Raw genomic sequence first — 113581 nt, 5'->3', positions numbered from 1 at the left:
GTCCAGGCGCGGGCCGGCGGCCTGGTCGGCGACCGTACGGCGATGCGGCAACTCCTCGCCCGTACGCAGCCGTTGGAGCGATACGAACCGCGGGGTGACACGGCGGCGTGGCGCGCGGCGGAGGCCCGGCTCACCGCCCGGTGAGCCGGAATCGCCGAACGGAGCCCGGTGGGCCCCCTCCCCATCGGCGCGTCCACGTCGTAACCTCCACTCATCCGATGATCGATCCCAAGGAGCCGCGATGCGTGTCGCCCTGTTCCTGACCTGTGTCAACGACACGCTGTATCCGGAAACCGGCCGTGCCGTGGTGAAACTGCTGACCAGGCTGGGCGTCGACGTCGACTTCCCGATGGGCCAGACCTGTTGCGGGCAGGCGCACTACAACACCGGCTATCGCCACGAGGCCGAGCCACTGGCCCGGCATTTCTCCGATGTCTTCGGGGAGTACGAGGCGATCGTGACGCCCTCCGGCTCCTGTGGCGCGATGGTCCGGGAGCTGTATCCGCGCATGGGCGAGCGGGCGCGGGCGGAGGGCCGCGGCGACACCCTCGCGCGGACGCTCGCTCCGGTCGTGCCCAAGACGTACGAGCTCACGGAGTTCCTCGTGGACGTTCTGGGCGTGACCGACGTCGGCGCGTACTACCCGCACACCGTCACGTACCACCCGACCTGTCATGGTCTGCGCAGCCTGGGCCTCGGCGACCGTCCGCGCCGGCTCCTCCAGGCGGTCAAGGGCCTCGAGCTGAGGGAGCTTCCCGGCGCCGACGAATGCTGCGGCTTCGGCGGCACCTTCGCCGTGAAGAACTCCGATGTCTCGGCGGCGATGGGCGCCGACAAGGTCCGTAACGCCGCGTCGACGGGCGCGAACGCGCTGTGCGCCGCGGACAACTCCTGTCTGATGCACATCGGCGGCACGATGGCCCGCCTCAGAACGGAGATGCGGCCGGTGCACATCGCGGAGATCCTGGCGAGCACGGAAGAGGAGCCCCTGACATGACCCGTGGCATGAGCGGGAGCACCGTAGAGGAGTCGAGCGCATGAGCGGCACCTTCGTCGGCATGCCGTCCTTCCCGAAGGCCGCGCACGAAGCCGTCCACAACCAGACCCTGCGCGGCAACCTCCGCCACGCCACACACACGATCCGCGCCAAGCGTGCCAAGGCGGTCGCGGAGGTGTCCGACTGGGCGGAGCTGCGCGAGGCCGGCAAGCAGATCAAGGACCACACTCTCCGTCATCTCGACCGGTATCTCGTGCAGTTGGAGGAGTCGGTCACGGCGGCGGGCGGCATCGTGCACTGGGCGGCCGACGCCGACGAGGCGAACCGTATCGTCGCGGACCTGGTGAAGACGACCGGCGAGAGCGAGGTCGTGAAGGTCAAGTCCATGGCCACCCAGGAGATCGGCCTCAACGAGGCGCTGGAGGCCGAGGGCATCCACGCGTACGAGACCGATCTCGCCGAGCTCATCGTGCAGTTGGGCAAGGACCGGCCCTCGCACATCCTCGTCCCGGCGATCCACCGCAACCGCGGCGAGATCCGCGAGATCTTCGCCCGCGAGATGAGCGAGTGGGGCCGCCCGGCCCCCGAGGGGCTGACGGACACTCCCGCCGAACTCGCCGAGGCCGCCCGTCTGCACCTCCGCGAGAAGTTCCTGCGCGCCAAGGTCGGCATCTCCGGGGCCAACTTCATGGTCGCCGAGACGGGCACCATGGTCGTAGTCGAGTCCGAGGGCAACGGCCGTATGTGTCTGACCCTCCCCGAGACGCTGATCTCGGTCGTCGGCATCGAGAAGATCGTGCCGACCTGGCAGGACCTGGAGGTCTTCCTGCAGACGCTCCCCCGCTCCTCGACGGCCGAGCGCATGAACCCGTACACCTCCATGTGGACCGGCACCACCGACGGTGACGGCCCGAGCACCTTCCATCTGGTGCTCATCGACAACGGCCGCACCGACACGCTGGCCGACGAGGTCGGCCGCCAGGCCCTGCGCTGTATCCGCTGCTCGGCGTGTCTCAACGTCTGCCCGGTGTACGAGCGGGCGGGCGGCCATGCGTACGGCTCGGTGTACCCGGGCCCGATCGGCGCCATCCTCAGCCCTCAACTGAGGGGCACCGCAAGCGAGATCGACGCCTCGCTGCCGTACGCCTCCTCGTTGTGCGGCGCCTGCTACGAGGTGTGCCCGGTGGCGATCGACATCCCCGAGGTGCTGGTCCATCTCCGGGAGCGGGTCGTCGAGGGCGGTGCGGTGACCCGGGACGGCAACGAGGTCGTCCTCAAGCCCGCGAAGGGACACGCCGCCGAGCGGGCCGCGATGCGTGCGGCACGCTGGGCGTTCAAGCACCCGGGCGCCCTGCGCACCGGGCAGCGGCTGGCGTCGCGGAGCCGCCGCTTCCATCCCCGTTCGCTGCCCGGTCCGGGCGCGGCGTGGAGCGCGACCCGTGATCTTCCGACGATGCCGTCGGAACCGTTCCGCGACTGGTGGCAGCGTACGAACGGCGGAAAGGACACCGGCAAATGAGCACCAGGGATGTGGTCCTCGGCCGGGTGCGGCGCGCGATCGCGGACGTGCCACGCGGCAACACTCCGTACGAGCAGGCCGTTGACCGGGGTTATCTGCGCGAGCACGGGGACCGGAGTGTCGAGGAGACAGTCGATCTGCTCGCCGAGAATCTGGCGGACTACCGGGCGATAGTGCACCGCTGCGAGGCCGGCGAGCTGGCGGCGCTGATCGCCGGGCTGCTGGCCGGGCGGGGCTCGACGTCGGTGGCCGTGCCGCCGGGACTGGACGAGGCGTGGCTGGCGGAGACCGATGTCACGCGCGTGCCCGACCGCGGCGACAGCACGCCGCACGAGCTCGACCGGGTCGACAGCGTGATCACGGCGTGTGCCGTGGCGATCGCCGAGACCGGCACCATCGTGCTGGACGGCGGACCGGATCAGGGCCGCCGCCGGATCACGCTCGTCCCGGATCACCACATCTGTGTCGTACGCGTACCCGACCAGGTTGTGTCGTCGGTCCCGCAGGCTCTTCCGCGTCTCGACCCGGCACGTCCGCTGACCTGGATCTCCGGCCCTTCGGCGACCAGTGACATCGAGCTCGACCGGGTCGAGGGGGTGCACGGTCCGCGCACCCTCGAGGTGGTCCTCGTGAACGACCGCACTGTCGGCGGGAATTGAACGGATCGCGCCCGGGTTTCGTACGTCATGGAGACAACGGGGAGGCCGACAGTCATGGCTCATCGCCATGGCCCAGCCGACCGATCCGTTTGCCGTGCCAAGGAGGAACCCGACGGATGACCGCACACCGCCGCATCGCCGCCCTCGTCGGAGTGGCTCCGCTGCTGCTCACGGTGTGGGCCGCCTGCCCCGCCATCGCACAGGGGGCTCCGGAGGGCGCCACCCCCGGCAAGTCGTCCACGATCATCACCAGCACGTCCGCCGAGTCCCCGATCAGCGTCACCAGCGGGCACGGTGAGTCCGTGTCCTCCGAGGAATCCCTCGTAGAGGACCGTGCGAGTACGGCCCTGCCCCTCGTGGCGGGCGGCGCGGCGGGCGTGCTGATCACAGCGGGCGCGGCCTCCACCTTGCGGCGGCGTCGCTGACCAGTCACTGAGCCCGGCTACGGGCAGTCGCTGAGTTACGGAACTCCGTCAGCCGACTGTACGTTCTCCGGAAGATCACGCAAGCGATGACGTACGCCGCTCACCGGCTTAATCTTGGGCAGTACTTGCCGGCCAACTCGGAGATGCCCCATGCCTCATGACGTTCCGTTGATCAACAGCAACGTGCCGCACTCCGCGCGGATCTGGAACTACTGGCTCGGGGGCAAGGACTGCTACGAGATCGACCGCGAGGTCGGTGATCAGATCCGCGAGCTGAACCCGGAGATCGTCCAAATCGCCCGGGCCCAGCGGGCGTTCCTCAAGCGGACCGTCACCTATCTGGCCGGTGAGGTCGGTATACGCCAGTTCCTCGACGTCGGCACGGGACTGCCCACGTTCGACAACACCCATGAGGTCGCCCAGCGGATCAACCCCGAGGCGCGGATCGTGTACGTCGACCACGACCCCATCGTGCTGGCCCACGCCACGGCGCTGCTGACCAGCACTGCACAGGGCGCCACCGACTACATCGACGCCGACCTGCGCGACCCGGCGGCCATCCTGGAAGGCGCTTCCCGGACGCTGGACTTCGAGCAGCCGGTCGCGCTGATGCTGCTGGGTATCGCGGCCCACGTACCCGACGACAGTGCGTACGGCCTTGTCGAGCGGCTGGTGGACGTCCTGCCGTCCGGCAGTCACCTGGTGTTCTGCGACAGCACCGAGGTGTTCCATCCCAAGGAGATGCGCGCCATGGTCGAGCAGTGGAACCAGGCGAGCGACAACCCGCGCACCAACCGCAGCCCCGACCAGCTCGCCCGCTTCTTCGACGGCCTCGAACTCCTCGATCCCGGCCTGGTGTCCGTCGCCCAGTGGCGCCCCGTGGATGAGCCGGAGGGACCGGAGGAACCTCAGGAAGTCGACAGCTTCGGCGGGGTGGCACGCAAGCCGTAATCGCGGCTTCGCGCGGACGTCAGGTCCAAAGGCCTTCGGAGTCAGGGGGTAAGTCCGGCCCTGTCGCAGGCGGGCCGGAGTTCCGGGACGCAGATCTGGTCGATGGTGTACACGCCGTCCTTGACGAGTGTCTGCTGGATGTTGGCGACCGTCACGGAGCGCGGAGTGAGCAGGACGGACGGGATGTCCTTGGTCGTGGGGCTGTCGGTCGTCGTCGTGGCGAGTTCGCCGAGTCCCTCGCCGCGTCCCAGGGCGACGGCCATCGCGGCGGCGGCGTCGGCTTCCGCTTTGAAGGGCTTGTACACCGTCATGTACTGCTCGCCGTTGATGATCCGCCGTACGGCGTCGAGGTCGGCGTCCTGGCCGGTGATGGGAGGAAGCTCCCTGACATCGGCCTTCTTGAGAGCGGAGATGACGCCTGCGGCGATGGCGTCGTTGGCGGCCAGGACGCCGTCGATCCGGTCCGGGCCCAGAGCCGCGATGGCGGCGGACATATTGGCGTGGGCGTTCTCCGAGCTCCAGCCCAGGGTGTCGTACGACCTGCCGATCTTGACCTTGCCGGTGAGGACGGACAGCGTGCCCCGCCTGTACCAGGCGGCGTTGGGGCTGGTCGGGTCGCCGTTCATCATGACGACGGTCCGGCCGTTCGCCCTGTCGCCCATGGCCTTCATGAGCGCCTCGCCCTGGAGCCTGCCGACTTGCGCCCCGTCGAAACTGACATAGCCGGAGATCGGGCCTTCGGCGAGCCGGTCATACGCGACGACCGGTACACCCGCCGCCTTCGCCTCCTGGATCGAGGAACGGAGCGCCCTGGTGTCGGCGGCGTCGAGGATCAGGACCCCGACTCCCTTGGTGATCATGGACAGCACCTGTTGCCGCTGCCTCGCCGCGTCGTTCTCGGCATTGGCGTACTCCATGGTGCAGCCGGGACACAGCTCCTTCAGCCGCTTCTCGATCAGCGGCTTGTCGGAATGCTCCCAGCGGGGAACCGCCTTGCTCGGGAGCAGCAGGCCGACGCTGAAGCTGTCCGTGCCCGCCTCGTCGTCTCCTCCGCAGGCGGCCAGGGACGACATCGACAGGAGTCCCGCGAGGAGCGCCGCGATGACGTACCGCGTACGAGTCTTCCGCGTACGAGTCCTCATGGCGGGCCTTCCCTTCCGGGCCCCGAGTCCGCGAGGGCCGGCGCGTTCGGCGGCACAGTGATCTCGCTCCACACCTGCTTGCCGCCGGCCACCGGCACCGTGCCGAAGGACTCCGACACCGCTTCGACCAGCACCAGGCCTCGTCCGCCGGTGGCCTCCCAGTCCACGATCACCGGCTTGGCGGGCGCACGCGGCGAGGCGTCGCTCACGCTGACTCGTACCCGGCCCCCACGGAGCATCAGGTCGACGCGTACCGCCCCCTGGGTGTGCACCAGGGCATTGGTGACCAGCTCCGACACGACAAGCAGCACCGCGTCGGCCACTTCCTGGACCTGCCACCGGCGCAGCGTGCGGGACGTGAAACGGCGGGCGTGCATGACGGCGTCGGGCAGCCGCCACACCGTCCAACCGGCCCGTATCGGCCGGATCTCCATGCCGTCGTAGCGCAGCAGCAACAGGGCCACGTCGTCCTCACGACGGCCGATGTCGCCGAGGAGTTCGTCGGCCATCCGCCCCGGATCCGCCGGATCGGCCGCGGCGAACGCGGTCCGGGTACGGGCCATGCCCTCGTCCAGGGGCAGGTCTGAGGCCTCGACGAGTCCGTCGGTGACCAGGGCGAGCACCGCGCCGGGGGCGAGTGCGACCGCGGTGATGGGGAAATCCGCCTCCGCGAGAATGCCCAGCGGAGGGCCGCCCTCGACCTCCACCTCCTCGGTGCTGCCGTCGGGATGGCGTACCAGCGGTGAGAGGTGCCCGGCGCGGACGAACAGGATGTTGCCCTCCTCCAGGTCGAGTTCGGCATAGCAGCAGGTGGCGAACAGGTCGGTCTCCATGCCGACGAGGAGGCGGTTGGCGTGGGAGACGACCACATCGGGCGGGTGGCCCTCCACCGCGTATGCCCTGACGGCCGTACGCATCTGGCCCATGATCGTCGCGGCTCCGGCACTGTGGCCTTGTACGTCCCCGATGACCAGGGCCACGCGATCCTCGGAGAGGGCGATGACGTCGTACCAGTCACCGCCCACCTGCAGCCCGCGCCGGGCGGGCAGGTAGCGGGCGACGGCCGTGCCGCCGGGCAGTTCGGGGAGGCGCCGGGGCAGCAGGCTGCGCTGCAGCATCGTCGCGAGCTCCTGCTCGGCGTCGTACGCGTGCGCCCGCCTGAGGGCCTGCCCGACCAGCGCCGCGGTGGCGGTCAGCAGGGACCGCTCCTCGGGGACGAACTCGTGCGGCCGGTCCCAGCCGACCAGGCAGACACCGGCGACCCGGCCCTGGGCGGGGAGGGGCAGGACGGCGAGACCTCCGGCGCCGATGCCTGCGAGTCCGGGTTCGAGGGGGGTGCCGGCGGGCCACAGGTCGACACGTCCGTCGCGCAGGGCCACTTGCAGGGTGGGCAGGGCGCTGACCGGTGCGTCCGGCCATTCCGAGCGCCACTCGGATCGCCATGCCTCGGGCCAGGCGTCGGGCTCCGGCGGGTCGAGGACGGTGACCGCGAGCCGGTCGTCGTGCAGCTCGGCGAGCGCCACCCGGTCGGCGCCGAGCGGCTCGCGCAGTGCGGTGACCACGACTCGGCTGACGTCGCCGACGGTCGTGGCGTCATCGAGTGCGGCGGTCAGCCACTGGATCCTGGAGACGTCGTCGGCGGTCCGGCGCAGTACCGAGGTCGCCATGACCAGGCCCAGTACCTGCTCCGGCCGGTCGTCGGTGGCCGGAACCACCCTGCACATCAGACTCAGCCAGCGCATTTCGCCGGTGGGGCGGCGGACGCGGAACTCCAGCTCGCGTCGGCCGAAGGCCTGGCCCGACGGTTCCAGGACCGACATCATCGCGTGCATGTCCTCGGGGAGGACGTGCACGATCAGGGTGTCTGCCTTGCCGTCGAAGTCGTCCGGCGCGATCCCGACCAGCTCGAGCAGCGTCTCATCCGCGTCGATCAGGCCGGTGTCCGGCACCAGGACGAAGGTGCCCAGGCGCAGACTCCGCAGGGCGGGAGTCAGGAGCGACGACGGCGCGGGCCGGCCGCTTCCGGCCTGGAGTACGCCGGCGACCGCGTCGGCGTATCGCTCCAGGAAGGTCCGTTGCTCGGCCTCGAAGCTGTCCGCGGGATGCCCCACGACGACGAGACAGCCCAGTCGCCTGGCCCCTGCCCTCAGGGGCAGCGCACCCAGCGACGTCTCCGCTCGTGTCGGCGTCGGTCCGCCCTCGGAGTAGGAGGCGAGTGCGGCGGGGTTCAGCCATAGCGGCCGGTCGGTGCGGAAGGCGTGCGCCGCGGCTGAGCCGCCGGACAGGGGCAGCCGCTCCGGCAGCCCGTACTGGGAAGCGGCGCCTCCGGCCGCTTCCACCAGCACAAGCTCTTCGGCAGCGGGCACATAGACCGCAGCCAGCGCCGCACCGGCGAACGTCAGCGCCCGGTCACTCACGGCGGCCTCTGGCACCGGAGGCGGAGAACCGGTGTCCGCGGCGCCGGACTCGGATGCCCGCAGCTCCGTGACTCCGGCCCGGGCACGGCCGTCATGAGGCATCTTTCGCATCTACCTCCCGTCCATGCCGCAGGCACCGACAAGACCGGGGCACCCACTACAAGAATCGCACACAGGGACTAAACGGACAGATCTCCTTGATTGGGCACTTGACTGGGTGCTTGACCTGGTGCTTGATCGGCATCTGCGCCGGGCATCCATGGCCGACGACGCCGTGCGATCGCGGATCACCACCGCCGGTGTCACACTGACGACGTGGCCGTCTGCCGCTTCCACGCCCCCACCGCACTCGCATCCCGGCACCGGGTGTACGCGCGCCGCTTCCCCACGCGCACCCCGTCGAAGGGCTGAAGGCCGGTCGCGCGTGATCCGTGAGCGCCCCCTCACCACGCTCGGTGCAGGACAAGGGAGGTCTCTCACATGAAGGCCTGCATACGGGACGCGGCCCTCGCCTTGACCGCCGTCTCGACGGCCGTCGTTCTCACGGCATGCGGGGGTGCCGGGACCGACTCCGACGAGGGGAGACCAGAGATCGGTCTGCTGCTGCCGGCCGCCACCACGGAGCGCTGGGAGGCCCAGGACAGGCCGTTGTTCGAGAAGAAGGTCCAGGAGCTGTGCGCCGACTGCACGGTCGAGCACGGCAACGCCGAGAACGCCGTGGCTGTCCAGCGGCAGCAGATGGACTCGATGATCACCAAGGGGGTCGACGCCATCGTGCTGGTCGCCGTGGACGCCAGATCGCTCGGCGCCGCGGTCAGAAAGGCGGATGAAGCGGGTATCCCGGTCATCGCCTACGACCGTCTCGCCGAGGGCCCGGTCTCCGGCTACGTCTCCTTCGACAACGAGGAGGTCGGCAGGCAGCAGGGCAGGGCACTGCTGAACGCCATGGGCGACAGGGTGCCCGGCGGCCAGATCGTCATGATGAACGGCGATCCCAGCGACCCCAACGCGGCGGCGTTCAAGAGGGGCGCGCTGTCCGTGCTCGAGGGGAAGGTGAAGATCGGCAAGGCGTACGACACACACCAGTGGAGGACGGAGACCGCGAACATGCACATGTCCAACGCCATCTCCGCCCTCGGTGCCGACAACATCGACGGGGTCTACTCGGCCAACGACGGCCTCGCCGCCGGTGTCATCTCCGCCCTCAAGGCGAACAAGGTCAGCCCGCTGCCGCCCGTCACCGGGCAGGACGCCGAACTCGGAGCCTTGCGGCGTATGGTCGCCGGCGATCAGTACATGACCGTCTACAAGCCTTTCGGTCCCGAGGCTTCCGCCGGCGCCGAAATGGCCGTGGCCGCGGCCCGCGGTGAAAGCCTCGACCACGTCGCCAAGAGCACGGTGAAGACCAGCGGCGGGGACACCGTACCGGCAGTCCTGCTCACCCCCGTCTCCGTGACCGTCGGCACCATCAAGGACACCGTGGTGAAGGACCGCGTGTTCACGGTCCAGCAGATCTGCACCCCCCAGCTCGAGGCCGCCTGCAAGAGGGCGGGGCTGACCTGACAGACCGGTCCGAGGAGCCGCCCTGGCAGGCCGGTTCCGACGAGGTCCCGGCCCCGGAAGGAGATGGTTCGCGTGCCGGCTCCCCCGTTGCTGGCGCTGCACGGTGTGTGCAAGCGCTTCGGCGTCGTCGAGGTCCTCACCGACATCGAGCTGGAGATACGCGCGGGCCAGGTGGTCGCTCTTCTCGGCGACACAGGGGCCGGCAAGTCCACCCTGGTCAAACTGATCTCCGGGGTCCTACCCGCGGACAAGGGCGTCATCGAGTGGGAGGGCGCGACGGTCCAGATCAGGCGCCCGCACGACGCCCGGGACCTCGGTATCGCCACCGTCTACCAGGACCTCGCGCTGTGCGGGAACCTCGATGTCGTAGGCAATCTGTTCCTCGGACGGGAGCTCCGCAGGTTCGGGTTCCTCGACGAGATGGAGATGGAGCGCCGCACCAGGCACCTGCTGGAACGCCTGACGAAGGGGGTGCCGGATCTGCGCGCTCCCGTCGTCTCGCTGACCGGCGACCAGCGGCAGACGGTCGCGATCGCCCGCTCGCTCCTCGGCGACCCGCGGGTCCTGCTCCTGGACGAACCGACCGCGGCTCTGGGAATCGACCAGGCCAACGAGGTCCTGAACATCGTCGACGAGCTGCGTGACCGCGGCAAGGGAGTGCTGCTCATCAGCCACAACCTGGGCGATGTCAAAGCTCTGGCGGACCGGGCCGCCGTGCTGCGGCTCGGCCGCAACAACGGTTTCTTCGACGTGAACACCGCCCCTCAGGAAACGATCCTCTCTTCCATCACCGGCGCCACGGAAAACGTGCCGCGCCGGATGGCCGCCCGGGATGCGGGGTGGTGAAAGGGATGCGCGACATGGCGGACAACGACACGCGGGCCGAACCCGCCGCACCCCCCTCCGACACTCGTCGGCCACACCGCGGGCGGTCCGTCGCCCGGGCCGTGGAGAGCTGGGCCGCCGCCTTCCGGCGCAGGCTGAGCGCCGGTGAAGTGGGCTCGCTCCCCGTCGTCCTCGTCCTCGCCGCGGTCTGGATCACCTTCCAGTCCCTCAACGAGAACTTCCTCTCACCCCGGAACCTGTCCAATCTCAGCGTGGACATCGTGGGCACGGGTCTGATCGCGGTCGGTCTCGTCTTCGTGCTGCTGCTCGGTGAGCTCGATCTCTCGGTCGGCTCGATCAGCGCCCTCGCGGCGGCCGTCTTCGCCGTTCTGAACGTGAACAACGGCGTGCCGGAGTGGCTGGCCCTCATCGTCGGAGTCCTCGCGGGCACCGTGGCGGGAACCGTTCAGGGCTTCTCCTTCGCCAGGACCCGGGTGCCGGCGTTCGTCGTCACCCTCGCCGGGCTGCTCACCTGGAACGGCCTCATGCTCTACATCCTCGGGACCAGCGGCACCGTCAACCTCGACGAGAACGGGCTCGTCGCCAAGCTGACCAGCCATTACTTCACCAACGACGCCGCCGCCTACGGCCTCGCGGCGGTCGCCGTGGGTCTCGTCTTCCTCGTGTCCTATCTGGACAGGCGGCGCCGCAAGGCCGCCGGCATGCCGCACCGCTCGCTCCGGGAAACAGCGGTGCGTACGGGAGTCCTCGCGGTGATCGCGTTCGTCTCCGCCTATCTGCTCAACCGGTTCCAGGGGCTGCCGCTGGCCCTGCTGATCTTCCTCGTGGTGGTGGCCGGCCTCGACGTCGTTCTCCGCCGCACGCACTACGGGCGGCAGGTCTACGCGCTCGGCGGCGGTGTCGAGGCGGCCCGTCGCGCCAGCCTCAGTGTGGCGCGGGTGCGGACCGCGGTGCTCGCGGTCTCGGGCACCATGGCCGCGGTCGGCGGCCTGTTCCTGGCCTCGCGCATCACGTCGGTGAGCCAGGGTTCAGGCTCGAGCATCCTGCTGCTCAATGCCATCGCAGCAGCCGTCATCGGTGGCACCAGCCTGTTCGGAGGACGGGGTACGACCTGGTCAGCGGTGCTCGGCATGCTGGTCATCCAGTCGATCGCCTCGGGCATGGCCATCACGGACACCCCCGCCGCCGTCCAGTTCATGATCACGGGCGGGGTGCTCTTCGCCGCGGTGGTCCTCGACTCACTGTCACGCCGCACGCAGGAGGCACATGGGCGCGCTTGACGCGTGTCCCAGTCCGGCTCCCCGCTCAGCCCTCGGTCGGCTTCCGGTTCAGCGCACCCTTCCCCGCGGCTTCAGCGGCACCGGCGGCAGTTCGGGCGCGGTCAGCGGATCGCCGTCGTACCCCTTCACCTCACCGAAGCGCGAACCCGCCATCCAGTCCGAGCGGGCCTGCTCGATCTCGGCCTGCGTCCGCCCGATGAAGTTCCACCACATGATCAACTCCTCCTCGAAGGGCTCGCCGCCGAGAAGCATCAGCCCCGCGTCCGACTCGGCGCCCAGAGGCAGTTCGGAGCGCCCGCAGCCGAGGTAGAGCATCGAGCCGGGCACCAGTGGCACGCCGTCCACGTGGACCTCGCCGGACATGGACAGGACGGCGTACTCGAAGTCGGGCTCCAGCGGCAGTCGTACGTCACTGCCGTGGTCGAGCGCGAGATCGGCACCGACGATCGGGCTGTACGTCGTCCCGGGCGAGGCGGCGCCATCGACCGAGCCGAGGATCAGCGTGGCTCTGAGACCGGGGGCGGTGACGACGGGCAGCTCGGCGTGGTGCTCGAAGAGCGGTTCGGTGTGGCGGTGGGTGTCGGGCAGCGCCACCCACAGCTGCGCGCCATGCAAAAAGCGCGCGTGCGAACGCGGGCTCTCCTCGGAGTGACTGATGGCCCGCCCGGACGTCATCAGCCCGAGTTCGCGCGGGCGGATCGCCTGAAGGCTGCCGGTGGAGTCACGATGCAGCACCTCACCCTCGTGCAACCAGCTGACGGTCTGCAGTCCCATATGCGGATGCGGCGGCACCTGCATACCCGGCTCGTCGGCGATGTCATCGGGCCCGTAATGATCGACAAAGCACCAGGCGCCCACCATGCGCCGCCCGAGGTTGGGCAACAACCGCCGAACTTCACTGGACTCGCCAAGCTTGACCTTGCGCGGACTGAGGAGCTCCCGCACCGGCTCGGCCACCACAAACCCACGGCCGCCGCAGAGAGCGGGAACTGCCTCGCGATCAAGATTGCTCATGCCGCTCAACCTAAGACTTGTGCCGCTATTCACCAAGGGGGGAGTTGCGGAATGCAGCCGAGGCGAGGGGCGGGCGCTCCAGCGTGGTCACGCACGGGGCGTCGCTCATCTGGGGTTGCTCGGTCCCGCCGTGCGGCGGTTCGGTGAGCAGAGGTCACCCGTTGCCGGGGGACTGCCACGCGACCAGCACCCCGAGGGGTGTTCTGGCACGGTGTGGTTGACTCACACAGGGCCTCTTCCAGCCCTTCTCCGAAGGTGATCTGTGCGTGCCGCGACTGGGCGGAGTCCAGGGTCGCGGTCTTGGGGTCGTCCGGGTCGGCCAGGTCAACGAAGGCGGCCAGTGCAGCCGACACGAGGTCCCGCTTGCCGACGAGCCCGCACGCGATGCACTTGTGCTCACGGTCCCGCAGCGTCTTGGTGACGCGCTCACCGCAGAGGCAGTGCTGAGACAGTGCGGTGGACCAGGTGGACGCCCGTACGAGCCTGCCGCCCGTCGCCTGGCATTCGATCTCCAGAGCCTTGGTGAGCATGCCGGGCGTGGTCTGGGACAGGCGCTTGCCCCACAGTCGGTACCAGGCGCGGATGTCGCAGTCCTCGACCGTGAGATGCGGCCCGTGGACGGCGATGATCTCTCGGGCCACGGCGCGGGCGCGGTGGCGTCGGTGCTCGGCGGCCGATGCGGCGGCTTCGGCCTGGCGGGCGCGCAGCTCCCGGTAGTTGGCCGACAGCCGGTCACGGCGGAACGCCTGCTTCGGCACCCGGTCCTTACGGGCGTCGCGGGCGCCGCCGGGAACCGTGACGGTCTTCTCCAGCAGGCCCTTTGTGGCGCGGCGCTCCGCCCTGCGGGCCTGCCGCTTGGACATGCCGTACTGCGCGGCGTTGGTGGCGCGGCGCGACCGCTCCAGCGCCCGGGCCCGACCCCTGCGCTTCTTCGCCGCCTTCTCCAGCCGCGCCCGCTCCTCCTCGGTCAGCACGATCTCGGAGGACTCCGGGACACCTTCGGCGGGGTCCAGCGACGCGGGGAAGGAGACCACGGAGAGGTTGGAGACGTTGCCGTCCACCCCGCCGATCCGATCCAGCGCGGCGGCCTGTCGGCGCATCTGCTGGACGGCCGGGGAGGCGTAGCCGGGGCCGAGCACCATCAGGTGCGCCTCATACGCCCAGCCGCCCGGCGCGGACGCCTTGCGGCGGCGCACGAGGTCCACCTTGTGCCAGCGGCCGGGGCCGGCGAGGAAGTGCTGTACGCGGTCCCACTGGCCCGGCCCCTGGGGGATGCGGACGGGGAGTACGAGGTCACCACGGGCGCTGGCGGGGCCTCCGGTGAATACCAGGGCAAGCGGCCCCGTGTGGTCCCACCAGGTGGCCTTGCGCATCGCGGGCTTGCCCGACGCGGTGGTCTTCCCGGTGGGTACCTTGCCGTCCGGCAGACTCGGCTTGGGCATCCGGCGCGGCTGCCGTAGGTCGTGCTGGCCGCTGTCGGTGTAGGCCGTGGCGTGGCCGTGGAGGGTGCCGACGAGGCGGAAGGTCTCCCACTTGTTCGCGGTGGTGTGCGAGCGGGCGCGGCCGGGGATGCGGGTGAAGTCGTGCCACCGGCCCACCTTCGGACGCCCGTGACGCTTGCCAGTGGTGTCGGCGAACAGGTGCCGGGAGACGCCGTTCCACACCTCGTCCGCGATGTGCATGGCCAGGGCCTTCGAGGCGTGGTGCTTGAGGTGCCCGGCGTCCTCCAGGTGCTTGTACGCGCAGCGCTCCAGGCCCTCACGGGACAGGCCGAGGCGCTGGCGCACGGACTTCGCCCCATCGCGGTCGCGCTCGTGCTTGGCAGCCCAGTAGGCATCGACCTTGGCGCGGGCATCGCGCTGGACGGCCCGCTTGATCGACCACGTTGCGCCGAACAGCTTCTCCAGCCGGTCAAGGTCGGCGGGGTCGGTGACGGCCAGCGGCAGCGCGATCACCGACACCATCCCGTCGTTGGGCTTGGTCCACTTCGGGGCCTTGTTCTTCCCCCGGAACTTCCGTTGCGGCTGGGCATGCTGCATGACCGTCACCTCCCCTCAAGATTAGTTGACCTACGACAGGCTATTTGATTAGTTCACCTATGACAAACGAGGTAGAATTGGTTCATGGCGATTAAGATTCCTGGATACGAAGACGCAGAGCAGGCAGCGGCGAGACTCAAGGTCACCGTCCAGCACGTCTACAACCTCAACAGCAGCCGCGACGACTTCCCCAAACCCGTCTACGTCGGCCGCACCCCCCTGTGGCCGGTTGACCGGCTCGACGCCTGGCGCGCAGCACACCCGAAGCCCGGGAACTGAGACGAAAGACGTGCACTTTTGATCCGGGACTTAGCTTGAAATTTCACCTTTGTGAGCTTTGAGTTGGTTGCGTTCGGTGATGCTCTCGGGGCGCTTGGTGGTCTTGCCGACGTCGTAGCGGGTGGCGGGATGCCGGTTCTTCGATCCAACTGGCCTGCCTGGTCCGGGTGTTGATGGTTTCGGTGCTCGGGCCGGATTGTGCAGGTGGGGGCGGATGTTCCTGAACCCGCGGCGGACGCAGGCCGGGGTGAGCCGGGCGGGCTCGGTCGGTTTCTCCCAAGGGCGACGCAGGTCTGCGGCGGCCTCGCGGGTGAGGCGGAGCTGGGTGTGAGCGGCGATCACGATCCGGTGCGTCCGCAGGGCGGGGGGCGACGCCGGTGTGACGACCGTGCGGTGCTGGCCGCGATCGTGTTCGTGGCTACCTCGGGCTGCACCTGGCGGCAGCTGCCGCCGGTTTTCGGAGCCTCCTGGCAGACGGTGCACCGTCGCTTCACCGACTGGTCCTCGGACCGGGTGTGGGCCAAGCTGCACCGGGTACTGCTGGACCGGCTCGGTACGGTCGGAGAGGTGGACTGGTCGCGCTGTGCCATCGACTCCATCAGCGTCCGGGCGGTCAAAGGGGGCCCTGACGGGACCGAATCCGACCGACCGCGGCAAGAACGGGGCGAAGATCCATGTCATCTGTGACCGTAACGGCCTGCCCCTCTCAGTCGGCATCTCCGCCGCCAACCTGCACGACAGTCAGGCACTGGTGCCGCTGATGCGGGGCATACCGCCGATCCGTTCCCGCCGAGGCCCCAGGCGTCGCCGCCCGGCCAAGCTCCACGCAGACAAGGGCTACGACTTCGACCACTTACGGAACTGGCTACGACGGCGGCAGATCGTGCCGCGCATCGCCCGCCGCGGCAAGGAGACCTCCGGCAGCCTCGGCCGGCACCGCTGGGTCATCGAACGTACACTGTCGTGGCTGTGCGGCTGTCGCCGCCTGCACCGCCGCTACGAGCGCAAGGCCGAGCACTTCCTCGCCTTCGTTGGCCTCGCCAGCTCTCTGATCTGCTACCGGCGACTGCTGTGATCAACCATTCTGCGCAGCAACGACGGCGACCAGAACAGCTGCCGCACCGAGAACGAGCAGGTGAACGGACCCTGCGATCCACAACCGCAGGCCCATCAACCCGCCACCCGCTACCACCGCTGCGCAACCGCTGATCCACGCCCCGCGCCGCCCAGCATGGGCAGTGCGGATGCCGGGGGATCCGAAGTCATCACCCGAGAACATCACATGCATCCCGAGCCAGACGATAAGCATGGCCGACACCGGAAGAAGAGCGATCGCGAGCCCAAGATCCAACCACACCGAAGGATGCTGCATGTCCGCCAGCATGCCGCCGCAGCAGCAGACGCACCTGAGTATGGGTACTCAGCCTGCACGCCAACTGAGACAACCTCTTAGTGGGTCACTTCTCCAATCCGAAAAATAATTGATCTAATGGGCTGTGGTGGCTGTTCGCGTCGAAGATCAACGTCGCCAACCTGCGGCCCGGCCCCTGCTGCATTGGACCGGACCGACCGTCAAGGCATTCCTCGTGCTGGTCGCCCGCGTGGCCGCCCTTGTGTCCCAGCAGGGCCGAGGGAGGCCCTGGACGCTCCTACTGGACAACCGCGTCCTGCCGGCCGCCATCGCATGGCGAACCAACCTGACCCACCAGCAGCTCGCCGACCCGTTCGGCGTCGGGCAGGCCACCGCCCATCGTGTCATCGACCGCCTCACCCCCGTGATCGTCCGACTCCTCGGACCACCCGAAGGAAGCCGGGCTGATCTATGGGTGGTGGACGGCACGTTGATCCCCGTTGAGGAGCACGCGATGACAGCCCGCTCCAAGAACTACCGCCGCTCGGTGAACGTGCAGATCATCATCCGCGCCAAGGGCCGGCGCGTGATCGCCGTAGGCGACTCCTGGCCCGGCAACTGCAACGACACCGTGGTCTTCCGCGCGACCATGGCCAACCAGATTGCCGGGCACCGGCTGTTGATCGGAGATGGCGCCTACCGCAGCGCGCCGGAGGCCACCACCTGCCGGAACAAGAGCAAGCCGTTCGCCAAGCGCAGGACGCAGGCCGAACAGACCATCGCGTGCTCCACAACCTCAAGATCGACTACCCGTAATTACGGAACCTCTCTCAAACCCACGGGGATCTCTCCGTCAGGTCGTGTGTGCCGTACAGCAGCTCACGTGTAGACACCGAGCTCGGTCGTGGAGCTTTCAATAAGACTGGGCCGTTGTGGTCGTCGAAGGCGGCCGAAGTGAGCACGACGTACTACGACCACGGGACGGCCGCGGAGCGCAGGGAACTCGCCCGGATGTTTTCGACGCCAGGGACTACACCGCAGCAGCGCGGATCCTGGACGGACTGGTCGAGGAGGTTCCGGAGCAGGTCGGACCGCGGCTGCTACTGGCGCGCGCCTACTACCACTCGGCCCAACTGCACCGCGCCGAGACCCAGTTGCGAGTACTCGTCGAGCGTGACCCGGTGGAGCACTACGCCCGGCTGATGCTCGGGCGCACGCTTGAGTTGCAGGGACGGCAGGAGGAGGCGGAACCTCACATTCGGTCGCGTCGGCCTTCGCGGAGATTTCGAGTCGCTGTAAGCGCCCTCAAAGGCGCATTCCGCGCAGAGGCGCCGTAAGCGCGGTCACCGCCGCCAGTACGCAGATCACGCCACACCCCGCGAAGAAGGTCGCCGCGCCCCAGGCAGCGGCGACGAGCCCGGTCAGCGGAAAGAGAAGAGGGCTCAGCCCCAAGGTGCAGAGCGTCGTCACCGAGGTGACGCGCCCCAGGTACCGCGGCTCGGCCTCCTTCTGCAGAAGGGCGTTGCCAACCACCATCGCGACACCGCTGACGGCACCGAGCAGCCCGCCCAGCGCGACGGCGGTGCCGGGTGAGCCGATCCGGCCCAGCACGGCGACCACTACGGCGGTCACGAGCAGCGATCCCGCCAGTACGACCCTGGCGCCGGGCACGTGACGCGCGACCGCCATCGTCAGCGCGCTCACGGCTCCGCCGACACTGAATGCGGCGAGAATCCAGCCGAGCGTGGCGGCGCTCCAGCCTCGTTCGTCGGCGAGCATCACGAGCCCGGCGGAGAGCGGTCCGCTGAAGCACATCTCCCCGAGGGCGATGACCCAGACGAGGCGGCGCAGCCGCCCGTTGCGGCGCAGGTAGCGGAGGCCTTCGCGCAGATCCGCTGACAGGGGCCGCCGCGGCACGAGTTCGTCGGGATCATGCCGATGCGGCGTGGATTCGGTGGGACCGTGTCCGTGCGGGGCGAATTCGATGGGACGGCCCGGAGGGTCGGTCCGCGCCGGGCCCGCCGCGACGTCCCTGAGCGGCCGAGACCCGGCGACCGGCCCCGTGCGTACCGCCATCAACAATCCCAGCGACACGCCGAACAGCACTCCCACCACGGCGAAAGCGCCCGCGGCCCCCTGAACGGCCAGCACGAACGACCCGATCAGCGGTCCCACCGCATTACTGAACCGCACCGCCAGCACCCGCATCCCCTGCACCCGGGCCAGCTGCCCCTGGTCCGTGAGCCTCGGAGGCAATGCCCCCACCGCCGGCATGAAGACCGCGTCGACGACGCCGAAGAGCAGGGCCAGGGCGTACAGCGCCCACAGTTGAGGGCCGTCGGCCCAGGTCAGCCCCGCCGCGCCGAGCACCACCCCGCACCGTACGAGATCGCTGCCGATCAGGACGCGGCGCGGGCCGAAGCGGTCGGCGAGTACGCCGCCACCGAGCATGAGAACGGCCCGCGGTATCGCCCCGGCGGCGAGCACGGCACCGACCTGGGCCGGACCGGCGGCGCGGGCGACGGCCCAGGCCAAGGCCATGAAGTAGGCGACATCGCCGGTGACCGATGTCGTGTAGGCGCCCAGCCACCGCAGGACGTTCGGGTCGCGGTAGGCGGGCCGCGCAGTCATCCCTCGTCGGCGAGCAGCGGGAACAACTGCAGATGTACGGCCACTCGTTCGGCCCCGTTCGCGGGCTCGCGCTCCCGGTAGCTCTCGACCACCCGCAGCAACTCGCCCTTCATCGCCTCGAGTTCACCGGGTGTCATACGCAGCATGTAGCTCATGAATCCGCTGACGCCGAACCATTCGTCGGGCATGACCGGCACCACCTCGGCGGCGACCCTGCGCAAGGCCTCCCCATCTGCCAGCGCCAAGGCCTGCGCGTACGCACGGCTGTCGGCGGAGTCCGGTGCCGTGGCCGGATCGTGCAGCGAGATCCGGTGCAGTGCCCGCCACCACCGGTCCCGCTTCGACCCTCGCTCCGTGTCCTCCTCGATCAGCCCGCCCGCCGCGAGCCGCCGCAGGTGATAGCTCGCCGCACCCGAGTCCAGCTCGAAGTGCGCCGCCAACTGCCGTACGGTGGCCGGTCCTTGCTGCCGCAGCCGGTTCAGCAGCGCGAGCCGCGTGGGATGCGCCAGTACACGCAACGCGGCCGTATCGAGGGTGATGTCGGTCGTGCCGTCGTCGTCTGCCATGACGCGCAGCGTAGAACGCGAAGAACCGTTCCGGAAGAAGTGTTCGCGAACATCTCTTCGCGAACACTTCTTCCTCTGTGCTCCGTCAGCGACTGACCCGCTCGTACGTCCGCTTTCCCCGCCGGTACGCGATCTCGCCCAGCACCACATCCACGGCGATGAAGGCCGCCAGGGGGATGCCGAGGAGTGGGACGAAGTAGCCGACCACGGCGACGGTTGCCATCAGGGGGACCAGGATGTGTGGCGGGACCTGTTGCCAGGCGCCGCGTGGGATGGGGCGGCCGAAGGCGGAGGTGCGGCCGCGTTGCCACCACATGCGGTAGCCCCACAGGATCAGGAGGATCAGGGAGAGCGCGAGGGCCAACAGTGCGATCTGGTTGACGATGCCGAACAGGACGCCGGTGTGCGCGTCGATGCCCCAGCGGCTCAGCTTGGCGAGGACCGGGTAGTCGGCGAACCGCACGGTGTCCATGACCTGGCCGTTCGCCGGGTTCACGGCGACCGCGTCCTGCTTGGTGGGCCAGCTGCGCTGGACCTGCTGGACGACGTACGCGGAGGAGGCGTCGGCCGGTGGCACGATCTCCACCGGGTCGCCGAGGCCCTCGGCGCGTCCGGCGGCCAGGACCTTGTCGAGGCCGACACCGTGGTCGGCGCCGCCCTCGGCGGAGGAAGACTCGTGCTCGGCATGCTCGCCGCCCGCCGCGGCCGACACCGTGGGCGTGGCCTGGTTGAGAGAGGTGCGCAGGGCGTCGATGTGGGATCCGGCGTACGCCGACCAGGTCAGGCCCGTGGCCGACAGGAAGAAGAACCCGGCCGCGGCCCAGACGCCGACCGTGCCGTGCAGGCCCAGCGTGCGGCGCCGACCGCTGGTGCCCCGCACCTTCCGCTGCTTACGGCGGCGGCTGAACCACAGCACCAGGCCGCCGCCTGCGATCACCCACAGCCAGCTGGCGGCGAGTTCGCTGTAGAGCCGGCCGGTCTCGCCGAGGTGCAGATCGCGGTGGAACTCGTCGATCCAGGTACGCAGCGGCAGCGCGCCGGTGGATCCGTACTGCTCGAGCGCGCCGCGCACCTCCGCGGTGTACGGGTCGACGAACACGGCGAGCTTGTGCTCCGCATCGACGCCCGGCACCCCGGACAGGAGCACCCTGGTGCTCGCGTCCGCCTCCGGCGATGGCCGTACGGCGGCGACCGTGCCCTGCGGGTGCTCCTCGCGTGCGGCGGCCACCTGCTCGGAGATCGGCAGCTTGCGCTCGCCCACGGGGACGTTCATCTCATGCGCGTACACGATCTTCTCGGCCTGGAACGACGCCGCGTACAGCAGTCCGGTCGTGGCGGCGACGAGCAGGAACGGGGCGACGAGCACTCCGGCGTAGAAGTGCAGCCGCAGCACCAGGGGGCGCAGCGGCGCCCAGACACTGCGCCGCGGTGCGGGCTTGTCGGACTCCGGGGTATCCGGGGCACCCGGTTCCGGGGAGTCATCCGTCTCGGTCGAGGCAGCGGTGGTCATCGGCGGGCTTCTCCGGTCGTGCGGGGACGGGCCGTGCGGCCGTGTTCGGTCGCGGCGGTCCAGTAGTCGGCCGGAGGGGGCGGGAAGTTCCCGGGCGTTCGCGTGACGTGGGTCACACTGGGGAGAGCGCCGGTCACGGGGAACCGGCGGTCTCCCCGTAAGCGCGACTACGCGTCCCGGTACGCCTCCAGCAGCCGCAGCCACACCTCACTCACCGTCGGGTACGCCGGTACGGCGTGCCAAAGCCGGTCCACCGGGACCTCTCCGGCCACCGCGATCGTCGCCGAGTGGAGGAGCTCGCCGACGCCGGGGCCGACGAAGGTGACACCACGAAGGGTTTCGGTGTCGAGGTCGACGATCATGCGGGCCCGGCCGCGGTAGCCGTCGGCGTAGAGGCCGGCGCCCGCCACCGAGGCGAGGTCGATGTCGACCGCGCGGACCCGGTGGCCGGCCTGTTCGGCCTCGGCGAGGGAGAGGCCGACCGCGGCGGCCTCCGGGTCGGTGAAGACGACCTGGGGGACGGCGGCGTGATCGGCGGTCGCCGCGTGAGCGCCCCAGGAGTCGGACTCCAGGAGGGGAACGCCGGCGGCCCGCGCGGCGATCGCGGCGCCCGCGATACGGGCCTGGTACTTGCCCTGGTGGGTCAGCAGCGCACGGTGGTTGACGTCCCCGACCCCGTACAGCCACTCGCTGCCCGTCACCCGGCAGCTGTCGTCGACCGTGAGCCAGGAGCCGGGCTCCAGACCGACCTTGTCCAGGCCGACGTCGTCGGTGCGCGGAGCGCGGCCGGTGGCGAAGAGGATCTCGTCGGCCTCGATACGGTCGCCCTTGTCCGTCACGACCACGACCTTCGAGCCGTCCCGCGTTACCGACTCGACCGACGTGCCGGTACGGACGTCCGCGCCGGCTTCCGTGAGCGCCTCGGCGACCAACTCCCCGGCGAAGGGCTCCATGCGGGGCAGCAGGCCCTTGCCACGGACGAGCACCGTGACCCGGGAGCCGAGGGCCTGCCAGGCCGTGGCCATCTCGACGCCGACGACACCGCCGCCGACGACCACGAGAGAGCCCGGCACCGCCTGCGCACTGGTGGCGTCACGGCTCGTCCACGGCTTGATCTCGTCGATTCCCGGCAGCTCGGGCACGACCGCGCGGCTGCCCGTGCAGACGGCCACGGCGTGCCGGGCGGTGAGCACATGCTGCTCGCCGCCAGGACCGGTGACCGTGACGCGGCGCGGCCCGGCGAGCCGCCCGTGCCCGCGGTAGAAGTCGGCGCCGATGCTGTCCAGCCATTCGAGCTGGCCGTCGTCCTTCCAGTTCGAGGTGTAGTAGTCCCGGTGGGCGAGGACCGCGGCGGCGTCGAGAGGTCCCTGCACGGACTGCCGCAGGCCGGGCACCCTGCGTGCGTCGGCCCGCGCGATGACCGGCCGCAGCAGCGCTTTGCTGGGCATGCACGCCCAGTACGAGCATTCGCCGCCGACCAGTTCGCTCTCCACGACCGCCGTGGAGAGGCCGGCCGCGCGCGTGCGGTCGGCGACGTTCTCCCCCACGGGACCGGCCCCGAGCACCACGACGTCGTACGCGATGGTTTCCGTTTCCGTCATGGGCCCAGTCTGGTTCATGAGCGCAAGTCTGGTGGGTGGTGTGCGCCGAAGCCACACGGGTACGCGCGCGGAATACGCCACCAATAGGCACCGTTGTGCACAGCGGCAACGCCCCGAAACCAGGAAGTGGGAATAACGCCATGAGCAGCACCGTGGAGCTCACCAAGGAGAACTTCGACCAGACGGTCACGGACAACGAGTTCGTCCTGATCGATTTCTGGGCGTCCTGGTGCGGGCCCTGCCGGCAGTTCGCGCCCGTCTATGAGAAGGCCGCGGAGGCCAACCCCGACCTGGTCTTCGGCAAGGTGGACACCGAGGCTCAGCCTGAGCTTGCGCAGGCCTTCAACATCCAGTCGATTCCGACGCTGATGATCGTCCGCGACCAGGTCGCGATCTTCGCCCAGCCCGGGGCGCTGCCCGAGTCCGCGCTGACGGATGTCATCGGACAGGCCCGGAAGCTGGACATGGACGAGGTCCGCAAGTCCATCGAGGAGCAGCAGGCCCAGCCGGAGCAGTGAGTCGGCCGGAGCAATGAGCCGGCCGGGGCAGTGCGTCGGCCGGGTCAGAGAGGCAGCGGCAGCCCCGTGTAGTTCGCGGCCAGTTCCGCGGCCGCGGGGCGGGACGCCGTGATCCGGCGCAACCGGGCCAGTTGCAGCCGGTGTTCGAAGGCGTCCCCGTCCGGATCGGCGTGCAGCATGCGGGTCATGTCGTACGAGAAGCGCGTCGCCTGCCATACCCGGTCGAGGCACAACTCCGAGTACCGGTCGAGGAGTTGGGCCGAACCTGTGCAGTGCAGCTCGATCAGGGCGCGGGCGGCGAGGCGTACGTCGGACACGGCGAGGTTGAGCCCCTTCGCGCCGGTCGGCGGCACGATGTGCGCGGCGTCCCCGGCGAGCAGCAGCCGCCCGTGGCGCATCGGCTCGTGGACGTAGCTCCTCATCGGGGTGACGGACTTGGCGGTGATCGGCCCGCGCTCCAGGTGCCAGTCGGCGTCGATCGCGAAGCGCGCGGACAGCTCGTCCCAGATGCGGTCGTCCGGCCAGTCGTCCGGGGACGTGTCGTTGGGGACCTGGAGATACAGCCGGGACACCGACGGCGACCGCATGCTGTGCAGCGCGAAGCCCCCGTCGCCCCTCGCGTAGATCAATTCCTCGCAGGAGGGCGGCACATCGGCCAGGACGCCGAGCCAGGAGTACGGGTAGTCGTGCTCGTACGTGCGGCTGATGGCCGCCGGGAACGTGTCGCGCGCGATGCCGTGGAAGCCGTCGCAGCCGATCACCCAGTCGCAGGTGAGGGTCTGTTCACGGCCCTGGTGGACGAAGCGTACGACGGGTGTGTCGCTCTCCGGCCGCTCGATCGCGACCGCCTCCGCCTCGAACAACAGCTGGGGCCCGTCGGCGAGTTGGAGCGCGATGAGGTCCTTCACGATCTCCGTCTGGGCGTAGATCGTGACGGTACGGCCGCCGGTGAGGACCGGGAAGTCGATGTGGTGCCGTTCGCGGTCGAAGCGCAGCTCGATGCCGTTGTGGACCAGGCCGTCGACCTCGAGCCGGTCTGCGGCGCCGCACTCGCGCAGCGCGTCCACCGTGCCCTGCTCCAGCATGCCCGCCCGCTGGCGCTGCTCGACGTACGCGCGTGTTCTGCTCTCCAGGACGACACAGTCGATACCCGCCCGGTGCAGCAGCCGGGCGAGCAACAGTCCGGCGGGGCCGCCGCCGATGATGCCGATCGTGGTCCGCATGAACACGCCTCCCACGTACGCGAGTTGTCAGGTTGACGCACGGTGTACGACGGTCGCTCCCAGTACCTCGTGCGTTTCGGGCTCGGCGCCGGCGGCACGCACCGCGCGGTCGACCAGTTCGGCGAGCTCCTGCCCGGAAGGAAGCTCGATATGGACGGTGCTCAGACGCGGACGCAGCAGCCGCCCGATCATCAGGTCGTCGGCGCCGATGACGGCCGTGTCGTCCGGGATGCGGATGCCCTCGTCCTTCAGGGCGCGCATCAGGAGCATGGCGTACTCGTCGTTGTACGCGAACACCGCGTCCAGTCCCAACGAGCGCCAGCGCTTGGCGAGTTGGGCCGCAGCCTCCTCCTCGTACGCCAGGGGTACCTCGGTGACCGTGGCGTCCTTCCCGTGCAGCGCCCGGCGCACGCCCTCGAGCCGGGGCTTGGAGAACAGCTCCAGTCCGGGGTCCTCCGGCATCAGGACGCCGACGCGGCGGCGCCCCCGGGCCAGCAGGTGGGCGCCGGCCGAGCGGCCGACGAGGCTGTGGTCCATGAGCAGCGCGTGGGCGCCTTCGACGCGCTCGGGTCCGAGCGTGAGGACGGCGCGCGCGCCGGAGCGTTTGAGGACGGCCACGCCCTGCGGGCCGAGTCCGCTGCCGGGCACCAGGACGGCGACCGGCCGCAGCTCCGCCCAGACGCGGGCCGCCTCGTCGCCTTCGAGGCCGACACTGCCGTACTGCACGACGGTGTAGTCGAGACGGCTGAGCGCCCACTGGAGTTCGTTGAAGAACTGGCTGTAGAGCGGGCCCACCGGCACGGTCGGCGCGGGCATCAGCACCATGCGGCTGTGCCCGGCGCGCAGGCTGCGGGCGGCGGCGTGCGGGACGTATCCGAGATCCCTGGCGGCCTGGTGGACGCGGCGGCGCGTGGGCTCGCTGATCCGTACGGCGCTCGTGTTGTTCAGGACGTAGGAGACGGTCGCGCGTGAGACCCCCGCCACGCGGGCAACGTCGGCGCTCGTCGGCACGGAGCGCTGCGCGGGCAGGGACGGGGCGGGCTGTTCCGGTATCTGCACCATGACGTAACGCATCTTTCCAGAAGCCCTCCGTGGCGGGTGCCGGGGGTCTGGGTTCGCCTCGGGAAGCCCAAGCGGCCCGGGGAAGTTGCGCATCCCGTACCGGATCGCGCTTGCCGGGGTTACCGTTCGGTATTCATCGCGCTTCCGGAGGTGTCTCGTATGGCTGCCGACCGTGCCCCAGGACTGGCCGAGTGCGCTCGCGCACTGGCCGAAGGCGAGGTGTCCTCGCGGGCGCTCGTCGAGGAGGCGCTGGCCAGGATCGAGGAGACGCAGGGCACGTTGAACGCGTTCCGGCTGGTGCGGGCCGAGGCCGCGCTCGCCGAGGCGGAGGCGGCGGACAAGGAGCTGGCGGCGGGGGTGCGGCGGCCGCTGCTCGGGGTGCCGGTGGCGGTGAAGGACGACACGGACGTGGCGGGCGAGCCGACGGCGTTCGGCTGCCGCGGGGAGTTCGAGCCGGTGGCCGAGGACGGTGAGGCCGTACGACGGCTGCGGGCGGCCGGGGCGATCATCGTGGGCAAGACGAACACCTGCGAGTTCGGGCAGTGGCCGTTCACCGAGGGCCCCGCCTTCGGTGAGACCCGCAACCCGTGGCACACCGGGCACACGCCGGGCGGCTCGTCCGGAGGTTCGGCGGCGGCGGTCGCGGCGGGCCTGGTGCCGGCCGCGCTGGGCTCGGACGGGGCGGGTTCGGTACGGATCCCGGCCTCCTGGACGCACCTGATCGGGATCAAGCCGCAGCGCGGCCGGATCTCGACCTGGCCGCGCGCGGAAGCCTTCCAGGGGATCACCGTGAACGGCACGCTGGCCCGCACCGTCGAGGACGCCGCGCTGCTCCTGGACGCGGCGAGCGGTCAGCACGAGGGCGATGTGCACCGCCCGCCCGCTCTGTCCGTCTCGGACGCGGTGGGCCGGGAGCCGGGCCGGCTGCGGATCGCGCTCTCGCTGAAGCCGCCGTTCACGGCGTTGCCCGCGCGGCTACGGCCGGACGTACGGGCGCGGGTGGTCGCGCTCGCGGAGCGGCTGGCCGCGCTCGGGCACGAGGTCGAGGAGGCCGATCCGGCGTACGGGCAGATCGGGTTGACGTTCGTGCCGCGTGCCACCGCCGGGATCGCCGAGCGGGTGCGCGAGGCGCCGCACCCCCAGTTGCTGGACCGGCGCACGCGTGAGGCGGCCCGGGTGGGGCGGCTGCTCGGCGGGGCGCCGCTGCGGATGGCGCGTCGTGCGGAGGCGATGCTGCACCGGCGTATCGGCGCGCTTTTCGAGACGTATGACGTGGTGCTCGCGCCGACGACGGCCGCTCCGCCGCCGCGGATCGGTGCCCTCGCGCAGCTGAACGGTCTGGGTACCGACCGTGCCATGATCGCCGCCTGTCCGTATGCCTGGCCGTGGAACGTGCTGGGCTGGCCCGGGGTGAACGTCCCCGCCGGCTTCGTCGGCGACGGTCTGCCCGTGGGTGCGCAGCTCCTCGGTCCCGCGAACAGCGAGCCGCTTCTCGTGTCGCTGGCCGCGCAGGTGGAGGCGGAGCTGCGGTGGCACGAGCGGTGGCCGACTCTCGAAACCGACGGCGCTGTACGGGAGTTCAGGCCGCCCGCGGCTTCGTAGCGGCCTCCTGGCGGCCCCCCTCGGCGGGCTGGGGCGTGGGGGCTCTACCGTGACTCGGGTGACTGCCTTCACCGACGACGCCGCCCATGCCTCCGACGTTCCCGGCCGCTACGGGCCCTCGGCGACCACCGAGGCGGAGCCCCGCGAGGTGGGGCGGGTCCGCACGGAGTACTCGCCTGCGCACGACGGCGACCCCGATCCCGGCGAGATCGTCTGGACGTGGGTCCCCTACGAGGAGAACGACGGCCGGGGCAAGGACCGGCCGGTGCTTGTGGTCGCCCGCGAGGCTGGTGGCACGTTCCTCGCCGTGCAGCTGTCGAGCAAGCGGCACGACGGCTCCCGCGAGTGGGTGCCGATCGGCAGTGGGCCGTGGGATCGGTCGGGGCGCGACTCGTGGGTGTCCGTGGACCGGGTGTTGCGGCTGCACGAGGCGGGGATGCGGCGGGAGGCGTGCGCGCTGGATCGGATGCGGTTCAACTCCGTGGTGCACCGCTTGAGGGAGCGCTACGGCTGGCGCTGAGTTGTCTCGCCCCCGCCGCCCCTACCCGTCCCATCCCTGGGGCTTCGCCCCTTCGCCCCCCACCGGGGGGCTCCGCCCCTGGACCCCGCTGGGACTGCGCCCCAGACCCCGCATCGGCCTGAACGGCCTCGTCCTCAAACGCCGGACGGGCTGGCTGGTGCCGGCCTCGGCTGCATAGGCCAGCCAAGGCTGCGCCAAGATCAGCCGTCCGGCGGAAGTCAGCCGGTCCGGTGGAAATCGGCCCGCCAGGTGGAAGGCAGCGCGGCGGGCGGAAATCAGCGCCATCCGGGGACCAGCGCAGTTCAGGGACCAGCGCCGTCCGGCGGAATGTAAGCCCGAGCCGCGAACAATCAGCCCCTCCGGCGTTTGAGGAGCGGGGGTTCGGGGGCTGGCCCCCGAACCGGGGTCCGGGGCAGAGCCCCGAGCAGGGTGCCGGGCAGAGCCCCGAGCCGGGCCCAGGGGCGCAGCCCTGGGCGGGGTCCGGGGCGCAGCCCCGAGGGATCTGAGGGCGCCAGCCCACAACCGGGGTCCGGGGCGCAGCCCCGAGCGGTCCGAGGCAGAGACCCGGGCAGGGGCCCGAGGGGGTCTGGGGGCGCCGGCCTCCAGCCGGGTCCAGGGGCTTCGCCCCTGGTGGGGGTCTGGGGGCGAAGCCCCAAAGAGTTCCCGTCGTGCTCGTGAACGGATCGTGAGCGATCCTTGTACTGCGCCGCAAAAGGCATACGCACTCTTGTGCGAAGCGGCGTGAGCGTCTTGGGTAGACGGGTGATTGCCGGGCCGGTCCATCCGAATACCGGGCCGGCGGCATGGCGGAATCTCAGGAGGATCCCTACATGTCCGATTCGGAAAGTGACTGTGCGGAGAGCCGCTCCGCCGTCACCGAGGCCGAGGTGGAGGCCCTGGTCAGGGGCATCTGCTTCAAGACCGGACCACCCCGTTTCCTCGGTGTCGAAGTGGAATGGTTCATCCGCGAGCTGCGGTTCCCGCGGCTCCCCGTAAGACCGGAACGACTCGAAGCGGCGTACGCCGCACTGCGGGCCCTGCCCCTGGCTTCGGCGCTCACCGTCGAACCCGGCGGCCAGCTGGAGCTCAGCTCCCCCGCCGCCGCCTCCCTGATGGAGTGCATCGGGTCCGTCTCCGCCGACCTCGACGCCGTACGCGCGGTACTGCGCGAGGCAGGGCTCGGCCTCACCGGAATAGGCCAGGACCCCTGGCACCCACCCACCCGCTTCCTCCATGAGCCGCGCTATGACGCCATGGAGCGTTACCTCGACCGTACGGGCCCCGAGGGCCGGGCCATGATGTGCAGCTCGGCCTCGGTCCAGGTGTGCCTGGACGCCGGGTACGAGGAGCCGGGGCCGCTCGGGCACGGGCGGCGCTGGTGGCTGGCGCACCAGCTGGGCCCGGTCCTGGTGGCCGCTTTCGCCCACTCACCGCTGGCCCGGGGGCGGCCCACCGGCTGGCGCTCGAGCCGGCAGTCCCTGTGGACCGCGATGGAGCCGGGGCGCTCTAGTGCCCCGCCGCTCGACGGCGATCCACGGAAGGCCTGGGCACGGCACGTGCTGGACGCGCCGGTGATGTGCGTACGGGCATCGAGCGGCGACGCCTGGGACGTACCGGACGGCCTGAGTTTCCGGGCGTGGACCCGGTCGGGCGCTCCGCCGGGCCGGGAGGATCTCGACTACCACCTGACGACCCTGTTCCCGCCGGTCCGTCCGCGGGGCCATCTGGAACTCCGCATGATCGACGCACAGCCGGGCGACGACGGATGGATCGTGCCGCTCGCCGTGACGGCGGCGCTGTTCGACGACGCGGAGGCCGCCGAGACGGCGTACCGGACCGTCAAACCCCTTGCCGAGCGGGCCGGTTCCCTGGCCGCGCCCCGCAATCCGCTGTGGATCGCGGCCGCCCGGTCGGGCCTCGCCGATACCGAGCTGCGGGAGGCGGCGGTCACCTGTTTCGCGGCGGCGGCCGAGGCCCTGCCCAGGCTCGGGGCCACGGACGAAGTCCAGGAAGCCGTCGCCCAGTTCACCGACCGCTACGTGGCCCGGGGCCGCTGCCCCGCCGACGACCTGCTCGACACGGAGGGCCTGATCGACGCCGCGGACATGCGCGACGTCGAGGGCCCGCCCGACGCCGGGGGCCCGCCCGACGCCGGGGGCCCGCCCGACGCCGGGGGCCCGCTCGCCGCCACCGGCCCGGGCGCCAACGAACGGAAGGCCATCGGCCCGGACGCCACCGAGCCGGAGGTCATTGAACCTGCGGCCACCGGCCCGGAGGTCACCGACCCGGCGGCCATCGCCCCCGACACCCCCGGCACGCACCACCCGCTCCACGGGAAGGACATCCGCACATGACCGCCCCCGACCTCACCGACCCGGAGACGCTCAGGGAGCGCGCGCTGGCGGCGCTGATCACGGCCCGCGACCGCACCGCGCTGCTGACCTCGTGCGTGGAGGACCCCGATCTGACCGCACAGCACTCGCCGTTGATGTCCCCGCTGGTCTGGGACCTCGCGCACATCGGCAACCAGGAGGAGATGTGGCTGCTGCGGGAGGTCGCGGGGCGTGACGCGATGCGCCCCGAGATCGACGGGCTGTACGACGCGTTCGAGCACCCGCGCGCCGAACGGCCCTCCCTGCCCCTGCTGCCGCCGGACGAGGCCCGCCGCTATGCCGCCGAGGTGCGCGGCCGGGCGCTCGACGTCCTGGAGGGCACCCGCTTTCGCGGTACGCCGCTGACCGAGGCGGGCTTCGCCTTCGGCATGATCGCCCAGCACGAACAGCAGCACGACGAGACGATGCTGATCACCCATCAGCTGCGCAAGGGACCCGCCGCCCTGACGGCACCGGATCCCGCGCCCGCCCCGCCGTTCACCGGACCGGCCGAAGTCCTGGTCCCCGGCGGCCCGTTCACGATGGGCACCTCGGCCGAACCATGGGCGCTGGACAACGAACGGCCCGCGCACCAGCGTCTCGTACCGCCGTTCTTCATCGACACCACACCGGTGACGAACGCCGCGTACCAGGCGTTCATCGCGGACGGCGGCTACACCGACGAGCGATGGTGGGCCCCCGACGGCTGGACCCATATCCGTACGCACTCCATCGAGGCGCCGCTGTTCTGGCGCCGTGAGGGCGGTCAGTGGCTGCGGCGGCGCTTCGGCGTCACCGAGGTCGTACCGCCCGACGAGCCGGTACTGCACGTCAGTTGGTACGAGGCCGACGCCTACGCCCGCTGGGCCGGACGGCGGCTGCCCACCGAGACCGAGTGGGAGAAGGCGGCCCGGCACGACCCGGTGGCCGACCGCTCCACGCGCTACCCGTGGGGTGACGCCGACCCGACGCCCGAGCACGCCAACCTCGGTCAGCGCCATCTGCGGCCCGCTCCCGCCGGGAGCTATCCGGCGGGTGAATCACCGCTGGGCGTACGGCAGTTGATCGGCGACGTCTGGGAGTGGACGGCGAGCGATTTCCTGCCGTACCCGGGGTTCACGGCCTTCCCGTACAAGGAGTACTCGGAGGTGTTCTTCGGTCCGGACCACAAGGTGCTGCGCGGCGGCTCGTTCGCCGTGGACCAGGTAGCCTGCCGGGGGACGTTCCGCAACTGGGACTATCCGATACGGCGGCAGATCTTCTCCGGATTCCGTACGGCGCGCGACGCTGCCGCGGAGACCGCCTGATGTGCCGTCACCTGGCCTACCTGGGACCCGAGGAGCCGCTCGGCAGACTTCTCGTGGAGCCCGCGCACAGCCTGTTCCGCCAGTCGTGGGCGCCGCGCAGGCAGCGGCACGGGACCGTCAACGCCGATGGTTTCGGGGTCGGTTGGTACGCCGAAGGGGATCCGGTACCCGCGCGGTACCGGCGTACGGGCCCCATCTGGGGCGACCAGTCCTTCGCCGACCTGGCGCGGGTGGTGCGCTCGGGTGCGCTGCTCGCCGCGGTGCGCGACGCGACCGTGGCGGGCGCCGACGGGGAGGCCGCGGCAGCGCCGTACGCCGCGGGCCCCTGGCTGTTCAGCCACAACGGCGCGATCAGCGGCTGGCCACGCTCCCTGGCCCCGCTCGCGCAGACCCTGCCGCCCGCCGAACTCCTGTCACTGGAGGCGCGCTGCGACTCGGCCCTCGTCTGGGCGATGATCCTGAACCGGCTGCGCGCCGGCGACGAGGAAGGGCAGGCGCTCGCCGACACGGTCCTGGACATCGCGGCCGCCGCGCCCGGCTCGCGGCTCAACTTCCTTCTCACCAACGGCGAGACGATCGCCGCGACCGCCTGGGGCGACACCCTCTGGTACCTGACCGAACCCGGCCGACGCACCGTCGTGGCCTCCGAGCCGTACGACGACGATCCGCACTGGCAGGAAGTGCCCGACCGCACCCTGCTGGCCGCCAGCCGCACGGACGTCCTGCTCACGCCCCTCAAGGACGTCGACGAACCCATGGCAGAACCCCTGGCATCCCCATCGCCCAAGGAGCCCCGTACGTGAGCACGTTCCTGGTCACCCGCACCCTGCCCGAGGACGCCACGGAGGCCGCGCTGCGCGCCGACGTCCTGAACGGCCTGAACCGCATGCCCAAGACGCTCCCGCCGAAGTGGTTCTACGACGCCCATGGCAGCGAGCTCTTCGAGAAGATCACCGAACTACCCGAGTACTACCCCACGCGCGCGGAGCGCGAGATCCTCGTCGCCCGCGCCGCCGAGATCGCCTCGGCGACCGGGGCACGCGCTCTGGTCGAGCTGGGTTCGGGGTCGTCGGACAAGACCCGGCACCTGCTCGACGCGCTGCCCGCGCTGCACACGTACGTACCCGTCGACGTGAGCGAGAGCGCGCTCACGCAGGCCGGGCAGGCGCTGATCGCCGAGCGCCCCTCGCTCAACGTTCACGCGCTGATCGCCGACTTCACCGGCGGCCTCACATTGCCCGGCACACCCGGGCCGCGGCTCGTCGCGTTCCTCGGCGGCACGATCGGCAACCTGCTTCCCGCCGAACGTGCCACGTTCCTGGCCTCCGTACGCGCCCTTCTGTCCCCCGGTGACGCCCTGCTGCTGGGCACCGACCTGGTGAAGGACGAGTCCGTACTGGTCGACGCCTACGACGACGCGGCGGGAGTGACGGCGGCGTTCAACAAGAACGTCCTCTCCGTCGTCAACCGCGAACTCGGCGCCGACTTCGACCCCGACGACTTCGCCCATGTCGCCCTCTGGGACGCCGAGCAGGAGTGGATCGAGATGCGGCTGCGCGCGCGTTCGCAACTGACCGTGAAGATCCCCGCGCTCGACCTGGCCGTCGACTTCGCGGCCGGTGAGGAGCTGCGGACGGAGGTGTCCGCGAAGTTCCGCGAGGAGGGCGTACGGGGTGAAATGGCCGCCGCCGGGCTGGAGATGACGCACTGGTGGACGGACCAGGAGGGACGGTTCGCACTGTCGCTGAGCATGGCCCGGTGACGGGTCGCGTACCGCTGCGTCGTACGGCACGGTGGAAGTGACGCGTGGCGCGTCCCGCGTCCGCGTCCGTATCCGTGTCCGCGGAGAGGAGCACCCGCATGACTGATCACACGTACCGGGTCACCGAGATCGTCGGCAGCTCGTCCGAAGGAGTCGACCAGGCAATCCGCAACGCCATCACCCGCGCCTCCCAAACCCTGCGCCACCTGGACTGGTTCGAGGTAACAGAGGTCCGCGGCCAGATCGAGAACGGGCAGATCGAGCACTATCAGGTCGGGCTGAAGGTGGGGTTCCGCCTGGAGGACGGCGAGTAGCTCCGCCAGTGCGCTTCGCTGGACTGTACGAGGGGTTGCATCTCGGCTGCGGCACCGTCGTGGCTGGTCGCGCAGTTCCCCGCGCCCCTGGGTTCGTTGGGGTGCGGGGCCGCGGTCCGATGCGTCAGCCCGTCGCCAACAGGGCATACGACCCCGTGCTTCCACAGGGCGCAGCAGTGCCCAGACCGAAGCTAAGCGACGGGCATACGACGCACCGGCCCACGTCCCCTCCCGCCGGAGGGAGGGTGCCAGTTTCGTCGAGGTGCGGGCTTTTCGGTTCGCTTGCTCTTCAGGGTGCGGGCAGTCGCAGGCTGTTTAGGGGCGCGGGGAACTGCGCGACCAGCCACAACGCACCCGCAGCCGCGACACAACTGTCACCCACCACCCCGATAGGCACCCCACCCACCCGCCGAAGGCGCCCACCCCGCCGGAGGCAGCGGGGCCCAGGGGCGCAGCCCCCAGTTTCGTGAAGGGGCGGGGCTGGGGGAAGGAACCCCCGGGAAGGCCCGTCAGACTTCCGGCGCAACGCTCAGCTCCGCCCAGATGACCTTGCCGGACGGCGTCTGCCGCGTCCCCCACCGTTCGGTGAGCTGCGCCACGAGAAGGAGCCCCCGGCCCCCCTCGTCGTACGCGCGAGCCCGCCGCAGATGCGGAGCCGTACCGCTCCCGTCGGACACCTCGCAGATCAGCACCGCGTCCCGGATCAACCGCAGCCGTATCGGGGCGCCCCCATAGCGAATGGCGTTGGTGACGAGTTCGCTGACCACCAACTCCGTGGTGAACAGCGCTTCTTCCAGCCCCCACACGGCAAGTTGCGCGGTAGCGAACTTGCGCGCCTCGGCGACAACCTGCGGATCATCCGGCAAGGACCAGGTCGCCACCCGAGCGCCGTCGAGAACCCGCGTCCTGGCCAGCAGAAGAGCAACATCGTCGACGGGCCGACCGGGCAGCAACTCGTCCAGCAGGTCGTCGCACACCTTCTCCAGGGACCGGACGGGTCGCCCGAGCACCCGGCCCATGAGGGCAAGCCCGGTATCGATGTCGCGATCCCTCGCCTCGATCAGTCCGTCGGTGAAAAGCGCCAGCACGCTCCCCTCCGCAAGCTCGAACTCCGAAATCTCAAAGGGCAGTCCGCCGAGCCCCAGCGGCGGCCCGACGGGCAGGTCAGGGAAGCCGACCGTGCCGTCCGGCGTCACCACGGCGGGCAGCACATGCCCCGCGCTGGCGAGCGTGCAGCTCCGGGACACCGGGTCGTACACCGCGTACAGGCAGGTGGCGCTGAGCTCCGCGACCGACCGCACCTCGGCGGCGGAGCCGGGGACGTCGGGCTCCTCCCGAGCCAGCCGGATCACCACGTCGTCGAGCTGCGTGAGCAACTCGTCCGGCGCCAGATCGACATCGGCCAGCGTACGCACCGCGGTCCGCAACTGCGCCATGGTGGCCGAGGCCCGCAGCCCGTGCCCGACCACGTCGCCGACCACGAGCGCCACCCGGGCACCGGACAGCGGGATGACGTCGAACCAGTCGCCGCCGACCCCGGCCCGCGTGCCGGCCGGCAGATAGCGGGTGGCGACATCCACCCCGGACTGCTCCGGCGTACCGCGCTGCAGCAGACTGCGCTGGAGGGTCACCGCGGTGGCCCGCTCACGCGAGTAGCGGCGGGCGTTGTCGATGCTCAGCGCGGCCCGCGTCGCGATCTCCCGCGCCAGCAGCAGATCCTCGTCGTCGAAGGGCTCGGCGATGCGGTGACGATGGAACTGGGCCACCCCCAGCGTCACGCCCCGGGCCAGCAACGGCACGACCAGCAGGGCATGGATCCCGTGAGCGCGGACGCTGCGGGCACGGTCCGTATCCGCGGCCAGCCACGCGGGCAGGCTCGCGCTGTCGAGCCGGTACTGGGCGGGACGGCCGGCGGCGAGGGCCGAGGCCTGCGGTGAGTCGGCGGCGTAGACGTGCCGCTGGCCGATCTCGACGGTGGCCTCCGGGCAGCCCGGCAGTACGGACGCCTGGGTGCACCGGCGGAAGACCGGCAGGCCCGCGCTCGGCGCGAGGTCCGCCTCGACGTTCTGGAAGAGGTCGTCGAGCAGATCGACGAGGACGAAGTCGGCGAACCCCTCGGTGCCGGTCTCGGCGAGTTCCTGGGCGGTGCGGGTGACGTCGAGGGTGGTTCCGATATTGAGGCTCGCGGCGTTGACCACGGACATCCGCCGCCGCGCCCAGTACTCCTCGGTGGTGTCGTACACGGCGGAGGCGACGCCCCGGACGTGGCCCTGCGGGTCCTTGAGCGGGTACAGCAGGGAGGACCAGGACCGCTCACGTCTCGTACCCGGGGGGCGTAGATAGCCCTGGTGGCGGACGACGTCTCCGGTTCGCATGGCCTGTTCGGCCAGCCGCGGGATCTCCTCGGCGCCGTCGATGACCCCGCCGGTGATCCGCTCGGCGAGGCCGAGGCCCCGTAGCTGGTCCTCCGTCGCTCCCGACATGGCGGTGAAGGCGTCATTGGTGCGTACGACCCTGATGTCGTCGTCGCACACGACCACGGCGATGGGCAGCTGCTCGAGCGCCCAGCGGTTCAGTGTCTCGGGGTCGGGTTCGTCGGCCGCGGTGGCCGCGACGATCCACAGCGGGGCCTCGTCGGCACCGGTCAGCGGCCGGAGGTGGGCGAGCAGTTCGAGGCGGCGTCCCTCGCGGGTGCGGACCACGGCGCCACCGCTCCACGGCGTACGGGAGGCGCAGGCGCCGCGGACCGCGTACGGAAGCTCGGCGGCCAGCAGTTCCCGGGCGTCCCGGCCCACGGCGTCCGCGGATTCGTGACCGAGCAGCCGCCGGGCGCCCTCGCTCCAGGCGAGGATCCTCCCGGCCCCGTCCACGACGGCGGTCGCTTCCCACCCCGAGCCGAACACGTCTGGGTTCATGTACACGTCTCTCGCGCCCACCACGGGCAGACCCCGCGGCCCTGCCCTCAGCATGGCCCCACAGGAGGGCGTACTCAACGGGACGTCACGTTCTCCTCAGGCTGACGGGGACCTGTACGCGGCTTGCGGGAGGCGTCCGCACGCCCCGGGCCTGTCGGTTTCAGGACGCCCGCGCCTGCCGGGTTCAGTCCGGCGTGACCGCCAGTACGCGGTTGAGTGCGCCGTTGGGGCGGGCGATGAGGTCGTCCCAGGTGCCCTCCTCCGTGATGCGGCCGGATTCCAGTACGGCGATGCGGTCGGCTCGGCGGATGGTGGCGGGGCGGTGGGCGATGACGATGGTGGTGCGGTCGCCCTTGGGGAGCGCGGTGGCGAGTTGGGCGTCGCCGGCGTTGTCCAGGTGGGCTGTTGTCTCGTCCAGTACGAGGATTCTGGGCTCGGCGAGCAGGGCGCGGGCGAGCGCGATGCGGGCGCGCTGGCCGCCGGAAAGGGTGGCGCCGCGCTCGCCGACGAGGGAGTCCATGGGGGCGATCCGGTCGGCGCCGCACAGCCGGGCCGTCTCGGCGAGGAGGTCGTCGTCCGCGTCGGGGGCCGCGAGGCGCAGGTTCTCGGCGAGGGTGCCGTGGAACAGGGGGGTGTCCTGGCCCACGACGGCCACGGCACGGCGGAGTTCCGTATCGGGCAGGTGGCGGAGGTCGATGGGGTCGCCGTCGCCAGGCAGCAGTTGGACGGCTCCGCGGGACGGGTCCCAGAAGCGGGCCAGCAGGTGGGCGCAGGTCGACTTGCCCGCCCCCGATACGCCGACCAGGGCGAGGGTCTGTCCCGCGGGAACCGTCAGGTCGATCTCGTCCAGCACGGCCCGGCCCCCGTAGTCGAAGCTCACCCGGTGCAGCCGGACGCCTAGCGGGCCGGTTGGGAGCGGGCGGGGTGAGGCGGGCGGCGGGGCTGTGGCGGGGGCTTTCACCGCCGCGTCGACTCGGGCGGCCGCGGCGCGCAGGCTGACGGCCTGGCTCAGCGCCCTGGCCGACTCGGCGACCGGGCCCAGCACCGACAGGGCGAGCGTCATCGCCGCCGGGGCCCAGGCGCCGTGCAACCGCCCGGACGTCACGGACTGCGCGGCGGCGGCCACCACGCCGAGGACCGCGAGCACGATGAGGGCGTCGCGGACGGCGGCGGCCATGGCCTCCCAGGTGGCCTCCGCCCGCTGGGCCTCCCCCACCCGCCTGCCCTGTTCGGCGAGACGGCGGCGCCGCTCGGCCAGCCCGCCGAAGGCGAGCAGTTCGCGCAGGCCGTCGACGGTCTCCACGCTGTCGGCCGAAAGCTTGGCGCCGGCCACCCGCGTACGGGCGCCACGCGCGGCGCGTCCGCGCGCGTCGGCGAAGGGCGCCACGGCGAGCAGTCCGGCGACCGGCAGCACCGCGACCAGCAGCCACGGCTCCAGCGTGGCCAGTGCCGCGGCTCCGCCGGTGAACACCACGCCGGATGCGAGGAGTTGGGCCGTGGTGTGGGCGTAGAAGAACTCCAGTGCCTCCACGTCGGCCATCGCGGTGGCGGCCAGATCCCCGCTGCGCCGGCCGGCCACGCGGGCGGGTGCGCTGCGGGCGAGCCCGTCGAAGACCCGCACCCGCAGCTCGGCCAGCACCCGGTAGGCCAAGTCGTGCGAGAGGTCCATCTCACGCCAGGTCATCAGGGCGCGTACGAGAACGAGGGCGGCCAGAGCGGTGACCGTACCGGTCGAGGGGGCGCGGTCCTCAATGACGGCGGTTCCGACGGTGTGCGCGGCCAGCGTCAACAGGGCGACCAGCGACCCCTGTTCGAGCAGTGCGGCGGCGCAGGTGCGGGCCATCATGACGCGGTGCCCGGCGAGGGCGGGCAGCAGAGCGCGCAGTGCGCCCCGCGCGGGTACGGATGCGTCGGTGGTGCCGCTCATGCGGCGACCCCTCCTTCGTCCGTCTGGCCCGCCTTGACGAGCTCGGCGTAGACGCCGCCGGCTTCGACGAGGGCGGTGTGCTCGCCCACGGCGGCCACGCGCCCGCCGTCGAGCACCACGATGCGGTCGGCGTGCCGGACGGCGGCGAGCCGGTGGGCGACCAGCAGAACGGTCCGGTCGCCCGCGGCGGCGAGCAGTTCGCGGACGATGTCCGCCTCACGGCGTTCGTCGACCGCGCTCGTGGCTTCATCGAGGACGAGCACCGGGGCGTCGGCCAGCAGGGCGCGGGCGAGGGCGAGGCGCTGTCGCTGGCCGCCGGACAGGGTGGCGCCGCGTTCGCCGAGGACGGTGGCGTAGCCCTCGGGGAGTGCGGTGATCTCGTCGTGGATGCCGGCGGTCCGTGCCGCGCGTACCAGGTCGTCGTCCGTGGCGGCTGGCCGGGCCAGGCGCAGATTGTCGGCGATGGTGGCGTGGAAGAGGTAGGTCTCCTGCGAGACGACGGCGATGCCCTGTCGCAGCGAGTCGAGCGTGTACGCGGCTATGTCACGGCCGCTGACGGTGATCCGTCCCTGGTGCGGGTCGCGGTGGCGCAGGAGCAGGGCGAGCAGGGTGGACTTGCCGGCTCCCGAGGGGCCGACGATCGCGGTGGTGCACCCCGCTTCGGCGGTGAAGGTGACGCCCCGGAGCGCGGGCGTCTCGGCGCCGACGTAGCTGAACTGCACGTCTTCGAAGCGCACTTGGGGCGGGTCCGGCCAGCGCGCCCGTACCGTTCCCGTGTCGGCGACCGCGGGTTCGGCGGTACGCAGCGCCGCGAGTCCGTCCGCGGCCGACATCCCCAGGTACCCGGCGTGCCACTCACGGGACAGATCGCGTACGGGCCGGAAGCACTCGGACGCCAGCAGCAGCACCAGGTAGGTGCCGGTCGCCGTGGTGGATCCGGTGACCGCCGACCAGCAGGCGAGCAGCGCGGCGGCCGCTGTGCCGCCCTGGATGGCCAGGTCGGTGAGTCCGGTGTCGACGAGCGACACGCGCAGCTTGGCGACGGTGGCGCGGTGCAGCGCCGCCGACCGTTCCTCCAGCCGCTGCCGGGTGCGCCCGACGGCACCCGCGGCCCGCAACGCGGGCATGCCCTGCAGTGCTTCGAGATAGTCGGCGCCCAGTCCCTCGTACGTGTCCCAGTGTTCCTTGCCGCGCTTGGCGAGCAGCCGGTCCCAGGCACGCGGCCCGAACAGGGCGAGCAGCAGGGTGGGTACGAGGCCGAGGAGGGCGGCCGGTTCGACGGCGGCCAGGGCGGCGAGCAGCAGGGGCGGCACGGTGAGGGTGATGAGGAGCTGGGGCAGGTAGCGGGAGACGTAGGCGTCGACGCCCTCGACGCCGTCGACGAGGGTGGTGCGGACGGCTCCGGCGCGCGTGATGGAGAGGTGCGCGGGCCCCAACTGACCGAGGTGGGCGAGGAGTTCGTCGCGCAGGTGCACCCTGACCTGTGCTCCGGCGCGGGTGGCGGTACGCCGCTGCCAGTAGCCGAGCCCGGCCCGTGTGGCGACGGCTCCGAGTACCGCCCCGAGGAGCGGCGGCAGCCGGTTCATGTCGCCTCGGGCCAGGTCGGCGAGGGCGACGGCCAGCAGTACGGCCTGCGCGAGGTGGGTGAGGGTGACGGCGGCCTGCAGAAGGGTGGCCGTGAGCAGGGGACGCCGTGCGTGGCGGGCGGCGCGGCGCAGTTCGGGGTGGACGATCACGAGGATCCCGCTTCGGAGTGGGTGGTGCCGAGGGCGGGAAGAGGGTGGTCCGGGTAACACACCGGCCAGCCGCCCTCGGGGTCCTGTCCGACCCGTCCCGCCACCTTGAGGACGTCCGCGAGCAGTCCGGGCGTGACGACCTCCTTCGGTGGCCCGTCGGCCACCACGCGGCCGTCCCGCAGGGCGACGATCCGTTCGGCGAACCGGGCGGCGTGGGCCAGGTCGTGCAGCACCATCACGACGGTGAGGCCGCGCTCCTCACGCAGCCTCACCACGGTTTGCAGCACGTCGAGTTGATGGTGCAGGTCCAGGTACGTGGTGGGCTCGTCGAGCAGGAGTACGCGGGTGTCCTGGGCGAGCGCCATCGCAAGCCGTACCCGTTGCCGCTCGCCCCCGGACAGCGCGTCGACGTCCCGCTCGGCCCACTGCTCCACGCCTACGTCGCGCAGTGCACGCCGTACGACGGGGTCGTCGCCCTCGCGCAGCATGCCGAGGGGGCCGCGGGCCGCGTACCGCCCCTGCCGTACGAGGTGACGCACCGTCATGCCGGGGACGGCCGGGGCCGCCTGGTGCAGCAGTGCGACCCGCCGGGCGGTGGCGCGCCGGGAGAGCCGGGCGAGGTCGTCGCCGCCGAGCCGTACGCGCCCCTCCTCCGGCCGCAGCAGCCCGGCGGCCAGCCGCAACAGGGTCGACTTTCCGCAGCCGTTGAGGCCGATGAGCGCGGTCAGCTCGCCGGGCTCGACGGTCACGTCGACGCCGCGCAGCACGGGGCGGCCGGGGTAACCGAAGTGGACTCCCTCGACATGGATCCCCAGGGGTTCGGTCATGCTCTGTTCCTTCGTCTCCTTCGTCGACATCAGAACGTCCGGCTCGGTGCGCGGCGTACGACGAGCAGCAGCAGCGCGGCCCCGAGGCAGGTGGTGAGCGCTCCCACCGGCAGGGTGAGCCGGTCGGAGTCCAGCGCGACCGCCAGCAGCCGCGAGGAGAGCTGCGCCGCCGCGTCCGCCCCGCACACCACGGCGGCCCCCACGAGGGCGGCGCCGGGCAGTGCGATCCGCAGGTCCGCGCCGAACACGGCCAGCGCGAGGTGCGGTACGAGCAGCCCGACGAAACCCAGCGCCCCCACGGCGGCGACCGCACCGGCCGTGAGCGCCACCGCGCACAGCAGGGCGAGGGTCCGGGCCCGTGCGGCGGACAGTCCGGCGGCGCCGGCGATCTCGTCACCGCAGCGCAGCAGGGTCAGCGGCCCGGCCAGCAGCCACGCCGCGGCACCCCATACGAGCGCCCAGGGCCACAGCAGGTTCCAGTGCTGCCACACCCGGCCGTCCGTCGTGCCGACGAGCCACTGCACGACGCTGCCGAGCTCCCCCGGCGCGACGAGCAGCACCATGGCGGTGAGCCCGCCGAGCACGGCCGACACGAGCACCCCGTGCACAGCGGTCTGCGCGGGGTCGCCCCGGCCCCGCCCGGCGAGCAGCCACAGCAACGCGGCCCCGGTACAGCCGCCCACGCACGCGGCGACGACAACGGCGAGCGGCGACTCCCACCCCGCGAGCCCGAGACCGGTCGCGGCTACGGCCCCGAGCACGGCACCCGGCGTCACGCCGGTGACCTCGGGCCCGGCGAGCGGGTTGCGCAGGGCGGACTGCAGAACCAGTCCCGCCACCCCGAGGCACGCCCCCGCACCGAGGGCCACCAGCAGCCTGGGCAGGCGGAGTTGGAGCAGGATGTGCCGTTCCGTGGCGCCTCCTCCCCCGCCGAGGACGTCCCAGACGACGGCGGGCGACATGCCACGCCCGGCCAGCAGTTCCGCGCAGACACAGACGACGAGGAGGGCAGCGAGGAGTCCGAAACGCCGGCTCATCGGGACTTCTCCGGGGCGGTCGTCCCACCGGGTCGGGGCAGGGGATGGACGTCGGAAGGACCGTCGCGGTTGGGCTTCTCCCCGAGGGGCCCTCGGACGTCAGGGGCCTGAGAGGCCTCGGGGGCATCGGCCGCCTCGAAAGTCTCGGCGACCTCGTGGATTTCGGGGACCTCGAGGTTCGGGGCGGCCTCGGGAGTGGGGACCTCTGATGCCCCGCTTGCCTCCGATGCCTCGCGGAACTTGGGAGCCTCGCAAACATCGAGAGCTTCGCTGGCATCGCGAACCTCAATGGCCTCGGAGTCCCCGCTTGCCTCCGATGCCTCGCGGGACTTGGGAGCCTCGCAAACATCGAGAGCTTCGCTGGCATCGCGAACCTCAATGGCCTCGGAGCCGGAGGCCACCCGGATCTCGTGGGTCTCAGCGGCCTCGCGAGCGGGGGCCTCGGGAGCGGGGGTCGCGCGCGCCTCGCGGCGAGGTTCCACCCCCGGTGCCTCTGAGCGTCCAGCTGCGGGACCCGCCTCCCGCTGTTCCGCCCGCGCGGCATCCGATCCCGCCGCCCGTCGCCGCGCCGTCGGCCTCCGATGGCCCGACCGGAGCAGTGCGACACCGGCGGGCACGCCGAGCAGAGCCGTCCAGGCGCCGGCCGGTGTCTCCACGGGCGCCAGTGCGAGCCGGGCCGGTACGTCGGCGACGGCCACCACTACGGCGCCCCACGCCGCCGACCAGGGCAGCCAACGTACCGCGTCGGCACGGGGGTTGAGCCGTCGTGCCAGGTGCGGGGCGAGGAACCCGACCCATGCCACCGGCCCGCACACCGCCGTCACCGGTGCGATCAGGACGACGGCGATGGCCAGCGCGGCGAACCGGGCCCACTGCGCGCGCACGCCCAGCGCCTCTGCGTCCTCGTCGCCCAGTCGCAGCACCGACAGCACCGGCGCGCACAGCACGAGCGCGGGCGCGGCGACGAGCAGCCAGGGCCACAGCCCGGTGACGTCCTCCCAGGTGCGGGCGGAGAGCGAACCGAGCAGATACCGGTAGATCAGCTGAAGGTCGAGCTGATCGGCCATCACCATGAGGACGAGCAGCGCGGCCTGCAGGGCGGCGGCGACCGCGGCGCCCGTGAGCAGTACGGCGGATGGGCTGCGCCCCACCCCTGCCGCGAGCAGCGTAAGGGCACCGCCGAGCGCGGCCCCGCCGATGGCCAGCAAGGGCTGGACGGCGGCCGGGATCGACACCGCCAGCACCAGCGGCGCGGCGACCCCGAGCGCCGCCCCGGACGAAAGGCCCAGCATCTCAGGGACCGCGAGCGGGTTGCGCAGCGCCTCCTGCAGTACGAGCCCTGCCGCACCCAGGCAGGCCCCGGCGACCAGCGCCAACACCAGCCGAGGCACGCGGAGTTCGGTGACGACGACCCCGGCGAACGTACTGTCCGCGTCGAGCAGCGCATCGGGCAGCCGGTACAGGGGAACGTACGGCGTGCCCAAACTCAGCGCGCAGACGGACGCGGCGACCAACAGCCCGATGACCAAGGCGAGTTGCCACATCCCACCGGACCGCGGGAGCCGCCCTCCCGACCTCGCCCCCTCTACCGCCGTCGCGGTGGGCGCGCTCACCGGAGCGCGGCCGTGGCCTCGTCGAGGACGATGCCCAGGGAACGGGTGCCGCGACCCTTGGCCCACACTTCGGAGTTCACCTCGTGGACGTCCCCGTTCTGGACGGCCGTGATCTTCTCCCACAGCGGGTTCTTCGCCAGCTTCTCCGACAGCTTGCCGTCCGCTTCGCCGAAGGCGATCGTCTCGACGAACAGTACGTCCACGTCCCGCGCGAGGATCTCTTCGAGGCTGTAACTGCCCTCCACGCCACGGGACTTCCAGGGGTAGTCCGCCAGCTTCGGGAACAGCCCGCCCGCCACGTCCGTCCCCGGAGTGGCGACGCCGAAGTTCTCGTCGCTGCCGTAGATGACGAGCGCGGTCTTGTCGCTCTTGTTCTGCTCGGCCTCGGCGAGCTTGGTGCGGAAGGTCTTCTCGGCCTTCTCGCCCTGGGCGGTACGGCCGGTGAGCGCGGCGACATCGCGCAGGTACCCCACGCTGTCCTGCCAGGTTTCGGGCTGCATGGGCCAGAAGGTGGTGGCGTTTTTCAGGGCCGGGGCGAGCTTGCCGTGGGTGTCCTCGAGGCCGATGACCAGATCGGGCTTGTGGGAGAGGATCGCCTCCACCTCGGGGGCGATGAACCCGCCCGGAATGACGTCGACTTCCTTCGCCTTCGTCTCCCCCAGGAAGTCCGGGTGGGCGAGAAGCGCGCTGTTGGTGGCCGTGGGGACGATGCCCAGCTCGGTCAGGATGTCGTCGCAGAGCGCGAACAGGCAGACGACACGCTGCGGTTCCTTCTGCAGGGAGATCTTGACGCCCTTCGCGTCCGTCAACTCCTGTGTCGCCTTGATGGGTTGCACGGTGACATCGGTCTTCGCACCGGCCGCGGCGGCGCCTTCACTCGCGGGTTCGTTGGACTCGCCGCATCCGACCAGTACAGACCCCACTATCACCGCGGTGATCCAACTGCGGACGAATCTCGACGGGGAGCGCAGCATCGATGCCCTCGCTTCTCTTCTTCTCAGGTCCCGGAACGCCCCGACAATACATGATAATCGTTTTCATCTGTCCCTCGTTCACGCCTCGTTCACGGAGGGGGCCGACCACCCCTCCGGTACGGCTGATGCACGGCATCCACCATGGGGCGAGAATGGACTTACCGCATCAAAGAAACACAAAGCCTGCCGAATCCGGCCCGCGGAAGGAGATCATGATGCATCCAGCCGCTCTCGCAGGTGCGGTCGCGGGCCGCATCACGCATTACGCCTTGTCCGGAACCGCCGGCGTACTGGTTCTGCGGGGAGCCGCCAAGGTCGCACCCAAGGCGAAGCCCGCGGCACGCAGGCTTCTGGTGAGCGGCATCGCGGGCGGCATCACGACGGGGCGACGGCTCGGGGCGGCTGCCGAGGAGGCCCGCCTGAAAGCGGGAGACCTGCTGGCGGAGGCCAAGCAGCAGTTGGGCGAGGAGGCGCTGCCGCCCTCGGCGGTCGGCGTCGAGGAGCACGCCCACGACCACGAGCACTAAGCGCTCCGTTGGAAGGACGGTGGTGAACCAGCGGGCCGGTGGGGGCTGATCGCGCAGGTACCGCGCCCCTTACGGGGCGCGGTACCGCACCACTTCACCAAGGCCGTTGAGAGGGCATCTGAGAGGTGGTCGCTATGTCCGGCACGTCCGCACCCGGCGACATTCCCACGCCCGGTCCGGATCCCGGCTCCGGCTCCGGCTCCGGCTCCGGCTCCGGCTCCGGCTCCGGCTCCGGCTCCGGGGTGATGGTGCGGTCGGCCGCCGCGGGCCGCGTACGGCTGCTCGTTCCCTGGCTGCGGGCGCGGCCCGGGTGTGCCGGGCTCGTCGATGAGCGGTTCGCCGATCTGCCGGGGTTCAGGGCGCTGCGTATCTTTCCGCGGACGGGTGCCGTGATCGTCTGGGTGCAGCCCGACTTGGTCGACGTGGAGCGGCTGGTCGCCGCCCTTGCCGAGGCGCCGCCGCCGGAGGCACCCGCCCGAGCCAGCCGGTCCGTACCCGATTCCTCCACGGGCGAGGTCGCGCGCCTGGTCGTCGGCGGTGCGGTGCTCGCCCTGGTGGGACTGCGGCGACTGCTCGGCCGGCCTCCGTGGACCCCGGGGGGCGCGTCCGGCTTCCTCGGCGCGGTCACCGTCTTCACCGGGCTGCCGTTCTTCCGCGGCGCCGCCCGCACCCTCGGCGGCAGACGCCACGCCGGCACCGATCTGCTGGTGACGACGGCGACCGTGATCTCGCTCGTGCTGCGCGAGAACGTGGTCGCGCTGATGGTGCTGTGGCTGCTCAACATCGGCGAGTTCCTGCAGGCCATCACCCTGCGACGGACCCGGCGCGCCATCGAGGAACTGCTCTCCATCGGCGAGGAGCGGGTCTGGCTGGTCCGCGACGGCGTGGAGGTGGAGGTCGATCTCACGGAGGTCAGGACCGGGGACGCGGTCGCGGTGTACGAGCACCACCGCATCCCCGTCGACGGAATCGCCGAGTCCGGCGAGGCACTGGTCGACCAGGCGGCGATCACCGGTGAGGCGCTCCCGGTGTACGTGCATCCCGGCAGCGAGGTGTACGCGGGCACCCTCGTCTCCACCGGCTCCCTGACCGTACGGGCCACCTCCGTCGGACAGGACACGGTCGTGGGGCGGATCATCACCCGGGTCGAGGAGGCGCAGGCCGACCGGGCGCCGATCCAGACCGTCGCCGCCGCCTTCACCCGCCGCTTCGTGCCCGTCTCGTTCGCCCTGTCGGGGATCACGTACGTGCTGACGCGGGACGCCAGGCGTGCGATGACCATGCTGCTGATCCCCTGCCCCTGCGCCGCGGGCCTGGCCACGCCGACCGCGATCAGCGCGGCCATCGGCAACGGCGCCCGCCGGGGCACGCTCATCAAGGGCGGCACCCACCTGGAAGGGATCGGCCGGGTCACCGCCGTGGTCTTCGACAAGACCGGCACCCTCACGCTCGGGCGTCCCCTGGTCACCAGCGTGGTGCAGCTCGACGAGGAGTTCACCACCGATCAGATCCTGAGCCTGGCGGCCTCCGGTGAGATGCACGCACGGCACCCGCTCGCCGAGGCCATCGTCCGGCGTACCGAGGAACAGCACCTGCACATCCCGATCCACCAGGCCTGCGAGGTCGTCCTCGGCATGGGTGTACGCGCCGAACTCGACGGCACCCGCCTGCTGGTGGGCAGCCCCGCCCTGCTGCGCCGCCACGGCCTGGACCTCTCCGAGGTGGCCGAGGCATGGACGAGCCGGCTGCGCGCCGTCGGCGAGACCGTCATCTGCCTCGCCCACGACGAGAAGCTGATCGGCATGCTCGGCCTGTCCGACGCGGTACGGGGCGGAGCCGACACCGTCGTCCGCCAGCTGACCGACCTCGGGGTGACCCGCATCGTGCTGCTGACCGGCGACGCGCCGGAGACCGCCCAGGCCGTGGCCGACACCCTCGGCATCACGGAGGTGCACGCCCATGCGCTGCCCGAGGCCAAACTCCAGCTGATCCGCGACCTCCAGGCGGAGGGGCACAGCGTGGCGATGGTCGGCGACGGCACCAACGACGCCCCAGCGCTGGCGCTCGCGGATGTCGGCATCGTCATGGGCTCCCACTCCTCCCATGTCGCGCTGGAGACCGCCGACATCGCCCTCGCCGGAAACGACCTGCGCAATGTCGCCGCCGTCGTGGAACTCAGCCGGCACACCCTGCGCGTCGTACGGCAGAACTACACCCTGGCCATCGGCGTGAACCTCGTCGGCCTCGTCGCGGGCGCCGGCGGCTCCGTCAACCCCGTACTGGCCGCTCTGCTGCACAACACCAGCAGCATCGCCGTGGTCGCCAACTCCGCCCGGCTCGTGGGACACACCCCGCATCTGCCGGGAGAGGCCGCCGGACGGCTACGGGCCGCACCCCTGGAGGAGCGGCGAGTGCGCTGAACCCCGAACCGATCATGGCACCGCGGAAGAAATCAGCCGTACGACGGTTGAGACAAGGGAGTCCACTTCCAGCGGAGCAGCCATGTCGAACCAGCACCATCCCAACGCCCGCGAGAACCGCGGCTCTCGTGTCCAAGCGACCCGCTTCTCCGTCCTGGACCGCTCGCGCACCCGGGAGGGACACGACGGCCCCGAGTCCCTGCGTGACACCGTGGGGCTGGCGCAGGAACTCGAGCGGCTCGGCTACCACCGGATATGGGTCTCGGAACACCACGGCGTGCCGGGAGTCGCCGGTTCCGCGCCCACCGTGCTGGCCGCCGCGGTCGCCGCCGCGACGCGCACGATCCGGGTCGGCACGGGCGGAGTGATGCTGCCGAACCACCAACCCCTCGTCGTAGCCGAGCAGTTCGGCGTCCTCGAGTCCCTGTTCCCGGGACGTATCGACATGGGTCTGGGCCGCTCCGTGGGCTTCACCGACGGCGTACGGAAGGCACTGGGCCGGGACAAGGACGTCGCCGACGATTTCGCGGGGCAGCTCGAGGAGTTGCTGGGCTGGTTCCGCGGCACCTCTCCGACGGGAGTGCACGCGCGTCCGGCCGAGGGGCTGACCGTGCCGCCGTTCGTGCTGGCCATGGGCGAGGGCGCCACGATCGCCGCCCGCGCGGGCCTGCCGATGGTCATCGGCGACCTACGCGGTCGCGACAAGATGCGGCGCGGCATCGACCACTACCGCGCGACGTTCCGGCCCTCCGCCTGGGCGAGCGAGCCGTACGTCGTCATCTCCGGCACGATCGCGGTCGCGGACAGCCCCGAGGAGGCCCGCCGCCTGCTGCTCCCGGAGGCCTGGTCGATGGCGCACTCCCGCACCCGCGGCACGTTCCCGCCGCTGCCGCCCGCAGAGCGCGTCGAGGCACTGACGATGAGCGACAAGGAGCGCGGCTTCTACGAGTCCGGCCTCAGGGGTCACATCGCCGGCACCGAGGAGCAGGTCGCCCACGAACTGGAGACGGTGCTCAAGGAGACGGACGCGGACGAGGTCCTGGTCACGACCAGTACGTACGACCGCGACGCCCTCCTGGACTCGTACGAGAGACTGGCCCGGCTCGCGGGACTGGGCGGCGCGGGCCCGGCCTGAGCGATTCGCTGGAAGTCCGGTGCGTCACCCGCGGGTCCGTGGTGGCTGGTCGCTCCCCCATCGCGGCGGAACCGCGAATTGGCGCAGCCCCGTGCCCCTTTGGGGCGCTGCCCGAACCGCATCGGACGTCGCCGGCCTGCTTAGGACGCCGCTCCGTGATCCCCTTCCGAGTTCGCGCACGTCCGGTGCGTGGCAGCCGCCTGGGCGGCCTGGGCCAGGGTCCGCCGGTCGGGTGCGCTGTCCGGTGCGAGCAGCGGCTGTACGTGTACCTCGGCCACCAGACCGCGTGCCGACGCGACCCGCCACACCGAGGCGAGCAGCGAGTCGCTTCCGACGAACGCGGGTGCCGTGGTCGCCGCTCCCCCGTCGAGCCGGTAGTGCAGGCGCACCGGCTGGACGGGTGCGGCGGCGTCCAGTGCAGCCTGGAACGCGGCCCTGCGGAACGGCCCTTGGGCCCGGCCGCACCAGGTACTGCCTTCCGGGAAGACCACGACCGCGGCGCCGTCGCGCAGGGTGTCCGCGATCCGCGCGACCGTCGTCGGCAGCGCGCGCAGCCGGTCGCGCTCGATGAACAGGGCGCCGCTGCTCGCGGTCAGCGCGCCCGCCACGGGCCACTGCCGGATCTCGGCCTTGGCCAGCATCCGCCCGGGGCGGACGGCCGCGAGGAGCGGAATGTCCAGCCAGGAGATGTGGTTGGCGACCAGCAGCAGCCCGCCGGTGGGCGGGGCGGCTCCGGATGTCCGTACGCGTACGCCCACCGCGCGCACGATCGTCCGGCACCAGAGCCGGATGGCACGATCGCGCCGCGCACTCTCGAACCGTCCGACGACCGGGATCAGCACGATCCCGACGAGGAGCACACTCAGAACCACGATCAGCCGCAGCACGGCCCGCGGTACGGCGGCCAGGGACCCCATCGACTCCACGCAGGCATGCGGTGTACACGGGGCGCTGGGCAGCCAGGCACTGGCCGGGGCGGCGCCCGGCGCAGCGGGACGGTCCGCGACCTGCGTCCCGGCGGCACGGCGTACGCGGGGCCGGGGTACCGCCCGGCGCCCCGGGAGCGCGGCCGCGCCCGCGCCGGGGCTCGCGAGGGCCGCCGCGCCGCGCCGCGGGCGGAGCAGCACCGCGGTGCGCAGCGCACCCGTCACAGTCACCCGTGAGGCGTCCATCAGGCCGGGACGAGCGACAGGAAGTGCCGCAGATAGCGGGAGTTGACGCGGTGCATCGGCAGCAGCACGTACAGGTCGGCCACGCCGAAGTCGGGGTCGTGGGCGGGTTCCGCGCAGACCCAGGCGCCGAGGCGGAGGTAGCCGCGCAGGAGCGCGGGGAGTTCGGTGCGGGCCGGGCGCTGGATGCCCTCCGGGTTCCAGGGCAGCAGCGGGCGTACGCGGTACTCCTCGGGCGCCAGGTACTTCTCCCGTACGCGGTCCCAGGTGCCCGCGGCGAGCGTGCCGCCGTCGGCCAGCGGGATGGAGCAGCAGCCGGCGAGCCACTCGTGGCCGCCCTCGACCATGTAGCGCGCGATACCGGCCCAGATGAGGCCGATGACGGCGCCGTCCCGGTGGTCGGGGTGGACGCAGGAGCGGCCGACCTCGACGAGCCCGGAGCGGATCCCGGCGAGCGGCCCGAGGTCGAACTCGCTCTCCGAGTACAGCCGTCCGGCGATCGCGGCACGCTCCGGCGGCAGCAGCCGGTAGGTGCCGACGACCTGTCCGGTCACCGTGTCGCGGACGAGCAGGTGGTCGCAGTAGGCGTCGAAGGCGTCGATGTCGAGGCCCGGCTGCGGGGAGGACAGCAGGGCGCCCATCTCCCCGGCGAAGACGTCGTGGCGCAGCCGCTGCGCGGCCCGCACATCCGCCTCGTCGCGGGCCAGGGTGACGGTGTAGCGGGTGGGTGCGGTCGCCTGCGGCGGGCTGGCGAGCGTGGTTACGCCGGTCATGGCTGGCTCTCTCCTGGGGACGTTGGCCGGTGTGCGGCGGGAGGTGAGCGGAGCGGAAGGTGAGCAGACCGCTTGGGTACGGCGTGCACGTTCCTGTTCTCCCGACGCCGGCTGACCGGCGCGTAACCTACGCAGAGAGGTGGGATGTGGGCTTGTTGAATGCCCGGGTGCGGCGGCCCTGACAAAGCTTGGCGGGGCCGGAGAGCACCACTCCCGGCCCCGCCCGTCCGCACCTGTACGGCGAACGTTCATACGCGCCCCGTAGGGGCGCGGGGGTGTGCCAATTTGCGGCTCCGCCGCGATGGGGGCCCCCGCTCGAGCGAATTCGAGAGTGGGGGAGCGACCAGCCACACCGGACCCGCAGCCCGAAGACGGCAATTCCCCCTACGGCGCTACCGCTTGGCGGCCTTGCGAGTAGCCCGCAGCCACTCCTTGTTCATGCTCGTGATGGAAACCAGCGGAATCCCCTTCGGGCACGCGGTGGCGCACTCACCAGCCAACGTGCACCCACCGAACCCTTCCTCATCCATCTGCTCAACCATGTCGAGCACCCGCGTCTCGCGCTCCGGCGCCCCCTGCGGCAAAACGTTCAGGTGGTTCACCTTGGCCGAAGTGAACAGCATCGCGGCCCCGTTGGGGCAGGCAGCCACACACGCCCCGCAGCCGATGCACTCCGCGTGCTCGAACGCGAAGTCCGCGTCCGGCTTCGGTACGGGCGTGGCGTGGGCCTCGGGCGCGGCGCCGGTCGGAGCGGTGATGTAGCCGCCGGCCTGGATGATCCGGTCGAAGGCGCTCCGGTCGACCACGAGGTCCTTCACCACCGGGAAGGCGGAGGCCCGCCACGGCTCGATGTCGATCGTGTCGCCGTCCTTGAAGGACCGCATGTGCAACTGACAAGTGGTCGTACGCTCCGGACCGTGCGCGTCGCCGTTGATGACGAGCGAGCAGGCGCCGCAGATGCCCTCCCGGCAGTCGTGGTCGAAGGCCACGGGGTCCTCGCCGCGCAGGATGAGCTCCTCGTTGAGGGTGTCGAGCATCTCCAGGAAGGACATGTCGGGCGAGATGTCGTCCACTTCGTACGTGGACATCGCTCCGTCGGCGTCGGCGTTCCGCTGCCGCCAGACGCGCAGGGTGAGCTTCATGCGTAGCTCCGCTGAGTGGGGTGGACGTACTCGAAGACCAGGTCTTCCTTGTGCAGGACGGGCGCTTGGCCGGTCTCGGTGAACTCCCAGGCCGCCGCGTACGAGAACTCCTCGTCCCGGCGCTCCGCCTCACCGTCCGGGGTCTGGGACTCCTCCCGGAAGTGGCCGCCGCAGGACTCGCCGCGGTGCAGCGCGTCGAGGCACATCAGCTCGGCGAGTTCCAGGTAGTCGGCGATGCGGTTCGCCTTCTCCAGCGACTGGTTGAACTCCTCGCCGGTGCCGGGAACCTTGATGCGCCGCCAGAACTCCTCACGGATCTGCGGGATACGCTCCAGCGCCTTGCGCAGCCCCGTCTCCGTACGGGCCATTCCGCAGAACTCCCACATCAGCTCGCCGAGTTCACGGTGGAAGGAGTCGGGGGTGCGGTCGCCGTCGACGGCGAGGAGCAGGCTCAGCCGGTCCTCGGTATCGGCCAGCACCTCCTGGACGACGGGGTGTTCGGCCGAGACCTGCTCGTGGTGCGGGTTACGGGCGAGGTAGTCGTTGATCGTCGACGGCAGGACGAAGTAGCCGTCGGCCAGTCCCTGCATCAGCGCCGAGGCGCCGAGCCGGTTCGCCCCGTGGTCGGAGAAGTTGGCCTCGCCGATCGCGAACAGGCCGGGGATGGTGGTCTGCAGGTCGTAGTCGACCCACAGCCCGCCCATCGTGTAGTGCACGGCGGGATAGATCCGCATCGGCACCTCGTACGGATCCTCGTCGGTGATCCGCTGGTACATGTCGAAGAGGTTGCCGTACTTGGCCTCGACGGCCTTGCGGCCCATGCGTTTGATCGCGTCGGCGAAGTCCAGGTAGACGCCCTCCCGTCTCCCACCACCGCCCTCAACCGAGGAGCCTTCGGCTCCGCCCCTCTGGTTCTGGCCGCCGGGGCCCACTCCCCTGCCCTCGTCGCAGACGTTCTTGGCCGCCCGGGAGGCGATGTCACGGGGCACGAGGTTGCCGAAGGACGGGTAGATGCGCTCCAGGTAGTAGTCGCGCTCGTCCTCGGGGATCTCGTTCGCGGGCCGCTGGTCGCCCTGCGCCTTCGGCACCCAGATCCGGCCGTCGTTGCGCAGCGACTCGCTCATCAGCGTGAGCTTCGACTGGTGTTCGCCGGTGCGCGGAATGCACGTGGGGTGGATCTGTGTGAAGCAGGGGTTCGCGAAGTACGCTCCGCGCCGGTGCGCCCGCCAGATGGCGGTGGCGTTGGAGTTCATGGCGTTCGTCGACAGATAGAAGACGTTGCCGTAACCGCCGCTCGCCAGGACGACGGCGTCCGCGAAGTAGGTGTCGATACGGCCCGTGATCAGGTCACGCGCCACGATGCCGCGCGCCCGGCCGTCGACGACGATCAGGTCGAGCATCTCGGTCCGCGGATGCATCTCGATGTTGCCGGCGGCGATCTGCCGCGACAGCGCCTGATACGCGCCGAGCAGCAGCTGCTGGCCCGTCTGCCCGCGGGCGTAGAAGGTCCGGGACACCTGTACGCCGCCGAAGGACCGGGTGTCGAGGAGGCCGCCGTACTCGCGGGCGAAGGGCACACCCTGCGCCACGCACTGGTCGATGATCTCCACCGAGATCTGCGCCAGGCGGTGGACGTTGGACTCGCGGGCCCTGAAGTCGCCGCCCTTGACGGTGTCGTAGAACAGCCGGTGGATCGAGTCGCCGTCGTTGCGGTAGTTCTTCGCGGCGTTGATGCCGCCCTGCGCGGCGATCGAGTGGGCGCGGCGCGGGGAGTCCTGGTAGCAGAACTGCACGACGTGGTAGCCCTGTTCGGCCAGCGTGGCACCCGCGGAGCCGCCCGCGAGGCCGGTGCCGACGACGATCACCGTGTGCTTGCGACGGTTGGCGGGGTTGACCAGCTTGGCCTCGAAACGGCGGGTGTCCCAGCGCTCGTTGACGGGTCCGGACGGGGCCTTGGTGTCGACGACCGGCTCCCCGGTCGCGTAGTCGGCGTACTCAGCGGTCATGTCAGCTCACCACTCCGGTCATCACGCCCACGGGTACGGATACGAAGCCCACCGTCAGCACCAGCGCGAGCACGCTGGCGATGGTCTTGAAGGCACGGTCGCGGGTGCGGCTGCCGACGCCGAGGGTCTGCGCCGCGCTCCAGAAGCCGTGCCGGATGTGCAGGCCGAGCGCGAGCACCGCGACGATGTAGATGACGTTGCCGTACCAGGTGGAGAAGGTGTCGATCACGTTCTGGTACGGGTGTCCGGCCTCGAAGCCGCCCGGGTGCACGGTGCCGGTCGTCAGGTCGAGGATGTGCCAGACGATGAACAGGCCGAGGATGATCCCGCCCCAGCGCATCGTCCGTGTCGCGTAGCTGGCCCGCGGCTTCTTGTGCACGTACTTGGTGGGCCGCGCCTTGATGTCACGGCGGCTCAGCTGGTACGCGGAGACAGCGTGCGCGACGACGGCGGCGACCAGGACGACGCGGATGATCCACAGCGCCCACTCGTAGTGCAGGAAGGGTTCGCCGAGGGTACGCAGGGCGTGCGCGTACTCGTTGAACTCGTCGGAGCCGAAGAAGATCTTCAGGTTGCCCAGCATATGGACGACCAGGTACGCCAGCATGATCAGACCGCTCACGGCCATGACCGTCTTCTTGCCGACGGAGGAGTCCCACATCGTGCGGGTCATGGACGGTTTTCGGTCCGTCCGCGTTAGCAGCGCCATGGCACGCACGCTAGGACCAGAGGTCCCGATCGGTCCAAGACATGGTCTGGCTGGTTTCAATAGCCAAGGCCTATGGTGGCGGAATGCAGTTCCAGCAGCTTCAGTACTACGTGGCCGTCGCCGAGACCCGGCACTTCACCCGGGCCGCGGACCTCGTCCATGTCGCGCAGCCGTCCCTCTCCCAGCAGATCAAGGCGCTGGAACGGGAGTTGGGGGCGGATCTGTTCCTGCGCGCACGCGGCAACATCACGCTCACGGACGCCGGCGAGGCACTGCTTCCGCTGGCCCGCCGCATCCTGGCCGACGCGGAGACGGCCCGGCACGAGGTAGGGGAACTGGTTCAGCTGCGCAGCGGGCGGGTGCGGCTGGGTGCGACTCCGAGCGTGTGCACCGGGCTGCTGCCCGATGTGCTGCGCACCTTCCACGACCGGTATCCCGGCATCCGGCTGCTGATCGAGGAGGGCGGCTCGCATGATCTCGTACGAGAACTCGCTCGCGGGGCGCTCGATCTCGCCCTCGTCGTGCTGCCGCTGCCTTCGCCGTCGCCCGCGCTGACCACCGTCGAGGTGCTGCGGGAGGACCTGGTGGTGGTGTCGTCCCCGGACGCACCGGCTCCGGGGCGGGGTCGTACGGTGCGGATTTCCGACCTGGAGGGTGAGCGGCTGGTCATGTTCCGGTACGGGTACGACCTGCGGGAGCTGACCGTCGCCGCGTGTCGCTCCGCTGGGTTTGAGCCGGACTTCGCGGTGGAGGGTGGGGAGATGGACGCCGTGCTGGGTTTCGTGCGGGCCGGGCTCGGCGTCGCCGTGGTGCCGCGCGTGGTGGCCACGCGGTCCGGGCGCGGGCTGAGGGTGACGCCCCTGGCCCCGCCGGGGCTGCACCGGACGATCGCGCTGGCGCACCGCAGCGATGTGGCTCCGCCTCGGGCAGCTCGGGAGCTTCAGCGGATGCTGCTTGAACGTTGACCTTTCGCGGGTCGTGCCGTCCCCTGGAGCGCCGTAGCGCTTGAATCGCCGTTCGGGATTGCGGGTCCGTTGTGGCTGGTCGCGCAGTTCCCCGCGCCCCTGATGGGGCGCCCCCGGAACCCCGCGGCTTCACGGAAACCGCCAGCCCGTCGCGCCCACGCGGCGGAGCCGCACCGGTTCTACCGAACCCTCAGCCCGTCGCGTCCACCAACGCCAGTTCGTGCAGGCGCTCCGGCGGACCCGGGCGGGCGTAGTACCACCCCTGGGCCGTGTCGCAGCCCAATAGCCGCAACTGCTCGGCCTGCGCACCCGTTTCCACTCCCTCTACCGTGACCGTGAGGTCGAGGCTGTGGGCCAGGGAGACGATTCCGTCGACGATCTTCAGGTCTACCGGGTCCGCCGGGAACTGTTGCATGCTCTGAGTGAAGGAGCGGTCCAGTTTGAGGATGCTGACCGGGAGGCGGCGGAGGTTGGCCAGGTTGGAGTAGCCGGTGCCGAAGTCGTCGAGGGCGATGTCCACGCCCATCTCGGCCAGGCGGCGCAGTGGCTTGAGGAGGTCGTCGTCGGCGCCGATCAGGGCGGACTCGGTGACTTCCAGGCAGAGGGAGTTCGGTTCGAGACCGGCGCGCTCCAGGATGTCGACCGTGTCGGCGACCAGGCCGGGGTGGGTCAGCTGGCAGGGCGAGAGGTTCACGTTGATGCGGAACGGGCCCGCCTGTTCGCCGTGACGTTCCTGCCAGTCGCGGGCCTGGCGGACCGACTGTTCCAGCACCCAGCGGCCGAGCGGGACGATGAGGCCGGTGTGCTCGGCGAGCGGGATGAACTTGTCGGGGCCGAGCACGCCGTGCTGGGGGTGCAGCCAGCGGACGAGGGCCTCGGCGCCTCGTACGCTGTCGTCGCCGAGGTGCACGAGCGGCTGGTACTCGATGAAGAACTCGCCCCGGTCCAGGGCCGCGGGCAGTGCCGTGGTGAGTCCGTGGCGGGTGATGGCGCGGGCGTCGGCCTCGGGGTCGGCGAGCTCGTAGCGGTTGCCGCCCGCCGACTTGGCGCGGTACATCGTGATGTCGGCGCTACGTAGCACCTCCGCCGGGCCGCGTTCGCCGGCCGGACCCTCGACGATGCCGATACTGCCGCGGACGGTCAGTTCCCGGCCGTCGATACGAACCGGGGTGACGAGGGCGTTCATGATGCGGTCGGCGAGCGCGTCGACCTCGGTCTGGGTGTCGGGCCCGGTGGTCAGCGCCACGAACTCGTCGCCGCCGAGCCTGGCGACCATCTCGCCGGGCGCGGTCGCGCAGGACTGCAGCCGGTCGGCGACCTCGACGAGCAGCCGGTCGCCGGCGGCGTGCCCGAGGCTGTCGTTGATGGTCTTGAAGCCGTCGATGTCGAGATAGCAGAGCCCGAAACGCATGCCCTCGCCCGCGGACAGCGCCTTCTCGAGCCGCTCGAAGAACAGCGTGCGGTTGGGCAGTCCGGTGAGGGCGTCATGGGTCGCCTCGTACCGCAGCCGGAGGTTGAGCAGCCGGCGTTCGGTGGTGTCCTCCATGAGGGCGAGCTGGTACTGGGGCTCCCCGTCGGCGTCACGCAGCAGAGAGACCGTCAGATTGGTCCACAGAACCGTTCCGTCAGGCCGGTAGAACGCCTTCTCCACGTGGTAGTGCTCACGGTCGCCGCGCACCAACTCCTCGTACAGACGCCAGACTTGAGGAGCGTCGTCGGGGTGCGTCCAGTCGACCACGTTACGGCCGCGCATCCCTTCCTCGGTGCCGCCGAACATCCGCAGCAGGGCCTTGTTCACCTGGACGATGTTGCCGTCGAGGTCCGCGATGCCGATGCCGATGGCCGCGCCCTCGAACACCGCACGAAGCCGCGCCTCGGTCGCGTGCAGCGCCTGGGCGACCACTCCCTGGGCCTGGAGGGCCGCTCGCGCGATGGCTTCCTGTTCGGCCAGCGTCCGCTCCCGCAGCGCCTCGGCGAACCCGGCGGCCATGGCGTGCTGCAACCGTGCCGAGCGGCTGCGCAGGTCCTCCTTCGGGCCGTCCCCGCCGCAGTAGAGCACCAGGTAGGCGTCCACGCAGTCGAGTGCGCGGCTGAGCGCCTCCGGCTCGGTGCAGTGGGCGTCGATCAGCGCGGCGCCGACCGCCCGGGCCTCGGCCGCGTCGAACGTCCTGGCTCGCAGCGCCTCGCTCAACCGCCGGGCGAGCGGCAGCAGTTCCTGCTCCAGCTCGGGGCGGGTCAGCGATGTCGCCGTGTGCGGGAAGACCGCCCGGCTCCAGATAGTCGCGAATCTGCGGAGTCTGTCCTCCGGCCCGTCCGGCTCCGGGGTCACGCCGTGCGCCCCACGCCGGCGAACCCGGAAAAGGCATACGGATCCTCGTCCTCGAGTGCCGTGTCGGGCCGCCATTCCGGCATCGGCACCAGTCCGGGTTCCACCATGTCGTACCCCTCGAAGAACCGCGCGATCTCGTCGCGCGAGCGCATGATCAGCGGATTGCGAATGTTCTTGTAGACGTCGACCGTCCCTTCGGCCCGCTCTGGGGGAAGCGGGATGCCCTCGAAGGAGGCGTGCGTGACGACGAGCAGGCTGCCCGGCGCGAGCGCGTCGCGCAGCTGTGCCACCGCCTCGTACGGGTCGTCCTCGTCCTCCACGAAGTGAAGTATGGCAACGAGGAGAAGCGCTACTGGCCGATTCTGGTCGATCAGACGCTCAAACTGAGAACTCGCCAGGATCTCCTGGGGCTTGCGCAGATCAGCGGCGACGACGCCCGCGTCCTCGTTGCCCTCCAGTACGGCTTCGCTGTGCGCGACGGCGACCGGGTCGTTGTCGACGTACAGGACACGCGTTCCGGGACGGGCGCTCTGGGCCACCTCGTGGACGTTGCCGAAGGTGGGGATGCCGGAGCCGATGTCCAGGAACTGGGTGATGCCCTCGTCCACCGCGAAACGGACGGCCCGGCGCAGGAAGGCCCGGTTCGCCTGCATGATCTTCGGAAGTCCCGGCATGAACTCCATCGCCTTACGGGCGGCTTGCCGGTCGACGTCGAAATTGTGCGATCCGCCCAGGTAGTAGTCGTAGATGCGGCTCACGCTGGGCACCGAGATGTCGATGCCACGCGGGGCCCAGGCGGGACGCTCCATGTGTCTCTCCAGGCGTAGGCGATCCGGTGTTCGAGCTGAGGCTACTGATCGCCCGCCAACGGGGCGAGCGGAAACGGAAATTGACCATCCGTTCCCGGTCACTGCCTGGGGCACATGCGGATGTGATGTCGCACAAAATCGTTCCGAAACCCTGAGAGCGGCGAAAAACGGCCAACCCCCTCCGTGCGGTGCGGAGGGGGTGGACCGGGGGTTGAGCGGTTGCTCAAGTTCCTTGCGGCGTGTCAGTTGTCTGCTTCCTGGCGACCACTCCCTTCCGTGGATCGAGTGCTGTGTGGTCTGTCGTGCTCGGTTGCCGGCTGCCGCTGTCTACTTCTTCTTGATCGCGCTGCCGTCGGGGGCCATGGCGTACCAAGTGCCGCCCACGCCCTGGCCGTTGGTGTCGCCGGGCTTCTTGTCGCCCGCGAAGGTGTACATCGGCCAGCAGTCGATGCTCTGCTGCTTGATTCCGTCCGGACGGTTCAGGACGACGTAGCCACGGCGGCCGTCGACCTTGTTGTCGATGCCCTTGGTGTCGGCGGCGTCGACCGGCTCGACGGCGGGCCACTTCGCCAGGCACTCACCGACGCAGTTCGACTTCATCGGCCACGGGACGTCCTTCTCGAAGCGGTAGACCGTCATACCGTTCTTGTCGACGACGACCTCGCCGAGCTCGGGGTCCTCGCGGGTCGAGAGACCCGGCAGGTCACCGGCCTCCGCCCCGGCTCCGGCCTCGGCTTCATCACCGGCTCCGGCCTCCGCGGCGTCGGCCGCCGCCTTCTTGCCGCTGGGCGCCGACGCGTACCAAGTGCCCTGCACACCCTGGCCCTTGGTGTCACCGGCCTTGGTGTCCTTCGCGTACCGGTAGAGCGGCCAGCCGTCCAGAGTGAGCTGCTTCGTACCGTCGGCCCGGGTGACCTCACCGAGCAGCGTCTTGTCCATGCCCGCCGCAGCGGTGGCGTCCGAGGCCGGGACCGGGGGCCAGGCCGTGGCGCAGTCGCCGTCACAGTTCGACTTCGGCGGCGAAGCGGTGTCCTTGTCGAAGCGGTAGAGCGTCATACCGGCGCTGTCCGTGACCACTTCGCCGAGGGCCTTGTTCTTCTTCACGGCAAGCTGGCCGGCGGTCTGCGCCTGCGCACCGGCACCGGCCTGGTCCGCACCCGGGGTGGGCGTGCTCGTACCGGCCCCGTAGTCATTGCCAACCCCGTTGGCGGCGGGGGCCGCCCCCACGTTCTGGCTTCCCGTGTCAGGAGTGTCCGAGCCGCACGCAGTCGTCAGCGCCAGGGCCGCAGCGACCGCTACGAGGGAGGCGCTCCGCCAGGAGGTCTTCATGTTGGGTAACTCCCCGCTAATCACTCAGATGTTGCGGCGCACCACCGCGCCGCGTATGGCCCTAGGTACGGGTGAGAACATGGAGAGCGTTCAACCGCCTTACAAATTTCTTTCAGTGACGCCTGTGCACCGTGAGACGACGCCTGTGCACCGTGCGCGGACGCCTGCGCACCCTGCGCCACATGTGACTCGCCGGTAGCCCGTCGGCCCCGAAATGGCTTGTTCTCGCCGCTCTCCCCCCGTCGCCACGGCGTCCGGTGCCCCATTCGGGCCACTGCGATCGCGCGCGCGTGCGGATCTTTTTAGCGTTTCGACCATCGAGGTGCATGTACGGCGCAAGCGGAAGAGGTCCGCGGCTGCTCCTCGGGACCCGGAGGATTCACCATGCGCGCGATACGCCTCGCTTCGGTCGCACTGCTGGGCGCCGGCGCCCTGGCCCTGGCCGCACCGGCGGCCGTCGCCGCTCAGAGCGGCGAACGCGGGACCCACTCTTTCGGTTTCAAGGTGTCACCCACGACCGTCGCCGCGGGCGACGACGTCACGCTGGACGTGTGGGGCTGCGAGACCGAGGTCAAGGTGTTCTCGGCTGCCTTCGACCCCATGGTGATCCCCAAGGGAGAGAACTCGGCCACGGCCACCGTCGGCTGGGACGCCGAGCCCGGCGTGCAAGAGGTGACCTTCCAGTGCGGGAAGGACTACGGCACCAAGGACCTCACCGTCGAGGCCGAGGAGCCGGTCCGGGACGAGTCGCGCACGTACGCCGACAAGGGCGTCAAGGCCGGCGCCGGTGGCACCTTCGCCGGCTTCGACGTCGGCGATATCGGCCTCGGCCTCGCACTCGTCGCGGGCTCGGTCGGCGCGGCGTACCACTGGTCGCATCGCCGCACCGCCGACGAGGACAGCAACTGCCCCGGACACAACTGGCGTTGACCTTCCAGCGCTTCGCCCCGGACCGTACGTACGGTCCGGGGCGAAGCGCTGGAAGGCGTGAGGCGCGTACTCCGTCAGGCCTGGTTCTCGGAGCGGCGGCGCATCCAGAACACCGCGCCGCCGACGAGCGCGAGGCCCATCAGGCCGCCGCCGATCGCCATGTCGGTGGGCGTGGCCCCACTGGAGCTGCTGCCGCCGATACCGCCCTGGGCGCCACCGATGACGGTGAACGCGTTGTCCTTGGTGAGCGTCTTTCCGTCGCAGTCGACCGTGATGTGGTGGGGACCGCGCCTGGCGTCCCGGTGGACGGTCGCAACCCCCTTGGCCGTGTCGCTGCTGTGGTGGATCGGCCTGAGTTCCGTCCTCGGGAACGCGTCCGACGTCATGTGGCCGCCCTTGGGGCACCCGTTGACTGTGACCGTCAATTGCCCACCCGGGGCGATGACGCTGGGCATGGCGACGATGTTGCTCGGGTGGTGAAAGCCGTCCCTGGCCGTGGCCGTGGGGGCGGCGAGCCCGAGGGTGAGGAGGGCTGTCGCTGAGACCGCCAGGGCACGAGTGGTACGCATGTGATCCTCCGCGGAAGGCGCCCCGGGAACCGTCCCCAGGTCGAATCGGCGAGAAAACGCCTCCCAGACGAACCCTCAGATGTCGTGTTCGGGTGCGCATTTCGAGAATGGTCCGTCCTGGTGAGGGGATACGCCGCGGATAGGGTTCGCATTCTGATATTGCCGCAGGTCACGGACCGTCAGAAATTTCTGGACGGTGGAGACCCGGATGGGGCACGGGCCCCGGAACGGCCACCCGTTCGCGCGTCTCCCGTCGCCTGCCGGGAGCCTTGGACTTAGCGTTCTCGTATGCGCGAGTGACGCGGCGACGGCCGCGTCGAGAGGGGTTTGCGAATGTCTGCGTCAAAGCTGGCCGAAGAGGAGGAGCGGCAGAGGAAGCGCGCTCCCTGGGGCGTGCTGGCACTTGTTCTGCTGACCGGTCTCGCGCTCATTCGCAATGGCTCGGGGGAATTCGACGTGGGTCCTCCGCAGCCCGCGACGGCGGCAGCCGCGAAGAGCCGGCCCCCCTCCATCGCCCGCTCGAACGGACCGGCCCCCCTCCCGTTCTCCGTGGCCGACCGCATCAGCATCCCCGCGATCCAGGTCGACGCCCCCGTCATGCCGGTGGGCCTCGACGTGGAGGGCTGGGTGGACGCGCCCCCGCCCGAGGACCCGAATCTCGCGGGCTGGTTCACCGGCGCCGTCTCGCCCGGCGAAAAGGGCACGGCCGTGATGGTCGGCCATGTGGACAACAAGCAGGGTCCCGCCGTCTTTTACGGTCTCGGGGCCCTCAAACCGGGACATCGCGTAGAGGTCAAGCGCAAGGACGGGAAGCTCGCCGTTTTCGACATCTACGGAGTCGACGTGTTCGACAAGAACAACTTCCCCGGCGACCGCGTCTACGGCGACACCGGAGTTCCCGAATTGCGCGTCATCACCTGCGGAGGCGGCTTCTCCCCGCAGAACGGCTACGACGGGAACGTCGTCGTGTTTGCCCGTCTGGTCGAGGTTCGCTGAGCGTTACCCGGGCAGGACGGGCGAAATCCCTGTGGAGAATTCCACTGGCCGGCTCATTGAATCCGCGGATTCTCCTCCGAATCCGCGGATTCACGCATGCTCAGATCCTCATCGGGTCACGTGAACTGCCGCCGGGGCACCGTGAGGTGATAGCCCGAGTCCAGCAGTCGCGGCAGATAGTCGCGCAAGGCCCGGACGCTCTGTGAACGGTCGCCGCCCGCGTCGTGCGCGAGGACCACGACACCCGGGGCCGCGCCCTTCATGACCCGGCGCTCGATGGTGCGGGCACCGGGTTCCTTCCAGTCGAGGGTGTCGACGGTCCAGCCCAGCGGTTCCATGCCGAGTTCGGCGCCGAACTCGAAGACGGCCCGGTTCCAGGCCCCGTACGGTGCGCGGAACCAGCCGGGCCGTTCCCCGTACGTCTTCTCGATGATCTCGCTGGTGCGTTCCATCTCGGAGCGGATCGCGGACCGGCTCAGCCGGGTCAGCAGCGGGTGGGACCAGGTGTGGTTGCCGACGATGTGTCCCTCGTAGGCCATCTTCCGGAGCATGTCCCTGTTCTCGGCGCTCTCGGCGACCATCGCGCCGCACACGAAGAACATCGCACGGACGTCGTGGGTCTTGAGGGTACGCAGGACAGCGGGGGTGTAGCGGGGGTCGGGGCCGTCGTCGAAGGTCAGCACCATGGTGGGGCCGCGTCCGACGATACGCAGGAACGGTTCATGCCGTACGAGGGTCCGTGCCGCCGTGCCGCGTACGGGGCCGTATCCGGCGATGGGCCGGAGCCGGTAGGCGGAGGGCCGCAGGGCTCCGGTCTGTGGGGCGCCCGCGGCGGGGGTAGCGGCGGGTCCACCCGGGGGCGGGGCTGGATCCGCGGCAAGGAGGCGAGCCGTACCGGCCGCTCCCGCCGCCCCCAGGACGGCGGCGCTCCCGACGAGCAACGCCTTGCGCCGAGAGAGCATTTGATCCTTATTCATGATTAATCAGTCACCCGGCCGTCGCCCAGAACCGCACACAGACACCGGTACGGCCGCACGAAAACACCCGTTGGGATCACTTTGGCAAGGCACACGAGCGCAAACGGTAGCGTCTCTTCACGCACCGTCAGTGCATGTGCTCGGCCGGTTCCCCGAGCGTGGCGGGACCTGCGCCCTCCGATAGCCTCGGCGCCGTGACGGAACAGCAATCACCAGGGCACTCGGGGTTCGAGCGGGGCACGGACGGGCCGAAGGTCATCGTGGCCGGCGTGGACGGTTCCGACTCCTCGTTGCGCGCCGTGGCCTACGCAGCCGGTCTGGCCCGGCGGCAGCGGGCGCTGCTCGCCGTGGTGTACGTCCAGCCGGTGCTGGCGGCGGGCATCGCCGCCGGAGCCCCGGTCGCCGACACGACCGACGAGATCGCCAAGGGACTCGTCCGGGACATGCGCGAGGCGACCGAGCAGGTCAAGGACATATTCGACATCCGCTGGGAGTTCCACACCTTCCGCGGCGACGCGTACAACGGCCTGGTGACCGCTGCGGACCAGCTCAAGGCGGACGCCGTCGTGGTGGGGGCGTCCGAGCAGTCGGGGCACCGCTTCATCGGCTCGGTGGCCGTCCGCCTCGTGAAGGCCGGTAGATGGCCTGTGACGGTTGTGCCGTAACCGACGCGTAGCCCCTTCCGTCACCGCCGCCCCAGGTTCATCCTGAACCTGCCAAAAGCCGTTTACCATCTGCGAAGAGGTGAGGCGCATGGCCGGGCTCAGAATGGGCGAGGGAATTCTCCGTCGCAAACCCATCGAACGTATCGAGGAGACGGAGGCCGGCGAGGGCGCTCGCCTCGATCGCTCGCTCGGCCTGTGGCAACTGACCGCGATCGGCGTCGGCGGCATCATCGGTGCGGGCATCTTCACGCTCGCCGGCACGGTGCGAACGGGACGGCCGGGCCCGCGGTCCTCGTGTCCTTCCTCATCGCGGGCGTCGCAAGCGCCGCGGCGGCGCTGTCCTACGCGGAGTTCGCGGGCCTCATCCCGAAGGCGGGCTCGGCCTACACGTACGGCTACGCGGTGCTCGGCGAGTTCGCGGGCTGGTTCATCGGCTGGGACCTGCTCCTCGAGTACACGGCGATCGTCGCGGTGGTCGCGATCGGAATCTCCGGGTACTTCAGCTTCCTGGTCGGCGAGATGGGCGCCGATCTGCCCAACTGGATGCTGGGCGCACCCGGCACCGGCGACGGGCACAAGGTCGACCTCTTCGCGGCCGTGCTGTGCCTGCTCATCGCCTATCTGCTGACTCTCGGCATCAAGAACGCGGCCCGCTTCGAGATGATCGTCGTCATCCTCAAGGTCCTGGTCGTGCTCCTGGTGATCGGCGTCGGTGTCTTCCACATCGACACGGCGAACTACAACCCGTTCTTCCCGTACGGGGTCGGCGGGGCGTTCACGGGCGCGGCGACGGTCTTCTTCGCGGTAGGCCGGGCCTACTTCCCCATGACGAGCCCGTCCTCGGCCGCACCCCGGCTGAGGACGACCTGGCGGATCCGGTCGCGTACGGCGCTCTGGTCCTGCCTCTCGTTCAGGTTCACGACGCGATGGGTGCCGGTGTCGAACCACTGCGGTACGAACTCGGCCTTCTCGACCTTCCACCGGCCGCCGGGTTCGGCGGGCGGGGCGAAGGTGAAGCGGCCGATGGTGCTCTCGTTGCCGCGCGGGTCGTGGGCGCCACTGTGGTTGACCATCGCTCCGGCGATCTGGTCGCCCATGCCGTAGACGACCCACGTGCCGTTGACCTTCTCGTAGGCCTGCGGGACATGGGCGTGGGTGCCGAGGATCAGGTCGATGGCGGGGCGGCCGTCCGTGCGGGCTTCGGTGAGCTCGTGGCTCAGCCGCAGTTGCTGTGCGTCGGGGGCGTCCTGCCATTCGCTGCCCCAGTGCAGGGAGAGGACAACGACGTCGGCGCCCGCCTTACGGGCGGCGCGGGCGTCCGCGAGGATCCGGTCACGGTCGATCAGGTTCACCGACCAGGGCCTGCCTTCGGGCAGCGGGATGCCGTTCGTGCCGTACGTGTACGCGAGGTGGGCGACCTTCGCGGGGCCCGCCCGCAGGAGTGTGGGTGTGCGTGCCTCTTCGGCGGTGCGGGCGGATCCGGCGTGCCGTACGCCCGCCCGGTCGAGTGCGTCGAGCGTGCGATGGATGCCGGCGGCGCCGTCGTCGAGGGTGTGGTTCGAGGCGGTCGAGCAGGCGTCGTAGCCGGTGGCGGCGAGGCCCGCGGCCACCTCGGGCGGCGATCTGAAGAGGGGGTAGCCGGAGTAGTCGCCGTCCGCGCCGTACACCGTCTCCATGTGGCAGATCGCCAGGTCGGCCCGGGCCACGACGGGTTGGACGCCCGCGAGCATGGGCCGGAAGTCGTAGCCGCTGCCGCCCGCGTCCGCGTTCGCCTGGCGGATGACCGAGCTGTGCGGCAGGACGTCGCCGGAGGCGACGAGCGTGAAGCGGGCGTCCCTGCCCTGCGGCGCGGGATCTCCGGTCCGCGCGGGCGGCTCCGGGTTCAGCTTCCCTTCCTGGCAGCCGACGGCTGCGGTGAGAAGCAGGACCGTCAGGGCCAGTGTCGTGCGTCTCCTGCGTGCGCTCTTCAAGTCGGCTCCCAGGTGGTCGTATTTGATGAATAATCGCTACGAATCCACGCAGAAGTGACACAGGGATCAAGAAGCCATTCCGGCCAGGTCGCTGAAACGGCCCCCGCGAGCGAGCCGTTCCGGCCAGCCGCAGGGCTCGGGAGCCGGCCACCGGCCGTCCCCGATCGACCGTTCATCGCACCGTTCGTCGACAGCTTCGACCGTCCGCCGACGATCCGCGTCCATGGCCTGTCCCGGCGGAGCGACCTGCGCTGACATACGGCCATGACGGCCGCCACGACCATCACGAGCACGACGACCGCCGAGCACGAGCTGGCCGAGTTGCAGCGGGAGCACGGCGCACCGCTCTTCGCCCTGTTGCTGAGGCTCTCGGACGGAGACCGGCAGCGCGCCGAGGACCTGGTGCAGGAAACACTCGTACGCGCCTGGCAGCACCCCGAAGCGCTGCGGGCCGACAACTTCGAATCCGTACGGCCCTGGCTGCTGACCGTCGGGCGGCGGCTCGCCATCGACGCGCGCCGGGCCCGTCAGGCGCGGCCCGCCGAAGTCGGGGACGCCGTACTGGAGAGCGCGCGGGTTTGCGCCGATCACGCGGAAAGGTCAGCGGCCACGCTCGATGTGCGGGAGGCTGTGAAGACACTCACTCCCGAGCACCGGGAAGTTCTGGTGCAGGTGTATTTCCGCGGTGCGAGTGTTGCGGAAGCCGCCGCGGAGCTCGGCATCCCGCCCGGTACCGTGAAGTCGCGCGCGTACTACGCGCTGCGCGCCCTGCGCCGGGTACTTCCGGGATACGCGCCCGACCTGCGGTGAAACCAACGGTCGAGTCAAACCTCCGTAAAGCGCCTTGCCGAGACCCTCTGTTGAGTAATCGGCTGTCCTCATCCGTGTTCCGGAATGGGGCCCGGGGTCGGGCAACGCGCACGTACCGGAGGAAGGCAGGAAAGGATGCTGCACAGAGGCCACGAGAGCACGGACGGCACCGGCGGCGGTGAACTCGTCGTTCCCATGGCGTGGTTGTACGCCGAGTACATCGCCGACGAGCTGTTGCGTACCGGGGACCTGATGCCGCCGACGTCATTCGAGTTCCGCGCCGGACGCGATGCGCTGGCGCTGACCATCTTCCTGTCGGACACGAGCGGTGAGCTCTCCGGCATCCGTGTCGTCTCGCAGATGGAGACCTGGCTTTCGCTGACGGCGTACGACCAGCCGTGGCAGGACTGGGTGTGCGAGCGGCTCGCGGCGCAGGCGGCCGAGGCGGTCGAATCGGGCGGCCCCGCGCCGGACCTGGAGCTGGCGACGGCGGCCTGGCGCTGGCTGGAGGAGACCGAGCTCCTCGCGCCGGACCTGGACGCGGTGCCGGGCGGAGGCCCGGTGATCGGCGAGGACGACGGCCCGAAGGTGTGGACGCCGGCCTGGCGGCTCGGCCTGCCGCTGGGGCACCTCGCGATCCACCTCTTCTGATCCGTGATCTTTCCGTACTCCGAACTTTTCTGATCCGCGACTTTTTTTGGTTCCGGACCAATCCGCGGGCGCGACGGCTCCGAATCTCCTGGTTGGTTTCCTGCGGGGCTTGAGTGATTCTTCGTTCTCGTGCGTACCGATGGGCAAGCAGCTACTTAGCTCTCACCATCGCCACGAGGATGAGGTATGAGGTCCCTGGAACGCCATCGCGACGTCGGCGCCTATGCGCTCGGCGTGCTGGACGCTGCGGATGCATTCCGCTTCGAGGACCACCTCATGGAGTGCCCTCAGTGCGCGATGCAGATACACGAACTCGCCCCCACGACACGGTCCCTGCGGGCGTACGCCGAGGCGACGCCGCGCACCGTGAATCCCATGACCAGGCCCGGCCCGGCGCTTCTTGACCGCTTGCTCGAGGATGTGGGCAAGCGGCGCCGGAAGGGGCGTACGCGCTGGCTGTTCGCCGTCGCCGCCGCGGTCGTGATCGCGGTGGGCGGGCCAGCGGTGGCGGTGCTCTCCGGCGGCTCGGACGCAGCTGCACAGCGGGTCGCCGCGACCGACCCCGGTACGGGTGTGTGGGCCGAGGTCACCAGCCGTGACCGTGCCTGGGGCAGCGACGTGGACTTTATGGTCAAGGGCATCTCCAAGCCCCAGCCCTGCGAACTCGTCGCCATCGGCGGCGACGGCTCGGAGGAGACCTTGATGAACTGGCAGGCGGGCGGCGGCGGGAAACCCACCCCCATGCAGGCCTCCGCGTCCATGCACACCGACGAGATCATCGAGTACGAGGTGCGCACGGGCGACGAGACGCTCGTGAAACTCAAGGCCCCCTGATCCCCCGCGGCACTTCTGATCTCCGGGGCTACTTCAGGAACTTGGACAACCTGCGGTCCGCAAGCGGCTTGCCGCCCGTCTGGCAGGTCGGGCAGTACTGCAGGGACGAGTCGCTGAAGGAGACCTCGCGGATGGTGTCGCCGCACACCGGGCACGCCTGCCCCGTGCGGCCGTGCACCCGCAGACCGCTCTTCTTCTCCGCCTTCAGCCGTCCTGCGGCCACCCCGCGCGAGCGCTCGACGGCCTCGGTGAGGGTGGTGCGCAGCGCCTCGTACAGGCGGTGGGTCTCCTCTGCGGTCAGTGAGGCGGCCAGCTTGAAGGGGGACATCCGGGCGGCGTGCAGGATCTCGTCGCTGTAGGCGTTCCCGATGCCCGCGATCAGGCTCTGGTCGCGCAGCGCGCCCTTGAGCTGGCGGCGCTCCCCCTCGAGCAGCTTGGCGAAGCGTCTCTCGTCGAAGTCGGCGGCCAGTGGATCCGGGCCGAGCCGGGCGACTCCCGGGACCTCGCCGGCATCCCGTACGACGTACACGGCCAGCCGCTTCTGTGTGCCGGCCTCGGTGAGGTCGAAGCCTTCGCCGGTCTCCAGGGCGACCCGCATCGCCAGCGGGCTCTTGCCCGGGCGGGGCGGGCCGTCGGGCAGGCGGTCCTTCCACTGGAGCCAGCCCGCGCGGGCCAGATGCGTCACGAAGTGCGGGCCGCCGTCCGTCGACAGGTCCAGGAACTTGCCGTGCCGGTGCACGGCCGTGACCTCGCGGCCCTCGAGGGCGGCGAGCGGCGGATCGTACGTCTTCAGGACGCTGATCGCGACGGGCAGGACCCGCACGATCTCGCGGCCGACGAGGTGCTCGGTCAGGAAGTCCTTGAGCGCCTCGACCTCGGGAAGTTCCGGCATACGTCCAGAGTGCCACCCGGTGCTGACCGTGCCATGCGCGGCGGTTGTCAGTTGCGTTCCGGCACGATGAACTCGCACCACACGCACTTGCCGCCGCCGCGTGCGTCCACGCCCCACACATCCGCCAGCCGGTCCACCACCAGCAGTCCGCGCCCCGACACCCCGGACTCCCCCGCCTCCCGGCGGCGCGGCAGGGCGCTGGAGGCGTCCTCGACCTCGACGCGCAGGCGGCGGTCGGAGCCGGTGAGGGCCCTCAGCGTGACGATCGCGGAACCCTCGGTGTGCATCAGGGCGTTGGTGATCACCTCGTCGGCGACCAGCTCGACCTCGTCGGCGCGGTCCTCGGCGCCCCAGGCCACCACCGCGGCGCGGATCATGTGCCGGGCCCCGGCGAGCGCCTCCGGATCGCCCGGCCCGATGTGCTGCTGGAGCCGTCCGCCGGACTGCTGCGCGACATGGCCGAGGCGGCGCAGCAGGAGCAGCGCGACATCGTCCTCACCTCCGCGTTCGTCGGCCACGTCGATAAGGCGGTCGGCGAGGTCGCGTACGTCGTCGGGGCCCGTGTGCACGAGTGCCTGGAGTGTCTTCATGCCCTCGTCGAGGTCCACTCCCGGCTGTTCGACAAGACCGTCGGTGTACAGCAGCAGGCTCTGGCCCGGCTCGAGTTCGAAGGTGTCGACCTGGTAGTGCAGCCGCCCGAACTCGGCGGACAGACCGAGCGGCAGTCCCCCTTCTATGAACAGACGGTGGCAGCTGCCGTCCGGGTCGCGTATCAGTGGGTCGATATGGCCGGCCCGTACGATCTGGACCACTCCGGTGGACAGGTCGGCCTCCGCGTAGGTGCAGGTCGCGAAGCGTTCGGTGTCGAGTTCGTCGAGGAAGACCGAGGCGCGGGCCATGACGGTGGCGGGCGTGTGGCCTTCGGCGGCGTAGGCGCGCAGCACGATGCGCAACTGGCCCATGACGGCTGCCGCGTGGGTGTCGTGGCCCTGGACGTCGCCGATGACGGCGCCGACCCGGCCGCCGGGCAACGGGATGACGTCGTACCAGTCGCCGCCGATGTCCCGGCCCAGCGAGGCCGAGCGGTAGCGGACGGCGATGTCGGCACCGGGGACGCTGGGGATGGAGCGCGGCAGCATGGCCTGCTGGAGGCCCTGGGCGAGGTCCTTCTCCTGCTCGTAGAGCATGGCCCGCTGGAGGCTCTGCGCGATGCTGCTGCCCAGGGCGACGAGGACGTTGCGGTCCTCCGCCGTGAAGCCCCGCTTGTCGTGGTAGAGCAGGCCGAGCGCGCCGATGGGGCGAGCCTGCGCGATCAGCGGCAGATAGGCGGCCGAGGTGATGTGGAGGTCGGTTATGTGCGGCCACAGCAGGGGGTACGACTCGGCGAAGTCCTCCGGTGACTCGATGAAGCGCGGGGTGAGGGTGCGGACGACCTCGCTCATCGGGTACTGCTCGTCTATGCGCGTGACCCGGGTGCCGGGGACGAAGCTGCCCGTGGGCCCTTCCGCGACGAGGCGTATCCTGCCTGCCTCCACCAGGCCCATGACCAGGCTTGTCGCACCGAGGCGGGGGAGTCCGTGGGTGTCGGTGAGGACGTCGATGACGTCCTGGACGGTGCGGGCGTGCGCGAGCGCGGCGGTGGCGATCTGTACGACGTTCGTCTGCCGGCGGCGGAACTCGTCCAGGGCCGCCTGTTCGCGCTGGGCCTCGCTCTCGATCAGTTCCTGGGTGGCGTCGCGGATGATGCCGATGACGCGGCGTGGCCGGCCCGTCTCGTCACGCCGGATGTAGCCCTGGGTGTGGGTCCAGCGGAGGGTGCCGTCGCGGCGGCGTATGCGGAAGTACGCCCCGTAGTTCTCGCTGCCGTCCTTGATGGCCTGGGAGACATGGGTGTCCAGGCGGTGGGACTCGGTCGGGGGGACTCGCACGGACAGGGTCTCGGGGCGACCGTCGTACTCGTCGGGAGACATGTCGAAGATCTCGTGGGCCTGGGGGTCCATCTGCATGATGCCGGTGTCCAGGTCCCAGTCGAAGCTGCCCATACGGTTGAGCGCCAGGATCGGGTCCGGGTGGGCGGGCCAGTCGTCCGGGAGTGACAGGGCGCTCGCTCCCCGATCAACCATGGGCCTTACCTTGCCAGGGTTTGGCCAAATCTTCGACTTCTCGTCACCACTGAAATGTGAGCGGATCGAGTTGCTCGCGACGGTCCTGGGAACCCCATAAACGAAGGCGTCACGCAGCGTCACGATGGGCGAGAAGGGAGCCGGCGAGATGGAGTGGTTCACCGCACCCGAGTACTGGATGAGCCGGCTGGTCTTCCAGCGGGCGCTGGCCGTCGTGTATCTCTTCGCCTTCCTGAGCGCGGCGCTGCAGTTCCGCGCGCTGATGGGCGAGCGCGGCATGCTGCCGGTGCCCCGTTTCGTCGCCCGGGTGCCCTTCCGGCAGGCACCGAGCGTGTTCCACTTCCACTACTCCGACCGTTTCTTCGCGGCCTGGGCCTGGACCGGCTGCGCGGTCTCGGTCGCGCTCATCGCGGGCCTGGACGGTCAACTGCCGCTCTGGGGCGGCATGCTGCTGTGGCTCGTCCCCTGGGTGATGTATCTGTCGATCGTGAATGTCGGGCAGACCTGGTACTCCTTCGGCTGGGAGTCCCTGCTCCTGGAGGTCGGCTTCCTCGCCGTCTTCCTGGGCAACGACGAGGTCGCCCCGCCGATCGTGATGCTCTTCCTGCTGCGCTGGCTCCTGTTCCGCGTCGAGTTCGGGGCCGGGCTGATCAAGATGCGCGGCGACCCCTGCTGGCGGAAGCTGACCTGCCTCGACCACCACCATGAGACCCAGCCGATGCCGGGCCCGCTGAGCTGGTTCTTCCACCATCTCCCGAAGCCTCTGCACCGGGTGGAGGTGGCGGCCAGCCACTTCACCCAGCTCGTCGTCCCCGTCCTGCTCTTCGCCCCGCAGCCCATCGCGACGGCCGCCGCGGGTCTGATGATCGTCACCCAGCTGTGGCTGGTCCTGTCGGGCAATTTCGCCTGGCTGAACTGGATCACGATCGTGGTCGCGCTGTCGGCCGTGGACTACGGAGTGACGCGCGGGCCGTCGGACGCTCCGCTCTGGTACGAGATCGTGGTCCTGGCCGTCGCCGCCGGACTGGTCGCCCTCAGCTACCGCCCGGCCCGCAACCTGGTCTCCCGCCATCAGGTCATGAACCGCTCCTTCGACCCGCTCCACCTCGTCAACACCTACGGGGCGTTCGGCAGCGTCAGCCGGCAGCGGTACGAGGTCGTCCTCGAGGGCACGCTGGACGAGCTGCCGCGGGCGGACTCCGACTGGCGGGAGTACGAGTTCAAGGGCAAGCCGGGTGATCCCCGGCACTGGCCGCGCCAGTTCGCCCCGTACCATCTGCGGCTCGACTGGCTGATGTGGTTCGTGGGGCTCTCCCCCGCGTACGCCGGCTCCTGGTTCGGCGCCCTGGTGGAGCGGCTGCTGGAGAACGACCGGGACACCCTGCGGCTGCTGCGCCGCTCCCCGTTCCCGGCGGATCGGCCGCCCAGGTACGTACGCGCGAGCCTGTACCGCTACCGGTACACGACCTGGCGGGAGCTGCGCGAGACGCGCGCCTGCTGGCAGCGGACGTACGTGCGGGAGTTCCTGCCGCCCGCACGGCTTGAGGTCTCCGTTCAGAGGGCGTAGACGCGGCTCGCGGTACCTGAGAAGACCTCGGCGCGCTCGCTGTCGTTCAGCCCGGACGTCAACTCCCCGGTGGCGTCCAGCACTTGGCCGTACGTGGCGGCCAGTGTGCACACCGGCCAGTCCGAGCCGAACATCAGCCGGGACGGGCCGAAGGCCTCCAGCACCGTGTCCGCGTAAGGAGCCAGATCGCTCACCGTCCAGCTCTTCGGGTCCGCCTCCGTCACCATGCCGGACAGCTTGCAGACGGTGTTGGGCAGCGCGGCGAGCGCGCGGACCTGGCTGGCCCAGGGTTCGAGTTCGCCCGAGGCGATGGGCGGTTTGCCCAAGTGGTCGAGGACGAAGGTGAGTTCGGGGTGGCTTTCAGCCGCCTTCACACAGGCGGGCAGCTGGTGCGGCAGGACGACCAGGTCGTAGGCGAGGCCCGCGGCGGCGACGGCGGTGAGTCCTCGGCGTACGTCCGGGCGCAGCAGCCACTGGGGGTCGGGCTCGCCCTGGACCTGGTGGCGGATGCCTCGCAGGTACGCGCCGCCCGGGAGTTCCGCAAGGCGTGCCAGCTCGTCGGCGACGTCCGGCCGGGTCAGGTCGGTCCAGCCGACCACTCCCCCGATCAGCTCGGTGTCCTCGGCGAGGGCCAGGAACTCCGGGGTCTCCTCGGGCACGGTGATCGTCTGCACCAGGACGGTGCGGCCGACTCCGGCGGCGCGCGTCTCGGGTTCGAGGTCCGCGAGGATGAAGTTCCGCCGCAGCGGCTGGAGTTCGGTCCCGGTGATCCAGTCTTGGTCACGTACGGAGAGGTCCCACACATGGTGGTGGGCATCGACGATCGTACGTTCCGTCATGGCAGCTCCCAGACGACCGGCAGGCCCGCCTCGGCGCCCTCGGACGAGTAGTCGTGCACTACGTCCAGCAGCTCGGCCATGCGTGTCTGCCAGGCGATGTTGACCGGCAGTTTCTCCAGCTCGGCGAGGAGCCGCCCGTAGTCCTCGCACTCCAGGACATGGAAGAGGTCGGTGCCGCTGCGCCAGATCGTCCAGGAGGTGGCACCGGCGGCGCGGATCGCGTCCGTGAGCTCGACAGGCACCTCGCGATGGGCAGCCTCGTACTCGGCGATGCGGTCGGCGCGGACCTTGGTGTGCAGGGCGATTCTCACGACGGCTCCTCTTCCGATACGTGCACGGGGGCCTCCTCGGGCAGCAGCTTGGCCTCCCGCAGCTCCTGCCAGAACTCCGCCGGTACGTCCCTGGCGAACTGCCGTACGGTGTCGCGGACTTCGTCCGCCGAGCGGGTACCGACGAGGACACTCGCGACGGCGGGATGCGCGAGCGGGAAGGCTAGGGCGGCGGCGCGCAGGGTGGTGCCGTGGCGTTCCGCGATCGCCTTGATCCGCAGGGCTTGGTCCAGCAACTCTCTTGGTGCGGACGCGTAGTTGTACGTCGCTCCCGGCTTCGGGTCCGCCAGGAGGCCGGAGTTGAAGGCACCGCCGATGACGACGGATGTGCAGCGTTCGTGCGCGGCCGGCAGCAGTTCGGTCAGGGCCCGCTGGTCGAGGAGTGTGTAGCGGCCCGCGCACAGCACCACGTCGACGTCGGTGTCGCGGACGAAGCGGGTGAGCATCTCGGCCTGGTTCATACCGGCGCCGATCGCACCGACCAGACCTTCCGCACGCATCGCCTCCAGTTCTGGATACGCCTCACGGAAGGTCTGCTCGGCATGGTCGTCCGGGTCGTGGAGGTAGACGACGTCGACACGGTCTAGGCCGAGCCGCTCCAGGCTCTCCTCCAGGCTCCGGCGTACGCCGTCGGCGCTGAAATCCCACACGCGGCGGTGGGTGGCGGGCACGGCAAAGCCGTTTGCGAGGTCGTCGCCTCCCCCGCTGAAAGGCTCGAGACGTCGGCCCACCTTGGTGGAGACCGTGTACCCGGACCGCCCGCGCAGCATCGCGCCGACGCGCCGCTCCGACACGCCGAGCCCGTAGTGCGGGGCCGTGTCGAAGTAGCGGATCCCCGCGTTCCAAGCCGTGTCGAGTGCGGCGTACGCCTGCTCGTCGCTCACCGGCGTGAACAGGCCCGCGATGCCCGCGGCACCGAAGGCCAGCTCGGTGACCTCGACGCCGGACCGTCCCAGCACCCGGGACCGGATCGGCGTACGCATCACTGCCCCACGGGCCGCAGCCGCAGCCCCTGCATTCCGCCGTCCACGGCGAGTGCCGTACCGGTGGTCGCGCCGGACAGCGGGCTCGCCAAGTAGGCGATGGCGCCCGCGACTTCGGGCGCGGAGACCAGGCGGCCGGTGGGCTGGCGGGCTTCCAGGGCGGCCCGTTCGGCGGCGGGATCCTCGGCGGCGTCCAGGAGGCGGCCGATCCAGGGGGTGTCCGCGGTGCCGGGGTTCACGCAGTTGACGCGGATGCCCTCGCGGACGTGGTCGGCGGCCATGGCGAGGGTCAGCGACAGCACGGCGCCCTTGGACGCGGAGTACAGGGCGCGCTGCGGCAGGCCCGCGGTGGCGGCGATGGAACAGATGTTCACGATGGCCGCGTGTGCGGACTCGCGCAGATGGGGCAGGGCGGCGCGGGCCGTGCGCACCATGCCGAGGACGTTGACGTCCAGGACCCGGTGCCACTGGGCGTCGTCGTTGTCCTCGACGGTGCCCTGGGCGCCGATGCCCGCGTTGTTGACCAGTACGTCAAGGCCGCCGAGGTCGGCGACGGCGGACGCGACAGCCCTGCGTACGGAGGTGTCGTCGCTGACGTCCGCCTGGTATCCGAGCAGGGGTTTGTCGACGCTCGACGGGTCCAGGTCGAGGACGGCTACCTGGGCGCCGCGGGCGGCCAGGAGTTCCGCGGTGGCCCGGCCGATGCCGGACGCGCCGCCCGTCACCAGCGCCTTGAGCCCCGCAAAGTCCTGGGTGTCGGTCATGCCGCTGCCCCTTTCCGGCCGGTGAGCCGCTGATCGGTGGATGCCTGCTGGGCGAGGTCGGCGGCCCAGAATGTGCCGCCGGGGAACGTGAACTCGGCGAGGGACTCGGGTCGCATGGTGGCCGAGAAGCCGGGCGCGGTGGGTGCCATGTAGTGACCTTCCCTGATCACCACCGGGTCGAGGAAGTGGTCGTGCAGATGGTCGACGTACTCGATGACGCGGTCCTCGGTGGTGCCGGACAGGGCCACGTAGTCGAACATCGAGAGGTGCTGGACGAGTTCGCACAGGCCGACGCCGCCGGCGTGCGGGCAGACGGGGACGCCGAACTTGGCCGCGAGGAGCAGGATCGCGAGATTCTCGTTGACGCCGCCGACGCGGGCCGCGTCGATCTGCAGGACGTCGATGCCCCCGGCCTGGAGGAGCTGCTTGAAGACGATCCGGTTCTGGACATGCTCGCCGGTGGCGACCTTGACCGGTGCGACGGCCTCGCGGATCTTGGCATGGCCGAGGACGTCGTCGGGGCTGGTGGGCTCCTCGATCCAGTACGGGTCGAAGTCGGCGAGCGCCTTGGTCCACTCGATGGCCTCGTCGACGTTCCAGCGCTGGTTGGCGTCGATGGCCATCCGGATGCCCGGGCCGACGACGGAACGGGCCACCCGGCAGCGACGTACGTCATCGGCGAGGTCCGCGCCCACCTTCAGCTTGATCTGGGTGAAGCCGTCGGCCACGGCCTGGCGGGCGAGGCGGGTGAGCTTCTCGTCGGAGTAGCCGAGCCAGCCGGGTGAGGTGGTGTAGCCGGGGAAGCCGCGCTCCTTGAGCAGTTCGGTGCGTTCCGCGGCGCCCTCTCTGCCGCGTCTGAGCAGTTGGAGCGCGTCCTCGGGGGTGAGGACGTCCGCGATATAGCGGAAGTCGACCTGAGAGACGAGGAACTCCGGGGTGGCATCGGCGAGCAACTGCCACAGCGGCTTCTGGGCGCGCTTGGCGGCGAGGTCCCATACGGCGTTCACGACGGCGCCGATCGCCATGTGCATCACGCCCTTCTCGGGCCCGAGCCACCGCAGTTGGCTGTCCCCGGTCAGATCCCGGGCCAACGACCCCGGATCCGCGCACAGTTCATCCACCGCCCGCCCGAGAACATGCGGCCGCAAAGCATCGATCGCGGCAACCTGAACATCGTTCCCCCGCCCGATGGTGAACGTGAACCCGTGCCCCTCCGCCCCGTCCTCCGAATCGGTACGCAGCACGACGTACGCGGCCGAGTAGTCGGGGTCCGGATTCATCGCATCGGAGCCGTCGAGCTCGCGAGAGGTCGGGAAGCGAATATCGAAGGTGTCGACCGCGGTGATACGGGGTGCGGCAGATGAGGACACAGAGGTGCCTTTCGGTCAGGGACAGAGGGAGCGAACTTGCCGAGTTCGGTGCGCCATCGCGCCCCGTAGGGGCGCGGGGAACTGCGCGACCAGCCACGACGCACTCGCAGCTGCAATCCGTGCTTAGTCCTGCGCACGGCCCGTCGTCACACGGGCAATCATGAGGGCAACCAGAATGATTCCTCCGTAAATGGCCTGAATCCAGAAGGACGGAACCTGCGCAAGCGTCAGCAAGTTCTGGACAACCCCAAGAAGGAGGACGCCCGTAAGGGCGCCAAACATGGTGCCCTTGCCGCCATCGAGGCTGATCCCCCCGATAACCGCCGCGGCGAACACCGTGAAGATCATGTTCTGACCCTGGTTGGCGTTGATCGCGCCGACGTACCCGGTCTGCAACAGCCCGCCCACCGCGGCGAGCGACCCCGCGATGATGAACACCGCGAGCATCACGCGATCGACCCGAATCCCGGCCGCCCGCGCCGCATCCGCGTTGCCGCCGATCGCGTACAGGGCGCGCCCCCAGCGGTGGTACCTGAGCATGAGGCCCGCGGCACCGAACGCGGCCGCCGCCAGCCACACCGAGATGGGCACCGTCAGGAAGGTGGTGGTGGCCAGCGTGTAGAAGGCGTCGGGCATGCCGAACAGTGTCTTGCCCTTGGTCGCGCCGACCAGCAGACCGCGCAGGACGATCAGCATCGCGAGCGTCACGATGAACGCGTTGAGCTTGAACTTCACGACGAGCACGCCGTTGAAGCCGCCGATCGCCGCGCCCACGAGCAGGATCGCCAGCAGGGCGAGCCCCGCTGGCAGGTCGGTACCCCAGCCGGAGGCCGCGGCGGGCAGCACGAGCAGCGCGCCGACGGCGGGCGCGATGCCGACGACCGACTCAAGGGACAGGTCGAACTTCCCGGTGATGAGCACCAGCGACTCGGCGAGTACCACCATCGCGAGTGCCGCGGAGGCCCCGAGGATCGAGATCAGGTTGCGCTCGGTGAGAAACGAGTCGTTGACGAACGCACCGAGTACGAGGAGCAGCAACAGCGCCGGTACGAGGGCGAGTTCGCGGGCCCTGCGCAGAAGTACGGACTTGGCGTTGGCGCTGCCCTTCACCACCGCCTGCTTGGAGGTGGCGGGCGAGGCCGACGGGGCCTTCGTGTCAGCCATGGTCCTGATCCACTCCTTCTATGGATGCGATGAGCTCGTGGTCGCGCCAGCCCGCGGGGTGCTCGGCCACGACGCGGCCGTGGAAGAGGACGAGAACGCGATCGCAGCGGCGCAGGTCGTCGAGTTCGTCGGAGACGACGAGCACGGCGGTCCCGTCGTCCCGGGCCGAGTCCACGCGGGAGAGCAGGGACTCCTTGGACTTCACGTCGACGCCCGCGGTGGGGTTGATGAGGACGAGAAGCCGCGGGTCGGAGGCGAGGGCGCGGGCCATGACCACCTTCTGCGCGTTGCCGCCGGAGAGATCGGATACGGGCTGGTCGGGGCCCTCGGCGTGGATGTCCAGCCGGTCGATCAGCTCGGTGGCGAAGCCACGCTTGCGAGCGGTGCCCACGAACCCGTACTTCCCGAGCCGGTCCAGGATGCTCATGGTGGCGTTGTCGCCGATGGTCATCCCGAAGACGAGCCCTTGTCCGTGCCGGTCGCGCGGCACGCAGCCGACGCCGGCCTTCAGTGCTCCCTGGACATCGCCGAACGGCAGCGGCGTGCCGTCCAGCAGGGCGGTTCCCGAGGTCGGGGTGTGCAGTCCGGCGAAGGACTCGGCGAGCGTGATCTTCCCGCTGGCGCTGGAACCGGCGAGACCGACGACCTCGCCGCGGCGAACGGTCAGATCGACGTTCTCGTACGTGTCGGAGGTCAGACCCTTCGCCTCCAGCACGACCGGCGCGTCGGCACCCTTGTCCTCCAGCACGGTGTCCGCGTGTTCCAGCACCGCTTCCGCGGCGGCCGCCTGCCGTTCGGCGACCGCCTCCCCCGCCATCGCCTCGACCAGCGCGCCGCGCGGCAGTTCGGCGACCGGCGCGGTGGTGATCCAGCGGGCGTCGCGCAGCACCGTGACGGTCTGGCACACCTCGTACACCTCCTGGAGGTGATGCGAGATGAACAGGAAGGTGACGCCGGACTCCTGGAGCGCGCGCATGCGCGTGAAGAGGCGCTCGATCTCCCGGTTGTCGAGCTGCGCGGTGGGTTCGTCGAGGACGATGAACCGGGCGCCGAAGCTCAACGCCCGGGCGATCTCGACCATTTGACGGTCCTCGACCTTGAGATCGGCGGTACGCGCCTCCGGGTCGACGTGCACGTCCCAGGTGTCGAGGACCTCGGCCGCCTGCTCCTTCAGCCGGCGCCAGCTGATGAGGCCGCCGCGGCCGGTGGGCTGCCGGTTGATGAAGAGGTTCTCGGCGACCGTCAACTCCGGGACCACCGTGGGCCGTTGGTAGACGCAGGCCACCTTGCGCCGCCAGGCGTCCCGGTCGGCGAGCGCGGGCGCGGGCTCGCCGTCGAAGCGGACGGTGCCCTCGTCGGCGGCCTGGAGTCCGGTGAGGATGGTGACGAGTGTGGACTTGCCCGCGCCGTTGCGGCCCACGAGGGCGTGGGACTCGCCGGGGAGGACAGTGAGCTGACCGTCTTGGAGGGCGACGGTGGGACCGTATCGCTTGGTGATCCCACGCGCCTCCACGAGTGGTGTGCTCATCCGACCGTGTTCCCCCACAGCTTCGGGTCGTCGACGTTCTCCTTGGTGACCAGCGGCGCGGGTAGCTGGTCCTCGAGGATGCCGCTCGGCAGCTTGACGATCGTGGAGCCGTGGTCGGTCGGACCCGGCTTGAACGTCTTCCCCTGCATCGCCGCCTTGATGTAGTACATGCCGTACTTGGCGTACAGGTCGGCGGGCTGCGAGACGGTGGCGTCGATCTCGCCCTTGCGGATGGCGTCGTACTCCTGCGGGATGCCGTCGTTGGAGACGATCGAGATGTGGCCCTTCTCGCCGGCCTTCTTCAGCATTCCCTTGGACTTGAGGGTCTGCAGCGTCGGCGCGAGGTAGACGCCGCCCGCCTGCATGTAGATGCCCTTGATGTCGGGGTTGGCGTTCAGCAGAGTGTCGAGCTTGGAGGCCGCGGCGTCGGACTCCCACTTGGCGGGGATCTCCAGGACCTTCAGCTTCGGGTAGTTCTTCTTGACGCAGGAGCGGAACGCCTCGGAGCGGTCTCGGCCGTTGACCGAGGCGAGGTCGCCCATGATCTGCACGACCTTGCCGGAGGGGATCTGCTTGCCGAGGTACTCGCAGGCCTTCTCGCCGTACGCGACGTTGTTGGCACGTACGACCATCGCGACCTTGCCCTTCTCGGGCGCCACGTCGACGGCGACCACGGGCACGCCCTTGCGCTCGGCCTGGTCGAGCCCGGCGGAGATCGCGGCGCTGTCCAGAGGGGCCACGACGAGGCCCTTCACACCCTGGTTGAGCTGGTTGTTGATGTCGGTGATCTGCTGCGAGGGGTCGCTGTTGGAGTTGACGGTCTTGAGGGCGTCCACGTCCTCGGACTTCGCCATCTTCGGCACGTAGTCGTTGTACGACTGCCAGAACGGCGAGGTCAGCAGGGGCAGGATCACCCCGACCTTGCCTTCGCCGCCGCCCTCACCACCGGAGGCGACGCTGTCCTCGGTACTGCCGCACGCCGCGAGCACGAGGGTGGCGCAGGCGGCCGCGGCCGCCGCTCGTAGGGGGGTCCGCCTCTTCCGCAGTCTCGGACCGGCTGTCTGTCGACTCATCCGTCGGCTCCTCATCGAGCGAGATCGAGCAGGTGCCCGATCGAGCGTGATCGAGCAGATGCCCGCATATTTATCAGACCACTTCCCCCTGACAACACCCTCAGACACCAAACTTCCGCCATTTTGAGCGTAGTGGTCTGACCACTGTGCTGATTAGACTGCGGCACACCGGTGACAGGAGGAGTGGCGTGGACGAGACCCTGCCCAGGCAGACGGAGCCCACAGCGCAGAAGGGCACCGTGACGCAGCGCGCCATCGAGCAGATCAAGGCGATGATCGGCGAGGGGCGCCTTGAGCCGGGCGCGCGGCTGCCGACCGAGCGTGAGCTGGCGGTCCAGCTGGGCATCTCACGCAGCTCGATGCGTGAGGCGATCCGCGCGCTGACCGTCCTGGGGGTACTGGAGGCCCGGCACGGATCGGGTATCTACGTAACACAGTTGGAAGCCGGGGATCTGCTGGAGACCTTCGGTGTGGTCGCCGATCTCTCCCGCGGGCCGCAGCTGGTGGAGCTGCTGGAGGTGCGGCGGATCCTGGAGTCGACGGCGACGGCGCTGGCCGCCGCACGGATCACCCCTGGTGAACTCGCCGAGGTGGAAAAGCACTTGGCGGCCATGCACGCGACGGACGACCCGGAGGAGATCCTCTCCCACGACCTGGCGTTCCATCGCGCGATCGTCGCGGCGGCGGGCAACGACACGATGGCGGCGATCCTTGAGGGCCTGTCCTCGCGTACGTTCCGTGCCCGGGTCTGGCGGGGCTATCAGGAGGAGGGCGCCTTCGCGCGCACCCGCCGCGAGCATGTGGCAATCCATCGCGCGCTGCTCGCCCATGATCCGGAGGCGGCCCGGGCGGCTGCCGCCGCGCATGTGGGCGAGGTGGAGGAGTGGCTACGAACCCAGCTCAGTCAGTAACGGTGCGTGACACACAGGGGCCGTGATACCCGCACGGGCCTACGCTGCGACGACTCGAGGGTCAAGGGAGTCGAAAATCGTTTCACCTCAGTGGCGACTGAAGTGGATCGACGCGATAGAAAGGACCCATGCCGGAGCGTGAGGCGCCCGTGAGGGGCGTGGACGACGTCGACGAGGTGACCCGCGCGGTACTGACCGCGTCGAGGTTGCTGGTCGCGGTGTCCGCCCGCTCACTGTCCGCGGTCGAGGAGCGGGTGACGCTTCCTCAGTTCCGGATGCTGGTGGTGTTGTCGACGCGGGGCGCCACCAAGCTGGTCGCCCTGGCCGACCTGCTTCATGTGGCGCCGTCCACGGCCATGCGCATGGTGGACCGGCTGATCGCGGCCGGTCTCGCCGACCGGCAGACCAGCCCCGCCGACCGCCGGGTGACCCTGCTGCGGCTGACCGGCGAGGGCCGGCGCACGGTGCGGGAGGTCATGGCCCGGCGTCGCGCCGACCTCGCCGAGATCGTCAGACGGCTCGAGCCCGAGCAGCGGATGGGCCTCATCGAGGCGCTCAGCGCCTTCAACGAGGCCGGCGGCGAACCTCCCGCACCGGCGGACGATCCCGAGTGCCGGCCGCCGAGCTGGGCGGACGTCGAACTGGGACGCGGAGCCTGAACTCTATGCCGCCACTGCGGGACCTTTGTACCGCAGGTGTGCGGCCGCCCTCGTACGAGCCGAGGGCGGGCCGACAGCCGTCACCCACCATCCAACGACGGGTTGGACGTCGAGTTGACCGACGCCCCGGGCGTCGGCGGGCCGGGCGTCTTGATGTTCAGGTCCGGACGCGGCTTGAGGGCCAGGACCGGCGCTCCCGGCGCAGGCGGGGGCGGAGTGGTGTTGTCCTTGGGCAGCTTCGGCGGGGCGGTCTGCTGGAAGTTGTTCTGCTCGAAGTTCACCAGCTCCGTCTTCTCCAGAATCGTCATGTGGTCGAGGACCGTGGCATTGGCCAGGTCGGCGAGCTGCCGTACCAGACTGTTCTGGGTGGAGGCGCGGATCTTCGCGATGGTCGGGAAGATCTGACCATGCGTCACGCGCATGATGCTGACCGCGGTGGAGTCGAACTGCTTGCCGGTGCTCCCGTCCACCTGCGCCACGAACTGCTGCTGCTGCGGGGACGCCTGGTTGGGCAGAGTGATGCCCAACTCCGGGGCGATCTGGCGGCACATCACATCGAGGCCGCCGTGCCCGACGACCAGATGCTTGCCGGCCTCCTTCATCGCCTCGGTGGTGCCACGCTCCATGGCCAACTCGCCCAGGGGGTACTCCCACAAGCCTGCCGCGCGCACCTTCACCACGAAGTCGCGGTCTGCCTCCGTCAGCGGCCCGTAACGGGTGTTGGCGATGACACGCTCCTGATTCGCGGACGTGTTCTCGATACCCAGCATCGCCGGGTAGGCGAGTGCGGCGATCGTCATCGTCATGCCGCCGACCACGAAAACAGTTCCCGCAATGTTCCGTGATATGCGCATACATCCTCCTGGCGTGACTGGCGCTGACGCCAGAAGGTACGGACGAACCCGCTGGAGCGATCATTGCACCCGGTAAATTTTCTTATCCGCCGTGTGATTCGCGTCACACACGCTCACGACCCGTCAGCGATACAGCGCGAAACCGCACGATACGACTGGGCCCGCGCGACCGCGTAATCCACGCCCCCGGCGCCACAGGCTGCCAGCTGCCGCCGTCGCGCACCTCCATGGCACCCTCTCCCCCCACCTCCAGCACCGAGTAGACGCAGGTCAAGTACTCGGCAGCAGTTGGCCACCCACTGCCCACAACCCCTCGACGTGGCGCCCCGACCGGGGCACAGTGCTCCCCATACCAGTGAGTAAGTTCACGTGTCACCCCTACAGAAGGAGCCTCCGTGACCAACTGGGTCGGCCGGACCGCCACCGAGATCGCCGCAGCAGTACGCGAGAAGCGGGCCACGCCCCGCGAGGTGGTGGCCGAGCACCTCGCCCGCATCGAGCTGCTCGACGCCCGCGTGGGCGCCTTCCGCCGACTGCGCGCGAAGGAGGCACTCGCCGAGGCCGAAGAGGTGGCAGCCCGCGCCGACCTGGCCGAACTCCCCCTGGCAGGCGTGCCGTTGGCGGTCAAGGACAACCTGGCCGTACAGGGCGAATCGACCCGCCTGGGTTCCGCCGCGACCCCCGACACCCCAGCAGACCACGACCACGTCACGGTGGCCCGACTGCGCGCGGCGGGCGCGATCGTCGTAGGCCTCACGAACGTCCCGGAACTCTGCGTCTTCGGCACCACGGAGGGCGTCCACGGCACCGCCCGCAACCCCTGGGACACCACGCGCACGGCGGGCGGCTCGTCCGGCGGCAGCGCGGCCGCGGTCGCCGCCGGAATGGTGCCGATCGCGCTGGGCAACGACGGCATGGGCTCCCTGCGCATACCCGCCGCCAACTGCGGCCTGATAGGCCTCAAGCCCGGCTTCGGCACGATCCCCGCGGGCATCGGCAACGGCGACTGGTTCGGCATGTCGGAGAACGGCCCCCTGGCGACCACGGTCGAGGACGCCCGCCTGATGTTCTCGATCCTGGCCGCCACCGAGGTCGTACGCTCCCCCGAACCCGTCACGCGCACCATCGCCGTCTCCGTACGCAGCCCACTGCTCGGCGTCACGATCAGCCGCCCCTACGCGACCGCGGCCCGCGAGGCAGCTCAACTGCTGGCCGAGGCGGGCCATCGGGTACGCCGCGCCGACCCGCCGTACCCCCTGTGGCTGGGCACGACCTCGCTAGCGCACTGGACGGCGGGCACGGCGGTGGACGCGGCGGGCCTGGACCCGCGACAACTCACGCGGCGAACGCGCGTGCACGCGACTGTGGGCCGCCGCTTCGTGGCCTCGGTACGCCGCGGCGCCCGCAGGGAACAGTTGCGCACACGCATGGAACCGTTCTTCGCAGAACACGAGGTACTCCTCACCCCGGCCCTCGCCCGACGCGCGCCCACCGCCGCGAACTGGCACGAACGCGGCTGGCTACGCAACCTGCTGGCCAACACGAACTACTCACCGCTGACTCCCCCGTGGAACCTGACGGGCTGGCCGGCGATGGCGGTGCCGTTCGGGACCTTGCCGTCAGGCGCCCCGTGCGCCGTACAACTGGTGGGCCGCCCCGGCTCGGAGACCGATCTCCTGGCCCTGGCCGGTCAGTTGGAGGAACTGCGACCGTGGCGACGAACGGCACCACTGGCTTAGAGGGAACCTCGCGCCTCCTTCGAAGCGGCCTTGACCGGCACCGCGACCGACGCCGACTGGGACGCCATCGCCCCGTATTCCTACGGCCGTTGGGACGAGGCGGCCCAGACCCACGCCACACTGGACGTGGGCACGCGCGGTTTCTTCCCCAGTCCCGCCCCTTCCCGGCTGTATCAATTTGCGGCTCCGCCGCGTGGGGGGCTGCGCCCCAGGCCCCGCCAGGGGGTGGGGAGTGACACGCGTGTCGCGGCTGCGGGTGCGTCGTGGCTGGTCGCGCAGTTCCCCGCGCCCCTAATGGGGCGCTCCCGGAGCCCTCAGCCACAACGGACCCGTCACCTGCCCACCGGTGGGAGGGGTCGTGGGCCGGTGCGTCGTATGCCCGTTGCTTAGCTTCGGTCTGGGCACAGCTACGCCCTGTGTCAGCAAGGGGTCGTATGCCCTGTTGGCGACGGGCTGACGCACCGGACCGCGGCCCCGCACCCACCACGAACCCAAGGGGCGCGGGGAACTGCGCGAGCAACCACAACGCACCCGCACGCGCCCAACCGCCGGAGGCACCCCGCGGGGCTGTGTCAATTTGCGGCTCCGCCGCGATGGGGGTCCCCCCGCTCGAGCGAATTCGAGAGTGGGGGAGCGACCAGCCACGACGGCGCCCCAGCCGACAACGAACCCAACCGCCGGAGGCACCCCGCGAGCAACCACCACGCACCCGCAGACAAAAACGCACCCAGCGGAGGGTCACAGCGACCGGTACATGATGTGCAACCCCACCAACCCATGCCGCGGATGCTCAAACGCCTCCGGCACGGTCCCCAGGACCGTGAAGCCAAGCGCCGTCCACAGACGCACCGCAGGGTTCGTCTCCACAACAGCGTTGAACACCATGCCCCGGTAACCCTCGGCCTTCGCCGCGGTCAGGACATGTTCGGCAAGGCGACGCCCGACGCCGCGCCCCGCATGGTCCGGATCGACCATGAACCCGGCGTTCGCAATACGGCCCGCGGGCCCACCGTAGTTGGGCGCGACGTAAGCCGAGCCAACGACAACGCCGGCGGCGTCCTCGGCAACGTACACGCGCTTACCCGGCGCCATCCACAAACCGCGCGCATCGGCCTCAGAAGTCGACGGATCCCACGCGTACGTCTCACCCGCCGCAACGATCCGCCGCCAGAAAGGCCAAATCCGCGGCCAATCATCGGCCGCGGCTTCTCTGATCAGCATGGGCGCGAGTCTAGACACGCCCATGCCGTCAGCAATCGCGCTGATCCCTCGATGAACGCTCAGTCCACGCTGGGCAGGATGTGCGGCTCCGCAAGGTCGTCCTCATACCCCGCCAACCGAATCGGCGCCGACCTGGACCACACTTCGAGGCTGCCGAGCATGTCCTCGGGCCCACTGCCGTCGCGCTCCGTGCGTTCCTTGGGGCGCTGATCGCTGTTCTTCGTGTCCGGTGTCACCGCGCACTCCTTATGTGTCGGATCACCCTCGGGACTTGCAGGACCGGTCTACCGCCGGTCGCCTAAGGCCCGCTTGGGTCTGGATTACAGGCAGTACGGACGCGGTGGCGCCGGTAACTCAAGCGAGAGCAGGCCGTGGTGACCGGCTTGTCCCGGGACGGACCATGGGTGCGGGTGGCACCCGATTACACTGTCCGCCCGATACAGGGTACACAAATGAGCGGGGGTCCGCTCGATGGGGCCGAAAACAACAGGTAACCGTTTCGAATCGTTCCGCGACAAACGGGACTTGAAGCACATTGACCTCTTTTGGTTCTCAGCTGGTTATCCACAGGCGCGGAGCTAGTCGTCCGCCCCTGTGCCAACATGATCGAACGCGCCACTTTCACGCGAAGGAGCCCGACATGGCCGCCCAGCAGGTACGGGGTGTCATCGCCCCCGGCAAGAACCAGCCGGTTGAGGTCCGCACGATCCTGGTCCCGGATCCGGGCCCGGGCGAGGCCGTGGTCCAGGTGCAGGCCTGCGGGGTCTGCCACACGGACCTGCACTACAAGCAGGGCGGGATCAGCGACGAGTATCCGTTCCTGCTCGGCCACGAGGCCGCCGGGATCGTGGAGTCGGTCGGCGAGGGCGTGACCGAGGTGGCGCCCGGCGACTTCGTGATCCTCAACTGGCGTGCGGTGTGCGGCCGTTGCCGGGCCTGTCTGCGCGGGCGGCCCTGGTACTGCTTCGACACGCACAACGCGAAGCAGAAGATGACCCTGGAGGACGGCACGGAGCTCTCGCCCGCCCTCGGGATCGGCGCGTTCGCGGACAAGACCCTGGTCGCGGCCGGTCAGTGCACGAAGGTGGACCCGACCGTGTCGCCCGCGGTCGCGGGTCTGCTCGGTTGTGGAGTGATGGCCGGGATCGGCGCGGCCATCAACACCGGTTCGGTGACACGTGGCGACTCGGTGGCCGTCATCGGCTGCGGCGGCGTGGGCGACGCGGCGATCGCCGGGGCCAATCTGGCCGGCGCGGCACGCATCATCGCCGTCGACATCGACGACAAGAAGCTGGCCACGGCCCGCACGATGGGCGCCACTCACACGGTGAACTCGAAGGAGACCGACCCGGTCGAGGCCATCCGCGAACTGACCGGCGGCTTCGGGGCGGACGTGGTCATCGAGGCGGTGGGCCGCCCGGAGACGTACAAGCAGGCGTTCTACGCCCGCGACCTGGCGGGCACGGTGGTCCTGGTCGGCGTCCCGACACCCGACATGAAGCTGGAGTTGCCGCTGCTGGACGTCTTCGGCCGGGGCGGCGCGCTCAAGTCCTCCTGGTACGGGGACTGTCTGCCCTCGCGTGACTTCCCGATGCTGGTCGATCTGCACCAGCAGGGGCGTCTCGATCTGGAGGCGTTCGTCACCGAGACCATCGAGCTGGGCGCGGTGGAGCAGGCCTTCGACCGGATGCACCAGGGCGATGTGCTGCGTTCGGTGGTGGTGCTGTGATGGCCGCCCGTATCGAGCACCTGGTCACCTCCGGCACGTTCAGCCTGGACGGCGGTACATGGGACGTCGACAACAACGTGTGGATCGTGGGCGACGACTCCGAGGCGATAGTGATCGACGCCGCCCATGACGCCGACGCCATAGCCGAGGCGCTCGGCGACCGCCGGCTCGTGGCCGTCGTCTGCACGCACGCGCACAATGACCACATCGACGCGGCTCCGGCGCTGGCCGCCCGCACCGGCGCCCCAATCCTCCTCCACTCCGACGACCTCCCGCTGTGGAAGCAGACCCACCCGAACCGCCTGCCGGACGGTGAACTGACCGATGGGCAACGGCTGTCGGTGGCCGGCACCGAGCTGACCGTGCTGCACACCCCGGGTCACGCCCCAGGCGCCGTCTGCCTGCACGCCCCCCAGCTGAGCACCGTCTTCAGCGGCGACACACTCTTCCAGGGCGGGCCGGGCGCGACGGGACGCTCCTTCTCCCACTTCCCGACGATCATCGACTCGATCCGCGACCGCCTGCTGACCCTGCCTCCCGAAACGGAGGTCCGCACCGGCCACGGCGACTCAACGACGATCGGTGCCGAAGCTCCGCACCTGAAGGAGTGGATAGACCGGGGTCACTGAGCGCTCCGCTGGGAGTGGGATGAGCCTGCGGGCCGGTGGGGGCTGGTCGCTCCCCCACTCTCGGCTGCTCCCCCAGTGCCTTAAGGGTGCCTTAAGGGCCTGGGGGGACCCCCAGAGCGGGGGGACCCCCATCGCGGCGGAGCCGCAAATTGACACAGCCCCGCGCCCCTTACGGGGCGCGATTCCGCACCGGACTTCATCAAGGTTCAGATCCTGTTGGTTCCGTTGAAAGCTGGCCATGATCTGCTGGCGCGGGACAACGGCCTTTCTCGCGGGCAGGGAGGACTGGCGCATGGAGCTGCGCAGTGTCGACGAGCTGATGGATCTGCTGCACGCCTGCCGAGGGGCCTGGGGCGCCTCGGCAGTCCCCCACCGGAAGCCACGCCAAAGGGGAGGGTCACCCGCCGGCAGCGCACTCGATTTGCACGATCACGCACTGCAGACCGCCGCGCTGCTGCGGCGCGGTCATCCCAGTGACAAGGAACTCCAGGTGGCCGGCCTGGTGCACGGCATAGGTCAGCTGCTGTACCCCGGTGACGAGGCCCGTCACGCCGACCACGCGGCGGACGCCGTGCGGTCCCTGCTCGGCGAGCGCGTCGCCTGTCTCGTACGCCTGCGTGCGGCACCGTGGGACGACGGCCCGTTCGACGACGACGTGCTGTCCCTGCGGCAGGCGGACGAGGCCGGCAAGGTCGCCGGGCTCAACGCCGGCGTGCTGGAGGACTGGCGCACGGTCTTGGAGCTGGTCGCGGCACGCGCCACCGTCCGCCGCTGACGCACACCCCTGGTAGCTGACGGCCCGTCATGAGAACGTACGCGGATGACTTCGCCGTACGGGCTCACCGGCAAGGCCGCGATCGTCACCGGAGCTACCCGCGGTATCGGACGGGCGGTCGCGGAGTCGCTCGTCCAGGCGGGCGCGCGGGTGTGCGTGACCGCGCGTGATCCCGGCGGGGTAAGCCGAGTCGCCAAGGAACTGGGGGCCGTCGGACTCGCGGGCTCGGTCGCCGAACCGGCGCATCTACAGGCACTGACGGAGCTGACGCTGCGCGAGTTCGGCCGGATCGACCTGGTGGTGAACAACGCGGCGACCAACGAGCCATACGGCCCGCTCATGGACGCCGACCCGGACCGCTGGCGCGACGCGTTCACGGTCAACGTCGAGGCGCCGCTACGGCTGGTGCAATGGGCCTGGCGGGCATGGATGGCCGAGCACGGCGGAGCTGTGGTCAACATCTGCACGGAGGGCGCCGAGCACGTCGGCCCCAACGTGGGCGCGTACGGCACCAGCAAGGCCGCCCTGCTGCACCTCACCCAACAGCTCGCGGGCGAGCTGGCCCCCAAGGTCCGCGTCAACTCCGTCTCCCCCGGCCTGGTCCGCACCGAGATGGCCCGCTTCGTCTGGGAACGGGCGGAGGACGAGGTGGCCGCCGGACTCCCCCTCGGCCGCATCGGCGAGCCCGAGGACATCGCGCGAGCAGTCGTATGGCTGGCCTCGGACGCGGCGGAGTGGATCACAGGGGCGGACCTGCTGGTGGACGGCGGTACGAGGGTACGGGCGGCGGCCATGCCGCAGGCGTACGCGGTGCACGAACGCCTGCGGTCACAGGCACCGCCGGATACCGGCGGCACCGTGTCCTGACACAGCTGACCACGACACGGTGTGTGCGAGGTGCCCGAGATCAAGGCGGCGACGCGCTTGCCCCCAGTAGGGCAACAGGCCCGCGCAGGGCCTGCACGGAGTCGAACCACGAAGAACGCGTTGCCATCGCACCGGGCACCCTCACGGTAGGACAGCGGCTCCCGCGCAGGCCACCGGATTACCGCGGGCAGGCGGCCCTACCACTTGCCGGGCGCGTAGTCCTTCAAGAACACCCCGTACAGATCCTCGCCCTGCTCGCCCCGCACGATCGGGTCGTACACCCGGGCCGCCCCGTCGATCAGGTCGAGCGGCGCGTGGAACCCCGCGTCGGCGAGGCGCATCTTGTCCGGGTGGGGCCGCTCGTCGGTGATCCAGCCGGTGTCGACGGCGGTCATCAGGATGCGGTCCTTCTCGAACATCTCCTGCGCGCTGGTGCGCGTGAGCATGTTGAGCGCGGCCTTGGCCATGTTGGTGTGCGGGTGCCCCGCGCCCTTGTAGCCGCGGCTGAAGACGCCCTCCATGGCGGACACGTTCACGATGTACGTGCGGTTCGCCCCCGAGGCCGCCATCGTGGCGCGCAGGCGGCTGATGAGGATGAACGGCGCGGTGGAGTTGCAGAGCTGGACCTCGAGCAGCTCGACCGGAGTGATCTCCTCGACGGACTGGATCCAGCTGTTGGTGTCGTGCAGGTCGGGCACGAGACCGCCCGCGTCGATCGCCGTACCGGCCGCGATGCGCTCCAGGGACGCCGAGCCGGACACCAGCGCGAGGTCCGTGACGTCCTGCGCGGTCAGCTCGCCGCCCCCGGCCACCGGCAACGCGGCCACGGCACCGGAGCCGAAGGTGCCGATCACCTCGGCGGGCGGCAGCTCGCCCGACGGGAGCGGGGCGGACTCGGCGGCGAGCAGCTCGCTGTAGGCCCCCGGGGAGCGGCGTACCGTCTGGGCCGCGTTGTTGATCAGGATGTCGAGCGGGCCCGCGGCGGCGACCGAGTCGGCGAGCGCGACCACCTGGGCGGGGTCGCGCAGGTCGATGCCGACGATCTTCAGGCGGCCGATCCACTCGTCGCTGTCGGGCATGGCCTTGAAGCGGCGGATCGCGTCGTTCGGGAAGCGTGTGGTGATCGTGGTGTGCGCACCGTCACGCAGCAGGCGCAGCGCGATGTACATGCCGATCTTGGCGCGGCCACCGGTGAGCAGGGCGCGCTTGCCGGTGAGATCCGCGCGGGCGTCGCGGCGGGCCCGGTTCTCGGCGGCGCAGTTCTGGCAGAGCTGGTGGTAGAAGTAGTCGACCTCGACGTACCGGGTCTTGCAGGTGTAGCAGGAGCGCGGGCGCTGGAGTATCCCCGCGATCTGCCCGGCCTCGACGGCGGACGAGGGCAGGATGCCCTCGGTCTCGTCGTCGATGCGCTGGGCGGAACCCGTCGCCGTCGCCTCCGTGACCGCCTTGTCGTGGGCGGTCTTGGCGGCCCTGCGCTCCTGGCGGCGGCGCTGCTTCACCGTGCGGTACACGCCCGCGGTGGCGCGGCGCACGGCCACGGCGTCCGGGTGGTCGATCTCCAGCTTGTCGAGCTCCTCGAGCACGCTGAGGCAGACCGCCAGCCGCTCCGGGTCGATGCCGGGACCATACGAGGCGTTGGCCACCTCTGCCGTGTCCACGGCGGGGGTCGCCTGGCCGTCTTGTATCACCGTCATCGCCGTTGCTTCCTCGGGGTTCCGCGCCGCGCTCGAACCGCGCTCGCTTTCGAAGGCGGAATTTTACGGAGCGCAGGGCGAAGGCACCAAACCCGGCGTGATCACGACTCCCGTCACGGCGCGCAGGCGACGTTCAGTTCCTCCACCTCCGCGATCACCGCCTTGGCCAGCCGGTCCAGGTCCGGCACGGCCTCCGCGTCGGCGACGAGCCCGTAGTGGACACGTCCTCGGTACGTGGAGACCGCGACCGCGAGGGACTGGCCGCGGGCGAGCGGGGCGAGCGGATAGACCTCGGTGAGCGGGCAACCGCCGAGTTTCAGGCCGAGGCTGGGCAGCGGCACGCTGGTGACCAGGATGTCGAAGAGCAGCCGGGCCGCCTGTCCGACGACGGGACCGCCCAGCCGGTGCCCCAGCGGCAGCACATGGTCGGCAAGCAGGGCCACGGCGCCTGCGCCCCGGTTGGGGCCCGCGTCCTTGTTGCGGTTCATGGCCGTACGCACCGTGTCGAGCCGGCCGAGCGGGTCCGCGTCGTCGACGGGCAGCTTGATCAGGTAGCCGGAGAGCCGGTTGCCCTGGGGGTGCGCGGTGCGCGGGCGGCGCTTGGAGACGGGGATCAGGGCGCGGGGCTCGACGCCCTCGCTGCCGTCGCCGCGCTCGTCCAGCCAGCGGCGCAGGGCGCCCGCGACGATCGCGATCAGTACGTCGTTGACGGTGCCGCCCGCGCTCTTGCGGATCTTGTGCACCTCGTCGAGGTCGAGGTGCACGCCCGCGATACGGCGTGTGCCGGTCGGCTCCGACACCAGGGCGGGCGAGGAGCGGACACCCAGAGTGGCGCGGGCTACGGAGGTGCCGATGTCGAGGGCCCGGCCCACGTCGGAGAGGGTGCCGCGGACGAGGCCCGGCAGTTTGCGTACGTCCGGGAGGAAGCCGCGTGCGGGCTCTGCGGGGCGGGGGCGGGGCTCGGGCAGGTCCATGGGGTCCATGACCGCCGCCGCGAGCGTCAGCGCGCGCAGTCCGTCGGCCAGGGCGTGGTGGAACTTGAAGAGCACGGCGAACGAGGTGCCGTCCACGCCGGGCAGCACATGCGCCTCCCACGGCGGCCTGCCGCGCTCCAGCGGGCGCTGCATGAGCGCGCCCGCCGATTCGTGGAAGTCCGCGGTCGGCGCGTGCAGCCGGACATGGTCGAGCGGGTCGAAGTCGGGGACGGGCTCACGGGCCGCGCCGCCGAAGGCCAGCGGCTGCCCGAAGGAGCGCGGCCGCCATACGTCACGGATCCGCATCCGCAGCCCCGGCACACCCGCGGCGCGGGCCGCCAGCAGATCGGCGGCGTGCGCGCCCGCTGCGGGCGAATGGCTCTCGAAGACGCCGAGGGCGCCGAGATGCATGGGGTGCTCGGCGGACTCGATGTTCCAGAACGCCAGGTCGAGTGGTGCAAGCAGGTCGGAGGTCAATGGCTTGCTCTCGCGTCGACGACGGGTGAGCAAGCAGTCAACCCCTGACAAGCGATTACGGTCAAGTACGATCAAGCTACGCTCAGTTAACAGCAGATTAAGTCCTATCGCCCATGTGAGGGATGGGACCGGTGGGGTTCACGGGGGCATTTCAGGGTGGTCGAAGGGGGCTTCGGGGCCGGATACGGCGGTGCGGCCCCGCCCGCCCACCGCGGAGGTGGACGGGCGGAGTCTTCACGGCACGCCGGTCGCAGGATTCAGCCGGATGGCCGTCACGCGGCCGGGCAGCCCGCAGGGGTCGGCAGCGACGCGTCCCGGATCAGTGCCTCGTGTGCGGCCTTCAGCCGGGGCACATCGGGCTTGATCACCTCGCGGTCGTAGGTGAGGAGACCGTTCAGCTCCCCCTCCACGTCGGAGATCTGGGTGTAGACGGCGCCGTTGCTGCCCCGGCATACGAGTGCGCGTACCTCGTCGAGCTTCGTCAGGTAGTCGTCGGTGTAGGTGGCCGGGTCGACGTCGACGTACGACTGCTGGACCGACCAGGCATGCCCGGGCACGGCGAGGCCGAGGCCGCCGTACTCGCCGCTGACCAGCGCCCGCTTTCCGTCGGGTGCCGTTGGTAGCGCCGGGCTCGGGTAGCCGTGCTCGTCCATGAGGTCGCCGGTGCCGCCGTCGGCCCCGAGGTTGAGGCCCGACTGGCCGTTGACCAGCCGTGTCGGATCCCAGGCCTTCGCCTGCTCGGCGATGCGGCCCATGTCGTACTGGCCCCAGCCCTCGTTGAAGGTCACCCACATCACGGTCGACGGGCTGCTGATGTGCTCGTCGATCATCTGCTTCATCTCGCGCTCGTACTGGGCACGGGACGCGGCATCGGGATTCAGCCCGGCGGTCATCGCGGGCATGTCCTGCCAGACCAGCAGACCGAGCCGGTCGGCCCAGTAGAACCAGCGGTCCGGCTCCACCTTGATGTGCTTGCGGACCGAGTTGAAGCCCATCTCCTTGTGCATCCTCAGGTCGTACGCGAGGGCCTCGTCGGTGGGCGCCGTGTGCAGTCCGTCGGGCCAGAAGCCCTGGTCGAGCGTGGCCATCATGAAGACGGGCTCGCCGTTGAGGACGGTACGCGGGGTGCCGTTCACCTGCTTCACGGCGATGGACCGCATGCCGAAATAGCTGCCGACGCGGTCGCGGCCGACGCTCACCTTCAGGTCGTAGAGGAAGGGGTCGTCGGGTGACCAGAGCCGGGGCTTCGGGATCTTGAGTTCGAGGGGCTGTCCGGTACGGCCGCTCGCCGTGGCGACCTTCCGTTTACCCTCGTACGCCACTGCCGTGACCGGAACTCCGTCACGCACTCCCCTCGGCTCCACGGTGAGCCGGCCCGTCTCCACGTCCGGAGTGAGCTTGAGCGAGTCGACATGGTCGGCCGCGACCGGCTCCATCCACACCGTCTGCCAGATGCCGGACGACGAGGTGTACCAGATGCCGCTGGGGTCGAGGCGCTGCTTGCCGACGGGCGGGTTCTCGCCGCCCGCCGAGTCGGTCGGGTCGTAGACGCCGACGATCAGTTCCTGGGTGCGGCCGGGCTTCAGCGCGTCGGTGATGTCGGCGCTGAACTTGTCGTAGCCGCCCTTGTGGTCGGCGACCTTGGTGCCGTTGACGTAGACCTCGGAGTGCCAGTCGACGGCGCCGAAGTTGAGCTTGAGCCGCTTGCCGGAGCCGATCTTCCAGTCCGCGGGGACGGTGAAGGTGCGGCGGTACCACATGCGGTCCTCGTGCCGTTCGATGCCCGAGAGCTGGGACTCCACCGGATACGGGACGAGGATCCGCTCCTTGAGGTCCTTGCCGACCGGGGGCTTCTCGCCGGCCTCGGCCGCGGCGAACTGCCAGCGTCCGTTGAGGTTGCGCCAGGCGTCACGCGTCAGCTGCGGCCTGGGGTACTCGGGATGGGCGTTGCCCGGGCCCACCTCGTCGGCCCACTGGGTGCGCAGCTGGTACGTGGAGCGGTTGGGGCCGCTGCTCCAGAAGGCTTCGACAACGTTGCCGTCCGAGCCGGACAGGCCACCCTGGCCGTCGTAGCGGAGGTCGACGGTGCCGCGGGCGGTGCCGGTCTTGTTGCCGACGACGGGTTCCTTGAGCGCGACGAGCAGGGCTTTCGGGTCGGCCGGGTCCAACTGGGCTGTTCCGAGCGGCCATTCGGCACCGCCGATGACCGCCTCGAGGTGATCAGTGAGGCCGGCCGCGGGTGCGGTCAGCCGCTGCGCGAAGTCGAGCTTCAGGGTGCGGCCGTCCCCCAGGACCGTGGCCGCGAGAGCGCCGTCGTAGTCGTAGCCGTCGGGGAGGCGGAACGCGGACTGCGGGACGGCCGTCTTGCTGCCGCCGGGCGGGGTCCAGCGGAGGTGGAGATTCGAGCCGCCGTAGTGCTCGAAGTACTCGACCTTGATGTCGTAGGCCTGCCCGGACGTCAACTCGACGGGCGGGGCGGTCTGTTCGCGGTCCCAGTCGTCGACCCAGTGGTCGATGACGAGTTCGTCGTCGATCCACAGCCGGAAGCCGTTGTCGCCGATGATCGAGAAGGTGTGCGGGCCGGTCTTCTCCGGTACGAGCTTCCCGGTCCAGCGGACGCTGACGTCGTCGGACTGTCCGGTGGCGAAGTCCAGCCGTGGTTCGAGGTTGTCGAAGTCGAGCTGCCGGTCGAATCCGGTGGCCTTGAGCTCGTGGAAGTCGAAGGCGCCGGGGGTGGACTGGGTGTAGTACTCGCCCTTCAGGCCATGGATCTCAGCGGAGTCGTCGGCCGCGGCCGCGGTCGCGGCCGGTGCGGCGGTGAGTCCGGCGATGCCGAGGACCACGGCGAGGAATAACGCGAGGCGGTCTCTGTGCCGGCGGGGTCTGGCGGGTCCTGCCGGTCTTGCGGTTCTTCTGATGCGCACGGGTTCCTCCTTGGTTGAGGAAAGTGGCGGCTCGTCGCTCCTGGCCGGCTGCGGTCCGGTCGGCCTGGATAACGTTGTCAGGAACGGCAGTTGGCATGACAACACGGATTCCCGCACTTTGTCCACGGACATGACAAAGCCCCGGTACGTATTCCGCACCGAGGCCGTCATGGTGATCGTTACGACACCTGCTGGCCCTTGCCCAGGGCGATCACCCCGCCCTTGGAGACCGTGTAGAGCTCATGGTCCCGTTCCGGGTTGACGCCGATGGTCGCGCCCGGCGGCACCTGTACGTTCTTGTCGAGCACCGCGCCCCGTACCACCGCACCCCGCCCGATGTGGACGTTGTCGTGCAGTACCGAGCCCTGGACGACGGCGCCCGGGTCGACGACCACGCCCGGCGAGAGCACCGAGCGGGTGACCTGGCCGCGGATGAGGCAGCCGGCGCTGATGATCGACTCGCTGGCGATGCCGCCGGCGTTGAAGCGGGCCGGGGAGAGCTGGCCGGAGTGGGTGTAGATGGGCCACTGGCGGTTGTAGAGGTTGAAGACGGGCCGCTCGGCGATCAGGTCCATGTGAGCGTCGTAGTACGCGTCGAGGGTGCCGACGTCACGCCAGTAACCCTGGTCTCGTACCGTCTCGCCGGGCACATGGTTGGCGCTGAAGTCGTACAGCTGGGCCTCGCCGCGTTCGGTGAGCTGCGGCAGGATCGAGCCGCCCATGTCGTGTACGGAGTTCTCGTCCTCGGAGTCCCTTTGGAGGGCCTCGATCAGGGCCTTGGTGGTGAAGATGTAGTTGCCCATCGAGGCGAACACGGACTCGGGGTCGTCCGGCAGACCCGGCGGGTCGGCAGGCTTCTCCAGGAAGCTGTCGACGGTCAGACCGTCGGTTCCCGGAGCGATGACGCCGAAGGAGGACGACTCGCCCCGCGGCACCCGGATCCCGGCGACGGTCACGCCCGCCCCGCTCTCGATGTGCTGGGCGAGCATCTGCCGCGGATCCATGCGGTACACGTGGTCAGCACCGAACACCGCGACGTACTCGGGCTGGTCGTCGTAGATGAGGTTCAGTGACTGCAGGATCGCGTCGGCGCTGCCGAGATACCAGCGCGGGCCGAGCCGCTGCTGGGCCGGTACCGGCGTGACGTAGTTGCCCAGCAGGCTGGACATCCGCCAGGTCGTGGTGATGTGCCGGTCCAGCGAATGCGACTTGTACTGCGTGAGTACGCAGATGCGCAGGATGTCCGCGTTGACAAGGTTGGAAAGAACGAAGTCCACGAGGCGATACGTTCCGCCAAACGTGACCGCGGGTTTCGCCCGGTCGGCGGTCAGGGGCATCAAGCGCTTGCCCTCACCGCCCGCCAGTACGATTCCCAGCACCGAAGGTCCACCGCGTCGCATGCCGTGCCGCCCCTCTACCGCCCGGTTGTGCCACTTTCTTGTACTTCACCTGCTTGAGGCTTACCCCTCTTTGAGGAGTTCCTCGTACAGCTGGACCGTGCGCCGCGCCACCGCGTCCCAGCCGAACTCCCGCACCGCCCGCTCCCTGCCCGCCTCGCCCATCCGCCGGCGGGTCTCGGGGTCGGCGAGCAGTGCGTCCAGGGCCCGCGCGAGCTGTGCCGCGTGCTGCTCGGCGTTCTCGTCGACGGATACGAGCAGACCCGTCTCGCCGTCCTCGACGACCTCGGGAATTCCGCCGACGCGTGAGGCGACCACGGCCGTGCCGCAGGCCATCGCCTCCAGGTTGACGATGCCCAGCGGCTCGTACACCGAGGGGCATACGAACACGGCGGCGTGCGTGAGGAGTTGGATCACGTCCGGGCGCGGGAGCATCTGCGGGATCCAGAACACGCCCTGGCGTACGCCGCTGAGTTCCTGGAAGAGATCGCGGAACTCCCGGTCGATCTCCGGGGTGTCGGGGGCTCCCGCGCACAGGACGACCTGTGCGGCAGGGTCGATGTCGCGGACGGCGCGCAGCAGTTGGGGCACGCCCTTCTGGCGTGTGATGCGTCCGACGAACAGGACGTACGGGCGGTCGGGGTCGACGCCGATGCGTTCGAGGACGTCCGTGCCGTGGTCCGGCTGGTACAGGGCGGTGTCGATGCCGTTGTGCACGACGCGCACCTTCGCCGGGTCCAGGGCCGAGTAGCAGCCGAGGATGTCCTCGCGCATGGCTCCGGAGACGGCGATCACTGCGTCGGCGGCCTCGATCGCGGTGCGTTCGGCCCAGCTCGACAGGGCGTAACCGCCACCGAGTTGCTCGGCCTTCCAGGGGCGCAGCGGCTCCAGGGAGTGGGCGGTCATCACGTGCGGAATGCCGTACAGCATTTTCGCGAGGTGGCCGGCGAGATTGGCGTACCAGGTGTGCGAGTGGACGAGCTCGCGGCCTTCGAGGGCGGCGGTCATCGCGAGGTCCACGGAGAAGGTGCGCAGCGCGTCGTTCGCGCCGTCGAGCAGGGGCCAGGACCGGTGGCGTACGACTCCGCCCGCGGCGCCCTCGCCCCAGCAGTGGACATCCAGGTCCGTCAGGGGTCGTAGCTCCCGGGCGAGGAACTCGACATGGACGCCCGCGCCGCCGTACACGTCCGGCGGGTACTCCCGGGTCAGCAGGCCGACTCGCACCCGGTTACCCCCTGTCTCAGCGGCTGGTTCCCCCATGGTCACCCAGAACGGGCCCTATGGGGAAGACCGCAAGTGACAGCGGTGTGGGAACGGCATGACGGGCGGGCGAAGCGAACCAGCGTGCGACCCCGCGGACACGGAACGTGGCCAGGTTCGGGATCCGGCCGAGACGCACGAAATTCAAGTGGCCCAAACGGGCATACCGGCCGGAACATGGAAGTTGTAGGGGACGTCACCCAACCAGGGGAGGACAGAGCGCCCGTCGTACTCCATCGGCAGTAGGACTCAATGCCTGCTCAAGGACGACGACGCGAACGCCTTTGAAAGGCATCGTATTCAGCATGAAAACCGACCGTTCGCCGCGCCGGACTCCTCGCCGGCCGGAGCGCGCCAGCCAGACGCAGAGGAGGGACCCATGAGCGCCCTCGCACTGTCTGTGCTGCTTTCGCTCGTGTCCGCCGTCGCCTACGCCGGTGGCGCGATCGTGCAGGAACGGGTCGCCGTGGAGACACCGGACCAGTCGTACGCGCCCATGCGCCGCCCCGCCTGGTGGGCCGCGGTGGGTCTGAACGGCCTCGGTGGCCTGCTGCACGTCGTCGCTCTCGCCTTCGGGCCCCTCAGTCTGGTGCAGCCGCTGGGCGCGCTGACCATAGTGTTCGCGCTCCCCATGGCGGCTCTCTTCGTGCGCCGCAAGGCCGGTGCGACTGCCTGGCGTGGCGCGATCATGGCGACGGTCGGACTGGCCGGATTGCTGTCGCTGGTCGGCACGGCCGATTCGCAGTCCTTGAACAACTCCCAGCAGCTGGCGGTGGCCCTGGCCACGGGCGGTGCGGTGGTGGGCCTGATGATGGCGGCCCGCGCGGCACACCGGCACCCCGCGGTGCGCAGTGTGCTGCTGGCGATCGCCTCCGGTGTCGCGTTCGGTATGTCGTCGGTGTTCACGAAGACGGTCGCGGTGGACTGGACGGGCGGCTTCGCGCTCGGCCAGCTGCCCGCTCTGGCGGCGATCGGCGTCCTGGCCACGGCCGGCCTGCTGCTCTCGCAGGCCGCCTACCGGGGTGCGGGACTCGCGGCGCCGCTGGCCACGCTGACGGTGGTGAACCCTGTGGTGGCGGCCGCGGTCGGCATCACGATGTTCGGCGAGACCTTCCGGTACGGCTCGACGGGCACCGTTCTCGCCCTGGGCTGCGGTGTCATCGCGGCGGGCGGACTGATCCTCCTGACGTCGGAGCGGATCACCAGCACGGAGCGTACGGAGCCGGTTGCGGACGAGCCCGCCCTGATCCCGGCCGCCGAGCTTGTCGCGCTGCCCGAGCAGCGGACCGTCGAGGCGGCGGCGCTGGTCGCCGCCGCGACACCGGTAGGGGAAGGGGCCGAGGCGGTACGGCACGAGTTGCCGCTGGCGCCCGCCGCGGTCGTCGTGCCGACGCCGGTGGCCATACGGGAGGCGGCCGGTCTGACGCGCATCGGGTCCAACGGGCCGCCGCCGCGCGACGATACGCGGGACGGCGCGGACGAATCGGCGAGGCAGCCAAGTCCGTACGCCGGCCTCTACATCCCGCTGCTTCCGGTGCCGGTGGTGGCCGGCTCCCGCATCAGAACCTGAGATCAGGCGTACGCGGCGAAGCCGTCAGAGGCTGACGCCGCCCTTGCGCAGATAGGCGACCGGATCGATGTCGCTGCCGAATTCGGGCCCCGTCCGCACCTCGAAGTGCAGATGCGGGCCCGAGCTGTTGCCCGTGGAGCCGGAGCGGCCGATGCGCTGTCCGGGCACCACCTTCTGCCCGTCCTTCACAGAGATCGCCGACAGATGGGCGTACTGGCTGTAGCGGCCGTCGGCGTGCTTGATGACCACCTGGTAGCCGAAGGATCCGCCCCAGCCCGAGGTCACGACCTGACCCGCGGCGACCGACTTGACCGAGGTGCCGGTCGGCACCGGGAAGTCGACGCCCGTGTGATAGCCCTTCGACCAGGAAGCACCCGTCGCGCGGTAGGGAGTTCCGGCGCCCGCGTCCACCGGGGCGGTGAGCGTACGCGCCGACTCGCGGGGCTTGCTCTCGGTCTGCTCTTCCCTCTTCTCGGGCTTCTCGGGGGCGGTCGGGTTGGACACCGGCGTAGGGGCGGCGGGCTTGTCCGGGGCCTTGGTGCGCAGGCTCAGCCGCTGGCCGGGGACGATCACGTCCGGGTCGGCGCCGATGGTCTTGCGGTTGGCGTCGTACAACTGCCGCCAGCCGCCCTGGACTTCACGGGTGCCGGCGATGCCGGACAGGGTGTCGCCCCGGACGACGGTGTACATCTCGGCGGTGCCCGCGCGGGACTGGGGTGTGGTCTGCGGCTGTACGTCGCGGACGCTGCGCTCGGGTTTGCGGTCCGTGGTGCCCGACGGGTTGATGTCGGGGGTGTCGCCGCCCTGGGTGAGGCCCGCGCGCACGGAGCACACCGGCCAGGCGCCCGGACCTTGGCCGTCGAGGACCTTCTCGGCGATGGCGATCTGCTGGTCCTTGGTGGCGAGGTCGGCGCGGGCCGCGTAGGCCGTGCCGCCGAAGGCCTCCCAGGTGGACTGCTTGAACTGCAGCCCGCCGTAATAGCCGTTGCCGGTGTTGATGTCCCACTTGTTGCTGGACTCGCAGGCGGCGACCTTGTTCCAGGTGTCCACGTCGGCCGCGTCGGCAACCCCGGTGGCTATGAGCGGCATCGCCATTCCGGCGCCGCCCGCCGTGACCGTCAGCGAAGCGCGGTTGATCCTGTTCGGCTGATACCGGCGGTGCCGGCCCCGTACGGCCATGGAGTATGCCCCCTCGACATGCGTCAGCGGGGGCAAAAGTAAACGCAGCGAACAGGCCATGACAAGGCGGCAATCAGCCGCTCTGTCCCGTCAAGTGACCGGGAATGCACCCTTGTTGCGCGTCGGCTGAGGCAGAACGGCACGCCATGCGTACACATCGTCGGCAAGTCAGGATGGTCAGTGGGGCGATACTGACGAGCACCACCGTTTTCAGGACCTTTTAGGAGCCAACCGTATGAGCACTTCAGCGCAGATCGGCGTGACGGGTCTCGCGGTCATGGGGCGCAATCTCGCCCGCAACTTCGCGCGCAACGGATACACGGTCGCCCTGCACAACCGGACGTCGTCGCGCACACACGCGCTGGTCGAAGAGTTCGGCAACGAGGGGAACTTCATCGCGGCCGAGACCGCCAAGGAGTTCGTGGCCGCCCTGGAGCGCCCGCGCCGACTGGTGATCATGGTGAAGGCCGGCGACCCGACCGACGCGGTGATCCAGGAGTTCGCTCCGCTCCTGGAGCCCGGCGACATGATCATCGACGGGGGCAACGCCCACTTCGCGGACACCCGGCGCCGGGAGCGCGACCTGCGCGAGCAGGGCATCCACTTCGTCGGCATGGGCGTCTCCGGTGGCGAGGAGGGCGCGCTGAACGGGCCGAGCATCATGCCGGGCGGCCCGAAAGCGTCGTACGACTCGCTGGGCCCGATGCTGGAGAAGATCTCGGCCAAGGCGGCCGACGGTTCGCCCTGCGTCTCGCACGTCGGTCCGGACGGTGCCGGTCACTTCGTGAAGATGGTGCACAACGGCATCGAGTACGCGGACATGCAGCTGATCGGCGAGGCATACCAGCTGCTGCGTGATGTGGCGGGCTACTCCCCCGCGCAGATCGCGGACATCTTCCGCACCTGGAACACCGGACGCCTTGACTCCTACCTGATCGAGATCACCGCCGAGGTCCTCTCCCACGTGGACGCGGCCACGGGCAAGCCCTTCGTGGACGTCGTGCAGGACCAGGCCGAGCAGAAGGGCACGGGGCGCTGGACCGTGCAGATCGCGTTGGACCTGGGCGTGCCGGTGTCGGGCATCGCGGAGGCGGTCTTCGCGCGGTCGCTGTCGGGCCACACGGAGCTGCGCGAGGCCTCGCGGGGGCTCGCCGGGCCGAAGGCGGCGCCGCTCGACTCCGCCGCGGCGGGGGCCTTCGCCGACCAGGTGGAACAGGCCTTGTACGCCTCGAAGATCGTGTCGTACACGCAGGGCTTCCACAAGATCGCTGCGGGCAGCGCGGAGTACGACTGGAACGTCGATCTGGGTGCGGTGTCCTCGCTCTGGCGCGGTGGGTGCATTATTCGCGCGGCGTTCCTGGACCGGATTCGGTCCGCGTACGACACTCGGCCGGATCTGCCCAGCCTGCTCTCCGACGCCACCTTCGCCCAGGAGATCGGGGCGGCTCAGGACGACTGGCGGGCCGTCCTTGCCACGGCGGTTCAGCAGGGGGTTCCTACGCCGGGGTTCGCCGCGGCACTGTCGTACTACGACGCGCTGCGTGCGGAGCGGTTGCCTGCGGCGCTTACGCAGGGGCAGCGGGACTTCTTTGGGGCGCACACGTATCGGCGTGTGGATCGGGAGGGGTCGTTCCACACGTTGTGGGGTGGGGATCGGTCTGAGGTGGCTGGCTAGTAGCTCGGGAGGTTCTGGGGGTGGGCGGCTGCGGGCCCGTCGTGGCTTGTCGCTCCCCCACTCTCGGCTTCGCTCGAGCGGGGGGACCCCCATCGCGGCGGAGCCGCAAATTGATACAGCCCCGCGCCCCTGACAGGGCGCCTGTCTGAACCCGAATTGACATGGTGGCCCCGTTCAGCGCCGCGCCCCAACAGGGTGCCCGTGCTGAGCCGGAGCTGACACAGTGGCCCGGTACAGCCCCGCGCCCCTACGGGGGCGCGCCCACGCCTGAACCGGAATTGTCACGGTGGCCCGGTGCGGAAGCTTTCCGCACCGGGCCACCGTGTTGTTCGCCCCCTACGGCTGCAGCGGCCCGGGCTTCGGCAGTGGTTCGGGGCCCGGAGGCTCTGGGACCGGGGACGGGCTGGGGTCCGGTACCGGGTGGGGCTTGGGGTTGGGGATCGGATCCGGGAGGGGTTCCGGGCGGTCGGGGCCGGGGCCCGGAGGAGGGCCGGGGCGCGTGGGGTCGGGGTTCGGGTGGGTCATCGTGTCCTCCAGCCATGTGGAACTTCGGCCCTGGACTTGTCCCACGCGTACCCGTGCGCCGTACGCCCACTCACCCCGTCGCGGGACGTACGGGGCCCGGATGGAGGGTCAGACGGTGACCGCGGGCACGGCCTGCGGGCTGCGTTCCTGGTCCGAGTCCGGAACCGGCTCGGAGGGGTCCGCGCCGAGCGAGACGATCCGGTTGCCGGCGTCGACGTGCACGACCCGGGGCCGTAGGGCGCGGGCCTCGGCGTCGGAGACCTGGGCGTAGCTGATGAGGATCACCAGGTCGCCGGGGTGCACCAGGTGGGCCGCCGCACCGTTGATGCCGATCACGCCGGAGCCGCGCTCGCCTTCGATGACGTACGTCTCCAGGCGGGCGCCGTTGGTGATGTCGACGATGTGGACCAGCTCGCCGGGCAACAGGTCGGCGGCGTCGAGCAGATCGGCGTCGATGGTCACGGACCCGACGTAGTGCAGGTCGGCTTGGGTGACGGTGGCGCGGTGGATCTTGGACTTGAACATGGTACGCAGCATTGGGCGCTCCCAGAATTCGGCTCCCTGCCTGCGTTTGCAGGTCAAGGGCTATTTCTCCGGACCAGGGTACGGAACGGCTTCGCGAGGCACACCGAGATCCTCACCACAGCGCAGCCCACCCGGGCAAGTCGCTGAGAGGGCCCGCACTACGCGGTCAGCGCTGTCACCCGGCGCATCACGTCATGGCAGAACGTCCCGACCCCGTCCGGGTCGTCGATGAACTGGTTCGGCTTGATGCAGAAGGTCGTGAAGCCCTGTTCCAGTTGTTCCGGGATCGATGCCAGGGCCGCGCCGAGATCCGCCGTGGAGCGGTCGTCGGGGAACACGGCCTGGGTGCCGCCGATCATCTCCAGGTCGGTGACGTCCCGGCCGGCCGCCGCCATGGCTTCCTTCAGCAATTGCATGTCCTGCGGTGTGGGCCGGCCCAGGGGGTGGAAGCCGTGGCCGTACTGGACGAGCCGACGCAGGACGGGGCCGTGCAGGTGTTGGCCGCCGAACCACAGCCGTGGGCCCTCCGGTCGGTATGCCTTGGGCTCGAAGTAGACGTCCCGGAACGGGTAGTGCTCGCTGTCGTGCGAGATCGGGGACGGTCCCCATGCCTTCGCCCAGACCTCCAGGTGCTCGTCGAGCAGCCGGCCTCGTCTGCCAAAGGGCACTCCCATCGCGTCGTACTCGTCCCTGCTCCAGCTGACCGTGGGCTGCACCAGCAGCCGCCCCTCGCTGATCAGGTCGAGAGTGCCCAACTCCCGCGCCATGAGCAGCGGATGGCGCAGCGGGGCGAGGACGGCCGCGGCGGCGAGGCGCAGGCGTTCGGTGACGGAGGCGATGGCGGCGAGCAGGAGCAGGGAGTTGGGCCAGGGTGTGTACGGGTCCTGGTTGCCCGGGAGGGCGTAGTCGCGGGGGTTGCCCATGATGCCGTCGGCACCGGCGTCGGGGCCGAGCACGATGTGTTCGCTGACCATCACCGAGTCGAAGCCGGCGTCCTCGGCCTCGCGGGCCCACCGGACCGCCCTGGGCAGGTCGGCGCGGCCGCCGGTCAGGGTCCAGTTCTCGCTGAGGACGAGCAGCATGCGGGGTGTGGTGGTCACAGGGGACGTCATCTGGGTTCCCTCTCCACGAAGTACTCGATGTCCTCGGGCGCGGGCCGCAGCACACCGTCGCGTACGGCGAGCGCCGTCGCCTCGGCGCGCGAGGTGCAGCCGGTCTTGCGCAGCAGGTGCTCGATGTGGCTGTGCACGGTGCGTGGCGACAGGAACAGGGCCTGCGCGATGGCCTGGTTGGTCTGGCCCCGGGCGGCTCGCGTGAGGACTTCGAGTTCGCGCGGGCTCAGGCCGTACGGCAGCTCGGCGCGCTCCTCGGACACCAGGACCGCCTCGCGTGCCGCCGGACCCGCCGTGCACCGTTGCAGCACCACCCGGCACCATCCGGAGCCGACCGGCCACAACGCCCGCAGCCGCAGGCCCCGCGAGAGGGTGAACGCCTCCGTGATCCGTCGGAAGTCCTCGTCGTCCAGCGCCTCGGCGGGCGCCCGGCCCGGCAGGTCGATGACGCCGCCGGAAGTGACGAGGTTCGCCGCCGCTCCCGCCGGGAGTTCGTGGAAGCCACCGGCGTGTGCGGTGGGGTCGGCGAGGGCGCCCAGTGCGGGCAGGATCGAGGCGAGCAGGTGTCGCGCCTCGGTGTCGTAGATGTCCGCGCCTTCCGCGGAGAGGTGGATGAGGCCGACGAGGCGGCCTTGGTGGCGCAGCGCGCCGGTCAGCCCGTCACGGAAGCCGGCGGGGCGGACTCGCTCTGCGTAGAACCAGCCGTGCCGGAAGCGCGGTCCGGGATCGTCGGCGTCCTCGGAGATGGAGCGCGGCAGCTCCTGTCGTACGACGTTGGCGTACCACGGCGTCGAGACGAACTCGGCGGCCAGGGACTGCGAGGCCGCGGCTGGGTAGCCGACGCCGGCGATCTGCACATGCGCCCCGGATACAGGATCGATCCCGAGCAGGGACGCGGCGTCGAACGGAAGGGCGCGGCCGAGTTCCTGCAAGGCCTGGCCGCAGGCCGTGGCGGTGTCGCGCTCGCGCGTGAGCATGCCGATGCGCGTCGCGGCGGCGATCTGCTGGGGGCCGAGCATGCGAACCTCCCGACGGCTCTTGGCGCTACGAAGATTGCAGAGGTCGATCGTTTGGGCCCTAACGATATGCGAGTCCGGGGCCCCGGACAAGGCTTTTACCGTTCCGGCACCCGGCCCCTCCTGCTCGGCGTCCGCGCGCTCGGAGAGTCGGTATTTGTACGGATGGCAGGGCACAAGGCCCGGCGCTTTCCTGTTCGGCACAGCCGGACGCCCGCCGTGACGGGCCCGTTTCCCTGGGAGAACCCCGCCATGACCCGATTCCAGCAAGCCGCCTCCGCGGCTTCACGCCGGCAGTTCCTCGCATGGTCCGGCGGCATCACAGCGGCCACCGCGCTGGCCGCCGCGGGCTGTTCGGCGCCGGACGACGGCGCGAGCTCGAAAGCCGCGGCCGCCGGCTCGTCGGCGGAGGCGAAGACCCTCACCAAGATCGGCCTGGACTATCCGTTCACCCAGCTCCCCCTGTACTCGACGCTGGTGAAACTCTCCACCAAGGCCGCAAAGCAGCACGGCATCACCCTGCTGACCACGAGCGACGCGAGCAACGCCGACACTCAGGCCACCAATCTGAGCGCCTGGGTCTCGCAGAAGGTCCCGGCCATCGTGTCGTTCCCGATGGTCTTCGAGGCCACCGAGGCCACCGCCAAGCGGGCCCTCGACGCCGGGCTGATCTGGGTGACGTACGGCGGAACGCTGCAACACCAGAGCGCGGACATCCAGTTCAGCTTCCTCGAGGGCGGCACCCTGCTCGGGGAGGCCGCCGCGAAGTGGGCCGAAGAGCGGCTCGGCGGCAAGGGCAAGATCGCGTTCCTCACCGACAGCACGATCCAGCTGGGCCGTGAGCGTACGAAGGGCATGATCGACGCCTTCACCAAGCACGCGCCCGGTGTCGACGTGGTCGCGAAGGAGCAGGCCATCGACCCGGACACCGGGCTCTCGAAGACCCGGGCCATCCTCGCCAAGCACCCCGACCTCAATATCCTCCTCGGCGTCACGGACGCCGCCGCGTACGGCGGCTTCAAGGCCCTCCAGCAGACGGGGCGGGTGAAGGCCGACGCCAAGACCTTCGTGGGAGGGCAGGACGGAGCGGCCCCTTCCCTCCTCGCCATCAAGCAGGGCACGTTCTACCGGGCCTCCGCCGCGCTGGCGCCCCAGGACATCGCGAACGCCATCGTCGACGTACCCATGGCCGTCGCCGCCGGGAAGGCGAACCCAAGCGCGCAGGTGCCGATCACGCTCGTCCAGCACGCCGACACCGCGCGGATCGACGACCTGCTCGCGCAGAACTCCTAGGCGGCCGGCATGACGGGCAAGACAGGCATGGCGGAACCGAATCTCCGTATCCGCGGACTCAGCAAGTCCTTCGGCGGGGTCCGGGCGCTGGACCGCGTGGACCTCACCGTCCCGGCGGGCCAAGTGCACGCCCTCCTCGGCCACAACGGCGCCGGCAAGTCCACCCTGATCAAGTGCCTCGGCGGGGCCTTCCCGCCGGACGCGGGCACCATCGAGGTGGGCGGCAGCAGCCACACACGGCTGAGCCCGCGTGAGTCGATCGCCGCCGGAGTGGCGATCATCTTCCAGACGCTCAGCGTCGTCGACTCTCTGACGGTGGCCGAGAACATCTTCCTCGGCCAGGAATGGACCAAGTACGGCCGAATCGACCGCCGGGCCCAGGAGGAGGTCGCGGCCGGGCTGCTCCAGCGGGTGGCGGCGAACTGCTCCCCTCGCGACAGAGTGGGCGAACTGCCCATGGGGCAACGGCAGTTGGTGGAGATCGCCAAGGCGCTCAGCCGCAGCGCCTCGGTCCTCGTCCTGGACGAGCCCACCGCCGCCCTGTCCGGGGCCGAGAGCGACGCGCTGGCCGAGCGGGTCGAAGACCTGCGCACCCAGGGACTGGCCATCGTGTACGTCACTCATCTGCTGGCCGAGGTGGAGCGGCTCGCGGACGCCGTGACGGTGCTGCGGGACGGGCGGGTGACGCATCAGTCGGAGGTGTCGGGACGGAGTCGGCAGGAGTTGGTCGACGCGATCGTTGGCCCGGCGTCTGCCCTCTCGCCGGGCACGACGACGCGTGCCCCGGCCGGCTCCGACGCGCCGCGCCCGCCCTGCCTCACGGTGGACGGCCTGCGCGGTCCCGGATTCGGTCCCGTCGACGTGGACGTGGCCGAAGGCGAGATCGTCGGCCTGTTCGGGCTCATCGGCTCCGGCCGTACGCGCGTCCTGGAGACCCTCTTCGGCAGGCGCCGCGCATCGGGTGGGACCGTGCGCGTCAAAGGCCGTGTCGTCGAAGCCGTCCGGCCTGCCGACGCACTGGCCGCGGGGATCGCCCTCGTACCGGCGGACCGGCGCAGACAGGGCCTGTTCCCGGTGCTGAGCGCGCAGGACAACGCGCTGCTGCCGGCGATCCGTCCGCTCGCCCGGCGCGGCGTACGGGCGCTGCGCGCCGAGCGGCGGATCTTCGGCGCGCTCAGCGAGGCCGTGGGGCTGCGCCCGGCCCGGCCGGGCCTGCCGGCGGCCGCCTTCTCCGGCGGGAACCAGCAGAAGCTCGTCCTCGGCCGCTGGATCAACGAGGCGCACAACGTCGACGTCCTGCTCCTCGACGAGCCCACCCAAGGCGTCGACGTGGGCGCCCGGCAGGAGATCTACCAGGTCGTCTCCTCACTCGCCGCGCAGCGCGGCACCGCCATGCTGTTCGCGTCCAGCGATCCGGAGGAGGTCGTCGCGCTCGCCCACCGCTGCCTGATCGTCTCCGCCGGCCGGATCGTCGGCGAGCTCAGCGGCGCCGAACTCACCGAGGCCGCGCTCCTGTCGGCCCTTCACGACCCCGCCCCCGCGACCTCGGAAGGAGCGGCATGACGACCGCGACCACCTCCCCCGCCGACCGCCTCGTTCCGGGCCCGCGCACCCTGGCCGGCAGCGGACTCGCCACCGTGCGGCGGCATCCGCTGCTCGTCGTCCTCGCTTTGATGGTGCTGGTGTTCCAGCTGACGACCGGCAGCTTCCTCGACGGGGGCAACCTCCGCGGGATCGCCACGGACGCGGCCACCCTCACCCTCGTGGCCGTGCCTCTGGCGCTGCTGGTCATCAGCGGTTATCTCGATCTGTCGGTCGGCTCCACGGTCGCTCTGGGCGGCCTTGTCGCCGGCTGGCTCGCCGGGCAGCAGCACCAGTCACCCGTCGTCGCCGTGCTCGGCGCCCTCGCCGTGGGGGCGGCGGTGGGCGCCGTGAACGGCATCCTGTGCTGCTATCTGGGGCTGTCCTCGTTCATCGTGACGCTGGGCATGCTGACCGCGGTACGCGGACTCGCTCAGCAGCTCTTCCCGCTGCCGCTGAGCGGCTTCGGCTCCGGGTTCGCCTGGCTCGGAGGGTCGCGGATCGCCGGAATCGACGCACCGGTCGTCATCGCGCTGCTGGTGCTTGTGGCGGGTGCGCTGTTCCTGGCGCTCACCCCGGCCGGTCGGCACGTCTTCGCCATCGGTGTCAACCGGGAGGCCGCCCATCTCTCCGGCATCAGCGTCCGCCGTACGCCCTTCGCCCTGTTCGTCGTCACCTCGGTCGCGGCGGCCCTCGCCGGCGCGATCAAGGCGTCCGTACTGGACAGCGCGGTCGCCGGAACCTCGGGCGCCGGCTTCGAACTGACCGTGCTCACCGCCGTCCTGCTCGGCGGAGTCGCGCTCACCGGCGGCTCGGGCTCCGTCTTCGGGGTGCTGCTCGGCGTACTGTTCCTGGGCTGTCTGCAGAACGGGCTGACGCTGCTGAACGTGCCGGCCTTCTGGCAGCAGATGGCGCAGGGCATCGCCCTGGTGGCGGGCGCGGCGCTCGCCTACTTCGGTCCGCGGCTGACGCGGTGACCCTTCCCACGACCTTCACGTCCAAGAGAGGTTTCGCGTGAGCGACAACGCCCCCACCCTCATCCTGACCGGCGGCCAGGTCCTGACCGTCGACGACGGCTTCACCGTGGCCGAATCCGTGGCCGTGCGCGGCAGGACCATCGTCGCCGTCGGCACCGACGCCGAGATCCGCGCCCTGGCCGGGCCCGGCACGCGCGTCGTCGAACTGGGCGGCCGGACCGTACTGCCCGGCATCAACGACTCCCACCTGCACGGGGCCGCGTACGGCATGACCAAGCCGCCCTTCGCCATCGCCGTCGGCCATCCGGCGGTCGCGTCGATCGCCGACATCGCCACCGCCGTGCGGAGTCAGGCGGAGGCCTCCCGGCCCGGCGAGTGGATCATCGGCCTCGGCTGGGACCCCGGCTACCTGGCGGAGTGCCTCGCCGACCCCCGTCGCTTCCCGCACCGCCGGGATCTCGACGCCGCGGCGCCGGACAACCCGGTCTGTCTGACCGACTTCTCCTCGCACATGGTGTGGGTCAACAGCGCGGCCCTGCGCCAGTGCGGCATCGACGCGTCGATCGTGCCCCCGTCAGGCGGCGTCATCGACCTCGACCCGGACGGAGAGCCCACCGGCATCCTGCGCGAGGCCGCCCAGGGACTCGTCCAGGCCGCGCTCCCCTCCCCCACTGTCGCCCAGCGCCGCCAGGCCATCCAGAACGTGATCGCCGAACTCCACTCGCGCGGCATCACCAGCTACACCGAGCCCGGCCTCGGCCCCGGCGGCACGACGACCCTGTTCGGCGGGCTGAGCACCGACAACTGGACCGCGTACGCCGACCTCGCGGCAACCGGCGACCTCGAAGCCCGGGTCAGCGTTCTGCTGCTGCCCGCGCCGATGGGCGGCTCCGCGGACGACGTACGCAAGGGCCTGGCCGAACTGCGCCGCCCGGAGTCGGCCGACCCACGGCTCCTGCGCGCCATCGGCGTCAAGATCTTCGCCGACGGAGTACCGCCGAACCGTACGGCGTGGATGAACGAGCCGTACGCCGACGGCGGCCACGGCGCGCTGTGCGTGCACGGCGACACTCCCGCACTCCAGGTCGACGAGCTGCGCGAGATGATCCGGATCGCCCACGAGGCGGGCTTCCAGCTGGGCGTGCACGTCACCGGCGACCGGGCCATCGACACGGTCGTGGACGCGTTCGTCGCGGCCGACGAGGCGGCACCCCGGCCCGACGCCCGGCACTACGTCATCCACGGCGACTTCATCGGTGCCGGCAGCCTCGCGAAACTCGCCGCGCACGGTTACGGCATCAACATGAACCCGGCCATCAAGTGGACCATCTCCGACCTGATGGACGAGGTGGTGGGTGCCGAACGCTCCGCCTACCAGTGGCCCGTACGGTCCGCCGTCGAGGCCGGGATCGCGGTCTGCGCCAGCTCCGACGCGCCGATCACGGAGCCCGACTGGCGGCAAGGAGTGGCCGCGATGATGTTGCGGGAGTCGAAGGCGAGCGGCCGGCGCAGCGGCCCGGAGCAGTGTGTGGGCCTCGCCGAGGCCCTGCGTGCGTACACGGTCAACGCGGCCCGTCAGGACTTCGCGGAGGAGTGGAAGGGGTCCATCGAGGTCGGCAAGGTCGCGGATCTGTGCGTCATGGACCGTCCACTGCTGGAACTGGGCCCCCACGACATCACGGACGCGGAGGTGGACTTGACGGTGTTCGACGGACGTGTCGTCCACGAGCGCTGAGCGCCACGCGGTCGTGACACCACAAGAGTGGCCGAGGGCAGGCACCGCCCTCGGCCACTCCCTTCGTACAATTTGAGGCCGAACGGTCAATGCAGTACGAATGGTCAACGCAGTACGAGGGAGCGCCCGTGCCCGGCCAGCGATCCATCACCGAAGCCGAGAAGCTCGCCGCGGCGAAACTCGGCGGCATCCCGATCCGCCGGGACCAGATGGCGGCCGTGGCCAACATCTACCGGGCCGCCTCGGCGGTACGCCAGCACCTGGAGAACTCGGTGCTGCGTAGCTCCGACCTGACCTGGACGGCCTTCGTGGTGCTGTGGGTCGTGTGGGTGTGGGGCGAGTCGGAGACCCGGCACGTGGCCGAGGAGGCGGGGATCTCCAAGGGGACGCTCACCGGTGTTTCCCGCACCCTGGAATCGCGTGGGCTGCTCCGGCGGGCCGGTCATCCCTCGGACGGCAGGCTGGTCCTGCTCAGCCTCACCGACGAGGGTGAGCGGCTGATGCGGCGGCTGTTCCCGGAGTTCAACGAGGAAGAGGCGTTCGTCACCGGGCAGTTGACGGACGAGGAGTGCCGGAACCTGGCCGAGGGCCTGCGGAGCGTAGTGCTGCAGGTCGAGGAGAACGGCGAGGAGCGCCGCCAGTCACTGCTGAACGGCGCCGAGCCCGCTCCTCGCCGCAGCGGGCGGCGTCCGAAAGGCTGAGAGGTCTTCGCTGCGAGAGCTTCAGTAGGCCGCTCGCACCAGCGCCGCGAAGAGACCGTGCTGGGCGGCGTCCTCGTGCGCGGTGTCCTCGGGATGCCACTGGACGGCGGTGAACCAACCGCGCGCTCCGGGGAGTTCGAGGCCTTCCGGGGTGCCGTCGGCCGCCCGTGCGGTGACCTCCAGACCGTCACCGAGGCGGTCCACTCGCTGGTGGTGGTAGCAGGAGGCGTCCGCCTTCTCCGCTCCGGTGGCCTGTTCCAGCAGGGTGCCGCGCCGGATCGCCACCGGATGAACGAGGTGCCGGTGTTCGCGCTCGGGGCCGCCCATGTCCTGTTCCAGGGTGCCGCCGAGGGCGACGTTGACGACCTGCATACCTCGGCAGACCGCCAACAGGGGCAGACCCAAGTCCAGGCTCCGGCGGGCGACTTCGAGGTCGAAGGCGTCCTGGAGGTCGTCGACGTCGTAGACGCTGTCGTGTGTGTCGGTGGCGCCGTACCGGTTCGGGGCGAGGTCGCCGCCGCCGGGGAGCAAGATCCCGTCGAAGCGGGCGAGGCGGGCCGCCACGTCGGTGTCGGAGGGGTCGGCCGGGTGGATGCTCACGGGTTCGCCACCGGCCCGCCATACGGACTCGATCAGGGCACGGGCGTTGACTTCGGCGGCGTAACGCAGTGCGGAGGTGGTGGCGGCGAAGCGGGCCGGGATCGCGATGAGGGGACGCGCGCATGTACGGGTCACA

General features: G+C 70.4%; 97 protein-coding genes and 4 pseudogenes (2 of these 101 running past the window's edge). 47 read left to right on the top strand and 54 right to left on the bottom strand.

The features are described 5' to 3' along the window. From OHT21_RS41255 to OHT21_RS41230, 6 genes are all read left to right on the top strand, one after another. Positions 1 to 144, top strand: the end of a protein-coding gene (locus OHT21_RS41255) for a rhamnulokinase (RefSeq protein ID WP_328773352.1). It extends 1332 nt beyond the left edge of the window; 144 of the gene's 1476 nt are visible here — the last part of the coding sequence; its start codon lies beyond the left edge, outside the window; it ends in the stop codon at positions 142 to 144. 97 nt (positions 145 to 241) lie between these two features. Then, positions 242 to 997 (top strand): (Fe-S)-binding protein, encoded by a 756-nt coding sequence (locus tag OHT21_RS41250; protein ID WP_328773351.1) that lies wholly within the window; start codon positions 242 to 244, stop codon positions 995 to 997. Between the two features lie 40 nt (positions 998 to 1037). After that, positions 1038 to 2516 (top strand): LutB/LldF family L-lactate oxidation iron-sulfur protein, encoded by a 1479-nt coding sequence (locus OHT21_RS41245; protein ID WP_328773350.1) that lies wholly within the window; start codon positions 1038 to 1040, stop codon positions 2514 to 2516. Then, positions 2513 to 3175 carry a LutC/YkgG family protein gene (locus tag OHT21_RS41240; RefSeq protein ID WP_328773349.1) on the top strand — a complete coding sequence of 221 codons (663 nt, stop codon included), beginning with the start codon at positions 2513 to 2515 and terminating at the stop codon, positions 3173 to 3175. Before OHT21_RS41245 ends, OHT21_RS41240 begins: the two co-directional genes overlap by 4 nt. A 116-nt stretch (positions 3176 to 3291) precedes the next feature. Beyond that, positions 3292 to 3600, top strand: coding sequence for a hypothetical protein (locus OHT21_RS41235; RefSeq protein ID WP_328773348.1), 309 nt, complete (start codon positions 3292 to 3294; stop codon positions 3598 to 3600). 150 nt (positions 3601 to 3750) lie between these two features. Next, a complete protein-coding gene (locus tag OHT21_RS41230; protein WP_328773347.1) occupies positions 3751 to 4551 on the top strand; it encodes an SAM-dependent methyltransferase in 801 nt (266 codons plus the stop codon). A gap of 41 nt (positions 4552 to 4592) precedes the next feature. Here the strand turns inward: OHT21_RS41230 and OHT21_RS41225 are convergent, their stop codons facing one another. Both OHT21_RS41225 and OHT21_RS41220 read right to left on the bottom strand, forming a co-directional pair. After that, complete coding sequence (locus OHT21_RS41225; RefSeq protein ID WP_328773346.1) at positions 4593 to 5693, bottom strand: sugar ABC transporter substrate-binding protein; 1101 nt, start codon at positions 5691 to 5693, stop codon at positions 4593 to 4595. Beyond that, positions 5690 to 8212, bottom strand: coding sequence for a SpoIIE family protein phosphatase (locus OHT21_RS41220; RefSeq protein ID WP_328773345.1), 2523 nt, complete (start codon positions 8210 to 8212; stop codon positions 5690 to 5692). Before OHT21_RS41220 ends, OHT21_RS41225 begins: the two co-directional genes overlap by 4 nt. A gap of 378 nt (positions 8213 to 8590) precedes the next feature. On the opposite strand from OHT21_RS41220, the gene OHT21_RS41215 reads away from it, so the two are divergent. The 3 genes from OHT21_RS41215 (at position 8591) to OHT21_RS41205 (ending at position 11799) form a co-directional block, all read left to right on the top strand. Then, positions 8591 to 9673, top strand: a complete 1083-nt coding sequence (locus OHT21_RS41215) for a sugar ABC transporter substrate-binding protein (protein ID WP_328773344.1) — start codon at positions 8591 to 8593, stop codon at positions 9671 to 9673. A 63-nt stretch (positions 9674 to 9736) separates the two neighbouring features. Further along, positions 9737 to 10519 (top strand): ATP-binding cassette domain-containing protein, encoded by a 783-nt coding sequence (locus tag OHT21_RS41210; protein WP_328773343.1) that lies wholly within the window; start codon positions 9737 to 9739, stop codon positions 10517 to 10519. 5 nt (positions 10520 to 10524) lie between these two features. Continuing rightward, positions 10525 to 11799 (top strand): sugar ABC transporter permease, encoded by a 1275-nt coding sequence (locus tag OHT21_RS41205; RefSeq protein ID WP_443050557.1) that lies wholly within the window; start codon positions 10525 to 10527, stop codon positions 11797 to 11799. A gap of 48 nt (positions 11800 to 11847) precedes the next feature. On the opposite strand, the gene OHT21_RS41200 is transcribed toward OHT21_RS41205, so the two are convergent. Continuing rightward, positions 11848 to 12813 carry a pirin family protein gene (locus tag OHT21_RS41200; protein WP_328773341.1) on the bottom strand — a complete coding sequence of 322 codons (966 nt, stop codon included), beginning with the start codon at positions 12811 to 12813 and terminating at the stop codon, positions 11848 to 11850. A 29-nt stretch (positions 12814 to 12842) separates the two neighbouring features. Further along, complete coding sequence (locus tag OHT21_RS41195) at positions 12843 to 14852, bottom strand: zinc ribbon domain-containing protein (protein ID WP_328773340.1); 2010 nt, start codon at positions 14850 to 14852, stop codon at positions 12843 to 12845. A gap of 84 nt (positions 14853 to 14936) precedes the next feature. On the opposite strand from OHT21_RS41195, the gene OHT21_RS41190 reads away from it, so the two are divergent. Then, positions 14937 to 15131, top strand: coding sequence for a helix-turn-helix transcriptional regulator (locus OHT21_RS41190; RefSeq protein WP_328773339.1), 195 nt, complete (start codon positions 14937 to 14939; stop codon positions 15129 to 15131). Between the two features lie 30 nt (positions 15132 to 15161). Here OHT21_RS41190 and OHT21_RS41185 read toward each other — a convergent pair. Then, positions 15162 to 15476 (bottom strand): annotated as a pseudogene (locus tag OHT21_RS41185) (NF041680 family putative transposase); the annotation flags it as partial. Here OHT21_RS41185 and OHT21_RS41180 point away from each other — a divergent pair. After that, positions 15453 to 16206 (top strand): IS5 family transposase gene (locus OHT21_RS41180; protein WP_443050695.1). Its coding sequence is split into 2 segments (ribosomal slippage): positions 15453 to 15763 and positions 15762 to 16206, totalling 756 coding nucleotides; the frame shifts between segments, so codons are not numbered across the junction. The pseudogene OHT21_RS41185 and the gene OHT21_RS41180 overlap by 24 nt on opposite strands. Here the strand turns inward: OHT21_RS41180 and OHT21_RS41175 are convergent. Beyond that, entirely contained in the window at positions 16207 to 16503 is a 297-nt protein-coding gene (locus tag OHT21_RS41175) for a hypothetical protein (RefSeq protein ID WP_328773338.1), read from the bottom strand. A gap of 214 nt (positions 16504 to 16717) precedes the next feature. Here OHT21_RS41175 and OHT21_RS41170 point away from each other — a divergent pair, with 214 nt between their 5' ends. Continuing rightward, on the top strand, positions 16718 to 17371 hold the full coding sequence (locus tag OHT21_RS41170) for a transposase family protein (protein WP_328773337.1): 654 nt from the start codon (positions 16718 to 16720) through the stop codon (positions 17369 to 17371). 65 nt (positions 17372 to 17436) lie between these two features. Then, a pseudogene (locus OHT21_RS41165) lies at positions 17437 to 17781 on the top strand (tetratricopeptide repeat protein). Between the two features lie 6 nt (positions 17782 to 17787). Here OHT21_RS41165 and OHT21_RS41160 read toward each other — a convergent pair. The 4 genes from OHT21_RS41160 to OHT21_RS41145 form a co-directional block, all read right to left on the bottom strand. Next, entirely contained in the window at positions 17788 to 19113 is a 1326-nt protein-coding gene (locus OHT21_RS41160; RefSeq protein ID WP_328773336.1) for an MFS transporter, read from the bottom strand. After that, positions 19110 to 19679 carry a helix-turn-helix domain-containing protein gene (locus OHT21_RS41155; protein WP_328773335.1) on the bottom strand — a complete coding sequence of 190 codons (570 nt, stop codon included), beginning with the start codon at positions 19677 to 19679 and terminating at the stop codon, positions 19110 to 19112. The genes OHT21_RS41160 and OHT21_RS41155 overlap by 4 nt, the downstream gene beginning before the upstream one ends. Positions 19680 to 19764: 85 nt before the next feature. After that, positions 19765 to 21189: a PepSY-associated TM helix domain-containing protein gene (locus OHT21_RS41150; RefSeq protein ID WP_328773334.1), complete on the bottom strand. Its 1425-nt coding sequence runs from the start codon at positions 21187 to 21189 to the stop codon at positions 19765 to 19767. A gap of 167 nt (positions 21190 to 21356) precedes the next feature. After that, complete coding sequence (locus tag OHT21_RS41145; protein ID WP_328773333.1) at positions 21357 to 22790, bottom strand: dihydrolipoyl dehydrogenase family protein; 1434 nt, start codon at positions 22788 to 22790, stop codon at positions 21357 to 21359. Between the two features lie 140 nt (positions 22791 to 22930). Between OHT21_RS41145 and trxA the strand changes: the two genes are divergently transcribed. Then, positions 22931 to 23308, top strand: coding sequence for a thioredoxin (gene trxA, locus OHT21_RS41140; protein WP_328773332.1), 378 nt, complete (start codon positions 22931 to 22933; stop codon positions 23306 to 23308). Positions 23309 to 23352: 44 nt separating this feature from the next. Here trxA and OHT21_RS41135 read toward each other — a convergent pair whose 3' ends face one another. Both OHT21_RS41135 and OHT21_RS41130 read right to left on the bottom strand, forming a co-directional pair. Then, positions 23353 to 24531, bottom strand: a complete 1179-nt coding sequence (locus tag OHT21_RS41135) for a 4-hydroxybenzoate 3-monooxygenase (protein ID WP_328773331.1) — start codon at positions 24529 to 24531, stop codon at positions 23353 to 23355. Positions 24532 to 24558: 27 nt separating this feature from the next. Continuing rightward, positions 24559 to 25593 carry a LacI family DNA-binding transcriptional regulator gene (locus tag OHT21_RS41130; protein WP_328773330.1) on the bottom strand — a complete coding sequence of 345 codons (1035 nt, stop codon included), beginning with the start codon at positions 25591 to 25593 and terminating at the stop codon, positions 24559 to 24561. Positions 25594 to 25752: 159 nt separating this feature from the next. Here OHT21_RS41130 and OHT21_RS41125 point away from each other — a divergent pair, with 159 nt between their 5' ends. The 7 genes from OHT21_RS41125 to OHT21_RS41095 all read left to right on the top strand — a co-directional run bounded on the left by OHT21_RS41125 (position 25753) and on the right by OHT21_RS41095 (position 33470). Further along, positions 25753 to 27195, top strand: coding sequence for an amidase (locus OHT21_RS41125; RefSeq protein WP_328773329.1), 1443 nt, complete (start codon positions 25753 to 25755; stop codon positions 27193 to 27195). 58 nt (positions 27196 to 27253) lie between these two features. After that, on the top strand, positions 27254 to 27715 hold the full coding sequence (locus OHT21_RS41120; protein WP_328773328.1) for a type II toxin-antitoxin system PemK/MazF family toxin: 462 nt from the start codon (positions 27254 to 27256) through the stop codon (positions 27713 to 27715). Between the two features lie 830 nt (positions 27716 to 28545). Then, entirely contained in the window at positions 28546 to 30069 is a 1524-nt protein-coding gene (gene egtA, locus OHT21_RS41115; RefSeq protein WP_328773327.1) for an ergothioneine biosynthesis glutamate--cysteine ligase EgtA, read from the top strand. Beyond that, positions 30066 to 31394 carry an ergothioneine biosynthesis protein EgtB gene (gene egtB / locus OHT21_RS41110; protein ID WP_328773326.1) on the top strand — a complete coding sequence of 443 codons (1329 nt, stop codon included), beginning with the start codon at positions 30066 to 30068 and terminating at the stop codon, positions 31392 to 31394. Before egtA ends, egtB begins: the two co-directional genes overlap by 4 nt. Further along, a complete protein-coding gene (gene egtC / locus OHT21_RS41105; RefSeq protein ID WP_328773325.1) occupies positions 31394 to 32197 on the top strand; it encodes an ergothioneine biosynthesis protein EgtC in 804 nt (267 codons plus the stop codon). The genes egtB and egtC overlap by 1 nt, the downstream gene beginning before the upstream one ends. Then, the gene (gene egtD / locus OHT21_RS41100) at positions 32194 to 33156 is read left to right on the top strand and encodes an L-histidine N(alpha)-methyltransferase (protein ID WP_328773324.1); all 963 of its coding nucleotides are present in this window, start codon (positions 32194 to 32196) and stop codon (positions 33154 to 33156) included. The genes egtC and egtD overlap by 4 nt, the downstream gene beginning before the upstream one ends. Before the next feature lie 98 nt (positions 33157 to 33254). After that, positions 33255 to 33470 carry a dodecin gene (locus OHT21_RS41095; RefSeq protein ID WP_328773323.1) on the top strand — a complete coding sequence of 72 codons (216 nt, stop codon included), beginning with the start codon at positions 33255 to 33257 and terminating at the stop codon, positions 33468 to 33470. Positions 33471 to 33979: 509 nt separating this feature from the next. On the opposite strand, the gene OHT21_RS41090 is transcribed toward OHT21_RS41095, so the two are convergent. The 7 genes and pseudogenes from OHT21_RS41090 to OHT21_RS41060 all read right to left on the bottom strand — a co-directional run bounded on the left by OHT21_RS41090 (position 33980) and on the right by OHT21_RS41060 (position 44499). Then, positions 33980 to 36385 (bottom strand): SpoIIE family protein phosphatase, encoded by a 2406-nt coding sequence (locus OHT21_RS41090; protein WP_328773322.1) that lies wholly within the window; start codon positions 36383 to 36385, stop codon positions 33980 to 33982. 184 nt (positions 36386 to 36569) lie between these two features. Next, positions 36570 to 38312 carry an ABC transporter ATP-binding protein gene (locus OHT21_RS41085; protein WP_328773321.1) on the bottom strand — a complete coding sequence of 581 codons (1743 nt, stop codon included), beginning with the start codon at positions 38310 to 38312 and terminating at the stop codon, positions 36570 to 36572. After that, positions 38309 to 40048, bottom strand: coding sequence for an ABC transporter ATP-binding protein/permease (locus tag OHT21_RS41080; protein WP_328773320.1), 1740 nt, complete (start codon positions 40046 to 40048; stop codon positions 38309 to 38311). The genes OHT21_RS41085 and OHT21_RS41080 overlap by 4 nt, the downstream gene beginning before the upstream one ends. After that, positions 40045 to 40875: an ABC transporter ATP-binding protein gene (locus OHT21_RS41075; protein WP_328773319.1), complete on the bottom strand. Its 831-nt coding sequence runs from the start codon at positions 40873 to 40875 to the stop codon at positions 40045 to 40047. The genes OHT21_RS41080 and OHT21_RS41075 overlap by 4 nt, the downstream gene beginning before the upstream one ends. Positions 40876 to 40904: 29 nt before the next feature. Then, entirely contained in the window at positions 40905 to 41912 is a 1008-nt protein-coding gene (locus OHT21_RS41070) for a FecCD family ABC transporter permease (RefSeq protein ID WP_328773318.1), read from the bottom strand. A gap of 515 nt (positions 41913 to 42427) precedes the next feature. Then, positions 42428 to 43456: pseudogene (locus tag OHT21_RS41065) on the bottom strand (FecCD family ABC transporter permease); the annotation flags it as partial. Between the two features lie 65 nt (positions 43457 to 43521). Then, positions 43522 to 44499, bottom strand: coding sequence for an ABC transporter substrate-binding protein (locus OHT21_RS41060; protein WP_328773317.1), 978 nt, complete (start codon positions 44497 to 44499; stop codon positions 43522 to 43524). 212 nt (positions 44500 to 44711) lie between these two features. Between OHT21_RS41060 and OHT21_RS41055 the strand changes: the two genes are divergently transcribed. The 3 genes from OHT21_RS41055 (at position 44712) to OHT21_RS41045 (ending at position 48581) form a co-directional block, all read left to right on the top strand. Then, positions 44712 to 45026: a DUF1490 family protein gene (locus tag OHT21_RS41055; RefSeq protein ID WP_328773316.1), complete on the top strand. Its 315-nt coding sequence runs from the start codon at positions 44712 to 44714 to the stop codon at positions 45024 to 45026. A gap of 134 nt (positions 45027 to 45160) precedes the next feature. Then, positions 45161 to 47446: a heavy metal translocating P-type ATPase gene (locus OHT21_RS41050; protein ID WP_328773315.1), complete on the top strand. Its 2286-nt coding sequence runs from the start codon at positions 45161 to 45163 to the stop codon at positions 47444 to 47446. Positions 47447 to 47528: 82 nt separating this feature from the next. Beyond that, complete coding sequence (locus OHT21_RS41045) at positions 47529 to 48581, top strand: LLM class flavin-dependent oxidoreductase (protein ID WP_328773314.1); 1053 nt, start codon at positions 47529 to 47531, stop codon at positions 48579 to 48581. Between the two features lie 140 nt (positions 48582 to 48721). On the opposite strand, the gene OHT21_RS41040 is transcribed toward OHT21_RS41045, so the two are convergent. From OHT21_RS41040 to OHT21_RS41020, 5 genes are all read right to left on the bottom strand, one after another. Further along, entirely contained in the window at positions 48722 to 49498 is a 777-nt protein-coding gene (locus OHT21_RS41040) for a lysophospholipid acyltransferase family protein (RefSeq protein WP_328774421.1), read from the bottom strand. 254 nt (positions 49499 to 49752) lie between these two features. Beyond that, positions 49753 to 50523 carry a GNAT family N-acetyltransferase gene (locus tag OHT21_RS41035; protein ID WP_328773313.1) on the bottom strand — a complete coding sequence of 257 codons (771 nt, stop codon included), beginning with the start codon at positions 50521 to 50523 and terminating at the stop codon, positions 49753 to 49755. A 392-nt stretch (positions 50524 to 50915) separates the two neighbouring features. Next, the gene (locus tag OHT21_RS41030; protein ID WP_328773312.1) at positions 50916 to 51665 is read right to left on the bottom strand and encodes a succinate dehydrogenase/fumarate reductase iron-sulfur subunit; all 750 of its coding nucleotides are present in this window, start codon (positions 51663 to 51665) and stop codon (positions 50916 to 50918) included. Then, positions 51662 to 53671 (bottom strand): fumarate reductase/succinate dehydrogenase flavoprotein subunit, encoded by a 2010-nt coding sequence (locus tag OHT21_RS41025; RefSeq protein ID WP_328773311.1) that lies wholly within the window; start codon positions 53669 to 53671, stop codon positions 51662 to 51664. Before OHT21_RS41025 ends, OHT21_RS41030 begins: the two co-directional genes overlap by 4 nt. Position 53672: 1 nt before the next feature. Further along, complete coding sequence (locus tag OHT21_RS41020) at positions 53673 to 54380, bottom strand: succinate dehydrogenase (protein WP_328773310.1); 708 nt, start codon at positions 54378 to 54380, stop codon at positions 53673 to 53675. An 83-nt stretch (positions 54381 to 54463) separates the two neighbouring features. Between OHT21_RS41020 and OHT21_RS41015 the strand changes: the two genes are divergently transcribed. Continuing rightward, on the top strand, positions 54464 to 55345 hold the full coding sequence (locus OHT21_RS41015) for a LysR family transcriptional regulator (protein WP_328773309.1): 882 nt from the start codon (positions 54464 to 54466) through the stop codon (positions 55343 to 55345). A gap of 190 nt (positions 55346 to 55535) precedes the next feature. Here OHT21_RS41015 and OHT21_RS41010 read toward each other — a convergent pair whose 3' ends face one another. From OHT21_RS41010 to OHT21_RS41000, 3 genes are all read right to left on the bottom strand, one after another. Then, positions 55536 to 57674 carry a putative bifunctional diguanylate cyclase/phosphodiesterase gene (locus tag OHT21_RS41010; RefSeq protein WP_328773308.1) on the bottom strand — a complete coding sequence of 713 codons (2139 nt, stop codon included), beginning with the start codon at positions 57672 to 57674 and terminating at the stop codon, positions 55536 to 55538. Next, positions 57671 to 58483: an SAM-dependent methyltransferase gene (locus tag OHT21_RS41005; protein ID WP_328773307.1), complete on the bottom strand. Its 813-nt coding sequence runs from the start codon at positions 58481 to 58483 to the stop codon at positions 57671 to 57673. The genes OHT21_RS41010 and OHT21_RS41005 overlap by 4 nt, the downstream gene beginning before the upstream one ends. 327 nt (positions 58484 to 58810) lie before the next feature. Next, positions 58811 to 59812, bottom strand: coding sequence for an SCO0930 family lipoprotein (locus tag OHT21_RS41000; protein ID WP_328773306.1), 1002 nt, complete (start codon positions 59810 to 59812; stop codon positions 58811 to 58813). Positions 59813 to 60196: 384 nt separating this feature from the next. Here OHT21_RS41000 and OHT21_RS40995 point away from each other — a divergent pair, with 384 nt between their 5' ends. Next, positions 60197 to 60742, top strand: a complete 546-nt coding sequence (locus OHT21_RS40995) for a hypothetical protein (protein ID WP_328773305.1) — start codon at positions 60197 to 60199, stop codon at positions 60740 to 60742. 74 nt (positions 60743 to 60816) lie between these two features. Here the strand turns inward: OHT21_RS40995 and OHT21_RS40990 are convergent, their stop codons facing one another. Then, positions 60817 to 61311: a hypothetical protein gene (locus OHT21_RS40990; protein WP_328773304.1), complete on the bottom strand. Its 495-nt coding sequence runs from the start codon at positions 61309 to 61311 to the stop codon at positions 60817 to 60819. Between the two features lie 333 nt (positions 61312 to 61644). Here OHT21_RS40990 and OHT21_RS40985 point away from each other — a divergent pair, with 333 nt between their 5' ends. After that, positions 61645 to 62307 (top strand): class F sortase, encoded by a 663-nt coding sequence (locus OHT21_RS40985; protein ID WP_328773303.1) that lies wholly within the window; start codon positions 61645 to 61647, stop codon positions 62305 to 62307. Positions 62308 to 62423: 116 nt separating this feature from the next. On the opposite strand, the gene OHT21_RS40980 is transcribed toward OHT21_RS40985, so the two are convergent. Then, positions 62424 to 63284 carry a polysaccharide deacetylase family protein gene (locus tag OHT21_RS40980; protein ID WP_328773302.1) on the bottom strand — a complete coding sequence of 287 codons (861 nt, stop codon included), beginning with the start codon at positions 63282 to 63284 and terminating at the stop codon, positions 62424 to 62426. Positions 63285 to 63478: 194 nt separating this feature from the next. Here OHT21_RS40980 and OHT21_RS40975 point away from each other — a divergent pair, with 194 nt between their 5' ends. Both OHT21_RS40975 and OHT21_RS40970 read left to right on the top strand, forming a co-directional pair. Beyond that, positions 63479 to 63949, top strand: coding sequence for a universal stress protein (locus OHT21_RS40975; protein WP_328773301.1), 471 nt, complete (start codon positions 63479 to 63481; stop codon positions 63947 to 63949). A gap of 88 nt (positions 63950 to 64037) precedes the next feature. Further along, positions 64038 to 64756: pseudogene (locus OHT21_RS40970) on the top strand (amino acid permease); the annotation flags it as partial. A gap of 8 nt (positions 64757 to 64764) precedes the next feature. Here the strand turns inward: OHT21_RS40970 and OHT21_RS40965 are convergent. Continuing rightward, positions 64765 to 65919, bottom strand: coding sequence for a CapA family protein (locus OHT21_RS40965; RefSeq protein ID WP_328773300.1), 1155 nt, complete (start codon positions 65917 to 65919; stop codon positions 64765 to 64767). Between the two features lie 264 nt (positions 65920 to 66183). Between OHT21_RS40965 and OHT21_RS40960 the strand changes: the two genes are divergently transcribed. The 3 genes from OHT21_RS40960 to OHT21_RS40950 all read left to right on the top strand — a co-directional run bounded on the left by OHT21_RS40960 (position 66184) and on the right by OHT21_RS40950 (position 68214). Then, a complete protein-coding gene (locus OHT21_RS40960) occupies positions 66184 to 66729 on the top strand; it encodes a sigma-70 family RNA polymerase sigma factor (protein ID WP_328773299.1) in 546 nt (181 codons plus the stop codon). A 135-nt stretch (positions 66730 to 66864) separates the two neighbouring features. Beyond that, positions 66865 to 67380, top strand: coding sequence for a hypothetical protein (locus OHT21_RS40955; RefSeq protein ID WP_165344554.1), 516 nt, complete (start codon positions 66865 to 66867; stop codon positions 67378 to 67380). A gap of 186 nt (positions 67381 to 67566) precedes the next feature. Continuing rightward, positions 67567 to 68214, top strand: a complete 648-nt coding sequence (locus tag OHT21_RS40950) for an anti-sigma factor family protein (protein WP_328773298.1) — start codon at positions 67567 to 67569, stop codon at positions 68212 to 68214. A 28-nt stretch (positions 68215 to 68242) separates the two neighbouring features. Here OHT21_RS40950 and OHT21_RS40945 read toward each other — a convergent pair whose 3' ends face one another. Both OHT21_RS40945 and OHT21_RS40940 read right to left on the bottom strand, forming a co-directional pair. Then, a complete protein-coding gene (locus OHT21_RS40945) occupies positions 68243 to 69106 on the bottom strand; it encodes an Fpg/Nei family DNA glycosylase (RefSeq protein ID WP_328773297.1) in 864 nt (287 codons plus the stop codon). A 47-nt stretch (positions 69107 to 69153) separates the two neighbouring features. Further along, positions 69154 to 71229, bottom strand: a complete 2076-nt coding sequence (locus OHT21_RS40940) for a SpoIIE family protein phosphatase (RefSeq protein WP_328773296.1) — start codon at positions 71227 to 71229, stop codon at positions 69154 to 69156. A gap of 148 nt (positions 71230 to 71377) precedes the next feature. On the opposite strand from OHT21_RS40940, the gene OHT21_RS40935 reads away from it, so the two are divergent. Then, entirely contained in the window at positions 71378 to 72796 is a 1419-nt protein-coding gene (locus tag OHT21_RS40935; protein ID WP_328774420.1) for a lipase maturation factor family protein, read from the top strand. Here OHT21_RS40935 and OHT21_RS40930 read toward each other — a convergent pair. The 8 genes from OHT21_RS40930 to OHT21_RS40895 form a co-directional block, all read right to left on the bottom strand. After that, positions 72784 to 73635, bottom strand: a complete 852-nt coding sequence (locus tag OHT21_RS40930; RefSeq protein WP_328773295.1) for an amidohydrolase family protein — start codon at positions 73633 to 73635, stop codon at positions 72784 to 72786. The genes OHT21_RS40935 and OHT21_RS40930 overlap by 13 nt on opposite strands. Beyond that, positions 73632 to 73946 (bottom strand): L-rhamnose mutarotase, encoded by a 315-nt coding sequence (locus OHT21_RS40925; protein WP_328773294.1) that lies wholly within the window; start codon positions 73944 to 73946, stop codon positions 73632 to 73634. The genes OHT21_RS40930 and OHT21_RS40925 overlap by 4 nt, the downstream gene beginning before the upstream one ends. Then, entirely contained in the window at positions 73943 to 74947 is a 1005-nt protein-coding gene (locus tag OHT21_RS40920) for an aldo/keto reductase (protein ID WP_328773293.1), read from the bottom strand. Before OHT21_RS40920 ends, OHT21_RS40925 begins: the two co-directional genes overlap by 4 nt. Next, positions 74947 to 75711, bottom strand: coding sequence for an SDR family NAD(P)-dependent oxidoreductase (locus OHT21_RS40915; protein ID WP_328773292.1), 765 nt, complete (start codon positions 75709 to 75711; stop codon positions 74947 to 74949). Before OHT21_RS40915 ends, OHT21_RS40920 begins: the two co-directional genes overlap by 1 nt. Then, a complete protein-coding gene (locus OHT21_RS40910; RefSeq protein ID WP_328773291.1) occupies positions 75708 to 77081 on the bottom strand; it encodes an L-fuconate dehydratase in 1374 nt (457 codons plus the stop codon). The genes OHT21_RS40915 and OHT21_RS40910 overlap by 4 nt, the downstream gene beginning before the upstream one ends. A 123-nt stretch (positions 77082 to 77204) precedes the next feature. Further along, positions 77205 to 78245 (bottom strand): ABC transporter permease, encoded by a 1041-nt coding sequence (locus tag OHT21_RS40905; protein ID WP_328773290.1) that lies wholly within the window; start codon positions 78243 to 78245, stop codon positions 77205 to 77207. Further along, positions 78238 to 79773: a sugar ABC transporter ATP-binding protein gene (locus OHT21_RS40900; RefSeq protein ID WP_328773289.1), complete on the bottom strand. Its 1536-nt coding sequence runs from the start codon at positions 79771 to 79773 to the stop codon at positions 78238 to 78240. The genes OHT21_RS40905 and OHT21_RS40900 overlap by 8 nt, the downstream gene beginning before the upstream one ends. Next, positions 79770 to 80846, bottom strand: a complete 1077-nt coding sequence (locus OHT21_RS40895; RefSeq protein ID WP_328773288.1) for a sugar ABC transporter substrate-binding protein — start codon at positions 80844 to 80846, stop codon at positions 79770 to 79772. The genes OHT21_RS40900 and OHT21_RS40895 overlap by 4 nt, the downstream gene beginning before the upstream one ends. 188 nt (positions 80847 to 81034) lie before the next feature. Between OHT21_RS40895 and OHT21_RS40890 the strand changes: the two genes are divergently transcribed. After that, positions 81035 to 81757, top strand: coding sequence for a FadR/GntR family transcriptional regulator (locus OHT21_RS40890; protein WP_328773287.1), 723 nt, complete (start codon positions 81035 to 81037; stop codon positions 81755 to 81757). Positions 81758 to 81885: 128 nt separating this feature from the next. Continuing rightward, on the top strand, positions 81886 to 82416 hold the full coding sequence (locus OHT21_RS40885; protein WP_328773286.1) for a MarR family winged helix-turn-helix transcriptional regulator: 531 nt from the start codon (positions 81886 to 81888) through the stop codon (positions 82414 to 82416). Between the two features lie 80 nt (positions 82417 to 82496). Here the strand turns inward: OHT21_RS40885 and OHT21_RS40880 are convergent, their stop codons facing one another. Beyond that, positions 82497 to 83270, bottom strand: coding sequence for a DUF4142 domain-containing protein (locus tag OHT21_RS40880; RefSeq protein WP_328773285.1), 774 nt, complete (start codon positions 83268 to 83270; stop codon positions 82497 to 82499). A 395-nt stretch (positions 83271 to 83665) separates the two neighbouring features. On the opposite strand from OHT21_RS40880, the gene OHT21_RS40875 reads away from it, so the two are divergent. Next, positions 83666 to 85009, top strand: a complete 1344-nt coding sequence (locus OHT21_RS40875) for an amidase (protein ID WP_328773284.1) — start codon at positions 83666 to 83668, stop codon at positions 85007 to 85009. Between the two features lie 738 nt (positions 85010 to 85747). Here the strand turns inward: OHT21_RS40875 and OHT21_RS40870 are convergent. Together OHT21_RS40870 and OHT21_RS40865 are read right to left on the bottom strand one after the other, a co-directional pair. Continuing rightward, on the bottom strand, positions 85748 to 86230 hold the full coding sequence (locus OHT21_RS40870; protein WP_328773283.1) for a GNAT family N-acetyltransferase: 483 nt from the start codon (positions 86228 to 86230) through the stop codon (positions 85748 to 85750). Positions 86231 to 86289: 59 nt separating this feature from the next. Further along, on the bottom strand, positions 86290 to 86466 hold the full coding sequence (locus tag OHT21_RS40865) for a hypothetical protein (protein WP_328773282.1): 177 nt from the start codon (positions 86464 to 86466) through the stop codon (positions 86290 to 86292). Positions 86467 to 86870: 404 nt separating this feature from the next. Here OHT21_RS40865 and OHT21_RS40860 point away from each other — a divergent pair, with 404 nt between their 5' ends. The 4 genes from OHT21_RS40860 to OHT21_RS40845 all read left to right on the top strand — a co-directional run bounded on the left by OHT21_RS40860 (position 86871) and on the right by OHT21_RS40845 (position 90230). Beyond that, on the top strand, positions 86871 to 87959 hold the full coding sequence (locus tag OHT21_RS40860) for an S-(hydroxymethyl)mycothiol dehydrogenase (RefSeq protein ID WP_328773281.1): 1089 nt from the start codon (positions 86871 to 86873) through the stop codon (positions 87957 to 87959). After that, entirely contained in the window at positions 87959 to 88588 is a 630-nt protein-coding gene (locus OHT21_RS40855; protein WP_328773280.1) for an MBL fold metallo-hydrolase, read from the top strand. Before OHT21_RS40860 ends, OHT21_RS40855 begins: the two co-directional genes overlap by 1 nt. Before the next feature lie 292 nt (positions 88589 to 88880). Then, positions 88881 to 89363, top strand: coding sequence for a hypothetical protein (locus OHT21_RS40850; protein WP_328773279.1), 483 nt, complete (start codon positions 88881 to 88883; stop codon positions 89361 to 89363). Positions 89364 to 89408: 45 nt separating this feature from the next. Then, positions 89409 to 90230: an SDR family oxidoreductase gene (locus OHT21_RS40845; protein ID WP_328773278.1), complete on the top strand. Its 822-nt coding sequence runs from the start codon at positions 89409 to 89411 to the stop codon at positions 90228 to 90230. A gap of 197 nt (positions 90231 to 90427) precedes the next feature. Here the strand turns inward: OHT21_RS40845 and OHT21_RS40840 are convergent, their stop codons facing one another. The 5 genes from OHT21_RS40840 to glgA all read right to left on the bottom strand — a co-directional run bounded on the left by OHT21_RS40840 (position 90428) and on the right by glgA (position 98920). Further along, positions 90428 to 91924, bottom strand: a complete 1497-nt coding sequence (locus OHT21_RS40840) for an SDR family NAD(P)-dependent oxidoreductase (RefSeq protein ID WP_328773277.1) — start codon at positions 91922 to 91924, stop codon at positions 90428 to 90430. Between the two features lie 113 nt (positions 91925 to 92037). Continuing rightward, the gene (locus tag OHT21_RS40835; RefSeq protein WP_328773276.1) at positions 92038 to 93375 is read right to left on the bottom strand and encodes a wax ester/triacylglycerol synthase family O-acyltransferase; all 1338 of its coding nucleotides are present in this window, start codon (positions 93373 to 93375) and stop codon (positions 92038 to 92040) included. 272 nt (positions 93376 to 93647) lie between these two features. Further along, positions 93648 to 96299 carry a PA14 domain-containing protein gene (locus OHT21_RS40830; protein ID WP_443050555.1) on the bottom strand — a complete coding sequence of 884 codons (2652 nt, stop codon included), beginning with the start codon at positions 96297 to 96299 and terminating at the stop codon, positions 93648 to 93650. 179 nt (positions 96300 to 96478) lie between these two features. Beyond that, entirely contained in the window at positions 96479 to 97699 is a 1221-nt protein-coding gene (gene glgC / locus OHT21_RS40825) for a glucose-1-phosphate adenylyltransferase (RefSeq protein WP_328773275.1), read from the bottom strand. Positions 97700 to 97759: 60 nt separating this feature from the next. After that, complete coding sequence (gene glgA, locus OHT21_RS40820; protein ID WP_328773274.1) at positions 97760 to 98920, bottom strand: glycogen synthase; 1161 nt, start codon at positions 98918 to 98920, stop codon at positions 97760 to 97762. A gap of 415 nt (positions 98921 to 99335) precedes the next feature. Between glgA and OHT21_RS40815 the strand changes: the two genes are divergently transcribed. Continuing rightward, positions 99336 to 100526 (top strand): DMT family transporter, encoded by a 1191-nt coding sequence (locus tag OHT21_RS40815; RefSeq protein WP_328773273.1) that lies wholly within the window; start codon positions 99336 to 99338, stop codon positions 100524 to 100526. A 24-nt stretch (positions 100527 to 100550) separates the two neighbouring features. Here OHT21_RS40815 and OHT21_RS40810 read toward each other — a convergent pair whose 3' ends face one another. Continuing rightward, complete coding sequence (locus OHT21_RS40810; RefSeq protein ID WP_328773272.1) at positions 100551 to 101705, bottom strand: transglycosylase family protein; 1155 nt, start codon at positions 101703 to 101705, stop codon at positions 100551 to 100553. Between the two features lie 235 nt (positions 101706 to 101940). Between OHT21_RS40810 and gndA the strand changes: the two genes are divergently transcribed. Further along, positions 101941 to 103380, top strand: a complete 1440-nt coding sequence (gndA, locus tag OHT21_RS40805) for an NADP-dependent phosphogluconate dehydrogenase (protein WP_328773271.1) — start codon at positions 101941 to 101943, stop codon at positions 103378 to 103380. A 633-nt stretch (positions 103381 to 104013) separates the two neighbouring features. Here gndA and panD read toward each other — a convergent pair. From panD to OHT21_RS40790, 3 genes are all read right to left on the bottom strand, one after another. Beyond that, positions 104014 to 104442, bottom strand: coding sequence for an aspartate 1-decarboxylase (panD, locus tag OHT21_RS40800; protein ID WP_328773270.1), 429 nt, complete (start codon positions 104440 to 104442; stop codon positions 104014 to 104016). A gap of 146 nt (positions 104443 to 104588) precedes the next feature. Next, a complete protein-coding gene (locus tag OHT21_RS40795) occupies positions 104589 to 105542 on the bottom strand; it encodes a TIGR03619 family F420-dependent LLM class oxidoreductase (protein ID WP_328773269.1) in 954 nt (317 codons plus the stop codon). Continuing rightward, positions 105539 to 106561, bottom strand: a complete 1023-nt coding sequence (locus OHT21_RS40790; protein ID WP_328773268.1) for a helix-turn-helix transcriptional regulator — start codon at positions 106559 to 106561, stop codon at positions 105539 to 105541. Before OHT21_RS40790 ends, OHT21_RS40795 begins: the two co-directional genes overlap by 4 nt. Positions 106562 to 106810: 249 nt before the next feature. On the opposite strand from OHT21_RS40790, the gene OHT21_RS40785 reads away from it, so the two are divergent. The 5 genes from OHT21_RS40785 to OHT21_RS40765 all read left to right on the top strand — a co-directional run bounded on the left by OHT21_RS40785 (position 106811) and on the right by OHT21_RS40765 (position 112845). Then, a complete protein-coding gene (locus tag OHT21_RS40785; protein ID WP_328773267.1) occupies positions 106811 to 107851 on the top strand; it encodes a sugar ABC transporter substrate-binding protein in 1041 nt (346 codons plus the stop codon). Positions 107852 to 107860: 9 nt separating this feature from the next. Beyond that, positions 107861 to 109414 carry a sugar ABC transporter ATP-binding protein gene (locus tag OHT21_RS40780; protein ID WP_328773266.1) on the top strand — a complete coding sequence of 518 codons (1554 nt, stop codon included), beginning with the start codon at positions 107861 to 107863 and terminating at the stop codon, positions 109412 to 109414. After that, positions 109411 to 110409: an ABC transporter permease gene (locus tag OHT21_RS40775; protein WP_328773265.1), complete on the top strand. Its 999-nt coding sequence runs from the start codon at positions 109411 to 109413 to the stop codon at positions 110407 to 110409. The genes OHT21_RS40780 and OHT21_RS40775 overlap by 4 nt, the downstream gene beginning before the upstream one ends. Positions 110410 to 110446: 37 nt before the next feature. Then, on the top strand, positions 110447 to 112144 hold the full coding sequence (locus OHT21_RS40770; protein WP_328773264.1) for an amidohydrolase: 1698 nt from the start codon (positions 110447 to 110449) through the stop codon (positions 112142 to 112144). 128 nt (positions 112145 to 112272) lie between these two features. Then, positions 112273 to 112845: a MarR family winged helix-turn-helix transcriptional regulator gene (locus OHT21_RS40765; RefSeq protein ID WP_165341274.1), complete on the top strand. Its 573-nt coding sequence runs from the start codon at positions 112273 to 112275 to the stop codon at positions 112843 to 112845. A 21-nt stretch (positions 112846 to 112866) separates the two neighbouring features. Here OHT21_RS40765 and OHT21_RS40760 read toward each other — a convergent pair whose 3' ends face one another. Then, the gene (locus tag OHT21_RS40760; protein WP_328773263.1) at positions 112867 to 113580 is read right to left on the bottom strand and encodes a gamma-glutamyl-gamma-aminobutyrate hydrolase family protein; all 714 of its coding nucleotides are present in this window, start codon (positions 113578 to 113580) and stop codon (positions 112867 to 112869) included. Then, positions 113577 to 113581, bottom strand: partial view of an aldehyde dehydrogenase gene (locus OHT21_RS40755; RefSeq protein WP_328773262.1) — the final stretch only. Its footprint extends 1486 nt past the window's final position; only the last 5 of its 1491 coding nucleotides appear in the window; its start codon lies beyond the right edge, outside the window; it ends in the stop codon at positions 113577 to 113579. The genes OHT21_RS40760 and OHT21_RS40755 overlap by 4 nt, the downstream gene beginning before the upstream one ends.

The organism is Streptomyces sp. NBC_00286 (genome assembly GCF_036173125.1).
Taxonomy (GTDB): Bacteria; Actinomycetota; Actinomycetes; order Streptomycetales; family Streptomycetaceae; genus Streptomyces.
The sequence above is the reverse complement of the archived record's forward strand: the minus strand, read 5'-3'. Positions and strand labels throughout refer to the sequence as shown.

What these genes read in the sequence shown, in the direction of transcription:
- OHT21_RS41035 (WP_328773313.1), bottom strand. Translation starts at nt 50,523, where the DNA reads ATGACCGGCGTAACCACGCTCGCCAGCCCGCCGCAGGCGACCGCACCC.
- glgC (WP_328773275.1), bottom strand. Translation starts at nt 97,699, where the DNA reads ATGCGACGCGGTGGACCTTCGGTGCTGGGAATCGTACTGGCGGGCGGT.
- egtB (WP_328773326.1), top strand. Translation starts at nt 30,066, where the DNA reads ATGACCGCCCCCGACCTCACCGACCCGGAGACGCTCAGGGAGCGCGCG.
- panD (WP_328773270.1), bottom strand. Translation starts at nt 104,442, where the DNA reads ATGCTGCGTACCATGTTCAAGTCCAAGATCCACCGCGCCACCGTCACC.
- OHT21_RS40855 (WP_328773280.1), top strand. Translation starts at nt 87,959, where the DNA reads ATGGCCGCCCGTATCGAGCACCTGGTCACCTCCGGCACGTTCAGCCTG.
- OHT21_RS40955 (WP_165344554.1), top strand. Translation starts at nt 66,865, where the DNA reads ATGCTGCACAGAGGCCACGAGAGCACGGACGGCACCGGCGGCGGTGAA.
- OHT21_RS40860 (WP_328773281.1), top strand. Translation starts at nt 86,871, where the DNA reads ATGGCCGCCCAGCAGGTACGGGGTGTCATCGCCCCCGGCAAGAACCAG.
- OHT21_RS41250 (WP_328773351.1), top strand. Translation starts at nt 242, where the DNA reads ATGCGTGTCGCCCTGTTCCTGACCTGTGTCAACGACACGCTGTATCCG.
- OHT21_RS41240 (WP_328773349.1), top strand. Translation starts at nt 2,513, where the DNA reads ATGAGCACCAGGGATGTGGTCCTCGGCCGGGTGCGGCGCGCGATCGCG.
- OHT21_RS41055 (WP_328773316.1), top strand. Translation starts at nt 44,712, where the DNA reads ATGATGCATCCAGCCGCTCTCGCAGGTGCGGTCGCGGGCCGCATCACG.
- OHT21_RS41135 (WP_328773331.1), bottom strand. Translation starts at nt 24,531, where the DNA reads ATGCGGACCACGATCGGCATCATCGGCGGCGGCCCCGCCGGACTGTTG.
- OHT21_RS41025 (WP_328773311.1), bottom strand. Translation starts at nt 53,671, where the DNA reads ATGACCGCTGAGTACGCCGACTACGCGACCGGGGAGCCGGTCGTCGAC.
- OHT21_RS40885 (WP_328773286.1), top strand. Translation starts at nt 81,886, where the DNA reads ATGCCGGAGCGTGAGGCGCCCGTGAGGGGCGTGGACGACGTCGACGAG.
- OHT21_RS41150 (WP_328773334.1), bottom strand. Translation starts at nt 21,189, where the DNA reads ATGACCACCGCTGCCTCGACCGAGACGGATGACTCCCCGGAACCGGGT.
- OHT21_RS40920 (WP_328773293.1), bottom strand. Translation starts at nt 74,947, where the DNA reads ATGCGTACGCCGATCCGGTCCCGGGTGCTGGGACGGTCCGGCGTCGAG.
- OHT21_RS41020 (WP_328773310.1), bottom strand. Translation starts at nt 54,380, where the DNA reads ATGGCGCTGCTAACGCGGACGGACCGAAAACCGTCCATGACCCGCACG.
- egtC (WP_328773325.1), top strand. Translation starts at nt 31,394, where the DNA reads ATGTGCCGTCACCTGGCCTACCTGGGACCCGAGGAGCCGCTCGGCAGA.
- OHT21_RS40850 (WP_328773279.1), top strand. Translation starts at nt 88,881, where the DNA reads ATGGAGCTGCGCAGTGTCGACGAGCTGATGGATCTGCTGCACGCCTGC.
- OHT21_RS41005 (WP_328773307.1), bottom strand. Translation starts at nt 58,483, where the DNA reads ATGGAGCGTCCCGCCTGGGCCCCGCGTGGCATCGACATCTCGGTGCCC.
- OHT21_RS40895 (WP_328773288.1), bottom strand. Translation starts at nt 80,846, where the DNA reads ATGAGTCGACAGACAGCCGGTCCGAGACTGCGGAAGAGGCGGACCCCC.
- OHT21_RS41095 (WP_328773323.1), top strand. Translation starts at nt 33,255, where the DNA reads ATGACTGATCACACGTACCGGGTCACCGAGATCGTCGGCAGCTCGTCC.
- OHT21_RS40935 (WP_328774420.1), top strand. Translation starts at nt 71,378, where the DNA reads ATGGAGTGGTTCACCGCACCCGAGTACTGGATGAGCCGGCTGGTCTTC.
- OHT21_RS40985 (WP_328773303.1), top strand. Translation starts at nt 61,645, where the DNA reads ATGTCTGCGTCAAAGCTGGCCGAAGAGGAGGAGCGGCAGAGGAAGCGC.
- OHT21_RS40930 (WP_328773295.1), bottom strand. Translation starts at nt 73,635, where the DNA reads ATGACGGAACGTACGATCGTCGATGCCCACCACCATGTGTGGGACCTC.
- OHT21_RS41245 (WP_328773350.1), top strand. Translation starts at nt 1,038, where the DNA reads ATGAGCGGCACCTTCGTCGGCATGCCGTCCTTCCCGAAGGCCGCGCAC.
- OHT21_RS41190 (WP_328773339.1), top strand. Translation starts at nt 14,937, where the DNA reads ATGGCGATTAAGATTCCTGGATACGAAGACGCAGAGCAGGCAGCGGCG.
- OHT21_RS41050 (WP_328773315.1), top strand. Translation starts at nt 45,161, where the DNA reads ATGTCCGGCACGTCCGCACCCGGCGACATTCCCACGCCCGGTCCGGAT.
- OHT21_RS41220 (WP_328773345.1), bottom strand. Translation starts at nt 8,212, where the DNA reads ATGCCTCATGACGGCCGTGCCCGGGCCGGAGTCACGGAGCTGCGGGCA.
- OHT21_RS41225 (WP_328773346.1), bottom strand. Translation starts at nt 5,693, where the DNA reads ATGAGGACTCGTACGCGGAAGACTCGTACGCGGTACGTCATCGCGGCG.
- OHT21_RS40990 (WP_328773304.1), bottom strand. Translation starts at nt 61,311, where the DNA reads ATGCGTACCACTCGTGCCCTGGCGGTCTCAGCGACAGCCCTCCTCACC.
- OHT21_RS41015 (WP_328773309.1), top strand. Translation starts at nt 54,464, where the DNA reads ATGCAGTTCCAGCAGCTTCAGTACTACGTGGCCGTCGCCGAGACCCGG.
- OHT21_RS40960 (WP_328773299.1), top strand. Translation starts at nt 66,184, where the DNA reads ATGACGGCCGCCACGACCATCACGAGCACGACGACCGCCGAGCACGAG.
- OHT21_RS41155 (WP_328773335.1), bottom strand. Translation starts at nt 19,679, where the DNA reads ATGGCAGACGACGACGGCACGACCGACATCACCCTCGATACGGCCGCG.
- OHT21_RS40780 (WP_328773266.1), top strand. Translation starts at nt 107,861, where the DNA reads ATGACGGGCAAGACAGGCATGGCGGAACCGAATCTCCGTATCCGCGGA.
- OHT21_RS41090 (WP_328773322.1), bottom strand. Translation starts at nt 36,385, where the DNA reads ATGAACCCAGACGTGTTCGGCTCGGGGTGGGAAGCGACCGCCGTCGTG.
- OHT21_RS41215 (WP_328773344.1), top strand. Translation starts at nt 8,591, where the DNA reads ATGAAGGCCTGCATACGGGACGCGGCCCTCGCCTTGACCGCCGTCTCG.
- gndA (WP_328773271.1), top strand. Translation starts at nt 101,941, where the DNA reads ATGAGCACTTCAGCGCAGATCGGCGTGACGGGTCTCGCGGTCATGGGG.
- OHT21_RS41195 (WP_328773340.1), bottom strand. Translation starts at nt 14,852, where the DNA reads ATGCAGCATGCCCAGCCGCAACGGAAGTTCCGGGGGAAGAACAAGGCC.
- OHT21_RS41045 (WP_328773314.1), top strand. Translation starts at nt 47,529, where the DNA reads ATGTCGAACCAGCACCATCCCAACGCCCGCGAGAACCGCGGCTCTCGT.
- OHT21_RS41040 (WP_328774421.1), bottom strand. Translation starts at nt 49,498, where the DNA reads ATGGGGTCCCTGGCCGCCGTACCGCGGGCCGTGCTGCGGCTGATCGTG.
- OHT21_RS40880 (WP_328773285.1), bottom strand. Translation starts at nt 83,270, where the DNA reads ATGCGCATATCACGGAACATTGCGGGAACTGTTTTCGTGGTCGGCGGC.
- OHT21_RS40845 (WP_328773278.1), top strand. Translation starts at nt 89,409, where the DNA reads ATGACTTCGCCGTACGGGCTCACCGGCAAGGCCGCGATCGTCACCGGA.
- OHT21_RS41125 (WP_328773329.1), top strand. Translation starts at nt 25,753, where the DNA reads ATGGCTGCCGACCGTGCCCCAGGACTGGCCGAGTGCGCTCGCGCACTG.
- OHT21_RS40840 (WP_328773277.1), bottom strand. Translation starts at nt 91,924, where the DNA reads ATGACGGTGATACAAGACGGCCAGGCGACCCCCGCCGTGGACACGGCA.
- OHT21_RS41200 (WP_328773341.1), bottom strand. Translation starts at nt 12,813, where the DNA reads ATGAGCAATCTTGATCGCGAGGCAGTTCCCGCTCTCTGCGGCGGCCGT.
- OHT21_RS40810 (WP_328773272.1), bottom strand. Translation starts at nt 101,705, where the DNA reads ATGGCCGTACGGGGCCGGCACCGCCGGTATCAGCCGAACAGGATCAAC.
- OHT21_RS40940 (WP_328773296.1), bottom strand. Translation starts at nt 71,229, where the DNA reads ATGGTTGATCGGGGAGCGAGCGCCCTGTCACTCCCGGACGACTGGCCC.
- OHT21_RS41070 (WP_328773318.1), bottom strand. Translation starts at nt 41,912, where the DNA reads ATGAGCCGGCGTTTCGGACTCCTCGCTGCCCTCCTCGTCGTCTGTGTC.
- OHT21_RS41060 (WP_328773317.1), bottom strand. Translation starts at nt 44,499, where the DNA reads ATGCTGCGCTCCCCGTCGAGATTCGTCCGCAGTTGGATCACCGCGGTG.
- OHT21_RS40775 (WP_328773265.1), top strand. Translation starts at nt 109,411, where the DNA reads ATGACGACCGCGACCACCTCCCCCGCCGACCGCCTCGTTCCGGGCCCG.
- OHT21_RS40905 (WP_328773290.1), bottom strand. Translation starts at nt 78,245, where the DNA reads ATGGCTGACACGAAGGCCCCGTCGGCCTCGCCCGCCACCTCCAAGCAG.
- trxA (WP_328773332.1), top strand. Translation starts at nt 22,931, where the DNA reads ATGAGCAGCACCGTGGAGCTCACCAAGGAGAACTTCGACCAGACGGTC.
- OHT21_RS40790 (WP_328773268.1), bottom strand. Translation starts at nt 106,561, where the DNA reads ATGCTCGGCCCCCAGCAGATCGCCGCCGCGACGCGCATCGGCATGCTC.
- OHT21_RS40945 (WP_328773297.1), bottom strand. Translation starts at nt 69,106, where the DNA reads ATGCCGGAACTTCCCGAGGTCGAGGCGCTCAAGGACTTCCTGACCGAG.
- OHT21_RS41030 (WP_328773312.1), bottom strand. Translation starts at nt 51,665, where the DNA reads ATGAAGCTCACCCTGCGCGTCTGGCGGCAGCGGAACGCCGACGCCGAC.
- OHT21_RS40950 (WP_328773298.1), top strand. Translation starts at nt 67,567, where the DNA reads ATGAGGTCCCTGGAACGCCATCGCGACGTCGGCGCCTATGCGCTCGGC.
- OHT21_RS40795 (WP_328773269.1), bottom strand. Translation starts at nt 105,542, where the DNA reads ATGACGTCCCCTGTGACCACCACACCCCGCATGCTGCTCGTCCTCAGC.
- OHT21_RS41210 (WP_328773343.1), top strand. Translation starts at nt 9,737, where the DNA reads ATGGTTCGCGTGCCGGCTCCCCCGTTGCTGGCGCTGCACGGTGTGTGC.
- OHT21_RS41160 (WP_328773336.1), bottom strand. Translation starts at nt 19,113, where the DNA reads ATGACTGCGCGGCCCGCCTACCGCGACCCGAACGTCCTGCGGTGGCTG.
- OHT21_RS41205 (WP_443050557.1), top strand. Translation starts at nt 10,525, where the DNA reads ATGCGCGACATGGCGGACAACGACACGCGGGCCGAACCCGCCGCACCC.
- OHT21_RS41085 (WP_328773321.1), bottom strand. Translation starts at nt 38,312, where the DNA reads ATGAGCGGCACCACCGACGCATCCGTACCCGCGCGGGGCGCACTGCGC.
- OHT21_RS41235 (WP_328773348.1), top strand. Translation starts at nt 3,292, where the DNA reads ATGACCGCACACCGCCGCATCGCCGCCCTCGTCGGAGTGGCTCCGCTG.
- OHT21_RS40980 (WP_328773302.1), bottom strand. Translation starts at nt 63,284, where the DNA reads ATGAATAAGGATCAAATGCTCTCTCGGCGCAAGGCGTTGCTCGTCGGG.
- OHT21_RS40815 (WP_328773273.1), top strand. Translation starts at nt 99,336, where the DNA reads ATGAGCGCCCTCGCACTGTCTGTGCTGCTTTCGCTCGTGTCCGCCGTC.
- OHT21_RS41130 (WP_328773330.1), bottom strand. Translation starts at nt 25,593, where the DNA reads ATGGTGCAGATACCGGAACAGCCCGCCCCGTCCCTGCCCGCGCAGCGC.
- OHT21_RS41075 (WP_328773319.1), bottom strand. Translation starts at nt 40,875, where the DNA reads ATGACCGAACCCCTGGGGATCCATGTCGAGGGAGTCCACTTCGGTTAC.
- OHT21_RS40995 (WP_328773305.1), top strand. Translation starts at nt 60,197, where the DNA reads ATGCGCGCGATACGCCTCGCTTCGGTCGCACTGCTGGGCGCCGGCGCC.
- OHT21_RS40785 (WP_328773267.1), top strand. Translation starts at nt 106,811, where the DNA reads ATGACCCGATTCCAGCAAGCCGCCTCCGCGGCTTCACGCCGGCAGTTC.
- egtA (WP_328773327.1), top strand. Translation starts at nt 28,546, where the DNA reads ATGTCCGATTCGGAAAGTGACTGTGCGGAGAGCCGCTCCGCCGTCACC.
- OHT21_RS40870 (WP_328773283.1), bottom strand. Translation starts at nt 86,230, where the DNA reads ATGCTGATCAGAGAAGCCGCGGCCGATGATTGGCCGCGGATTTGGCCT.
- OHT21_RS41145 (WP_328773333.1), bottom strand. Translation starts at nt 22,790, where the DNA reads ATGACGGAAACGGAAACCATCGCGTACGACGTCGTGGTGCTCGGGGCC.
- OHT21_RS41175 (WP_328773338.1), bottom strand. Translation starts at nt 16,503, where the DNA reads ATGCAGCATCCTTCGGTGTGGTTGGATCTTGGGCTCGCGATCGCTCTT.
- OHT21_RS40915 (WP_328773292.1), bottom strand. Translation starts at nt 75,711, where the DNA reads ATGACCGACACCCAGGACTTTGCGGGGCTCAAGGCGCTGGTGACGGGC.
- OHT21_RS41000 (WP_328773306.1), bottom strand. Translation starts at nt 59,812, where the DNA reads ATGAAGACCTCCTGGCGGAGCGCCTCCCTCGTAGCGGTCGCTGCGGCC.
- OHT21_RS41230 (WP_328773347.1), top strand. Translation starts at nt 3,751, where the DNA reads ATGCCTCATGACGTTCCGTTGATCAACAGCAACGTGCCGCACTCCGCG.
- OHT21_RS40900 (WP_328773289.1), bottom strand. Translation starts at nt 79,773, where the DNA reads ATGAGCACACCACTCGTGGAGGCGCGTGGGATCACCAAGCGATACGGT.